Raw genomic sequence first — 115,343 nt, forward strand, 5'->3', positions numbered from 1 at the left:
GGCCGCGGGCGGGTCCGGCCGGCCGCCGGGCCGCCTCCCAGCGGACCTCGGTGAGATCGTCCACGGCCTCGGCCGCCGGCTGCCCGGCGCCCGAACCCGCCGGCCCCGACAGGGGCCGGCCGGCGCCACGGGGCCCGCGGGCGGGCTCCAGCCAGAACCGTCGGCGCTCGAAGGCATAGGTGGGCAGCTCGACGCGGGCCGGTGACAGGTCCTCGGTCAGCGCCGACCAGGTGACCGCCGCCCCGCGGACGTGGGCCTGGCCCAGGGCACGCAGCAGGCTCGCCACCTCGGGCCGGCCCTTGCGCAGCAGCGGGACGGTCGCGCCGGCGCGCTCGCGGGCCCCGAGGGTCCTGGCGGCCAGGCCGCTGAGCGTGGCGTCCGGGCCCAGCTCGAGGTAGGTCCCGGTCCGGGCCGCGTGGAGGCGTTCGACGACGTCGGCGAAGCGCACCGCCGCCCGGACGTGGCGCACCCAGTACTCGGGGTCGGTGAGCTCGCCGGGCCGGGGCGGCTGGCCGGTCAGCGCCGAGACGACCGGGATCGCCGGCTCCCGGTAGGTCAGGGTCGTCGCCACCGCGCGGAACTCGGCCAGCACGGCGTCGACGTGGGGCGAGTGGAAGGCGTGGCTGACCGCCAGCCGCCGGGTCCGCCGGCCGTCGTCGGCCAGCCGTGCCGCGAGGGCCAGGACCGCCCGTTCGTCGCCGGAGACGACGACGGAGCGCGGCCCGTTGACGGCCGCGATGTCGGCCGCCCCGCCGGCAGCCGGACCAGACCCGTCGAACGCCTCCAGCGCGGACCGCACCTCAGCCTCGGCCGCCTCGACGGCGACCATCGCCCCGCCGGCCGGCAGCGCCTGCATCAGCCGGGCGCGCGCCGCGACCAGCGTCGCCGCGTCCGCCAGCGAGAGCACGCAGGCCGCGTGCGCCGCCGCCAGCTCGCCGATCGAGTGCCCGGCGACGTGGGCCGGTCGCACCCCCCACGCGGCCAGGAGCCGGAACAACGCCGTTTCCAGCGCGAACAGCACCGGCTGGGTGTAGAGCGTCTGATCGATCAGCGCAGGGTCGATCACGCCGGCCGGGGGTGAGCCGGCCTCGGCCAGCGCGCCGGCGAAGGCCACCCGGGCGATCGGGTGCGCCGTGGCCCCGGCGAGGGCGGTGTCCAGCGCGGCCGCGGCCTCGTCGAAGGCGGCCGCGAAGACAGGGAACGTCCGGTACAGCTCGGCCCCGGCACCGGCGCGCTGGCTGCCCTGGCCGGCGAACAGGAAGGCCAGGCCCCCGGTGGGCGCGCCGACGGCGACGGCGGGATGCTCCTGCTGCCGTGCCAGCGCCAGCAGCCCGTCGCGGAACCCGCCGAGGTCGGCGGCGACGACGACCGCCCGGTGGCCGAGGCGGGCGCGGGTGGTGGCCAGCGCGTGCGCCACGTCGAGCGGGCGGGGCGGCTCTCCCGGCTGGCCGTCGTAGGCCGCCGCGAGGCGCGCGGCCGACGCGCGCAGCGCCGGCGCGGTCTTCGCCGACAGCACCCAGGGCAGCGCTCCCGGGACGACCGGCGCCTCAGGCGGGCCCGGCTGGCCGGCCTGGGCGCTCCCGTCGCTCCCGTCGGTCTGGTCGGGCGGCCCGTCGCCGGCCGTCCCAGCCGCGCCCTCGGCGGTGGGCGGCGCCTGCTCCAGGATGAGGTGGGCGTTGGTGCCGCTCACGCCGAACGACGAGACCGCCGCCCGCCGGGGCGCTCCCGTCTCGGGCCAGGGCCGGGCCTCGGTCAGCAGCCGGACGGCGCCGGCGTCCCAGTCCACGACGGGAGACGGCGCGTCCACGTGCAGGGTCTTCGGCAGCAGCCCGTGCCGGATCGCGCCGATCATCTTGATGACGCCGGCCACCCCGGCGGCCGCCTGGGTGTGGCCGACGTTGGACTTGAGCGAGCCGAGCCAGAGCGGCGCCGCCTCCGGGCGGTCCTGGCCGTAGGTGGCCAGCAGCGCCTGGGCCTCGATCGGGTCGCCGAGCGTCGTCCCGGTGCCGTGGCCCTCGACCACGTCCACCTGGTCGGGGCGCAGCCGCGCGCTGGCCAGGGCCGCGTGGATCACCCGCTGCTGGGCCGGGCCGTTGGGGGCGGAGAGGCCGTTCGACGCCCCGTCCTGGTTGACAGCGCCGCCGCGCACCACGGCGAGGACGTCATGGCCCAGCCGCCGGGCGTCGGAGAGCCGCTCCAGCAGCAGCAGGCCGACGCCCTCGGACCAGCCGGTGCCGTCGGCCGCCGCGGCGAACGCCTTGCACCGGCCGTCCGGGGCGAGGCCCCGCTGGCGGGCGAAGTCGACGAAGCCCTGGGGCGTCGTCATGACCGTCACCCCGCCGGCCAGGGCCAGGTCGCTCTCCCGCGAACGCAGCGACTGGGCCGCCAGGTGGATCGCCACCAGGGACGACGAGCAGGCGGTGTCCACGGTGACCGCCGGCCCCTCCAGCCCGAACGTGTAGGCGATCCGGCCGGAGGCGACGCTGCGCAGGTTGCCCGTCCCGAGGTAGCCCTCCAGCTCCTGCGGGGTGTCGTACAGGCCGGGGGCGTAGTCGCCGCCGGCGACGCCGGTGAACACGGCCGTGCGGGTGCCCCGCAGGGAGGTCGGGTCGAGCCCGCCCCGTTCGAACAGCTCCCACGCCTTCTCCAGCAGCAGGCGCTGCTGGGGGTCGGTCGCGAGCGCCTCGCGCGGGGAGATGCCGAAGAAGGCCGCGTCGAAGTCGGCCACCCCGGCCAGGAAGCCGCCGTGACGGGTGTAGGCGGTGCCCGGCGTGTCGGGGTCGGGGTCGTAGAGGCCGTCGAGGTCCCACCCGCGGTCGGTCGGGAACGGCCCGATGGCGTCCCTGCCCTCGGCCACCAGCCGCCACAGGTCGTCCGGGCTGTCGACCCCGCCCGGCAGCCGGCAGGCGGCACTGATGATCGCTATGGGTTCCCGGCCGGCCGACTCGACCTCGCGCAGCCGCCGCTGGGCCGTGCGGGCGTCGGCCAGCGCGCGCCTGAGGTACTCGCGCAGTTTCTCGTCCTGTGCTGCCATGCGCGGTGCGCTCCTCGCGGGTTCAGGGTGGCTCGTCATTCGACGGAGTTGTCGTCGACCAGCGCGAACAGCTCCTCGTCCGAGGCGGCGTCCAGGTCGATCTCGTCGCCGCCGTCCGGACCGGCCCACTCGTCGAGCTCGGCCCAGTCCCCGGACCGCCGGGCCCACTCGTCGGCGAGGGCGCGCAGCCGGGCCGACAGGTCGGCCTGGCCGGGGTCGGGTGGCGCGTCGGCGAGCACGGCGGCCTCAAGAGCGGCCAGCGCGTCGCGGACGGCTTGTCCGCCGGCCTCGGTGGGGCGACGGGAGCCGTTGGGGGGACCGGAGCGGCCACCGCCGCTCGGACTGGCTGGCGCCAGCTCGACCGTCGCCAGTTGGGGGGCCAGGTGGGCCGCGACCGCGTTCGGGGTCGGGTAGTCGAAGACCAGGGTCGCGGGCAGGGCCAGGCCGCTGTCGGCGGCCAGCAGGTTGCGCAGCTCGACGGCGGTGAGCGAGGTCAGCCCGAGCTCGCGGAACGCCAGGTCGGCGCTGGGCCGCTCGGCCTCCTCGAGATCGTCCAGGGCCAGCACGCCGGTCAGCGCCTCCAGGACGTGTTCGAGGACGGCGGCCTCCCGGTCGGCCCCGGTGAGGCCGGCGACCCGCTCGAGCAGCCTCGGCCGGTCGTCGTCGTCCGCCTCCAGGCCGTCCGGGCCGGACTCGACGGGACCGCCGAGGCTCGTCGGGGCGTCCAGCCAGTAACGCCGTCGTTGGAAGGCGTACGTGGGTAGGTCCACCCGGCGTGGCGCCAGGCCCGCGAAGGCCTGGGCCCAGGCGACCTCCACGCCCCGCGTCCACAGCGCGGCCAGCGCGGCGTAGAAGCGCTCCAGGCCGCCCTCGTCGCGGCGCAGCGTGCCGGTGAAGACGGCGGTGGCGGCCCCGGCCGCGTCGGCGCTCTCCTGGACGCTGAACCCGAGAACCGGGTGCGGGCTGACCTCGACGAACACGGTGTGCCCCATGGCCAGCAGCGCCTGGGTGGCCGCGAGCAGACGCACCGGTTCGCGCAGGTTGCAGTACCAGTAGTCGGCGTCCAGCCCGGCACCGTCGACGAGCTCGGCCGTGACGGTCGAGAGGATCGCGGTCTCGCCGGGCCGCGGGGCGAGCCCCGCCAGCGCGGCCGACAGCTGCGCGCGGACCGGCTCGACGTGCGGCGAGTGGGAGGCGAACGAGCTGGGCAGCACCCGGGCCCGCACGTCCTCGGCGGACAGCTCGGCGACGAGCTCGCCCACCGCCGCCGTCTCGCCGGCGACGATGCCGCCCGACGGGCTCGTCACCCCGGCCAGCCAGAGCCGGTCCGGCCACCGCGAGAGCCTGGCCTCGATCTCGTCGCTCGGCAGCGCGACGGCCGCCAGCCGGCCGTGCTCCAGCAGCGGCACGGTGATCTGGCTGCGCAGCGCCACGACCCGGGCCGCGTCCTCCAGGCTGAGTGCCCCGGCCACGGTGGCCGCGGTGATCTCGCCCTGGCTCTGCCCGAGCACCGTGTCCGGCCGGACGCCGAAGGACCGCCACACCTCGGCCAGCGCGGTCAGCACTCCCCACAGGGTGGGCTGGAGCACCTCGATCGCGTCCAGGGAGGGAGTGCCGGGCCGGCCGCGCAGCACGTCGACGAGCGAGAACCCGACGTGGGGGGCGAGCGCCCGGTCGCACTGGGCGATCCGCTCGGCGAAGGCCGGGGCGGTGTCCAGCAGCGCCTCGGCCATCCCGAGCCACTGCGAGCCCTGACCGGGGAACAGGAACGCGGTCTTCCCCGGCTCGCCGGCCGTTCCGGTCACCAGGTTCGGCGCGTCCCGCCCGTCGGCCAGCGCGCGCAGCCCAGCGAGGAGCTCGGCCCGGTCGGAACCGATCACTACGGCCCGCTCGACGAAGCGCGCCCGGGTCGCGAGCAGGGAGTGTCCGACGTCGGCCAGGTTCAGCTCGGGGTCGGCCTCGACCGCGTCGGCCAGGCGGGCGGCCTGTGCCCGCAGCGCCTTGCGGGTGTGGCCCGACAGCACCCAGGGCACGACGCCGCGCGCCGGCCGTTCCGGGTCGACCGGGTCGGCTGGGGGTGCCTGCTCCAGGACGACGTGCGCGTTGGTGCCGCTGACGCCGAACGACGACACGCCGGCCCGCCGGGGAGCCCCCGTCTCGGGCCAGGGCCGGGCCTCGGTCAGGAGCTCCACCGCGCCGGCGGTCCAGTCGACCACCGGCGTCGGCCCGTCCACGTGCAGGGTGCGCGGGAGCAGGCCGTGCCGGATGGCCTCGACCATCTTGATGACGCCGGCAGCGCCGGCGGCAGCCTGGGTGTGCGCGATGTTGCTCTTGACCGAGCCGAGCCACAGCGGTCGGTCGGCCGGCCGGCCCTGGCCGTAGGTGGCCAGTAGGGCCTGGGCCTCGATCGGGTCGCCCAGCGGGGTGCCGGTGCCGTGAGCCTCGACCGCGTCGACCTGATGCGGCGCGAGGCCCGCCGCGTCCAGCGCGGCCCGGATCACCCGCTGCTGCGACGGCCCGTTCGGCGCGGTCAGCCCGTTGGACGCCCCGTCCTGGTTGACCGCCGTCCCGCGGACCACGGCGAGCACCGGGTGGCCTGCCGCTGTCGCGTCGGAGAGCCGTTCGACCAGCAGCAGTCCCAGGCCCTCGCCCCAGCCGACCCCGTCGGCCGCTGCCGCGAACGCCTTGGCCCGCCCGTCGGCCGACAGCGCCCGCTGCCGGGAGAGGTCCACGAAGGCCGCCGGCGACGCCATGATCGACACGCCGCCGGCCAGGGCCAGGTCGCACTCGCCGGTCCGTAGCGACTGGACGGCGAGGTGCAGTGCGACCAGGGAGGACGAGCAGGCGGTGTCGATGGTGACCGCCGGGCCCTCGAAGCCGAAGGTGTAGGCGATCCGCCCCGAGGCGACGCTGCCGGCGGTGCCGTTGCCGAGGTAGCCCTCCAGCGCGGGCGGCGCCTGCGCCAGCCGGGAGGCGTAGTCCTGGTACATCACCCCGGCGAACACGCCGGTCCGGCTGCCGCGCAGCGTCGCCGGGTCGATGCCGGCCCGTTCCAGCAGCTCCCAGCTCGCCTCCAGCAGCAGGCGCTGCTGCGGGTCGGTGGCCAGGGCCTCCCGGGGGGAGATCTCGAAGAAGCGGGCGTCGAAGTCGGCGACGTCGCGCAGGAAGCCGCCCTGGCGGGTGTAGGTCCGGCCGAAGGCGGCCGGGTCGGGGTCGTAGAGCGCGTCGGTGGGCCAGCCCCGGTCGGCCGGGAACTCGGAGACGGCGTCGGTCTCCTCGACCAGCAGCCGCCACAGGTCCTCGGGTGAGCCGACGCCGCCGGGGAAGCGGCAGGCGGCGGCGACGATGACGATCGGGTCGTCGTCGGGCCGGCCGGGCCGCCGCCGGGCTGCGGTCGCGGCGGTGGGCGCTGTCGGTGCCGGGGAGTCCGCCAGCCGTTCCAGCAGGTGGGCGGCGACGGCGGCCGGGGTCGGGTAGTCGAAGGTGAGGGTGGCCGGCAGCCGCAGGCCGGTCGCCGCGTCGAGCCGGTTGCGCAGCTCGACGGCGGTGAGCGAGTCGAACCCCGCGTCCGCGAACGGCCGTCGGCCCGAGACGTCCTCGACCGGGGCGCCGAGCACGACGGCCACCTCGGCGCGGACCAGGTCGAGCGCGAACGCCTCCCGGTCGGCCGGTGCCAGCCCGGCCAGCCGGCCGGCCAGGGCGCCACCGGGCCGCGCGGCGGCGGGTTCGCCGGTCCTGCCGCCGGTCCCGTTGAGGGTCGCGGCGGTGGGCACCGGCCGTCGCTGGCCACGGACCAGGCCGCGCAGCGGGGCCGGCACGCCGCCGGTCGCCCGGCCGACCGCCGCCAGGTCGAGCGCGGCCGGGACGACCAGTGGCGCGTCCAGAGTGAGGGCGGCGTCGAACAGGGCCAGCCCGTCGGCCGCGCTCAGCGCCACCAGGCCGGCCCGGGCCGACCGGGCGCGGTCGGCGTCGGAGAGGTGGGCGGTCAGCCCGCTGCGCGGCTCCCACATTCCCCAGGCCAGTGACGTCGCGGGCAGGCCCTCGGCCCGCCGCCGCGCGGCCAGGGCGTCGAGGAAGGTGTTGGCCGCGGCATAGGCGCCCTGCCCGGGGCCGCCGACGATCCCGGTCACCGAGGAGTAGAGGACGAAGCCGGCCAGACCGGCCGTCCGGGTCAGCTCGTGCAGGTGCCAGGCCGCGTCGGCCTTCGCCCGCAGCGCCTTCGCGACGCGGTCCTCGGTCAGCGACGCCAGCAGCCCGTCCTCGATCACGCCGGCGGTGTGGACGACGGCGGTCAGCGGGTGCTCGGCGGGGATCGCGGCGAGCAGGGCCGCGAGCGCGTCCCGGTCGGACACGTCCACGGCCGCCGCCGTGACCTGGCCGCCGGCCTCGGCGAGCTCGCCGAGCAGCCGGCGGGCGGCCTCGTCGCGGTCCCCACTGCGGCTGGCCAGCACCAGGTGGCGTAGGCCGTGGCGGGTGACGAGGTGGCGGGCGAGCAGGGCTCCGAGCGTGCCGGTCCCGCCGGTGATCAGCACCGTGCCATCCGGGTCCCAGCCCAGGCCGATCGGCTGCTCCCCTGGCGGAACGGCCCGGACCAGGCGGGGGATGAGCGCCCGCCCGGAGCGCAGCGCCAGGCGCGGCTCGCCGGCGGCGACCGCCGCCGCGACCGCGCCGGCCAGGGCGTCGCTCGACGCCTCCGAGCCGTCGGTGTCGACCAGGACGACGGTGTCGGGCGCCTCGGCCTGCGCCGAGCTGACCAGTCCCCACACCGCCGCGAGGGCTGGGTCGGGCACGTCCTGGCCGCCCGCGTCGACGCCGCCCCTGGTCAGGACGACCAGTCGAGCGGCCTCGTCGGGCCGGCCGTCACCGAGCCGGTCGGTGACGGCGTGCAGTGCCTGAGCCGTGGCGGCGTGGGCGGCGTCGGGCGTCGTCGCGCCGGCCTGTGAGTCGATCTCCAGGACCCTGAGTTCGGGCGCGCTTCCGCCGTCCGCGGCCGGGGCCTCGATCCAGTCGAGGGTGAACAGGGCGTCGGAGCGCCGGTCGCCGGGCCGCCGGCCGGCCGGGACCCGCCGGGAGCGCAGCCGGTCGATCGACAGGACGGGCGCGCCGGTCCCGTCGGCGATCCAGGCCGTCGCCGCGTCGGGCGCGGACGCGACCAGCCGGACCCGGACCGCGTTCGCGCCCACCGCGTGCACGCGCACGCCGTCCCAGGCGAACGGCAGCCGGTTCTCCCCGGGGGGCAGGTCGGCCAGGCCGCGCAGGGTGCCCAGGTGCAGGACCGAGTCCAGCAGCGCCGGGTGCAGGCCGAACGCGCTGGCCGCCGGCCACTCGCCGGCCGGCAGCTCGGCCTCGGCGAAGATCTCCTCGCCCCGGTACCAGCCGGCCCGCAGGCCCGCGAACGCCGGGCCGTAGGCGAGGCCGGCCACGCGCAGCTGGTCGTAGAGGTCGGACACGTCGGCCGGGACCGCTCCCGGGGGCGGCCACTCGGCCAGGTCCCAGTCCGCGGCCCGGGCGTCGGGCTCGCTGGTGAGGAAGCCGGTGGCGTGCCGGTGCCAGTCCGCCGTCTCGGCGCCGGCATCCCGGGCGTGCACCTCGACCGGATGCCGCCCGCTGCCGTCGTCAGGGCCGACCCTGACCTGGATCTCGGCCGTGCCGTCGTCGGCCAGGGTGAGCGGCTCGACGATGACCAGCTCGGCCAGGACGTCCAGGCCCGCGTCCCGGCCGGCCCGCAGGGCGGCCTCGACGAAGGCCGTGGCCGGCACCAGGACGGTCCCGGACACGACGTGGTCGAGCACCCAGGGATGGTCCAGGCCGGAGATCGTGCCGACCGCGAGCGTCGTGGCGTCGCCGGCCAGGGTCGTCGCCCCGGTCAGCAGCGGGTGCCCGGTGGCCCTCAGACCGGGGGCGGTCGCGCGCGGGCGGGGGACGTCCAGCCAGTAGCGGCGCCGCTGGAAGGGGTAGGTCGGCAGCTCGGCGACGACCGGGAGGCGTCCGGCGAGGTCGGTGAACACGGCGTCCCAGTCCAGCCGCGCGCCCCGCGTGTACGCCTGGGCCAGCGCGCCGACGACGGTGGCCGGCTCGGGCCGGTCGCGGCGCAGCGCCGGGGCGAACACGGGCCGGGACGCCTCCCCGCCCGCGCCGGTCAGCGCGTCGGTGACGGTCTCCTCGGCCAGGGCGGACAGCGTCCCGTCGGGGCCGAGCTCCAGGTACGCGCTGACCCCGGCCCGGTGCAGCTCGGCGACGACGTCGGCGAAGCGGACGGCGCCCCGGACGTGGCGGACCCAGTACTCCGGGTCGGTCAGCTCGGCGGCGGTCGCGATCGTCCCGGTGAGGTTGGAGACCACCGAGATGGCCGGCGCGGCGAAGGACAGGCCGGCGACGACCGCCCGGAACTCGGCCAGCACGCCGTCGACATGCGGCGAGTGGAAGGCGTGGCTGACGGTGAGCCGCCGGGTCTTGCGGCCCTCGCGGGCGAAGGTCTCGGCCACGGCGAGCACCGCCCGCTCGTCCCCGGACAGCACGACGGAGCTCGGCCCGTTGACCGCTGCCAGGTCGACGCCGTCGACGCCGGCCAGGGCGTCCCGCGCCTCGGCCTCGGTGGCGCGCAGGGCGACCATCGCCCCGCCGGCCGGCAGCGCGGCCATCAGGCGGGCCCGGGCGGCCACCAGGGCGGCCGCGTCCGGCAGGGCGAGGACCCCGGCGACGTGCGCCGCCGTGACCTCGCCGATCGAGTGCCCGGTCACGTAGTCGGGCCGCAGCCCCCAGGACTCGAACAGCCGGAACAGGGCGGTCTCCACCGCGAACAGCCCGGTCTGCGTGTAGAGGGTCTGGTCGAGCTCGCCGTCGCCGACCCCGGCGGCGCCGAACACGACGTCGCGCACCGAGTGCCGGGCGTGCCCGGCGAGGTGGCGGTCCAGCTCGGTGGCCACCGCGTCGAACGCCGCCGCGAAGGTGGGGAACGCCCGGTACAGCTCGGCGCCCATGCCGATGCGCTGGCTGCCCTGGCCGGTGAACAGGACGGCGAGGGCGTCGGAGCCCTCGGCCGCGCCCCGGGCCGTGTTGGCGTTGGCTGGCTCTGCGGCGTCGTCGCCGGCGGTCAGCGTGTCCAGCGCCGGCAGGGCCGCCTCGGCCGTCGCGGCGACGATCACGGCCCGATGTTCGAGCGCGGTCCGGGTCGTCGCCAGTGAGTAGGCGATGTCGGCCGCCGCCGCTGGCCGCTCCCGCAGGTGGGCGGCCAGCGCGCCGGCCCGGGCGGCGAGGGCGGCCGGGGTGTGGGCCGTGAGCACCCAGGGCAGCGGGAGCTGATGGGTGTCGGCTGGGGCCGCGCCGGCCGGGGCCGGCGCCGGTTCGGCCGGCTCGGGGGCCTGCTCCAGGATGACGTGGGCGTTGGTGCCGCTGATGCCGAAGGAGGAGACGGCGGCCCGCCGGGGGTTCTCGCCCTCGGGCCAGGGCTGGGACTCGGTGAGCAGCCGGACGGCTCCGGCGTCCCAGTCGACGTGCGGGGTCGGCGCGTCGACGTGCAGGGTCTTCGGCAGGACGCCGTGCCGGATGGCCTCGACGGCCTTGATGACGCCGGCCACCCCCGCGGCGGCCTGGGTGTGGCCGATGTTGGACTTCACCCCGCCCAGCCAGGCCGGCCGATCGGCCGGCCGGTCCCGGCCGTAGGTGGCGAGCAGCGCCCGGGCCTCGATCGGGTCGCCGAGCGTCGTGCCGGTGCCGTGCGCCTCGAGGAGGTCGACGTCGGCTGCGGTCAGCCCGGCGCTGGCCAGTGCGGCCCGGATGACGCGCTCCTGGGCCGGGCCGTTGGGTGCGGTGAGGCCGTTGGAGGCGCCGTCGGAGTTGATCGCGCTGCCCCGGACCAGGGCGAGCACCCGGTGCCCGTTGCGCTGGGCGTCGGAGAGGCGCTCCAGCAGCAGCAGGCCGACGCCCTCGGCCCAGCCGGTGCCGTCCGCCGCGGCGGCGAACGGCTTGCACCGCCCGTCGACGGCCAGGCCACGCTGGCGGGAGAACTCGGTGAAGCCCAGCGGCGACGCGACCACCGTGACCCCGCCGGCCACCGCGAGCGCGCTCTCCCCGGACCGCAGCGAGGCGGCGGCCAGGTGCAGCGCGACCAGCGAGGCCGAGCACGCGGTGTCGACGGTGACGGCCGGGCCCTCGAAGCCGAAGGTGTACGCGATGCGGCCCGAGGCGACGCTCGCCGCGTTGCCGGCGCCGATGTAGCCCTCGACGGCCGGCGGCACCTCGGTCAGCCGCCAGGCGTAGTCCTGGCCGTTCGTCCCGATGAACGTGCCGGTCCGCCCGCCGCGCAGGGTCGCCGGGTCGATCCCGGCGCGTTCGAGGAGCTCCCACGTCGTCTCCAGCAGGAGGCGGTGCTGCGGGTCGGTGGCCAGCGCCTCGCGGGGCGAGATGCCGAACAGCTCGTTGTCGAAGCCGGCGATGTCGGCCAGGAACGCGCCGTGCCGGGTGTAGGACGTGCCCGGCGTGTCGGGATCGGGGTCGAACAGCCCGTCCAGGTCCCAGCCTCGGTCGGTGGGGAACTCCGTGACGGCGTCGCCGCCGGCCGCGACGAGCCGCCACAGCTGTTCGGGGGAGTTCGCGCCGCCCGGGAAGCGGCAGGCGGTCCCGACGATGGCGATCGGCTCGCGCCACTGGTCCTCGGCCTCGCGCAGCCGGGCCCGCGTGTCGTGGAGTTCCGCGCTCACCCGCCGGAGCAGGTAACGGATCTGGTCGTCGCTCATTGCTGGCCGCTTCTCTTTCGCTGTCGGTGGCGGAGCCGTGCTGGGGGCCGCGCTCCCCGAGGGGGCGGCGGGGGCCCTGGCGGGGCGTCAGGAGATGCCGAGTTCCTTGCCGATGAAGTCGATGAGCTCGTCGTCGGACGCGGCGGCCAGCTCGTCGGCGACCGCTGCCGTTCCCGTGCCGGCTGGGGCGCCGGGGGAGGCCGCCGAGTGGGCGGCGGCGGGCGCCGGGACGGTCACGGCCGGGCCGGCGGCCGGCGCCAGCTCGGCGAACAGGTGCTCGGCCAGCGCGGCTGGGGACGGGTGGTCGAAGACCAGGGTCGTGGCCAGCCGCAGCCCGGTCTCGTTCCCGAGCCGGTTGCGCAGCTCGACCGCGGTCACCGAGTCGAAGCCCAGGTCGCGGAAGGGCACCCGGACGTCGACGGCGTCCGGGCCGCCGAACCCACCGATCGCGGCGACGTGCGCGCGGACCAGCCGCAGCACCGTGCGTCGCCCCTCGGCCTCGGGCAGGTCGGCCAGCCGGCCGGCCAGGCCCTGGCGGGGCGCGGCGGTGGGCGCGGCCGGCTCGATCGCGGCCGGCCCGGCCGGTGGCTGGCGCAGCAGGTCCCGGTAGAGCCGGTCGGGCTTGTCCCGCCACAGCACGTCCCAGTCGAGGTCACCGATGACGAGGTGGGTGGTGTCGTGGGTGAGGGGGTGGTGCAGGGCGGTGAGGGCGGTGGCGGGTGGCAGCAGCGTGAGGCCGCGGCGGGCCAGCTGGGCCTCGATGTGCGGCGCGGCGATCCCGCCGCCGGCCCAGTGCCCCCAGCCGATGCTGGTGGCGGGTTGGTGGTGGTGACGGCGGTGGTGGGCGAGGGCGTCGAGGTAGGCGTTGCCGGGGGCGTAGTTGCCTTGGCCGGTGATGCCGGAGATGCCGGCCATGGAGCTGAAGAGGACGAAGTGGGTGAGGTTATGCGTGTCGGTGTGGTGGTGGAGGTTGCGGGCGCCGTCGACTTTGACGCGGGTGGTGTTGTTGATTTGGGTGAGGGTGAGGTCGGTGGTGAGGGCGTCGTCGAGGATGGCGGCGGTGTGGTAGATCGCGGTGAGGGGTGCGTTGGGTGGGATGTGGGTCAGGGCGTGGGTGAGGTGGTCGGCGTCGGCGATGTCGCCGGCGATCAGGGTGGCCTGGGTGCCGGTGGCGGTGAGGTCTTTCAGGAGCTGGTCGGCGTCGGGGTGGTCGGGTCCTCGTTGGGAGAGCAGGAGGAGGTGGGGTGCGCCGTGGTGGGCGAGCCAGCGGGCGAGGTGCTGGCCGATCGCTCCGGTCGCCCCGGTGACCAGGCTGGTGCCGGTGGGGGTGAACGGGGTGAGGGCGGTGGCGTCGGGTTCGGTCATCGGCGCCCGCACCAGCCGGCGGACGCTCAGCCCGCCGGGCCGGACCGCCAGGTCGCACTCGTCGGTCTGCCCCAGGGCCGTGGCCAGCAGCTGAAGGCTGTCCTGGTCGATCGTCCCCGGTAGGTCGATCAGGCCGCCCCACCCGGCCGGGTTCTCCGCCGCCGCGCTGCTGCCCAGGCCCCAGACCATGGCCGCCTCGGGATCGGTCACCGGGTCGTTCGCCCCGGTCGTCACCGCGCCGCGCGTCACCGCCCAGATCGGCGCCGGGATGTCGCCGTCGTGCAGCGCCTGGATCAGGCCGACCGTGCCGGCCAGCCCCCACGGCACCGACGGGAAGTCCGGGTGGCTGCCCTCCGCCAGGCCCAGCAGCGACAGCACACCGCGTGGCGGCCCGGTCAGACCGGCCTTGACCAGCCCGGCCAGGGCGACCCGGTCGGTCGCGTCGCGGGCCACCCGCACCAGGACCGGGCTCGCTTCGCGCCCGGTCAGCACGTCGAGCAGCGCGCGCACCCAGGGGGCGTCGGCCAGCTCGTCGGGGACGGTCACCAGCCAGTCGCCGGTCAGCGGGGCGGGCTCGGCGGCGACGCGCTGCCAGGCGATGCGGTAGCGCCAGCGGTCGATGGTGGCGCGGGTGGTGTGCGTCTGGCGCCAGGCGGTGAGGGCGGGCAGGGCGGTGCCGAGGGCGGTGCGGGTAACGGGGTCGGTCGCCCCGAGCAGGGTGGCGAGGGCGTCGGGGTCGCCGGTCTGGAGGGTGTTCCAGAACTGGTCGGCCTGGTCGGCGGTGGCGGGGAGGGGCGGCTGCGCGGTGGGGGCGAGCCAGTAGTTCTGGTGCTGGAAGGGGTAGAGCGGTAGGTCGACGGGTTCGGGCGTGGGGGCAGGGTCTGGGTTCCAGATGACGGCGGCGCCGTGGGTGTGGGCGTCGGCTAGGGACGTGTGCAGGCGGGTCAGGGTGGCGTCGCCCCGGCGCAGCGTGGCGGTGATGGTGGCGGTGTTCTCGAGGATGTCGGTGAGGGCGGTGCCGAGGACGGGGTGGGGGCTGATCTCGACGTAGGTGGTGTGGCCGTCGGCCTTCAGGGCGTGGACGGCGTCGGTGAGGCGGACCGGTTGGCGCAGGTTGCGGTACCAGTAGTCGGCGGTGAGAGCGGCCGGGTCGGCGATCCCGGCGGTGACCGTCGAGTAGAGCGGCGTGTGGCCGGGGCGCGGGGTCAGGCCGCCCAGCTCGGCGAGGATGCGGGCGCGCAACGTCTCGACGGCTGGGGAGTGGGACGCGTAGTCCACCGGGATGACACGGGCGCGCAGCCCCTGGGCGGTGTAGCGCTCGACGATCGCGGTGATCGCGGAGGCCGGACCTGACACCACCGTGGTCGTTGGGCCGTTGACGGCGGCGATGCTCAGCCCGGTGCCGGGGTCCGCGTCGAGGTCGGCCTGGACGGCGTCGGCGGGCAGGGCGATCGAGGCCATGCCGCCGGTGCCGGCGATGGTGGCGATGGCCTGGCTGCGTCGGGCGATGGCGCGGGCGGCGTCGTCGAGGGTGAGGATGCCGGCGGTGGTGGCGGCGGCGATTTCGCCTTGGCTGTGGCCGAGGACGGCGTCGGGGACGATCCCGTGGGCTTTCCACAGTTCGGCGAGGCTGGTGGTGACGGCCCACAGCGCCGGTTGGACGACGTCGACGCGGTCGAGGGTCGGGGCGCCGGGTCGGCGGTAGAGGACGTCGAAGAGCGACCAGTCGACGTACGGCGCGAGGGCGTCGGCGGCCTGGTGCAGGTGGTGGGCGTAGCGAGGTGAGGTTTCGAGGAGGTCGGTGGTCATGCCGTCCCACTGGGCGCCCTGACCGGGGAAGACGAACACCACCCGACCTGGCGCGGTGGCCTGGCCGCGCACGACGTTCGCCGGCTGTTCCCCGGCCGCCAGCCCGTCGAGCCCCGGCAGATAGGGCGCCAGCCCTGGCTCCGAGCCGGGCTCGCGGCCAGGCGACGGCGGGTCGGGGATCACGACGGCCCGGTGGGACAGGTGGGCCCGGCCCCGGTCGAGGGTGTACGCGACGGCGGCCGGGTCGAGCTCCGGATGGGCCCGGACGTGCGCTGCCAGCCGGCCGGCCGCCACCGCCAGGGCATCGGGGTCGCGTGCCGAGAGCACCCACGGCGGGCGGACCGCCCCGACCGCGGCCACCGGCGGCAGCCCGGACGGCGCCGCCGCCGGCTCGGCGGGCGGCAGCGGCGCGGGTGCCTCCTCGATGATCACGTGGGCGTTGGTGCCGCTGATGCCGAACGACGAGGTGGCAGCTCGGCGTGGGCGCTCGCCCGCGGGCCAGGGCCGGGACTCGGTGAGCAGCCGGACGGCACCGGCGTCCCAGTCGACGTGCGGGGTCGGCGCGTCGACGTGCAGCGTCTTCGGCAGCACGCCGTGGCGCAGCGCCCCGACCAGCTTGATGATCCCGGCCACCCCGGCGGCGGCCTGGGCGTGGCCGAGGTTGGACTTCAGCGAGCCCAGCCACAGCGGTGCGCCGGCCGGCCGGCCCTGGCCGTAGGTCGCCAGCAGCGCCTGGGCCTCGATCGGGTCACCCAGCGGGGTGCCGGTGCCGTGCCCGTCCACCGCGTCGACGTCGGCGGCCGTCAGCCCGGCGTCGGCCAGGGCGGCCCGGATGACGCGTTCCTGCGCCGGGCCGTTGGGCGCGGTCAGGCCGTTGGAGGCGCCGTCGGAGTTGACCGCGCTGCCCCGGACCAGCGCCAGCACCTCGTGCCCGTTGCGCTGGGCGTCGGAGAGGCGCTCCAGCAGCAGCAGGCCGACGCCCTCCGACCAGCCCGCCCCGTCGGCCGCGGCCGCGAACGAGCGGCACCGGCCGTCGGGCGACATGGCCCGCTGCCGGGAGAAGAAGATGAACTCCTCCGGGGACGACATCACGGTCACGCCGCCGGCCAGTGCGAGCGTGCTCTCGCCGGACCGCAGCGACCGCAGCGCCAGGTGCAGCGCGACCAGCGACGACGAGCAGGCGGTGTTCACGGTCACGGCCGGCCCGGTGAACCCGTAGGCGTAGGAGATCCGGCCCGACGCCACGCTGGGGGCGTTGCCCAGGCCGAGGTAGGCCTCCAGCTCCCGCGGGGTGTGGTCGAGGCGGGCGTAGTCGTTCAGCGAGAGGCCGACGAACGCGCCGACGGGGCTGCCGCGCAGCGCGGTCGGGTCCACCCGGGCGTGCTCGAACGTCTCCCATGCCGTCTCCAGCAGCAGCCGGTGCTGGGGGTCGGTGGCGAGCGCCTCGCGCGGGGTGATGCCGAAGAAGCCGTTGTCGAAGCCGGCGACGTCCGGCAGGAAGGCACCGCGGTTGGTGTACGACGTGCCGGGATGGTCCGGGTCGGGGTGGTAGAGGGCGTCGACGTCCCAGCCCCGGTCGCGCGGGAAGTCCCCGACGACCTCGCGGCCGGCGGCGACCAGCTCCCACAGACTCTCGGCGTCGCGCACCCCGCCCGGGAAGCGGCAGCCGATCCCGATGATCGCGATCGGCTCGCGGTCGCGGTCCTGGAGCCGGCGCAGCCGCTCCTGCGCGTCGTCCAGCTCGACGGTCACCCGCCGGAGCAGGCGGCGGATCTGGTCGTCGCTCATCGCGTGGGGCCAGCCTTCCTGGTCAGGGACGTCGGGGTCGGGGGAGCGGTGCGGCGGGTCGTCACGAGATGCCGAACCGGCGGCCGAGGAGGTCGATGAGCTCGTCGTCGCTCGTCTCGGACAGCTGGGCGCCGAGCGCCTCGGCCCGGCTCTGGTCTGGACGCCCGGACGGCAGGCCCCAGGCGTCGGCCAGCTCCCGCAGCCGGGCGGCCGCTCGTTCCTGGGTGGCGTCGTCCAGGCTGGCCGTCGCCAGCGCCGCCTCGAGGCGGTCGAGCTGGCCGAGCACGTCCTCGCCGCCGGCCGCGGCGTTCTCGGCCGCGTCGAGCGCCAGCCGTTTCGCCAGGTACTCGGCCAGCGAGTCGGGGGACGGGTAGTCGAAGATCAAGGTGCTCGGCAGGGCCAGGCCGCTCGCCGTCCGCAGGCGGTTGCACAGCTCGACCGCCGTGAGGGAGTCGAAGCCCAGGTCGCGGAAGCTCGTCGTCGGCTCCAGCCGGTCCGTCGACCGGTGGCCGAGGACGGCGGACGCCTCCGCCCGCACCAGGGTCCGCAGCCGTGCCGCCCGCCGCGCCGGGGGGAGCGTGGCCAGTTCCTCGGACAGCCGGCCCGCCGCGTCCCGGGCGCTGCCGGGCCGCGCGGCCTCGGTCGAGGCGGTCCCCGATCTCGGCGCGGGGGCGGTGCGCAGCTCGGCGGTCAGCTGTCCGGGCTGGTCGCGCCCGAAGGCGTTCCAGTCGAGGTCGGCGATGACGAGGTGGGTGGTGTCGTGGGTGAGGGGGTGGTGCAGGGCGGTGAGGGCGGCGGCGGGTGGCAGCAGGGTGAGGCCGCGGCGGGCCAGCCGCGTCTCGACGTGGGCCGGCGCGATGCCCCGGGCGCTGTCACCGGTTCCGTCACCGGCCTTGGCCCAGTGCGTCCAGCCGATGCTGGTGGCGGGTTGGTGGTGGTGGCGGCGGTGGTGGGCGAGGGCGTCGAGGTAGGCGTTGCCGGGGGCGTAGTTGCCTTGGCCGGTGATGCCGGAGATGCCGGCCATGGAGGAGAAGAGGACGAAGTGGGTGAGGCTGTGGGTGTGGTGGTGGAGGTTGCGGGCGCCGTCGACTTTGACGCGGGTGGTGTTGTTGATCTGGGTCAGGGTGAGGTCGGTGGTGAGGGCGTCGTCGAGGATGGCGGCGGTGTGGTAGATCGCCGTGAGGGGTGCGTTGGGTGGGATGTGGGTCAGGGCGTGGGTGAGGTGATGGGGGTCGGCGATGTCGCCCGCGAGGAGGGTGACGTGGGTGCCGTTCTGGGCGAGGTCGTGGGTGAGTCGTGCCGCGTCAGGGTGGTCCGGTCCTCGCTGTGAGAGCAGTAGTAGATGGGGCGCGCCGTTGTGGGCGAGCCAGCGTGCGAGGTGCTGGCCGATCGCTCCCGTGGCACCGGTGACCAGGGTCGTGCCGGTCGGGGTGTAGGTGGCCGTGTCGGTTTCGGTGGCGGGCGCCCGCACCAGCCGGCGGGCATGGACGGCGCCGGCCCGGATGGCCAGCTCGGTCTCGCCGTGGTGACCACCGAGGAGGTCGGCGACCCGCGCCGCGGCGCGTTCGTCCACCTCCGCGGGCAGGTCGATCAGGCCACCGAACCCGGCCGGGTTCTCGGCCGCCAGGACCGGCCCCAGGCCCCAGACCATCGCCTGCTCTGGCTCCCGGACCGCGTCTCCCGGCCCGGTGGTGACCGCGCCGCTCGTCGTCAGCCACACCGGGGTGTCCAGCCCGAGATCGTGCAGCGCCTGGATCAGGCCGACGGTCGCGCCGAGCCCCCACGGCACCGACGGGTGGTCCGGCAGCAGGTCGCTGCGGAGGCCCAGCACGGACAGGACCCCGGCGACCCGCTCGGTCGGCGACGCGTCGGCGGCGGCGAGCGCGGACCGGATCGCCGCCGCCACGGCCGCCCGCTCGACATCAGCGCCGACCCGGACCGTCGTCACCCGCGCGCCCCGCTCGACCAGCGCGCGGACCAGGGCCTGGGTGGCCGGCGCGTCGGCGCGGTCGGCGGGCGCGGCCAGCAGCCAGTGGCCTGGCACCCGTCCCGGGGACGGGGTGACCGGCCGCCAGGCGACGCGGTAGCGCCAGTTGTCGATGGTGGCGCGGGTGGTGTGGGCGCGGTGCCAGGTCGTGAGCGCGGGCAGCGCGGCGTTGAGGGCGGTGTGGGTGGCGGGGTCGGCGCTGCCGAGGAGGGTGGCGAGGGCGTCGGGATCGCCAGTGTGGACCGTGTTCCAGAACTGGTCGGTGTGACCCGCGCGGGCGGCCTGGCTGGCGGGGGTGATCCAGTAGGGCTGGTGCTGGAACGGGTACGGCGGCAGGTCGACGGGTTCGGTTCTCGGCACGGGGTCGGGATTCCAGCCGACAGGGGTGCCGTGGGTGTGGGCGTCGGCGAGGGAGGTGTGGAAACGGGTCAGGGTCGCCTCGCCCCGCCGCAGGGTGGGGGCGACGGTGGCGGCGTCTTCGAGGGTGTCGGTGAGGGTGGTGGTGAGGACGGGGTGGGGGCTGACCTCGAGGTACGTGGTGTGCCCGTCGGCGAGCAGCGCGCGGGCCGTGTCGGCGAACCGGACCGGCTGGCGCAGGTTGCGGTACCAGTAGTCGGCGCTGAGGGTGCCCGGGTCGGCGACGGCGGCGGTGACCGTCGAGTAGAAGGCGACCTCGGTGGGCTGGGTGGTGATCTCACCGAGGGCGGCGACCAGGTCGGTGCGCAGCGGCTCGACGGCGGGGGAGTGGGACGCGTAGTCGACGGGGATGACCCGGGCCCGGATGCCCTGAGCGGTGTAGTGCTCGACCAGCTCGCCGACGGCGGTGGCGTCGCCGGAGACGACGGTGGTCCGGGGGCCGTTGACGGCGGCGATGCTCAGCCCGGTGACGCGGCCCGCGTCGAGGTGGGCCTGGACGGCGTTGGCGGGTAGCGGGATGGAGGCCATCGCGCCGGTGCCGGCGAGGCGGCTGATGATCTGTGACCGGCGGGTGACGATGCGAGCGGCGTCGTCGAGGGTGAGGATGCCGGCGGTGGTGGCGGCGGCGATTTCGCCTTGGCTGTGGCCGAGGACGGCGTCGGGGGTGATGCCGTGGGCTTTCCACAGTTCGGCGAGGCTGGTGGTGATGGCCCACAGCGCCGGTTGGACGACGTCGACGCGGTCGAGGGTGGGGGCCCCGGGTCGTTGGTAGAGGACGTCGAGCAGTGACCAGTCGATGTAGGGGGCGAGGGCGTCGGCGGCCTGGTGGAGGTGGTGGGCGTAGCGGGGTGAGGTTTCGAGGAGGTCGGTGGTCATGCCGTCCCACTGGGCGCCCTGACCGGGGAGGACGAACACCACGCGGCCGGGCTCGCGGGCCTGGCCCAGGACCAGGCCAGCCGGCTGCTCGCCCGCGGCCAGCCCGTCCAGCGCGGCCAGGTAGGCGTCCGCCGGCTCGGACCGTTCGGGGTCCGGGATGACGACCGCGCGCCGCGCGTGCCGGGCCCGCCGGTCCAGCGCGTGCGCCACTGCCGCGACGTCCAGCTCGGGGTGAGCCCGGACGTGCGCGGCCAGCTGGCCGGCCACCGCCGCCAGAGCGTCGGGGTCGCGTGCCGTGAGCACCCACGGCGGGCGGACGGCCCCCACCGCGGCCACCGGTGGCGGTCCGGACGGCGCTGCTCCCGCGTCGTCCAGCCGCGGTGACGGCGAGCCGCTGGCCGTGGCGGCCGCCGGGTCCGCCGTCCGCTGGGCCGGCACCGCCGCTGGGCGTTCCGCGCCCGGGAGGCCCGGCTCCGGTTCCGGCGCCTCCTCAAGGATGAGATGGGCGTTCGTACCGCTGACGCCGAACGAGGACACCGCCGCGCGCCGGGGCTCGGCGCCGGCCGGCCAGGGCCGGGGCTCGGTGAGCAGCCGGACGGCGCCGGCGTCCCAGTCGACGTCGGGCGTGGGCTTGTCGACGTGCAGCGTCTTCGGCAGCAGCCCGTGGCGCAGGGCACCGACCAGCTTGATGATGCCGGCCACGCCGGCCGCCGCCTGGGTGTGGCCGAGGTTGGACTTGACCGAGCCCAGCCACAGCGGGGCCTCGGCCGGCCGGCCCTGGCCGTAGGTCGCCAGCAGCGCCTGGGCCTCGATCGGGTCGCCCAGCGTCGTCCCGGTGCCGTGGCCCTCCAGCGCGCTGACGTCGGCCGGCGACAGCCTGGCCGCCGCGAGGGCCTGGCGGATCACCCGCTGCTGGGCCAGGCCGTTGGGCGCGGTGAGCTGGCTGCTGGTGCCGTCCTGGTTGATCGCGCTGCCGCGGACCACCGCGTGAATGCGGTGGCCCAGCCGGCGGGCGTCGGACAGGCGCTCCAGCAGCAGCAGGCCGACGCCCTCGCCCCAGCCGGTGCCGTCGGCCGCGGCGGCGAACGACTTGCACCGCCCGTCCGGGGCCAGCCCGCGCTGCCGGCTGAACTCGATGAACGTGCTCGGCGTCGCCATGACCGTGACCCCGCCGGCCAGCGCCAGCCGGCAGTCACCGGCCCGCAGCGCCCGGCTGGCCTGGTGGATGGCGACCAGCGACGACGAGCAGGCCGTGTCCAGGCTGATCGCCGGGCCCTCCAGGCCCAGCGTGTAGGCGATCCGCCCTGACGCCACGCTGCCGGTCGTCCCGATCAGGGCGTAGCCCTCGGACTCGGCCGACGCGCCCGCGCCGTATCCCTGCGCGGTGATCCCGGCGAACACGCCGGTGTCGCTGCCGCGCAGGTCGGCCGGGTCGAGGCCGGCGTTCTCGATCGTCTCCCAGGCCACCTCCAGCAGCAGCCGCTGCTGCGGGTCCGTCGCCGCCGCCTCGCGGGGCGACATCCCGAAGAAGGCCGCGTCGAAGCCGGCCGCGTCGTAGAGGAACCCGCCGTGCCGGGAGTAGCTGGTACCGGTGTGGCTCGGGTCAGGGTGGTAGAGGCCGTCGACGTCCCAGCCGCGGTCGCGGGGCAGCTCCCCGACGGCGTCCCCGCCGGCGGCGACCAGCTCCCACAGGCTCTCGGCGTCGCGCACCCCGCCCGGGAACCGGCAGCCGATCCCGACGATCGCGATCGGCTCGCCGGCGGCGGCCTCGGTGTCGCGCAGGCGCCGCTGGGCGCGGTGCAGGTCGATGGTCACCCGCTTGAGCAGGTCGCGGATCTTCTCGTCGCTCATGTCGGCTGGCTGCTTTCGTCGCGGGTCATGAGATGCCGAGCTCCCGGTCGATGAAACTGATCAGTTCCTCGTCGGTGGCGTCGCTGACGGCGCTGGCCACGTCCAGGTCGTCGGGCTCGGCGCTGAGGCCGGCCAGCAGGGACTCCAGCCGGGTGACGAGCGCGGCGCGCGTGTCGTCGGTCGGCGGGGTGGCGGCCAGGGCGGCGGCGAGTGCTTCCAGGGCGGCCACCGGGTCCTCGACGGGACCGCTGGCCGGGGCGGCGCCCACCGGTCCGACCAGCCCGGCGAGGTGCTCGGCCAGGGCACGCGGGGTCGGGTGGTCGAACAGCAGGGTCTTGGGCAGCCGCAGGCCTGTGGCGACGGCCAGCCGGTTGCGCAGCTCGACCGCGCCCAGTGAGTCGAAGCCACCGTCGAGGAAGCCCCGGTCCGCCGCGACGGCACCAGCGTCCGGATGGCCGAGGATCGTCGCGGCGGCCGCGCGGATGTGCCCGAGCAGGAGCTGGCCGCGTTCCTGGCCGGACCGGCCGGCCAGTGCCTGGACGAGCTGGGGGATGGTGTCGTCGCCCGCGTTCGTCCTCGGCGCCGGGCCGCCGCCTGGCCCAGTAGGCGCGCGGCCCGGCGCCGCCAGCTCGCGCAGCGGCCCGTGGCTGACGTCGGCTCCGGCGGCGGCCGGGCCGGCCGGATCGAGGTGCGCGGCCACCAGCACCGGTTCGGAGGTGGTCAGGGCCTCGTCCAGCAGGTTCAGGGCCGCGGTCACGCTCATCGGGGCCACGCCGGCCCGGCGCAGGCGCGCGGCGTCGCCCGGCGTGAGCCGGTCGCCCATCCCGCCGGCCTCGGTCCACTGGCCCCAGGCGATGGAGGTACCGGCGCGCCCGGCCGCCCGGCGGCGGGTCGCGAGGGCGTCGAGATAGCTGTTCGCGGCGGCGTAGCTGGACTGGCCCGGTGTGCCCAGGATGCCGGCGACCGACGAGAACAGCAGGAACGCGGCCAGCTCGGCGTCGGCGGTCAGCGCGTCCAGGTGCCGCGCGGCGTCGGCCTTGGGCCGCAGCACGGCCGCCGCCCGGTCCGGGGTCAGCGCGGTGAGCACGCCGTCGCCGAGCACTCCGGCGGCGTGCACGACGGCGGTCAGCGGGGCGTCGGCCGGGATGGTCGCCAGCAGGTCGGCCACGGCCGAGTGGTCGGCGACGTCGGCGGCGGCGATCGTGACGGCCGCGCCGGCGGCGGTCAGCTCGTCACGCAGCTCGGCCGCTCCCGGGGCTGCCTCGCCACGGCGGCTGACCAGCAGCAGCCGGCGCACGCCGTGCCGGGCGACCAGATGGCGAGCCACCTGCGCGCCCAGGCCACCGGTCCCACCGGTGATCAGAACGGTGCCGTCGGGGTGCAACGGCCTCGGGCCGGCCGCTGTCCCCGGCGCCGCGGTTGGTTCGGCGGTCAGCCCCGGGTCCGACGCCGCCGTGCTCGGGACCAGCCGGCGCAGCCGGGGCGAGCGCGCGACACCGTCCCGGATCGCGATCTGGGCCTCGCCCGCGCCGAGCGCCGCCCGAACGGCCGCCACCACCTCGTCGCCGGTGGCCTGGCCGGCCCCGGCGGCGAGGTCCACCAGGAGGAAGCGGCCAGGGTGCTCGCTCTGGGCCGAGCGGACGAGGCCCCACACGGCAGCCCCGGCCAGGTCGGTGACGTCGGCACCGGGCTCGACGGCGACCGCGCCCCGGGTGGCCAGGGCGAGGACGGAGCCGTCCCGCGCGTCGTCGGCGAGCCACCGTTGGAGGAGCTCAAGCGTGCGTCCTACCGACACCGCGGCCTCCGGCGGCGCTCCACCCTGGTCAGCAGGCCCGGTCGGGGCGTCCACGACGACCACCTGTGGCAGCCGGCGCCCGTCCGCAAGCGCGGCGAGCAACACGGTCGTGTCGCCGAAACGGGCGATCTCCCCGGTGTGGCTGGCGCCAGCAGTGGCGATCGGCTCCCAGACGAGCCGATGGAGCTGGGGCCTGGCCCGGCCGGTGGACGGGCGGCCGAGCCAGAACCGGGTCCGCTGGAACGGGTACGTCGGCAGGTCGACGGCGCGGGCCGCGGCGCTGTCCGGCAGCAGCCGGTCCCAGACGACCGGCACGCCGTGGGCGTGCAGCTCACCCAGCGCCGTCAGCAGCGCCGCCGGCTCGGGCCGGCCGTCCCGCAGCGTCGCGACGACCCTGGGCCGGTCTGTCCGGTCCTGGTCCGCGTGCTCTTCCAGGGTGTCGGCGGCCAGTGCCGTCAGCACGGCGTCCGGGCCGAGCTCCAGGTAGGTCGTCGTGCCCAGCCGGTCCAGCTCGCCGACGGCCTCGTGGAAGCGCACCGGCTGGCGGAGGTGCCCGGCCCAGTAGTCCGGGTCGGCGAGGCTCGCGTCGGTGGCCACCCGGCCGGTGACGTCGGAGATCACGGGGATGGCGGCCGGGTGGGCGCGCAGGCCGGCGACCACCTCCCGCAACGCCGCCCTCGCCGGCTCCATCCGGTGGGAGTGGAAGGCGTGGCTGACGGTCAGCCGCTTCGCCCGGCCGCCCCGGGCCTTCCACTCCCGCTCCAGGACGAGGGCGGCGTCGAGGTCGCCGGAGACGACGACCGCGTCCGGCCCGTTGACCGCTGCCAGGCCCAGCCGGCCGGCCAGGCCGAGCTCGGCCACGGCCGCGAGCGCGGCGGCCTCGGTCGCCTCCAGGGCGACCATCCCTCCGCCGCTCGGCAGCTCGGCCATGAGCCGGCCGCGGGCCGCGACGAGCGTGGCGGCGTCGGCCAGCGAGAAGACCCCGGCGACGTGCGCGGCGGTGAGACCGCCGACCGAGTGGCCGACCAGGTGGTCGGGGCGGACGCCGAACGACTCGACGAGCCGGTACAGCGCGGTGCCCAGGGCGAACAGCGCCGGCTGGGTGAACGCGGTCTGGTCCAGGAGCGCGGCCGGCTCGCTGCCGGCCGGCGCGAACACGACGTCGAGCAGCCGCCGGCCGAGCAGCGGGTCGAGGTGGCCGGCGACCTCGTCGAGCGCGGCCGCGAAGACAGGGAACGTCTCGTAGAGCTCCCGCCCGGCCGCGGGCCGCTGGCTGCCCTGCCCGGTGAACAGGACGGCGAGGCGCCTGTTCCCGACGGCCTCGCCGGTCAGCGCGGGTGAGCCGGCCGACCCGGCCGCGAGCAGGGCGAAGGCGTCCCGCGCGGACGGCCGGTCGGCGGCCACCACCACGGCGCGGTGCTCGAGGTGCGCCCGGGTGTGCAGCAGCGCCGCCGCGGTCGCCTCCGGCGCGAGGCCGGTGGCCGCGTCGAGGTGCTCGGCCAGCCGGCCGGCCGCCGCCCGCAGCGCCGCGGGCGAGCGGGCGCTCAGCAGCCAGGGCAGCGAGGGGCCGGGCGTGGCCGGGTCTGCGGGGTGCGGGCCGTCAGCGGTGTCCGCTGCCGGCGCCTCCTCCAGGATGAGGTGGGCGTTGGTGCCGCTGATGCCGAACGACGACACCGCCGCCCGCCGGGGACGTCCGCCCGCGGGCCACGGGCTCGCCTCGGTGAGCAGCCGGACCGCGCCGCCGGCCCAGTCGACGTGCGGGCTGGGCGCGTCGATGTGCGGCGTCGCCGGTAGCAGGCCGTGCCGGAGCGCCTCGACCAGCTTGATGATGCTGGCCACGCCGGCGGCGGCCTGGGTGTGGCCGAGGTTCGCCTTGACGGCGCCGAGCAGCAGGGGCCGGTCCGCCGGCCGGCCCTGGCCGTAGGTGGCCAGCACGGCGTGGGCCTCGATGGGGTCGCCCAGGGTCGTCCCGGTCCCGTGCGCGTCGAGGACGTCGACGTCGGCCGCCGTGAGCTGGGCCGCGGCCAGCGCCTGCCGGATGACCCGTCGCTGGGACGGGCCGCTCGGCGCGGTGAGCTGGCTGCTCGTCCCGTCCGAGTTCACCGCGCTGGACCGGATGACCGCGTGCACCCGATGGCCGCGCCGGCGGGCGTCGGACAGCCGTTCCAGCAGGAGGAGCCCGGCCCCCTCGGCCAGCGCGAAGCCGTCGGCCGCGGCCGAGAAGGGCTTGCACCGGCCGTCGGGCGCGAGCCCTCGCTGCCGGCTGAACTCGACGAACGACCGCGGGGTCGGCATCACGGTCACCCCGCCGGCCAGGGCCAGGCCGCACTCCCCGGCGCGCAGCGCCCGGACGGCCAGGTGGATCGCGACCAGCGACGAGGAGCACGCCGTGTCCACCGTGATCGCCGGGCCCTCCAGGCCCAGGGTGTAGGCGAGCCGGCCGGAGGCGACGCTCGGTGTCGACCCGATGAGCGTGTAGCCCTCCACCGCCGAGCTGCCCGGACCGTTGTCGGCCGCGCTGTCGGGGGAGTTGTCAGGGGCATAGTCGGCCGCGATGACGCCGGCGAAGACGCCGGTGTCGCTGCCGCGCAGGGTGGTCGGGTCGATCCCGGCCCGTTCGAGCACCTCCCAGCCCAGCTCCAGCAGGATCCGCTGCTGGGGGTCGGTGGCCAGGGCCTCCCGGGGCGGCAGGCCGAAGAACTCCGCGTCGAAGTCCGCGGCGTCACGGAGGAAGCCCCCGCGCCGCGCGTAGGAGCGGCCACGGGCGGCGGGGTCCGGGTCGTAGAGCTCCTCGACGTCCCAGCCCCGGTCGTCCGGGAGGTCGCCGGTCGCGTCCCGCCCGGCGGCCAGCAGCGTCCAGAGCTCCTCCGGGGAGCGCACGCCGCCCGGGTAGCGGCAGGCCATCGACACGATCGCGATCGGCTCGTCGCGGGCGGCGGTCAGCTCGGCCAGCCGGGCCTTGGTCTCCCGCAGGTCGGTCGCGGCCCGGCGGAGGTAGTCCCGCAGCTTGCGTTCGGTGGCGCCGGCCGCCGCGCCCGGTTCCGCGTGCGCGGCGGCCGGGCGGTCGAGATCAGGCGTGGTCATCGGGCTCCCCAGGGCGTGCCGGCCGGCGAGTCGGAGGGGTCGAGGCCCAGCTCCTCGTCGAGGGCGGCGAACAGCTCGTCGTCGTCGGCGGACTCCAGGTCCGCCGCCGGCCTGTGTGGCCGTGGCGCGTTGTCGTGGTCGGGCGGGCCGGCCGGGCGCCGGTCCATGTCCCAGACCGTGAGCAGCTGCCGCAGCAGGGGCCGGACGGCGTCGCGCACCCGGGGCTCGGCGGTCGTGGCGACCCGCGCCAGCGCCGCCGAGAGGAGCTCGACCTGGGCGAGCGGGTCCGCCTCGGGCGGCGCCAGTCGCTCCGCGAGGTGCCGGGCCAGCCGGCGGGGGGTCGGGTGGTCGAACAGCAGCGTCGTGGGCAGCCGCAGCCCGGTCGCGGCGGCGGCGACGTTGCGGAACTCGACGGACGTCAACGAGTCGAAGCCCGAGTCGAGGAAGCCCCGGTCCGGGCCGAGCGCCCGCGCCGGCCCGTGCCCGAGCACCGCGGCCGCGCTCGTCGTGACCAGCTCCATCAGCAGCGCCTCCCGCTCGGGAGCCGTCCGGTCGCGCAGGCGCTCGGCCAGCGCGGTCCCGTTCGCCGCCGTGGCGGCCGGTGGGCGATCCCCGGCGCCCGCCGGTCCGGCGGGGCTCGGGGCGTTGACGCCGGCCGGCGTGACGGGGATGAGATCCCACAGGGGCTCGGGTAGCGCCGGCCGCCCGGCCGGCGTGTCGAGGCGCGCGGCGACGGCCACCGGCGCCGCGCCGGCCAGCGCCGCGTCCAGCTCGGCCAGCCCGGCCGCGGTGGGCAGCGGCAGCACCCCGCCGCGGGCCAGCCGGGCCAGGTCGGTCTCGGAGAGGTGCGCGGTCAGGCCGGTCGGGAGCTGCCAGGGCCCCCAGTTGATGCTGGTGGCCGGCCGGCCGCGGCGCTGGCGGTCCTGGGCCAGGGCGTCGAGGTAGGCGTTCGCCGCGGCGTACGGGGCCTGGCCGGGATGGCCGAGCGGGGCGGCGGTGGACGAGTAGAGGACGAAGTGGCTCAGGTCGTGGTCCCGGGTGAGGCGGTCCAGCTGCCAGGCGGCGTGCGCCTTCGGGGCCAGGGCGGAGTGGAGGTGCCGCGGGGTCACGGCGGTGAAGGTGGCGTCGGCGAGGGCACCGGCGGCGTGGACGACCGCGGTGAGCGGGTGGCCGGGCTCGACGCGGGCGAGCGTGGCGGCGAGCTGGCCGGGATCGGCGACGTCGGCGGCGTGGATCGTCACGGCCGCTCCGGCGGCGGTGAGGTCCGCGGCCAGTGGGCCGGCGTCCGGGGCGTCCGGGCCCTGACGGCTGACCAGCAGCAGGTGGCGGACGCCGTGGTGGGCGACGAGGTGGCGGGCGGTGAGCGCGCCGAGGCCGCCGGTGCCGCCGGTGATCAGGACGGTGCCGTGCGGGTCCAGCGGCCGGGGCAGCCGCAGCACGACCTTGCCGACGTGGCGGGCGTGGCGCAGGTGGCGCAGCGCCGTCGGCGCCTGCCGGATGTCCCAGGACCGCGGTGGCGCGGCGGGCAGCGCGCCCGAGGCCAGCAGCGGCAGCAGCTCGGCCCAGTAGGCGCCGATGCGCTCGGGCGCGACGTCGGCCAGCAGGTCGAACGGCAGGTAGGCCCGGCCCGGGTAGCGCGCGGCCAGCTCCTCGGGCGTCCGGGGGTCGGTCTTGCCCAGCTCGACGAACCGGCCGCCCGGCCGCAGCAGGCCGAGGGAGGCGTCGGTGAACTCGTGGGCGAGCGCGTTGAGGACGACCCGCACCCCGCCGCCCGAGGCCACCCGGAAACGCTCGGCGAAGCTGAGGTCCCGCGAGGACGCCAGATGGTCGTCGTCGAGCCCGAGCGCCCGGATTGCGGCCCACTTGTCCGGGCTGGCCGTGCCGAACACCTCGGCGCCGAGGTGGCGGCCCAGCGCCACCGCCGCCTGGCCGACGCCGCCGGCCGCCGCGTGCACCAGCACGGTCTCGCCGGGCCGCAGATCGGCCAGGCCCACCAGCCCGTGGTAGGCGGTGAGGTACGCCACCGGCACGGCGGCGGCCCGAGCGAAGTCCCAGCCCGCCGGGACCGGAGCCAGCAGACGGTGGTCCACGACGGCGTGCGCGCCGAGCTGCCCGGGCAGCAGGCCCATCACCCGGTCACCGGGGGAGAGACGGTCCACCCCCGGCCCGACAGCCGTCACGACCCCGGAGCCCTCGGCGCCGATCCGGGCCCGGCCGGGGTAGAGGCCGAGGTCGATGAGGACGTCCCGGAAGTTCACGCCGGCCGCCCGTACCTGGAGCTGGACCTCGCCGGGACCTGGCTGGCGGGTGGAGTCGGGGTCGTCGACCAGGCGCAGCGATCCGGGCGCACCGGGATCGGTGGACTCCAGCCGCCAGGCGGCGCCGGCCGGAATCTCGAGCTCGTCGCCGGCACCGGTCGCGGCCTTGGCCAGGCGGGGCACATGCACGGTCCCCGCCCGTGCGGCGAGCTGGCCGAGGCCGGTCGCGACGGCGGCGGGCAGGGCCGCGACCGAGGCGCGCAGGGCCCGCCCCGGGTCGGGGCTGGTCGCCGGGTCGAGGGCGCCGTCCAGGTCGACGAGCACGATCCGGCCTGGATGCTCGGCCTGAGCCGAGCGGACCAGCCCCCAGACAGCCGCGGCGCCCAGGTCGGGCGGGCCGTCGTGGTCGACGACGCCCATCGCGCCTCGGGTCAGCACGAGCAGGCGCGCGACGGCCAGCCGCTCGTCGGCCAGGAACCCCTGAACCGTCGCGAGCGTCCCGGTGACCGCCGCCTCCACCCTGTCCGGATCGGTACCGCCCCCGGCCGGGACCGCCAGCACGACGACAGTGCCGTCGCCCGGCCGTTGGCCGCCCGTGGCTGCGGCGGCCGAGGCCAGGTCGGGGTGGGTATTCGGCGTGCCGCCGCCGGCGGCGAGGGCATCGGCCAGGCCCAGCTCGTCCGGTCCGAGCAGGAACCACCGAGAAGGGCCCGCCGGCTCGGTGGCGCTCGGCTCCAGGACGGGCCAGTGCGGCCTGAACGCCGTCGTTGACCGGGGGCTGGCCGCCCCCGCAAGGGCCAGCTCACGCACGGCCAGCTCACGCAACGCCGCCACCTCGCTGGCCGGCAGCGGCCGGGCGACCAGGCGCGCCACCGTGACGACGGCCCCGCCCGACGGGTCGACCGCCGTGACCGAGACCGCGTCCGGACCGGTGGGACGGATGCGGGCCCGCAGCGTCCGCGCCCCGCGTCTGCTCACCTCCACGCCGCTGACGGAGAACGGCAGGCGCAGCCGGATGCCGTCGGCCGGGCCGCCGGGTGGGTCGGCGTCCGGGTCGAGCAGGCCGAGCGCCGCCTGGAACACCGCGTCCAGCAGGACGGGATGCAGGACGTGGTCGTCGGCCCCGCTCTCGACCGGCTCGGGCAGCCGCGCCTCGGCGAGCACCTCCTGCCCCACGCGCCAGGCACCGACCAGCCCGCGCAGCGCCGGGCCGTAGTGGTAGCCGGCCGTGGCCAGTCGCCGGTACAGGTCGGCGACGTCGACCGGCTCGGCTCCGGCTGGCGGCCACTCGCTCGGCGGCCACTCGCCCGCCTGCCGGGGCGCCGGGATCTCGGCGGTCGCTGCCCGGCCATCGCCCACGGGCCGTCCGGTATGACCGCTGGCGTGGTGGGTCCACGACGCTCGCTGGCCGGCCGGCCCGGTGCCGGACTGGGCCGGGCGGGCGTGGATCTCGACCGGCGCTCCGTCCTCGCCGGCCGGGCCGACCGAGACCTGGAGCTGGGCCGCCCGGTCGGCGCCCAGCGCGAGCGGCGCCCGCAGGACGAGCTCGTCCAGCCGGACCGGCCCGTCGGCGCCGGCCGCAGCGGCGTGCAGGGCGACGTCGATGAACGCCGTCCCGGGCAGCAGCGGTGTCCCCGCGACCGCGTGGTCGGCCAGCCAGGGCGTGCGTGCCAGCGAGACCAGGCCGCGCAGCGTCGTCGAGGCGGTGTCGGCCTGCTCCGTGCGCAGCCGCAACCAGGGGTGGGCCGCCGGCGTGATGCCGGCCGCGAGCAGCTCCGCGCCGGGCTCGGCCGGCGCGTCCAGCCAGAACCGCCGGCGCTGGAACGGGTAGGTCGGCAGGGCGACCCGCCGGGCGTCCGGGCCGAACACCGCCGGCCAGTCGGGCGAGTGGCCGGCCACGTGCAGCTGGGCGAGCGCGGTGTGGAGCCGCCGCCAGCCGTCCTCGCCGCGCCGCAGCGTGCCGGTCACCACGGTCGCGGGCGCGTCAGGCTCGTCCTCGATCGTCTGGCTGACCCCGACGGTCAGGACCGGATGGGGGCTGACCTCGACGAAGGCGGTGTGCCCGTCGGTCAGCAGGGCACGGACCGCGTCGGCGAACCGGACCGGCTGGCGCAGGTTGCGGTACCAGTAGTCGGCGGAGAGCGTGTCGGTGCCGTCCAGGCGGGCGCCGGTGACCGTCGAGTAGAACGACGTCCGGGCCGGGGCGTGGCGGACGTCGGCCAGGCTGGCCAGCAGGTCGTCCGCCAGGGCCTCGACGGCCCCGGAGTGGGACGCGTAGTCGACCGGGACGCGCCGGGCCCGGACGCCGTCGGCGTTGTAACGCTCCACGAGCGCGGCCACGGCGTCGGCGGGGCCCGACACGACGGTCGCGGCCGGCCCGTTCACGGCGGCGATGCCCAGCCCGGCGAGGCCGGGAGGCCAGGCGTCGAGATCGGCCTGGACAGCGTCGGCGGGCCGGGGGACCGAGGCCATGCCGCCCAGCCCGGCGATCCGGGTGATGATCTGCGACCGGACGGCGACGACGCGGGCGGCGTCGTCCAGGTCGAGGATGCCGGCGACGTACGCGGCGGCGATCTCGGCCTGGGAGTGCCCGACGACGGCGTCCGGCCGGATGCCGAGGGACTCCCACAGCCGCGCGAGCCCGGTCATCACCGCGAACAGCGCCGGCTGCACGACGTCGACCCGCTCCAGCCAGTCCGGCCCGGTCCCGTCGCCGGACGGGCGGCCGCGTAGGACGTCGGCGAGCGACCAGTCGACGTGCGGGGCCAGCGCGGCGGCGACCCGCTCGATGTGCTCGGCGAACACCGGCGACGTGTCCAGCAGGTCGCGAGCCATCCCGGCCCACTGGCTGCCCTGGCCAGGGAAGACGAACGCGATCCGGCCGCCGGCCGCCACGGTGCCCGAGACCGTGGTCGGCGAGGCCTCCCCGGCGGCCAGCGCGTCGAGCCCGGCCAGGAGCTCGGCGGCGCCGGAGCCGATGACGGCGGCCCGCTGGTCGAGACCGGCTCGGCCGGTGGCCAGAGTCAGCCCGACGTCGACCGGCCTGAGACCGGGCCCGGCCGCCGCCACGGCCGACCGCAGGCGGAGGGCGCTCTCCCGCAGCGCGGCCGGGTCGTGCCCGGACAGCACCCAGGTCGTAACCGGCTCGGCGTCACCGGGGCCGTTGCGCGCAGGCTCCCGGTCGCCGTTCGACCCGTCGGCGGCCTGCTCCGGAACCGCGGGAGGCTGCTCCAGGATGAGGTGGGCGTTCGTGCCGCTGATCCCGAAGGACGAGACGGCGGCCCTGCGGGGGCGGCCCGTCTCGGGCCACGGCGTCGGTTCGGTCACCAGCCGCACAGCGCCCGCGGCCCAGTCCACGTGCGGGCTCGGCGCGTCGACGTGCAGCGTGGCGGGGATGAGGCCGTGGCGCATCGCCTCGACCGCGGCGACCACCCCGGTCACCCCCGCGGCCGCCTGGGTGTGGCCGAGGTTCGACTTCACCGAGCCGAGCAGCAGCGCCGGCCCGTCCGCCCGGTCCTGCCCGTAGGTCGCCAGCAGGGCCTGGGCCTCGATCGGGTCCCCGAGCTCGGTACCGGTGCCGTGGGCCTGGACGTGGTCCACGTCGGCGGGGCCCAGGCCGGCCTGGGCCAGGGCGAGGCGGATGACCTCGCGCTGGGCCGGCCCGTTCGGCGCGGTCAGTCCGTTGGACGCGCCGTCGGAGTTGACCGCGCTGCCGCGCACGACCGCGAGCACGGGGTGTCCCCGCCGGCGGGCGTCGGACAGCCGTTCGAGCAGCACCAATCCGGCGGCCTCGCCCCAGGCCGTCCCGTCGGCGGCGGCGGCGAACGGCTTGCAGCGCCCGTCCGGGGCCAGGCCGCGCTGCCGGCTGAACTCGGTGAAGATGCCAGGGCTCGCCATGACGGTGACCCCGCCGGCCAGGGCCAGCGAGCACTCGCCGGCCCGCAGGGCCTGGCTGGCCAGGTGCAGCGCGACCAGCGACGACGAGCAGGCGGTGTCGATGGTCAGCGTCGGCCCGGCGAGCCCCAGGACGTAGGCGATCCGCCCGGAGGCGACGCTGGTGGTGCTTCCGGTGAGCAGGTAGCCGCTGTGCTCGGCCGGGGCCTCGTGCATGCGCGGGCCGTAGTCCTGCGCCATCACCCCGACGAACACGCCGGTCTGGCTGCCGCGCAGGGCGTGCGGGTCGATGCCGGCCCGTTCGCACAGCTCCCAGGCCGACTCCAGCAGCAGCCGCTGCTGCGGGTCGATCGCCGTCGCCTCGCGCGGGTTCACGCCGAACAGCTCGGCGTCGAAGGCGTCGGCGTCGTGCAGGAAGCCGCCCTCGTGCACGTACGAGGGCGCGGTGCCGGTGGCGTCCGCCGTGGCCAGGGCGGCCAGGTCCCAGCCGCGGTTGGTCGGGAAGGGGCCGATCGCGTCCTGGCCGGCCGCCAGCAGCTCCCACAGCTTCTCCGGGGTGTCCGCGCCGCCGGGCCAGCGGCCGGCCGCCGCCACGATGACGACCGGGTCGTCCGTCGGGCCGGCGGAGGTGGCCGCGCCCCCTGGCCGGTCGTCGTCGGCGGTCCGCAGGTACGCCAGCAGTGCCGCCGGCGTCGGGTGGTCGAACGTCACCGTCGCCGGCAGCGGGATCCCGCTCGCGCTGGCCAGCCGGTCCCGGAACTCGACCGCGCCCAGCGAGTCCAGGCCGAGGTCCTTGAAGGTCCTGCGCTCGTCCAGGGCGGCCGTCCGGCCGCGGCCGAGGACGGCGGCCAGGCTGGACCGGACGAGGCGATCGAGGTCCCGCTCGCCATCCCGGCCCTGGTACCGCGCCGCCGGGGCGACGGCCGGCTCGCGGCCCACCGGCGAGGCAGGGACAGCCATGGGCGGGAAAGGCTCGGTCTGGAGTGGCGTGGTCTGGCCAGGCTCGGTCAGGGGAGGCGCGGCGGGGCCGCTGGCGGCTGGCCCGGGATGGTCCGGCTCGTCCTCCCGAGCCGAGAGGTCGTCCAGCCAGTACCGCTCGCGCTGGAACGGGTAGGTGGGCAGGTCGACCCGGCGGCGCCCGGGCGGCAGCGTCGCGGCCCAGTCGACCTCGACCCCGTGCGTGTGCGCCTCGCCGAGCGCGGTCAGGAAACGGTCCGGGCCACCGTCGTCGCGGCGCAGCGTGGCCACCCCGACGGCGTCCGCGCCGACGGCCTCGATGATCTGGCGGATGCCAGGGGTCAGGACCGGATGGGGGCTGATCTCGACGAACACCCGGTGGCCGTCGGCCAGGGCCGCCTGGATGGCCGGGGCGAACCGGACGTCCTCCCGCAGGTTGCGGTACCAGTAGTCCGCGTCGAGGCGGCGCGGGTCGAGCCGGTCGCCGGTGACGGTCGAGTAGAACGCGGCCGAGGCCGGTCCGGCGGCGACGCCCTTCGCCGCGGCGAGCACCGCCGCGCGCAGCTCGGCGACCTGGGGTGAGTGGGAGGCGTAGTCGACCGGAATGGCGCGGACGTCGGCCCCGCTGGCCCGCAGCCGCGCGACCGCCTCGGCGAGGGCTTCCCGCTCGCCGGCCACCACGGTCGCGGCCGGCCCGTTCACGGCGGCCACGGCGACGCCCGGCAGCTCCAGCAGCCGGTCGCGGACCTCGTCGGCGGGCAGCGCGACCGACGCCATCCCACCCCGGCCGGCGATCCGCAGCAGCGCCCGGGACCGCCGGGCCACCAGCCGGGCCGCGTCGGTCAGCGAAAGCGCTCCGGCCAGGTAGGCGGCGGCGATCTCGCCCTGCGAGTGGCCGACGACCGCCGCGGGCACGACCCCGGCGGCCCGCCAGAGGGCTCCCAGCGAGGTCATCATCGCGAACAGGGCTGGCTGGACGACGTCCACCCGGTCCAGGCCCGGCGCGCCGGGCCGGCCGCGCAGGACGTCGAGCAGCCGCCACTCGACGTGCTCCGCGAGCGCCTCCGCGCAGGCGGCGACGTGGTCGGCGAACACGGGGGAGCGGTCGAGCAGCGCGTCGGCCATGCCGGCCCACTGCGAGCCCTGGCCGGGAAGCACGAAGACGGCCCGCGCCGGCTGGTGGGCCACGCCGAGGCGCAGGCCGGCGTCCTGCTCGCCGGCGGCGAGCGCGGCCGTCGCGGCCAGCAGCTCGGACCGGTCGGCGCCGACGACGACCGCGCGGTGCTCGAACGTCTCCCGACCCTGGCTGAGGGTCCAGGCGACGTCGGCCAGTGGGAGGGCCGGGTCGGCGTCGGCCGCCGCGCGCAGGTTCGCGGCCGCCGCGCGCAGGGCCGGCGCCGAACGGGCCGACACCGGCCAGGCGACGACCCCTCCGGTCACGACCGGCACCCGCTCGACCGGCGCGGGTCCGGCCGGGCCTGCTCCGGCGGCCCCCACTCCGGCCAGCGCAGGTCCGGCCGGCCCCGCGCCGGTCGGCATGGTCTCCGCGACGGACCCGGCGGGCGGGGCCGACAGGACGAGGTGGCAGTTGGTGCCGCCGACCCCGAACGAGCTGACGCCGGCGACCGGCTCCTCGTCCGGCCGGGGCCAGCCGCCCAGCTCGCGCTGCACCCGCAGGCCCAGGCCGGTGAGCTCGATCGCCGGGTTGGGCTGGGCGAAGTTCAGGCTCGGTGGCAGCTCGCGGGCCCGGATGGCCAGCGCCGTCTTGAGGAACCCGGCGATCCCCGCGGCGCCTTCGAGATGACCGATGTTGGTCTTGACCGAGCCAACCCGCAGCGCGTCGGCAGGGCGTCGCCCGCCGCTGACGGCCCGGCCCAGCCCGGCCGCCTCGACCGGGTCGCCGACCTTCGTCCCGGTGCCGTGCAGCTCGACGTACTGGACCGCCCCGGGCTCGACACCGGCCCGGGCCAGCGCCTGGCGGATGACCTCGGCCTGGGCGTCGGCGCTGGGAACGGTCAGGCCCGCGCCGCCGCCACCGTCGTGATTGACCGCGCCACCCCGCACGACGCAGTAGATCCGGTCGCCGTCGGCCAGTGCCCGGTGCAGCGGCTTGAGCACGACGACCCCGCCGCCTTCGCCGCGGACGTACCCGTTGGCCCGGGCGTCGAAGGTGAAGCACCGGCCATCCGGGGACAGCCCGCCGAACCGCTCGGCGCCGCGGGTGACCGTGTCGGCCAGGTTGAGCTGCACCCCACCGGCCAGGGCCACCTCGGACTCGCCCGAGGCCAGGCTCTCCACGGCCAGGTGCACGGCGACCAGCGACGAGGACTGCGCCGTGTCGACGGTGAGGCTGGGGCCGCGCAGGTCGAGCGTGTAGGACACCCGGTTCGCGATCAGGCCGCGGCTCACCCCGGTGAGGGTGTGCCGGGTGACGGCGCCGTCGCCGTAGCCCGCGAGCAGGTTGGCGTAGTCGTCGGAGACGGCGCCGATGAACACGCCGGCCGCCGCGCCGGCGAGCCGGGTCGGGACGACGCCGGCATCCTCCAGGGCCTCCCAGGCCAGCTCCAGGACGAGGCGCTGGCGCGGGTCGATCGCGGCAGCCTCCCGCGGGGAGATCCCGAAGAACTCGGCGTCGAACCCCGCCGGATCGGCCAGGTGGCCGCCGCGGCCGCGGGCCGGGTCGTCCCGGACGGCATCCGTCCCGGATCGCAGCAGGCGCCAGAACGCGGCCGGGTCCGGCGCGCCGGGCAGCCGGCAGGCGACGCCGACGACCGCCGCCGGAGCCCCGGGCAGGACGGCGTCACGACGGTCACCGGGCGCGGTAATACCGGTCCGGCCCTCGTCCGCTTTCGTCATAGAACGTCGTGCCCCCTCGCGGTCAACCAGGCCCCGGCCGAAATGCCAGGATGTCGATTCGGGCCGCCGTGCCGGCTGTTTCGCCCCCGTCGCCCGGACGGCCGGCCGCGGCCGGCGTAGGCCACACCGACGGTTTGGCGAGAAGCCGTCAACGGCCGCGCGGCCCGCCTCGACTATTCGTCGAAGGGGGCGCGATGGTGAACCCCTATCTTTTCCCCCTATCGGGGGGATGTGACGGGGGTTACTCCACCGGCCCGGCGGGAATCGGCGATCTGGCGGCGCCGTTACCGTTGGCTCGCGTGAGATCGGCAGAGGTGGCGCCGGACGCCACCCGCCGGCTATAAATCGATTGGCAGAAAGGAACGTGTTCCTATGCCGCCGCCCACCAGGCAGCCACCGCCTGAGCCCGACCGCTGGATCCGTGGTTTTCATCGCGCGCCGGACGGCGCCCGTCAGCTGGTGTGCTTTCCGCACGCCGGCGGGGGCGCCAGTTACTTCTTCGCCGCGTCACGGGCGCTGGCGAACGCGCGGCCGCCCGTCCAGGTGCTGGCGGCGCAGTATCCCGGCCGCCACGACCGCCGCCACGAGCCGGCCTTCGAGCGGGTCGACGCGCTCGCCGACGCCACGGTGGCCGCGCTGCTCGCCGGCGGCTGGCTCGACCCGGCCCGGCCGCCCGCCCTGTTCGGCCACAGCATGGGCGCGGTCGTCGCCTTCGAGGTCGCGCGGCGACTGGAGCGGGACGCCGGCCTCGTCGCGGCCGGCCTGTTCGTCTCCGGCCGGCGCGCGCCGTCGACCCGGCGGGCCGAGCGAACCCACCTGCTCGACGACCGGGGCCTGGTGGACGAGCTGCGCAGGCTCAGCGGGACCGAGGGGGACCTGCTCGACGACGACGAGATCGTCGCCATGATCCTGCCGGCGGTGCGCGGCGACTACCGGGCCATCGAGACCTACCAGGCAGACCCCAGTGCGCGGGTGAACGCGCCGGTCACCGCCCTGGTCGGGACCGACGACCCGCTGACCACGATCCAGGAGGCGGCGGCCTGGCGGGAGCACACGACCGCCGAGTTCGGGCTCCACGTGCTGCCGGGCGGCCACTTCTACCTCAACAGCCAGCTCTCAGCGGTCCTCGACATCGTCGCCGGCGCCGGCGTAGCGGTCTCCGCGCGACGCGACCATCGGGTATGACCGGGCCGGCTGGCCGCGGCACCACCGCGTCCCTCGTCGGCGGCCACGTTTTGTCAACCCTAGAAAACCCTTACTCGCCGCGCCCGCGGGTGGGGGGTCCGACCCCGGAACGCGGCAGGCCGCGGCCGCGGGCTGGCCGAGCCGCCGTCGCGGCGAACGGGCCTGGTCGGCTGGATCCTGCCTGGTCAGACGGCCGCGCCACGGGCTCGGGACCGCTGCGTGAGGCCGGGCCTGCCTCGTGCTGCTGTGGCCGGCATCACAGATGGACCGGTATCGGCGTCGATAGCGCTCTGGCTAGCCTCTGCGCCGTGGGGGTGAATGGATACGGCGCCCAGCGCGCCAGGCAGCCAGAACGGCTGTCTGGGCTCTTTGGGCCTGCCCAGGCGATGCCGCGGGGATACCCGGCGGCCGTGCGCGTTCGCACGCCCGCCCCGGGGGGCGAGCCGCGCGCGCGTTTCCTCACCACTCGGCGGCACATCGACCTGCTGCGGGTCGCGAGCGCCTCCTGTCCCGCCGGCCTCCGCTGATTTCTGATCACGGCGGTGCGTTCCGCCCGCTGAAATTCGGCGTGGGCTGCATGAAAACCCCGGCGCCCTCATCCGCGCGATGAACGGGCCGGGCTGGGTCACGGTCGAAAACTGAGGACCGGTCCCCTTGGCCCGTTGTCCCGGCCCGTGCGCCGGAGGGTATTCGGGCGCGTCATTCCTGCCAGGTCCCGACCGTCGGGCCGGTGCCGCGCCGTGTTTTCCTCGTTGATTTCTCAACGAATGCTTCTCCATTCACGCGCCTCCTGACCCAGTCGCGTGCCGCTCTTCGAGCGCGGTGGAGAAGGCGCAGTGTCCTGGACATCTTCCCGCGCCGGGTTTCGGCCGGCGATTTTTTGTGGAGTACTGATGCGTTCTAGACCTGTCCTGGCCGGTGCGGCCGCGTTGGCGGCCACGGCCGCGATGCTGCTCGCCGCGTGCGGCTCCGGGGGGAGCTCGGCGGCGGCGCCCGCCAGCCAGCCCCGCTCGGGGGGCAACCTCACCTACGCGCTCGACGTCGAGCCGCAGTGCTTCGACGCGGCGGTCAGCCCGCAGGACGTCACCGGGGAGGTGGATCGCAACATCCTCGACTCGCTGGTCTCCGAGGACACCAAGGGCACCTTCCACCCCTGGCTGGCCAAGTCCTGGGACGTCTCCAAGGACCTGACGACCTACACCTTCCACCTGCGCGGCGGGGTGAAGTTCACCGACGGCACGGTGTTCGACGCGAACGCGGTCAAGGTCAACTTCGACCGGATCGTGGCGCCTACGACCAAGTCGCAGTACGCCTCCAACCTGCTCGGCCCGTACACCGGCACCAAGGTCATCGACCCCAGCACCGTCCAGGTCAGCTTCTCCAAGCCGTTCGCGCCGTTCCTGCAGGTGGCGGCGACGGCCTACCTCGGCTTCTACTCGCCTACCGCGATCAGGAACCACCCCGAGGGCTTCTGCGTCGGCGGCCCGTCCGCCGTCGGGACCGGCCCGTTCACCTTCACCAGCGCCACCAAGGGCCAGAGCATCCTGCTCAGCCGTAACCCGGCCTACAACTGGGGCCCGGCCGACAGCACCCACACCGGGCCGGCCTACCTGGACAAGGTGACCTACCGGATCCTGACCGAGGCGGCGACCCGGATCGGCTCGCTGACCAGCGGCCAGGTCGACGGCATCCAGTCCGTCCCGCCGTCGAACGTGGCCAGCCTGGCCTCGATCAAGTCGATCAACGTCTACAAGAAGGACGACCCGGGCGGCGTCTACAACCTCTACCTGAACGTCACCCGGCCGATCCTGTCCGACCAGCGGGTGCGCCAGGCCATCCAGCGCGGGATCGACATCGACCAGAACGTCAAGACGGTCTACTTCGGCCAGTACAGCCGTGCCTGGAGCCCGATCTCCCCGGCCACGCCCAGCTACGACGCGAAGCTCGAGGGCAGCTGGCCGTATGACCCGGCGCTGGCCAACAAGCTGCTCGACGAGGCCGGCTGGACCGGGCGGGACTCCGCCGGCTACCGGACCAAGGACGGCCAGCGGCTCACCGTGGTCTGGCCCTCGACGCCCTCGGCCAGCAACCGTGACTCCCGTGACGTGCTGGCCCAGGCGATCGTCGCCGACCTGAAGAAGATCGGCATCGAGATCTCCCGCCCGAGCTTCGACGTCACCACGTACCTCACCAAGGCCTACGCGAGCGAGTTCGACGTCCTCGACACGTCCTGGGCCCGCTTCGACCCCGACGTCCTGCGCCTGTTCTTCAACAGCGCGAGCCGTGGCTCGAACGGCCAGAACGGGGCCTTCCTGGCCGACGACCAGGTCGACCAGTGGACGAACGCCGGCGCGCAGACCCTGGACCCCACGGTGCGTAACGACGTCTACGCGAAGACCCAGCAGCGGGTCATCCAGCTCGCCGCGGACGTGCCGGTCTACGTCCCGCGGTCGCTGTTCGCCACCCAGTCCAGCGTGCAGGACCTGGCGTTCTCGCCGAACGCCTGGCCGGAGTTCTACGGAACCTGGCTGTCCAAGTGACCACTGGCACGGTCGAACGGATCGAAGCCCCGGCCGGCGGCGCCCTCTGGCGCCGCCGGCTGTGGCCGGTCGTGGCCCGCCGGCTGCTCGGGGCGGCCGCGGTCGTCTACGGCGCGGCCACCGTCGCGTTCGTCGCCCTGCAGCTCATCCCCGGCGACGCGGTGACGATCATGATCGGGTTCAACAACGCGGTCTCGCCGCAGGTCCGGGCCCAGATCCAACACGACCTCGGGCTGAACCACCCGGTGATCGTCCAGTACTTCCAGTACCTCGGGCACCTCGCCCACGGTGACCTCGGCACCTCCTACCAGCTGAACCAGTCGGTGGCCTCGCTGATCGGCGCGCAGTTCTGGCCGACGTTCCAGCTGATGCTGGCGGCGGTGGGCGTCGCCGTACTGCTGGCTCTGATCTCGGCGCTCGGCACCGCCAGCCGCCGGGGCGGCCTGCGCGCGGTCGTCGACGTCGTCGAGCTGGTGCTCGTCTCCACCCCGACGTTCTGGCTCGGCATCCTGCTGCTGACCGCGTTCTCGTTCCGGCTGCGGCTGTTCCCGGTGGCCGGCGCGCAGAGCGCGGCCTCGCTCGTCCTGCCGGCCCTGACACTCGCCCTCCCGATCGCCGGCGTGCTGGCCCAGGTGCTGCGGGAGGGCCTGGAGACGGCGCTGGGACAGCCGTTCGTGATCACCGCACGGTCCCGGGGGCTGCGGCGCTCGGCCGTGCGGCTGCGCCACGCGCTGCGCCACGCGGCGGCGCCGCTGGTGACCCTGGTCGGCTGGCTGAGCGGGAGCCTGCTGGGCAACGCGGTCCTGGTCGAGTCCGTCTTCGGCCGGCCGGGGATCGGCGCGCTGACCCTGGAGGCCGTCCAGAACAAGGACATGCCCGTGGTCATGGGCGTCGTGTTCGTCTCCGCGGTGGCGTTCGTCGTCATCTCCACCCTGGTCGACCTGCTCTACCTGCTGATCGACCCACGACTGCGGACGGGGTGAGGCCGTGACAGCGGTGGAGCGCTCCCTGGCGGAACTCGCGCCGCGGCCGGGACCAGCGGCGCTGGGCCGGCGGCGCGGCCGGGACCGGGACGTGCCCGGCCTGGCCTTCGCGGCGTCGGCGGCCTTCCTGGTCCTGATCGCGCTGCTGATGATCGCGCCGGGGCTGTTCGCCGGCCACTCGCCGACCGCGACCGACCCGGTCAACGCGCTGCGCGGGCCGAGCGGCACCCACTGGTTCGGGACGGACGCGCTGGGCCGCGACGTCTTCGCCCGGGTCGTCTACGGCGCGCGGCCCTCACTGATCGTCGGCTTCGGTGCCACGGTCTTCGCGGTCGTGGGCGCGACGGCCCTCGGCCTGACGGCCGGGATCGGGGGCCCGGCCCTGGACCAGGTGCTCATGCGGGTGGCCGACGTCCTGCTCGCCCTGCCGCCGCTGCTGCTCGCCCTGCTGGCGGTGGCGGTGCTGGGCCACGGCCAGGTCAACGTGATGGTGGCGGTCGCGATCGCGTTCGTGCCCGGCTACGCCCGGGTGGTGCGGGCCGAGACGCTGGTCGTGCGCCGCTCCGGCTATGTCGAGGCGGCCGTGGGCCTTGGGCTGCCCCGCTGGCGGCTGGTCGGGCGCCACGTCCTGCCGAACACGCTGGGCCCGCTGCTCGTGCTGGCCACGGTGGGCTTCGGCTCGGCCCTGATCTACGCCTCCAGCCTGAGCTTCCTCGGCCTCGGCGCGCAGCCCCCCTCCTCCGAGTGGGGCCTGGCGCTGTCCACCGGCCGCAACTACTTCTCCGTGGCCTGGTGGGTCGCGGTCTTCCCCGGGCTGGCGGCGACCCTGACCGTGATCGCCCTCAACGTGACCGGCCGGCGCGCGCGAGCGCGGTTCACCCGCCGGCCGCAGGGAGGTGACCTGGCATGACCGGCCGACCACTGGTGACCGAGCCCGAGGCCGCGCCGGCCGGGACCGTCCTCGGCGAGACGCTGCTGGAGGTCGACGGCCTGGACGTGACCTTCCGGACTCCGGCCGGCCCGGTCCGCGCCGCCCGCGACGTCTCCTTCAGCGTCCGGCGCGGCGAGTGCCTGGCCATCGTGGGGGAGTCCGGGTCGGGCAAGAGCGTCACCCTGCGCGCCCTGGTCGGGCTGACCGGCGGGTCGGCCGTCCTCGGCGCCCGCACGCTCTCCTTCGACGGGGAGGACCTCAGCGGCGCCGGCGAGGCGCGCTGGCGGTCGGTGCGCGGCCGGCGGATCGGCCTGGTCCTGCAGGACGCGCTGGTCTCGCTCGACCCGCTGAGGACCGTCGGCGCCGAGGTCGCCGAGACGCCCCGGGTGCACCGGCTCCTCGACCGGCGAGCGGTGCCCGAGCGGGTGCGCTCGCTGCTGGCGGCCGTCGGCATCGACGACCCCGACCGGCGCGCGCGCCAGTACTCCCACCAGCTCTCCGGCGGGCTGCGGCAGCGCGCACTCATCGCGTCGGCGATCTCGGCCGATCCCGAGCTGCTGCTGGCCGACGAGCCGACCACCGCGCTGGACGTCACGGTCCAGGCGCGGGTGCTCGACCTGCTGGGCGGCTTCCGCGCCGACGGCACGGCGATCGTCCTGGTCAGCCACGACCTGGCCGTCGTCGCGGGGCTGGCCGACCAGGTCGCCGTCATGTACGGCGGCCGGATCGTCGAACACGGGCCGACCGCCGCCGTGCTCGGCCGCCCGCGCCACCCGTACACGCGCGCCCTGCTGGCCGCCGTGCCGGTCGGCCGTCCCCGCGGCAGTCGGCTGTCGGCCCCGGCATCGGTCGCGCCCGGACCGCCCGCCTCGCCGGACGCCTGCCCGTACGCCGCCCGCTGCCCGCTCGCCGACGACCGCTGCCGCACCAAGCTCCCGCCGCTGTCGGGGCCCGCCGTGGCCGCCGGTCCGTCAGCCGCCGGGTCGTCAGCCCCAGGCTCGGCGGTCCCGGTCGAAGCCGGTCACGAGACGCTCTGCTGGTACCCGGGCCGGGTCCCGGCCGCGCTCGCCGAGCCTGTCGTCCCGGTGCCGTCGGCCCGCGAGCCGGACCGTTCCGGCCGGCCGCTGGTCGAGGTGGCCTCGATCAGCAAAGGGTTCCGTGACCCCGGCGGCGAGCGTCGGCTGGCGGTGGACGACGTGTCGTTCACGCTCAGCCCGGGGGAGGCACTGGGAGTCGTCGGCGAGTCCGGATCGGGCAAGACGACGGTCGCGCGCATCGTCCTGGGCCTGGTGGAGCCGGACGCAGGCTCGGTCCGGCTCGACGGCGAGGCGTGGAGCGGGCGGCCCGAGGCCGAACGGCGGCCGCGGCGCCGACGGGTCCAGGCCGTCTACCAGGACCCGTTCGGCTCCTTCGACCCCCGGTACACCGTCGAGAAGATCATCGGTGAGGCGGTGGCGACGGCCGGCGTGCCACGCGGCCCGGCCCGCCGCGAGCGGGTCGCCGAGCTGCTGGCCGCCGTCGGGCTGCCCGACGACCTGGCCGGGCGGCGGCCGCTGGAGCTCTCCGGCGGCCAGCGCCAGCGGGTGGCGATCGCGCGGGCGCTGGCCCCGTCCCCCGACATCCTCGTCTGCGACGAACCCGTGTCCGCCCTGGACGTCTCGGTACAGGCGCAGATCCTGGACCTGCTCCTCGGGCTGCGGCACGACACCGGGGTGGCCCTGCTCTTCATCTCCCACGACCTCGGCGTCGTGCATCACGTGAGCGACCGGTTGCTGGTCATGAAGGACGGCCGGGTCGTCGAGTCCGGCCCCACCGAACGGATCTTCGCCAGGCCCGAGCATCCCTACACCCGGGAGCTTCTCGCCGCCGTGCCGCGCCCGCCGCGGGCGGACGAGGCGGCGGGAACGGCCGGCCGCTGACCACGGCTGACCGGGCTCCGGCGCCGGGGCGGCGGTCGACGACGTTCCGGAGTCCGGTCGGCGACCGGGTCGGCGCGGCTAGTGTCAACGGAACGAAAACCACTCCCCGTCCGCGCGCGGTCGCGCAGGCGGAGGAGCCGAAGCGCCCAGATGAGGTCTGACGATGAACTTCGGTGGCTGTCGCCGTCGCCCCTGACGTGTGAACTGTCGGCGACAACGGAGTGGGAAGCCATGCGTGAGATCAGGACTGTCCGTGCACCTCGCTCGTCCGGGCCGCGGACGGGGGAGGCCGCCGCGCTCATCGAGCGCGTGGGCCCCATCGCCGAGCTGGACCGGATGCTGGCCGCCTGTTTCGCCTACCAGGGGGGCGCCGCCTTCGTCAGCGGCGCGGTCGGCTGCGGAAAGACCGAGCTGCTGAACGCGTTCCTGGGCCGGGCCGGCCAGGCGGGCGCCACGGTGCTGACGGCCTCGGCGTCGGCGCAGGACTCCGCGCCGGGCTCGGTCCTGCGGGCGCTGGCCGCTGGCCTGGGCGAGCAGGTCACCGGGCCGGCGGAACCGGCCTGGAACCGGCCAGACCCGGGCCGCTCGGCGCCCGAGACGCCACGGGAGCTGGGCGAGCGCCTGCTGGCCGCCGCCCTGCGCCGGCCCCTGGTCATCGGGGTGGACGACGTCCAGCACGCCGACGAGATCTCGCTGCGCGGCCTGCTCCAGCTCGGCGCGCGGGCCCGCTCGTCGCGGCTGCTGATGGTGGTCACCGGGCCCGAGGCGCCGCCGGGCGCCCCGAGCCGGATCGCCCGGTGGCGCGCCGACCTGACCCGGGCGACGAGCACCGTCGAGGTACCGGTCGCGCCGCTGACCCGGATGGGGATCCTCGAGGCGCTGACCCGCCAGCTCGGCTTCGGCCCCGCGCGGGCGCTCTCGGCCTGCTTCGCGCGCCTCAGCGGCGGCAACCCGCTGCTGGTACGCGCCCTCGCCGAGGACTACCTGGTGGAGGACCTCCGCCTCGCCGGGCCCCACGGCGGCGACCCGGACGTCCAGGACGGCGCGGCGGACCCGAGTGCCCCGCGGTCCTTCGACCCTCCCGGCCATGGAGCGTTCGGCCGCGCCGTGCTGACCTGCCTGCACCGCGCGGACGACCGCCTGCTCGCCACCGCCCGCGGCGCGGCCGTCCTGGAGACCGCCGGCTCGCCCGCGCTGTTCGCCGGCCTGCTGGAGATCGGCCTGACCGAGACGGGCGCGGCCCTCGACACGTTGGCCTCGGCCGGGGTCATGGTCGGCGGTGGCTTCCGGCATCCGGTCGCGCGGGCGGCCGTCCTGGCCGACCTGCCGCTGGACGAGGCCGTCGTCCTGCACCGCCGGGCGGCCCGGCTGCTACGCCGGTCCGGGGCCGCCCCCCGGCAGGTCGCCGCGCATCTGGTCGCGGCGGGGGAGGCTGACGAGTCCTGGTCGGTCGACCTGCTGCGCCGCGCGGCCACCGACTCGGCCGACGACGACGTCGCGTTCGCGGTCGAGTGCCTGCGGCTGGCCGAGCGGGCCAGCGCCGACGGGCGCGAGCGCCTGTCGATCCTGATCCAGCAGAGCCGGGTCGAGTGCCGGGTCAACCCGGGCGGGGCGATCCGCCGGCTGCCCCGGCTGACCCGGGCGATCGAGGCGGGGGAGGTCAGCGACCGCGACCTGGTCCCGCTGGTGCGGGCACTGGCCTGGCACGGCCGGGTCGACGAGGCGGCGGCGGCGCTGCGGCGCCTCGACCGCGACGACGTGGACCTCGACGAGCGCGGCCACACGGAGCTGGCGGTGGCCAGGAACTGGCTGCGCTACTCCCATCCGGGCCTGCTGGTGGCGGCCGGGACGGTTCGGGCCGGCCACGGGCCCCGGCCGGCGGACCCCCACCCGACCCGCGCGGCCCAGGCCGTCGTCCTGCTGGGCACGGTCCTCGCGGCCGGCCCCGACGAGGCGACCGTGCCCGTCGCCGACGCGCTGCTGCGGGAGATCCCGCCGGCCGACGAGACGATCTGCCCGCTGGAGAGCGCCCTGGTCAGCCTGGTCTGCGCGGACCGGGCCGACCTGGCGGCGGCGCACTGCGACCGGCTGATCGGGGAGGCGGACCGGCGCGGCTTCCCGACCTGGCGCGGGCTGCTGGCCGGGCCGCGGGCCGAGATCGCGCTGCGCCAGGGCGACCTGGCGGCCGCCGAGCGCTTCGCCCGGTCCGCGCTGGACCTGATCCCGGCCTGGAGCTGGGGAGTGGGCATCGGCCTCCCGCTGTCCGTCCTGCTGCGGGTCGGCGCCAGGACCGGGACCGACCCGGCCGGCGCGCGCGCGATCCCCGTCCCGGACGAGATGTTCCAGACCCGCTACGGGCTGAGCTACCTGTACGCCCGGGGCCAGCGCCATGCCGCCGTCGGACAGCCGCACGCTGCCCTGGACGACCTGCTCACCTGCGGGCGCCTCATGGTGCGCTGGGGTCTCGACCTGCCGGCCTTCCTGCCCTGGCGGCTCGACGCCGCCGCGGTGCTCACCGAGCTCGGCCGGCTGGCCCAGGCCCGCGACCTGCTGACCGAGAACCGGGGCCGCCCGTCGGCGACCAGCCCGCGGGTCCGGGGCCTGGCACTGCGGGTGGAGGCGTCGCTGGTCGAGCGCCAGCGCCGGTCGGGGCTGCTGCGTGAGTCGGTCCGGCTGCTCGGCGTGGCGGGGGACCGGCTGGAGCTGGCCCGGGCGCGGGAGGACCTCGACGCGCTCGACCGGGCCGCGGGCTCGCCCCGCCGCGGCAGCACCGGCCGGCCCGGGCTGGCCGCGCCACCCGTCGGCGCGGCACGCGAGCCGGGTTCCGCGCGCCTCTCGTGGCCGGCGCCCGAGCCGGCGGCCCCCACCGGCCCGGCCTTCGTTCTCACGGTGGAGGGCGACAGCCAGGCCGGCGGCGGTGAGCTCAGCACAGCCGAGCTCCAGGTCGCCTCCCTGGCCGCGACCGGCCATTCGAACCGGGAGATCGCCCGGCGGCTCTACATCACCGTCAGCACGGTCGAGCAGCACCTGACCCGGACCTACCGCAAGCTGCGGATCCGCGGCCGGGCAGAGCTGCCGGTCTTCCTGGGCGTCTAGCGCCGTCGTCCACCGGCCGGGCGCCAGCCGTGCGCCCGGCCGGTGTGTGTTCCAGGCGGCCGTGGTGACTTTCCCGGCATAAGACCACTAAATCGACTAACTTTGTAGAGAAAGCCAACGGAGGAGGGCAGCATCCGATGACGACGGCCCCGGCGAGCCGGAACCCGGCCCGGTCGCCCTGGCGCCCGGCCGAGGAGCCCCGCGGCCGCGGGCGCAGCGCCGCTGGCCCGTGCGCCGGGGCCCGGCTGGCCCCGCCGCGGACCTCGCACGTCCCGGCCCGCGACCGGCGCCTGACCGGCGATCTGCCCGACCGGGGTGAGGCACTGGCCCGGCTGTTGGCCGCCTTCGCGGACAGCCAGGCCGGCCGCGGCAGCGTCGTCGTCATCTCCGGCGGCCCTGGCTCGGGCCGTTCCACGGTTCTGGCGGCGCTGCTGGAGCGGGCCGGCGGGACGGGCGCGACCGTCCTCACGGCCTGCGGCTCGGCGGCCGCCGTCGGGCCGCCCGGGGACGCTCTGCGTCAGCTCTCGCGGGACGCCACGCGGGCGGCGGCGCTGGCCCGAGCCGGCAAGGACGCGACCGGGCGGCCAGTAGTGGCCGGCCTGGCCGAGGCCCCGCCGCTGCCCGCGCTGGTCGAGGCGCTCGGCGCCCGGATCCGCGCGCTCGCGGCCGCCGCGCCGGTGGTCGTCGCGGTCGACGACGTCCACCGCGCCGACGAGGCGTCGCTGCGCGGCCTTTCCCTGCTCGTGAGCCGGCTGGCCACCGACCGGGTGCTGCTGGTCGCGACGGTGCTGGACGGCGCGGTGACCGAGCCGTCCCGCGCCGGCTGGCACACCGACCTGCTGCGCCATCCGCGCTACCGCCAGGTCTGGCTGCCCGGGTTGTCCCCGGCCGGGGTGGCGACCGTCCTCACCCGCCGCCTAGGCCCGGCCGCCGCGGCGGCCGCCCCCGGCTGGTGGGCGTTCAGCGCCGGCAACCCCACCCTGCTGCGGGCGCTGCTCGACGACGCCCGCGCCGCCCCGAGCCCGACCGGGGCACCGGAGGCGAACGGCGCGGCCGTCGGCCCCGAGCCGGGGCCCAGATACGTCGAGGCGGTCGCGCGCCTGGTGCACGCGGCCGGTGGCGAGGCGCTGGCCGTGGCGCGGGCCGTCGCGGTGCTCGGCGCGTCAGGAGCCTCGGCCGGCCTGGCCCACCAGGTGCTCGCGGACCGCGCAGGAGCGGGCGCCGACCGCCGCGAGGCCGCGCTCGGCGCCCTCGCCAGGGCCGGCCTGATGGACCGCGACGGCTTCCGGCACCCGGCGGTCCGCGCGGCCGTGCTGGCGGACATCCCGGCCTCCGCGCGCCGCGAGCTGCACCGGCGGGCCGCCGAGGTCCGGTACCTCGCCGGCGCGTCGGCCGACGAGATCGCGGTGCACCTGGTCGCCGCCGGCTGGGCCGGGGAGCGCTGGTGCCTCGACGTGCTGCGCCGCGCGATCGAGTCGGCCCTGCGTGCCGACGACGTCGCCGGTGCCCTGGCCGCGCTGGATCTGGCCGATGTCACCACGACGGCGTCGCGGGAGGCCGACGCGGACGACCAGCGCGCGGAGTTCACCCTGCTGCGCCTGCGGGTGGCCTGCCGGGATGACGGCGCCGAGGTGATCGACCGGCTGGACCCGCTGCTGCGCGCCCTGCTGGCCGGCCGGCTGGGCGGCGCGCACGCCGTGACGCTGGCCCGGCTGCTGATGTGGTTCGGCCGGGAGGCGGACGCCGAGCGCGCGTTGGCCGAGCTGGAACGCCGCCGTGACCGGCTCGACCCGCGCTCGGCGCTCGGCCTGGAGCTCATCCACGACTATCTGCCGGTCAACCACCCGCGGCTCGCCGTGGCCAGCGGCTCGGCCCGGATGACCCGCCGGACCGCCGCCGGCGTGGCCGACGGCCAGACGGCCGCCGCGGTCGACGCCCTGCGCCTGGCTCTGCGGGGCGAGGCCGACGACGAGACGGTGCGGTCGGCCCAGCAGGTGCTCCAGGCGACGCTGCTCGACGACCAGTCCGTCGGGTCGGTCGAGTGGGCGGTGCTGGCCCTGGCCTACGCCGGGCAGCTGGAGCTGGCCGTCTCCTGGGCCGACCGCTACCTGGCCGAGGCCACCCGGCGGGGCAGCCGGGCCTGGCAGGCGCTGATGGCGGGGGTCCGGGCGGAGATCGCCGTCCACCAGGGCGACATCCGCGCCGCCGGCGAGAACGCCCGACTGGCGCTGACCGTCGTCCCAGCCTGGTCGTGGGGCGTCGGCATCGGGCGCCCGCTGTCGGCACTGCTGATGGCCGCCGCGGCCAGCGGCGCGCCGCTGGACGACGCCGACGTGCCGGCGGTGCCCGAGGCCATGTTCCGGTCCCGGTTCGGTCCCCAGTTCCTGCGCGGCCGCGCGAGCCTGCACGCGGCCCGGGGCCGCCTGCCGGCCGCGCTCGATGACCTGATGACGGCCGGGCGCCTGCTGGTCGAGTGGAACATCGACCAGCCCGGGTTCGTGCCATGGCGGGTGGACGCCGCGCACGTGCTGGTCCGGCTCGGCCGCGTCGACGAGGCGCGGGCGCTGGCCGAGCAGCATCTCGCCCGCACGCACGGGGGCCGGCTGCGCGGGATCGGGCTGCGGGCGCTGGCGGCCACCCTGGAACCGCCACGGCGGCTGCCGGTGCTGCTCGCGGCGGTGGACCTGCTCGGCGCCCACAGCGACCGGCTCGAGCTGGCCGGAGCGCTGGCCGACCTGAGTGAGGCGTACCTGGTGGCCGACCGGTCGGCCCGCGCCCGCGCGGTCGCGCGGCGGGCGATGCTGCTGGCCGGCGAGCTGGGGGCCGAGCCCCTGCGGTCACGGCTGGCCGGCGCGTACGACTGGGAGGACGGCTCGGTGCCGCCCCGGTCCGGCCCGGAGGCCGGCCGCGGCCCCGAGACGACGCCGGATCTGACGCCGCCGCGTGACCCCGGCGCCACGCCGTCGACGCGCGCCGGGCTGGCCGCGTTGTCCCCGGCTGAGCACCGGGTGGCCACGCTGGCCGCCAGCGGGCGAACCAATCGGGAGATCGCCGCCAGCCTGTTCGTCACCGTCGGCACTGTCGAGCAGCACCTGACCCGGGTCTACCGCAAGCTCGGCGTCCGGGGCCGCGCCGACCTGCGCGCCCGCGCGTCCGCCTGAGCCCGCGCGGCGCCCGCCGGCGGGATTCCGCCCGGCGGGCGCCGGAGACGAGTGGATCAGCCGCCGATGACCTTGCGGTAGGCGCGCGGGCCGTCGTAGTCGTTGACGGCGTAGTGCCACGTCGCCTGGTTGTCCCAGATCACGAAGTCGCCGGGCTTCCAGCCGAAGCTGACGGTGTAGTTGGGCGACGAGGCGTGCGCGAGCAGGAAGGGCAGCAGGGCCTCGCCCTCGGCCGGGCTGACGCCCGTCAGCCTCAGCGCCGAGGCACTGAGGAAAAGGCCCTTGCGGCCGGTGTGGCGGTGCGTGCGCACGACGGGGTGCTCGACGGTCTCGGTCACCGGCGGCCGGTTGTAGGTTCCGTCGCCTGGATCGGCGTTGTAGACGGCGTTGACCGATTCCAGCAGCTGCTTGAACGGCTCGGAAAGCCCGTCATAGGCCGCCTGGAGGTCGGCCCAGAGTGTGCGCCCGCCGATTTCCGGAACCACCTGGTAGGTCAGGGACTCGATGGTGAACGGCGGGTTGCGCCAGGTACCCCCGACGTGCCAGGCCGCGGCGTTTCCCGCCTTCTCCAGGTTGAAGACGTACACAAGCCGGTTGTCCTCGTGGCGGTACAGCCACTGGGGGTGGTCGAAGGGCTCGTCGAAGATCCGGACGGCCCGCACATGCGCGTCGGGCGCGAGGTCCTGGTCACGGAAGACGAGGACCTTGTGCTTCCAGAAGGCCGCGCGCAGGGCCTCGGCGGTGGCGTCGTCGACGCCGCCGGCCAGGTCGACGCCGACGACCTCGGCGCCGAGGACGGGGCTTGCCGGGCGAATGTCGTGCGCGATGCGGGTAGCGGTCATAGTGACCCCCTCAGCGTGGGATGTGATGTCTGCCAAACGGGTCAGGCTCGTCGGCTGTCGCCAAGCGCGATACCAGCCCGGTACGGTCCCTGGAAAGAAAAACGGGAGTATCGCGCCCGGTCGGCACGCGGACTTCCGGAATCGAAATCCGAATACGCGGAAGGCCGGCCCGGTGATCGGGTCGAGAATGCCGTTCGGCGTTGGAGAGGCAAGCGGCGGCCTCCCGCCCGCGAGTCGCGCGGGCACCTTCCGACATTAGCCCCGGCAACCGATTGCCGCAATCCCCACCGGCAATATGAACATTGCGCCGGCACGACTCCGTAACATTCCCGTCGCACGGCTGTCTTTCGTCGTAGCGCCAACCGGCGTCGTCGCGTGCTCGTCTACTGCATGGGTTCGCCGTCGTAGGTCGGCGGAAGCAGGAAGCCGTTGCTGGCGGTGAGGCCGCCGTCGCTGGCGAGCACCGCGCCGGTGACGTACGACGACTCGGGCGTGGCGAGGAAGTAGATGACCTTGGCCTGTTCGCGCGGGTCGCCCCAGCGGCCGAGTGGGATCCGGCGGGTGATCGCGGGGTAGAGGCTCGGGTGCTCGCGTACGGCCGCGGTGCGCGGGGTGGCGGTCATTCCCGGTGCGATCGCGTTGATCCGGATGTTCTGGTAGCCGTAGTCGAGGGCGGCGGAGCGGACGAGGTTGATCGCGGCGGCCTTGGTGGTGTTGTAGGCCCACGTGTACGGGTCGCCGCGCAGCCCGGCGCCGGAGGCCGTCACGACGATGGCGCCGCCGCCGGCTGCCCGCAGGGCGGGGGCCGCCGCTCGGATGCCGAGCGCGACGCCGCGCACGTTGACGGCGTGGATGCGGTCGAGGTGCTCGATCGCGCCGGGCGCCTCGATCGGGGGTGCGCCGCCGATGCCCGCGTTCAGCACGGACGCGGCCAGCCGGCCGAACGTGTCGAGGGCGAGCCGGACCGCGTCGAGGTTGGTCGCCTCGGTCGAGGCGTCGCCCACCAGCGTGACCACGTTCGGAATGGCCTTCAGCTCGGCGAGCCGGTCGGCGTCGGGGTCGACGGCGACCACGCCGTAGCCGCGTTCCGCGAACAGCTCCACGGTGGCCAGCCCGATGCCGGCGGCCGCGCCGGTCACGACCACCGCTGACGCCGTCATGTCCGCTCCTTCGTGTTGACTCCCTCATTGTTCACTTATTTGGTGGTTATACAGGAGAAGGGGGGTGACCGAAGGCCCCGTCGTCCGGGCCGGGCTCAGAACAGGCCGCCACCGGCGTGGACGGTCTGGCCGGTGAGCCAGCGGGCGGCGTCGGAGGCGAGGAACGCGACGATGTCGGCGATGTCGTCGGGCTCGCCGAGCCGGCGTAGTGGGTTCTGCGCGGCGATCTGCGTGAGCACGGCCGGCGGCTGGCCGGCGGTGAGCACTTCGGTCCGGGTCGCGCCGGGCAGCACGCTGTTCACGGTGATGCCGCGCGGCCCGAGCTCCCTCGCGAGGACGCGGACGAGCGCGTCGCCCGCCGCCTTGCTCGCGGCGTAGGCGCCCGAGCCGCTCGCTCGGCTTCTTGATCGCTGTTGCGGCCCTGGCATGGTCGTGATCTGGACGTTTCTACGACCACCCGAGGGCCGAAACGGCGATCAAGGCCGGGCCGACGGCGCGGACCGGCTGGCCCCCGGTAGGTCGGCGGCGCGGCGGACGGCACCGGCTGGATCAGGGAAGCGGCTGGCCTGCCGGTGTCGGCCGCGGCGCCGTGGCCCGGGCGCGCCGCTCCGGCGCGGTGACGCCGATGAACGCCGCCGCCGCGGTGGCCACGAGGGCGGCGGCGGCCGGAAGGGCGGACGCGCCGATCGCGTCGAGGGTGAGGCCACCGAGCGCCGCGCCGAGGGCGGCGCCGAGATAGATCGCGGACCCGTTGAGGCCGAGCGCGACGGTCGCGACGTCCGGGGCGACGTCGAAGAGCCGGTGCTGCTGAGGGGTGATCGTCAGCCCGCCGAAGGCGCCGATCGTGAAGGCAAGGACCAGTGTCGGCAGGTACCAGGACTGTGCCCCCGCCAGCACGGCGTAGGACACCGCGACTCCGCCGACCCCGGCCAGCAGCACCCGCAGCGCGCCGCGGCCGTCGACGAGCCGGCCCACCAGCCGGTTGCCGACCACGCTGCCCAGCCCGAACGCCAGCAGGACCACGACGAGCCGGCTTCCCGTGGCGGTGGTGCCGAGCACCGCGGGAAGGTAGGAGATCAGCAGGAACGTCGGCGCGACCACGGCGACCGTCGCCACCAGCACCGCGAGCACCGTGGGCCTGGTCAGGACGCCCAGCCGGGTCCGCATCGACGTCGCGGGGACGTACGCACCCGGCAGCCGGGGCACACAGACCGCGGTCAGCGCCGCGAGGCCCATGATCGTCCAGAGCACCACGCGCCAACCGGCCCACTGCCCGACCAGCACGCCGAACGGGACTCCGAGCACGGTCGAGAGCGAGGTTCCCGCGGTCACGGCGGCCAGCGCCCGGCCGCGTCGGTGCTCGCCGGCCAGCGTTCCGGCCAGGACGTAGGCGTTGGACTGGAAGGCGGCGGCGCCGAGGGCCGCGAAGGCCCGACCGGTCGCCATGACGGCGAAGGAGGTCGCCAGGGCCTGGCCGGCCATCCCGAGCAGGAACAGCGCCAGCCCGCCGCCGAGCAGGACACGCCGGTCCCACCGGCCGGTAAGCGTCGCGATGACGGGCGAGCCGACCGCGTAGGTGATCGAGAACAGGGTGGTGAGCTGGCCCGCGGTGGAGACGCTCACCGAGAGGTCGGTGGCGATGCTGGGGAGCAGGCCGCTGAGCACGAAGCCGTCGACGCCCAGGGTGAACGTGCCCGCCGCCAGCACGCCGAGCTGCCAGCCGCGCAGCTCGCCGGCACGAGGTTCATTCGATGCCTGTCGAATCGTCACAGGGTGAGGTTAGGGGTACGATTCGACGCGTGTCAAAGCATCGAGGTGGGCGAGCCGCTCGGCCGAGTGGCTGAGCGAGCCGGCCCCGCGTGCCCCGCCAGCTTCCGCAGCCCAGCCGTGACTCGATCAACATGGTCACGGTCCTCACCGCGCTGGCCGATCCCACCCGCCTCACGCTGATGCGGGCGATGTACTCGCGGCCCGGCCCGGCCGACTGCGCCGTGGTGGCCGAGGCGGTCGAGGTCGGCGCGCCGACGGTCTCCCACCACTACCGCGTGCTGCGCGAGGCCGGTCTGACCACGACCACGGTCGAGGGGCGCCGCCGGGTGGTCACCATTCGCCGTGAAGATCTTGAGGCGCGCTTTCCCGGCCTGCTGGCCGCCATCCTGACGCCGGACCTGGACGCCCACCTCACCCACGCCTGACGCAGTCGGCAAGAGGCGTGAGGCGTCGCGGGCTGACCCGTGTTGACCCGCCGTGACGGGACCGGCCCGCGCGCTGCGTCCGTGTGTCCGAGGTGTGGCTTTTCCTGTAACAGAAGGATTTCCGGTATTTATCACCTTGTTCATCGAGATTGACGACAAAACCCCGGCTAGTTAGCGTTGCCCGGCGGTGGTCATCCCGCCGCGGGCTCGACAGGGGCCGCGATTCCGGACGAGGAGGAGAGCAGCGTGCCCGCAACGCCGGCCCCCGTCGTCGTCGCCTTCCGCGACCGCTCGGTCGCGATGTTCTCCCGTCGTCACATCGACCTGCAGCGCGTCACGAGCAGCCTCTGTCCTGGCGGCCAGCTCACGCTCGTCCATACCCTCTCGCCCTCCGGGTGACCGCGGGCCTGGCGCCGCGGCGGTCGCCGGCCCGCCGCGACCCGGCGTAACGAGCCGGCCGCGCAGGTCGGCGGGACTCGCTTCGCGGCCTGGCGCCGAGGGGCCGGGCGCCGTGCGGAACCGCTCGCCCGCCGGCCGGCGCGGCCCGCGTCGGCCGCCCGCCGAGCCCGTGCACACCGTTCGTTCCTGGCCGCGGCCCGCGGCGCGGCCACCTGTTCCCGTCGACGCCTTCCTCCTGACGGCGGCTCCGCACGGTGGTTGCGCCAACCGGCCGCCTGCCCGCGCGCCGTCGCTCCGCGGTGAGGCGGATGGACGCCCCCGACCTCGCGGCGCCGTGAAGGCTCACAAGACCAAGGAGAACCAGACCGTCGTGAATCGATCAAGACAGCTCGCGCCTACCCGGTGGGCCGTGGCTGTGGCCGCGCTCGCCGTCGGCTCGACGTTGCTGAGCGCCTGTGGTTCCGGCGGTTCGTCCGGTGGCTCCACGCCCGCGAGCGCCGCCGCCGCGCCGAAGGCCGGTGGCACGCTGACCTTCGCGGTCGGTTCGGACGCGGGCTGCGTCGACCCGCAGCAGGCCGGCAGCAACGACACGATCTACTCGCTGCGCCAGATCGTCGACTCGCTGACGGACCAGGACCCGAAGACCGGCAAGATCGTCCCCTGGCTCGCCCGGAGCTGGGAGATCAGCGCGGACGCGAAGACGTTCACCTTCCACCTGAAGCCAGGCGTCACCTTCAGCGACGGCACGCCGCTGACCGCGCAGGTGGTGAAGGACAACTTCGAGGCCCTCCCGAAGCTGGGCACGCTCGCGACCCTCGGTACCGGCTACCTGGGCGGCCTCGCCGGGATCAAGGCGATCGACGCCCAGACGATCGAGATCGACTTCCAGCAGCCGAACGCGCAGTTCCTGCAGGCGACCTCGACGTTCTCGCTCGGCATCGTCTCCGAGGCGAGCGTCCAGAAGACCCCGCAGGCACGCTGCGGCGACGGGATCATCGGTTCGGGCCCGTTCGTGCTGTCGAAGTACGTCGCCGGCCAGTCGATCTCGCTGAAGAAGCGCACCGGCTACACCTGGGGCTCGTCGCTGTTCACCAAGTCCGGCGACGCCTACCTGGACGCGCTGGAGTTCAAGGTGGTCCCGGAGGCGGGCGTGCGGACCTCCAGCCTGCAGTCCGGCCAGGTCGACGCGATCGGCGCCGTGGCGCAGTCCGACGAGGCGGCCCTCAGGGGCAGCGGCGCCCAGCTGCTCGCGCGGGCGAACCCGGGGGTGGTCTTCGGGCTGAACCTGAACAACTCCCGGCCGATCTTCGCCGATCCGAACGTACGCAAGGCGCTCCTGCTGGCGGTCAACCGGCAGCAGATCGTCGACACCGTGTTCCCGACCGGGACCAGGCCGGCGACCAGCGTCCTGGCCCACACCACGCCGGACTACGCCGACCTGAGCTCCTCCGTCACCTTCAACGCCACGAAGGCCGGCGCGCTGCTCGACGCCGCCGGCTGGAAGCTCGGCGCGGGCGGCATCCGGCAGAAGGACGGCGCCCCGCTGGCCTTCACGATCACCTGGTTCGCCAACGCCGCCACCAACCAGCCGGCGCTGGAACTGGTCCAGCAGCAGCTGAAGGCCGTCGGCGTCCAGGTCGACCTGAAGCAGCTGCAGATCGCGCAGATCAGCCAGACGCTGACGGGCGGCGACTTCGACGTGCTGTGGGGCAACGTGACCCGGGCCGACCCGGACATCCTGCGCGGCCAGTTCTCCACCAAGGGCCTCAACGCGTACAAGCTCCCGGCCACCGATCTGGACACGGTGCTCGCCCAGCAGGCAGCGGAGCCGGATCCGACCAAGCGCGCCGCGCTGGTCAGGCAGGCCCAGCAGCTGGTCGTCGACAACGCCTACGTGGTTCCGGTCGTCGAGCTGGAGACCGAGCTGGGCGTCGGCAAGAACGTCCACGACCTGAACTTCGAGGCGTCCAGCCGCATCCAGCTGCACGACACCTGGAAGAGCTGACCCACGCGGACTCGGTCCCGCCGGCGGCCCTCGGGCCGCCGGCAGGAGCGGGGCGACAGAGGAGGGGAGACGGCGACCGAGATGTGGCGCTATGTGCTTCGCCGTCTCGCGCAGGCGGTCGGCGTGCTGTGGGCGGCCTACACGGTGACGTTCCTGGTGCTCGACTACCTGCCGGGTGACCCGGTCACGGCCATGGCCGGGGCGCAGGTGGACTCGGGCGGGGTCGACCCGGCGCTGGTCGCGAAGCTGCGCCACCAGTACGGCTTCGACCAGCCGGTGCTGGTGCAGTACTTCCATTACCTGTTCAGGGCGCTGCGCGGCGACCTCGGCGTCTCGGTGTCGACCGGCCGCCCGGTCACCTCGGTGATGGGCGACGCCCTGCCGCCGACGCTGGCGCTGACCGGGCTGGGGCTGGCCATCGGGATCGTCACCGGCGCCTCGCTCGCGCTGGTCGCGACCTACACCAACCGGCGGTGGCTGCGCCAGGGCCTGCTCTCGCTGCCGTCGATCGGGGTGTCGGTGCCGGGATTCTGGGTCGGGCTGATGCTCGTCCAGCTGTTCTCCTTCCGGATCCGGCTGTTCCCCGCGTTCGGCAACGACGGGCTGCGCGGCCTCGTGCTGCCGGCCGTCACCCTGGCGGTGCTGCCCGCCGCGATGATCGCGCAGATCCTCGCCAAGAGCCTGCTCACGGCGCTCGCCGAGCCCTACGCCCAGACCGCGCAGGCCAAGGGAGCGGGGCGGGCCCGCGTGCACCTGCGGCACGCGCTGCGCAACGCGCTGCTGCCCGCGCTGACGATCACGGGCGTGCTGACCGGCCAGCTGATGGCGAACGCCGTCGTCGTCGAGACGGTCTTCTCCCGCAACGGGCTCGGCCGGGCCACCGCCGCGGCCGTCAACGCGCAGGACATCCCGGTGGTGCAGGGCGTCGTCGTCTTCGGGGCGTTCGTCTTCGTGACGGTCAACCTGCTCATCGACCTCGTCTACCCGCTGCTCGACCCGAGGATCACCGTCGGCTCCGCCCGGCGCGGCCTTTCCCGGCGCGATGCCCCGACCGACCCACCCGCGGGCGGCGGCGAGCTGACGGCCTGCGCCGCCCGGCCGGCAGCAGGGAGCGCCGCATGACCCACCTGGACGCCGCCGGGCCGGTCCTCGCCGCGACGGCGCAGCCGGCCGACGCGGTCGTGGACGACGACTGGCGGGAGCCGCCGGTGGGACGACGCCACCGGGTGGACCTGGCTCGCGTGGGACGGTTCTTCCTGGGCCGGCCCGGCCTGGTGCTCGCGGTCCTGCTCGTCGTGCTGGTGGTGCTGGCCGCCTTCTGGCCGGGGCTGTTCACCTCCCGCGACCCGCTGCTGGGTGTGCCGACCGACCGGTTCAGCGGGCCGAGCGCCCAGCACTGGTTCGGCACGGACGAGCTCGGCCGTGACCTGTTCGCCCGCGTCGTGCACGGCGCGGCGCTGTCCCTGAAGGCGACGATCATCGCGGTCGCGGTGGCGTTCGTCGTCGGTGGGCTGCTCGGTCTCGTCGCCGGCTTCGTCGGCCGCTGGGTCGAGGACGTCATCATGCGGGTCGTCGACGTGCTGCTGTCGATCCCCGCGCTGTTCATGTCGCTCGCGCTGGTCACCGCGCTCGGCTACGGCACGGTCAAGGTCGCCCTGGCGGTCGGGATCGCGAGCGTCGCCAGCTTCGCCCGGGTCATGCGCGCGGAGGTGCTCAAGGTGCGCCAGGCGACCTACGTCGAGGCGTCCCGGTCGATCGGCGCCCGGTGGTACACCGTGCTCGGCCGCCACGTGCTGCCCAACGCGCTGGGGCCGGTCCTCGTGCTCGCGACCCTCGACTTCGGCACCTCGGTCCTCGCCGTGTCGTCACTGAGCTTCCTGGGCTACGGCGCCTCCCCGCCGGCGCCGGAATGGGGCACGTTGATCTCCAGCGGACGCAACTACCTGGCCAACGCCTGGTGGCTGACGACCCTGCCCGGCCTGACCGTCGCCGCGACCGTGCTGGCGACCAACCGGATCGCCCGGGCCCTCGACGGCGAATGGGCGACGCAGCGATGACCGCCATCCCGACCCAGCCGGGCCCGGCAGAACCGGCCGCGGCCAAGGAGACCGCGAGCCCGACGCGCGACGCGGGCCTGCTCGCGATCCGCGGGCTGTCGGTCTCCTACCGCGCGCGGACCGGGCCGATCCCGGCCGTGCGCGGGGTCGACCTCGACATCCACCCCGGGGAGATCGTCGCCCTGGTCGGCGAGTCCGGCTCCGGGAAGAGCACCACGGCGCACGCCGTCATCGGGCTGCTGCCGGCCGGCGGACGCGTCGACGCGGGCAGCGTCCAGTTCGGCGGCCAGGACCTGGTCAGGCTCGCCCCGCGCGAGCTGCGGGTCATCCGGGGCGCCGGCATCGGCCTCGTCCCGCAGGACCCGACCGTGTCGCTCAACCCGGTGGCGCGGGTCGGCGACCAGGTCGCCGAGGTGCTGCGGATTCACCACCTGGCCGGCCGCCGCGAGGCCGGCCAGGCCGCGGTGGGCCTGCTGGAACGGGCGGGACTGCCGAACCCGGCGACCGCGGCCCGCCAGTACCCGCACGAGCTGTCCGGCGGGATGCGGCAGCGGGCCCTGATCGCCATCGCGATCGCCGCGAGACCGAGCCTGATCATCGCCGACGAGCCGACCAGCGCGCTGGACGTCACCGTCCAGCGGCTCATCCTCGACCACCTCGACCGGCTGACGTCCGAGCTCGGCACCGCCGTGCTGCTGGTGACCCACGACCTCGGCGTCGCCGCCGACCGGGCGGCCCGGATCGCGGTCATGTCGCGCGGCCGGATCGTCGAGACCGGCCCGACCCGCCAGATCCTCGACGACCCCCGCGACCCCTACACACGCCGTCTGCTGCGGGCGGCCCCGAGCCTCGCGGCCGCCCGCGGCCGGTCGCCGGCCGCGAGCGCCGGCCCGGTGGTGGCGTCGCTGGAGAAGGCCGCCCCGGTGGCCCCCGAGGCGAGTGACGTCCGGCCGCTGGTGGTGGTGGACCACCTGGTCAAGAGCTTCCCGCTGCCCAGGACCGCCGGCGGCGCACGCGGGCTGCGGGCCGTGGACGACGTCAGCCTCACCATCAGCCGGGGCGAGACGCTGGCGCTGGTCGGCGAGTCGGGCTCGGGAAAGTCCACGACGGCCAGACTCGTGCTCCGCCTGGTCGACCCGACCGCGGGACGGATCACCTTCGACGGCGAGGACGTCACCCGCGCCGGCGGCGGCCGGCTGCGGGCGCTGCGCCGGCGGGCCCAGCTGATCTACCAGAACCCGTACGCCTCCCTCGACCCACGGTTCACGGTCGGCGAGGTGGTCACGGAGCCGCTGCGGGTCTTCCACGTCGGCGACCGCGCCGCGCGGCTCGCCCGCGCCCGGGAGCTGCTCGACCGGGTCGCGCTGCCGGCGTCCATGCTGGACCGCCGCCCGGCGGAGCTGTCCGGCGGGCAGCGCCAGCGGGTCGCGATCGCCCGCGCGCTGGCGCTGTCGCCCGAGCTGGTCGTCTGCGACGAGCCGATCTCCGCCCTGGACGTCTCCGTGCAGGCCCAGGTCCTTCAGCTGCTGGCCGAGCTGCAGGCCGACACCGGCGTCGCCTACCTGTTCATCTCCCACGACCTGGCCGTCGTCCGCCAGATCGCCCACCGGGTCGCGGTGATGCGCTCGGGCCGGGTCGTCGAGACGGGCCCCACCGACCGGCTGTTCGCCGACCCCGAGCACGAGTACACCCGCGCCCTGCTCGACGCCATCCCGGGCGCCGCGGCCGGGGGTGGCGACTGATCGGTCGGCCGGCTCGATTGTTACGGCTACGTGCCGGCATAAAATCCACTTGTCCGGTCGGGATTGACGAGATTGTGACCTGTCCTTAGTATTCGAGATATACGGTTCGCCGTGCCCCCGGGGCGGCGAACCTGCTTGCGCGTCTTGCGCTGGACTTGAGTGGGAAGAGAAAAGGGTGGCGTCGACAATGTCCGGTTGGGCCGGCGGGAAGAACGGCTGGGAGCGTGCCTGGCTGGCAGCCCAGCCGGCGTCCGCGCCGTTGCTGGTAGCCCGCCGGCACATCGACCAGGGCCGCGTCAGCAGTGCTCTCTGTACGGGCTGACCAGCGGGTTCGTTCTCGCCTGCTGTGACTGATCTGCCCGGCCCCGCCTCCGTTTCTGTCTGACAGCCGTCAGTCGGCTGCCGCCGGATATCCCGGCACCTCGCGCACGGCGGCCCTCTTTCTGGCCGCGCCGCGGCGGCGAGTGGCATATTCGCGCGAGCCCGAGGTGGCTGTTCTCGCGGATCGCGCGACCGCATTGCGGGCGCTGACACCACCCATGACCGGTTACGCGTCGCCGGCCGCCCATCGGGCCGGCTCGGCTCTTTTTCGGGGGCACATTCGTGAGCGAAGATCGTGACTGAGGGAGTGGTCGCGTCGTTGGCCATCTCGGCTGACGCACCGGACGGCGCCGCCCAACCGGCCGGCGGCCAGCCCGCGGTCGTTCCCACCGGCGTCGGCCCGGTGAGCGTCCAGGTTCCGGAGGCGCTGGAGCGGCCGGCGGCCCAGCGGGTGATCCCGCTCCGCCGGCCAGGGCGCTGGATCGCCACCGTCGTGGTGCTCGTGGTTCTCGCGCAGGCCATCCACGGCCTCGTGACCAACCCCTTCTACCAGTGGGACCGGTTCGAGTACTGGTTCGCCCGGCCGGTGATCCTGCGCGGGCTGCTGATCACGCTGCAGGTGACGGCCTACAGCGCGGTGTTCGGCCTGCTCGGCGGCATCGTGCTCGCGCTCGGCCGGCTGTCGAGCAACCCGGTGCTGAAGTCGGTGAGCTGGCTCTACATCTGGCTGTTCCGGTCGGTGCCGCTGATCGTCGTGCTGATCTTCCTCTACAACTTCGGCGCGCTGTACCGGACGGTCAGCCTGGGCGTGCCGTTCGGCCCGAGGTTCCTCAGCTTCCACGAGGCGGACCTGCTCGGCGAGATGGCGATCGCCGTGATCGGGGTCAGCCTGAACGAGGCCGCCTACGCCGCGGAGGTGGTGCGGGCCGGGCTGCTCTCGGTCGACCAGGGCCAGCACGAGGCGGCGGCCGCGCTCGGGCTGCCACGGTTCTACCAGTTCCGCCGGATCGTGCTGCCACAGGCGCTGCGCGCGATCATCCCGTCCTACGTCAACCAGCTGATCGGGCTGATCAAGGGGACGTCGCTGGTCTTCTACGTCTCGCTGCTCGACATCTTCGGGAAGGTGCAGACGATGGGCAGCACCTATCCCGGCGACGTCATCCCGCTGCTGCTGGTCGGGACGGCGTGGTACGTGATCCTCACCAGCATCGTGTCCGTGGTCCAGTACTACGTGGAGCGGTACTACTCGCGCGGCGCGCTGCGGACGCTCCCGCCGACCCCGACGCAGTGGGCGCGGGCCGGGCTCGCCCGCCTGCGGCTCTCGGTCCGGGCCCGGGTGGCGCGATGACCACCGCCCAGCACACCGCCGAGGCCGCGGCGGCGGTCGAGATCCACAACGCGCACAAGTCGTACGGCGTCAACCACGTGCTCGCCGGGGTCAGCCTCGCGGTTCCCGCCGGCCAGGTCGCCGCGATCCTCGGCCCGTCCGGCTCGGGGAAGTCGACTCTGCTGCGCGCGATCAACCACCTCGAGAAGCTCGACGTCGGCTACGTCGCGATCAACGGTGAGCCGGTCGGGGTCCGCCGCCACGGCGACCGCCTCAAGGAGCTGCCCGAGCAGGCGATCCTGGCCCAACGGGCCCGAATCGGGTTCGTGTTCCAGAACTTCAACCTGTTCCCACACCTGACGGTGCTCGACAACGTCACCGCCGCTCCGGTGGCCACCCGCCAGCACTCCCGGGCCGACGCGGTGGAACTGGCCCGGGCCCTGCTCGCCTCGGTGGGGCTGGCCGACAAGGCCGACGCCTATCCGCGCCAGCTGTCCGGCGGGCAGCAGCAACGGGTCGCGATCGCGCGGGCGCTCGCGCTGCGCCCTGGCGTGATCCTGTTCGACGAGCCGACCTCGGCGCTCGACCCCGAGCTGGTCGGCGACGTGCTCGCCGTCATCAAGGACCTGGCCACCAGCGGCACGACGCTGGTCATCGTCACCCACGAGGTCGGCTTCGCGCGGGAGGTGGCCGACCTGGTGGTGTTCCTCGACGCGGGCCGGATCGTCGAGCAGGGCCCACCGTCCGAGGTCATCGACAATCCCCGTCACCCGCGAACGAGGGAGTTCCTCAGCAAAGTCCTCTGAGGACTCCGTGGACCGGCGTTCACCGCCGGCGCCCGTTCGCTCCCGGCCGCCGGCTGAACAGCCGCCCAAAGGAACAACGAGGCATTCTTCGCCGCGCCGTCACCCGCGTCGCGCCGATTCTGCCGCGCCCCGTGGCGGGCGCGGCGCGAGAGGCCGAATCCTCGCCCGCAGACCAGTCGTCCTGGAAAAAGAAAGCAAGGGGAAATCATGCGCACTCTTCGACCCAGACGTGTCCGGGCGGCGGTCACTGGCACCGCGGCCGTCCTCGCGCTGACGATCGGCCTGACCGCCTGCGGGGGCAGCGACGGCAAGGGCTCGGGAGCGTCCGCGAGCGCGTCCACCGGCGCGACCGTCGTCACCGTCGGCGCCGTGTCCAACGGTGCCGCCAAGCAGACCGACCTCACCGTGCCGGTCGTGGACTCGATCCGGGCCGAGCTGCCGGCCTCCGTGCGCGACAGCGGCCAGCTGACCATCGGCCTCGGCCTGCTGCCGAGCGGGGCGCCGCCGCTCGGCTACACCGGCAGCGACCAGAAGACGCTCACCGGCTCGGAGCCCGACCTCGGCCGGCTCATCGCGGCCGTCTTCGGGGTGAAGCCGGTGTTCCAGAACTCGACCTTCGAGAACCTGTTCGTCGGCATCGACAGCGGCAAGAACAACGTCGGCATCTCGAACATCACCGACACCGAGGAGCGCAAGCGCAAGTACGACTTCGCGTCGTACCGGGAGGACAACCTGGCGTTCGAGGCGCCCAGGAGCAGCAGCTGGACCTTCACCGGCGACTACGAGGTGCTGGCCGGGAAGACCATCGGCGTGGGCGCCGGCACCAACCAGGAGAAGATCCTCCTGGAGTGGAAGACCAAGCTGGAGGCCGAGGGCAAGACCCTCGACGTCAAGTACTTCCAGGACCTCACCACGGTCTACGCGTCGCTGGCCTCCGGCAAGATCGACGCCTACTTCGGCCCGAACCCGTTCGAGGCCTACCACGTCACCCAGTCCGCGAGCTCGCCGAACCCGACCCGCCTGGCCGGCCAGTGGTCGGGCGCGGGGGAGACGCTCCAGGGCCTGATCGCGGCGACGACGAAGAAGGACTCCGGCCTGGTCAAGCCGCTGGCCGACGCGATCAACTACCTGATCCAGAACGGTCAGTACGGGAAGTGGCTCGCCTCCTGGAACCTCTCGGAGGAGGCCGTGAAGTCCGCCCAGGTGAACCCGCCGGGACTCCCGCTGACCAACTCCTGAGCCGGCCCGGCCGGCTGGCCCGCCTCGCGCGCGGCGGCCGGCCGGGTCAGCGCCGGATGCGCCACCGCCCACGCTCCCGGGTGATGGCGCATCCGGCGCGCCGCCGTCCTTTTCCGCTGGTCCCATGGCGAGGAGCGCACCCTCCGATGAGCACATCAGCCGACGTCCGCCCCCGCCCGGCGGACGACGACGACCCCCGTCGGCCGGACCAGGCCGACGGTTCCGAGCCGCCGCACATCCTGGACAACCCGGCGTACGCGTCGCTGACCGGGGCGCACGCGCACCTGGCCGAGCGGCGCGGCAACGTCCTGCGCTACCGGGTCGACGTCTCCCCGTTCATGGGCGTCCCCGAACCGCTGGAGCCGGGCGACTGGGACGACCTGCTCGCGCTGGTCGGCCCCGGCGGCCTGGTGCCGCTGACCCGGACGCCGGAGGTTATCCCGCCCGGGTGGGAGGTCGTGATGAGCGGCCCCGGCGTGCAGCTCGTCGACGACGGCCTGCGGGACGCGCCCGACGAGGAGGCCGTCCGGCTGGGCCAGGCCGACGTACCGGAGATGCTGGCGCTGGTCGCGGCGACGAAGCCGGGCCCGTTCCTGCCAGGAACCATCGAGATGGGCACCTACCTGGGCATCCGCCGGGGCGGTGAGCTGGTGGCGATGGCCGGCGAGCGGCTGCACCCGCCGGGCTGGACGGAGATCAGCGCGGTCTGCACCCAGGACGCGTTCCGCGGCCAGGGCCTGGCGACCCGGCTGGTCCGGGCGGTCGCGCACGGGATCCGCGGCCGCGGCGAGACCCCGTTCCTGCATGCCGCCGCGACCAACACGAACGCCATCAGGCTGTACCTGTCGATCGGGTTCCGGCTGCGCCGCAGGCCCTCGTTCCTCGTGCTTCGGGCGCCGGGGCCCGCGCCGGCCGGTGCACCCTCCTGGGGCGTGCCGGTGGTCGGCATCGAGCTGCCCGCGACCGAGTAGTGAAATACCTATTAACTTGGTGGACATGGTGGAATACGCTCGCGGTGGAGCTGGTTGTCGTCTGCGGATTCACCTGACCTAATCCGCCTGACCGCAATCCGCTCTCCCCGCAGGGTCGTTCTCCGCGCACGAGTCACGGAGATTCCTCCGCACGACAGGCCGCAGGGAAAAGCAATCCGATCAGCACGGAATGGCAGACATCACAGAAGCAGGTCCCTTGTGACGGTGCAGCGCGCGGACGTCGTCCAGGTCGGCGGCGGGGTCGTCGGCTCGGCGGCGGCCTGGCGGCTGGCGCGGCGGGCTCGACGTCGTTCTGCTCGAACGGTTCGGGCCCGGGCACGTCTACGGCGCCTCGCACGGCGTCCCGCGGATCTTCCGGGTGTCGTACCCCGCTTCTCCCAGCGCTGAGGCCCGCCATCCCGGCCCAGACCCGAAGACCGAAGGGCTCCCCATGTCCGACGTTCCGCTCTCCGTCCTCGACCTGATCCCGGTCAGCGCCGGCGCGACGCACGCCGAGGCGCTGCGCAACGCGGTCGACCTGGCCCGTCAGACCGAGGCCTTCGGCTACCGGCGGTACTGGTTCGCCGAGCACCACCTCGCCACCGGCGTCATCGGGGCGTCGACGGCGGTCGCGATCGCCCTCGTGGGCGGCGCGACGAAGACGATCCGGCTCGGTTCCGCCGGCGTCCAGATCGGGCATCGCACGCCGCTGTCGGTCGTCGAGGAGATCGGGCTGCTGAACGCGGCCTTCCCCGGCCGGCTCGACCTGGGCATCGGCCGGTCGTTCAGCCGGCCCGCCCCGACGGGAGACGGCGGCGCGGAGCTGCCGCGGCAGGCGGGCGAGCCGGAGCCGGCGCTCGCCACGGCCGGGGTGGCGGCCAGCCAGGCGTCCGCGGCCGCCAGCTACGTGGCCTCGGCCGGCGGCGGCGCCCATCTCGCCGACGAGTACACCGCGGGCGGGCTGCTACTGCCGAAGCGGTTCGACTTCACCAAGCTGCTCGCGTCCGACCTGGTCGGCGTCCTGGTCACGCTGCTGCAGCAGCCCGGCGCGTACGCCCCCGGCTACGCCGAGCAGATCGACGACGTGCTCGCCCTGCTCGCGGGGACCTACCACACGCCGACCGGCCTGCCGGGGCACGCCTCGCCCGGCGAGGGCGCGGACGTCGAGGTCTGGATCCTCGGCGCGTCCGGCGGGGTCAGCGCGACGGTCGCCGGCGAGCGCGGGCTGCCGTTCGCGGCCTCCTACCACCACAGCCCGAGCACCGTGCTCGACGCGGTCCAGGCCTACCGGGCCGCGTTCCGCCCTTCCGCCTCGCTGGACCGGCCGCTGGTCGCGGTGTCCGCCGACGTCGTCGTCGCCGAGGACGACGCGACCGCGACCCGGCTGGCCGCCGGCTACGGGCAGTGGGTGCTCAGCATCCGCGCGGGCACGGGCGCGATCCCGTTCCCGGCCCCCGACGACGCGCTGGCGCGCACCTGGACCGACGAGGAGCGGGAGCTGGTCCGGGACAGGGTGAGCACCCAGCTCGTCGGCTCCCCGCGCACCGTCGCCGACCGGCTGGAGCAGCTGCGCGACGAGACCGGCGCCGACGAGCTCGCCATCACCACCATCACCCACCGGCACGCCGACCGGGTCCGGTCCTACCAGCTTCTCGCCGACGAGTGGCGCCGCCGCTGAGGCACGCCCGGCCCGTACCGGACCCGCCGCCCACCCAGCCGTCCGGGTCCGCGACCAGCACTCGATGTCGATCAGAAGGAGATGACCCCGATGGCGGATTCGGCGCACTCGGACCTGTTGCACCTCGCCGTCGCGCTCGACGGCACGGGATGGCACCCCGCCGCCTGGCGCGAGCCTGACGCCCGGCCGGCGGAGCTGCTCACGGCCGGCTACTGGCTGGACCAGGTTCTCGAGGCCGAACGCGGCCTGCTGGACTTCGTCACGATCGAGGACTCCCTCGGCCTGCAGTCGTCGCGCTTCGACGGCCCGGACGAGCGGACCGACCAGGTGCGCGGCCGGCTCGACGCGGTCCTCATCGCCTCCCGGGTCGCCCCGCTGACCAGCCACATCGGCCTGGTGCCGACGGGGACCGTCACCCACACCGAGCCGTTCCACCTCTCCAAGGCGATCGCCACCCTCGACTACGTCAGCGCGGGCCGGGCCGGCTGGCGGGCCCAGGCGTCGCGGCCGGGCGAGAACACCCACTTCGGCCGGCGCCCGACCTTCTCGTTCGGGGTCGCCGACCTCGACAAGCCCGAGGTGCGGGCGGCGGTGGCCGACTCCTTCGACGAGGCGGCCGACTTCGTGGAGGTCGTGCGCCGGCTGTGGGACAGCTGGGAGGACGACGCGGAGATCCGCGACGTCGCGACCGGCCGGTTCATCGACCGGGAGAAGCTGCACTACATCGACTTCGAGGGCCGCTGGTTCAAGGTCCGCGGCCCGTCGATCGTGCCGCGCCCGCCGCAGGGCCAGCCGGTCGTCTCGGTGCTCGCGCACGCGACGATCCCGTACCGGCTCGGGGCCCGGGCCGCCGACATCGTCTACGTGACCCCGCGGGACGAGGCCGGGGCCGCGGCGATCGTCGCCGAGGTCCGCGCCGAGCAGGAGGCGGCCGGCCGGGCGGCGCAGCCGGTCCACGTGTTCGGCGACCTGGTCGTGTTCCTCGACGACACCGCCGGGGCGGCGGCCGCGCGCAGGGACCGCCTGGACGAGGCGGCGGGGGAGCGGCTCGTCAGCGACGCGTTGGTCTTCACCGGCACGGCGGCCGAGCTGGCCGACCTGCTGCTGGCCTGGCAGCGGGCCGGGCTGTCCGGCTACCGGCTGCGGCCCGGCGCCGTCCCGCGCGACCTGGAGGCGATCACCCGCGCTCTGGTCCCCGAGCTCCAGCGTCGCGGCGCCTTCCGTACCGCCTACGAGGCGGACACCCTGCGCGGGCTGCTGGGCCTTCCCCGCCCGGCCAGCCGCTACGCGGCCGCCCACTGAATCACTGACCCACGGACCCGTCGACCCGCGATTAGAGGTACGCAGCATGAGCGGCGCGCGCAAGCAGATCATCCTTGGCGCCTATGTCGGGGGCGTCAACCACCAGACCGTGTGGTCGGACCCGGCCGCCGGCAGCCAGATCGACTTCTCCACCTTCCAGCACGTGGCGCGGACGGCCGAACGCGGGAAGTTCGACTTCTTCTTCCTGGCCGAGGGCCTCGTCCTGCGGGAACGGCTCGGGAAGATCTTCGACCAGGACATCATCGGCCGCCCCGACACGCTGCCGGTGCTCGCCGCGCTGGCCGCGGTCACCGAGCATCTCGGGCTCGTCGGCACCCTCAACGCGACCTTCAACGAGCCCTACGACCTGGCCCGCCAGATCGCCTCCCTCGACCACCTCTCCGGCGGCCGGGCCGGCTGGAACGTCGTCACGTCGTTCGACGCCTTCACCGGCCAGAACTTCAGGCGCGGCGGGTTCCTCGACCGCGACGACCGGTACATCCGGGCCGAGGAGTTCGTCACCGTCGCCCGCCGGCTGTGGGACACCTGGTCGCCCGAGGCCGTGCTCGCCGACGCTGCCCAGGGCCGGTTCCTGCGGGACGCCGACGCGGGCACCTTCCGCTTCCACGGCCGGCAGTTCGACATCTCGGGCCGGTTCAACGTGCCCCGCGGCCCGCAGGGCCGGCCGGTGATCCTGCAGGCCGGGGTGTCCCCGCAGGGCCGGGACTTCGCCGCGGCCACCGCCGACGCGATCTTCTCGCCGTTCCACCGGCTGGCCGAGGCGCAGGAGTTCTACCAGGACATCCAGCGCCGGGTCGCCCGGGCCGGACGCCCGGAGGGGTCGGTGCGCATCCTGCCCGGCGGCTCGTTCGTCCTCGGCGACTCCGCCGCGGACGCGGCCGAGAAGGCCCGCGAGATCGCCCGCACCCAGATCACCGGCCAGACCGCGCAGATCCTCCTCGAGGCCGTGTGGAACCGTGACCTTTCCGGTTACGACCCGGATGGCGCGCTGCCCGACGTCGACCCGGACCCCGACGGGCCGCTGGTCATCCAGGGCCGGGCCCGGCTGCATCAGGACGCGCTCGCGACCGTCCGCCAGTGGCGCGAGATCGCGGCGGCGAACGGCTTCTCGCTGCGCGAACTGGCCATCCACCTGTTCAGCCGCACCTAGTTCGTCGGCACGCCGACCCAGGTCGCCGACCAGCTGGACGGGTTCGTCCAGCAGGGCGGGTCGGACGGCTTCATCCTCGGCTCACACCTGACCCCGACGGGCCTGGACGAGTTCGTCGACAAGGTCGTCCCGCTGCTGCAGGAACGTGGCTCGCTGCGCGCCGACTACACCGGCACGACCCTGCGCGACAACCTGCGCATCCCGGCTCCGGAGGCGCCCCGGACCCCGGCCGCCGTCGCCTAGCGGAGGCAGGCCGCCCGCCCGTCGCCTTGATCGCTGCTTTCGCCCTCGGATGGCTACGAAACAGGCCCGGTAACGACCACCAGCGGGCCGAAACGGCGATCATGGGGCGCCGGCCAGCCAACCCGTCAGGCCCGCGGGTCGGGCGTCTCGATGGTGGTCAGCTCGGTCAGGCCGCTGATCCGCAGCGCCGGCAGCAGGGTGCGGTTGCAGATCAGGTGCAGGTGCTCGGCGTGGACGAACAGCGCGTTGATCGCGCCGCTGTCCAGGTAGTCGACGGCGGTGAGGTCGACGACGACCGGGCTCGCCTGGGTCACGGCGGTCTCCAGCGCGGCACGGAACGTCGCCAGGTTCGCCATGTCGATCTCGCCGCGGGCGGTCAGGACCGGCCGGCCGGCCGGGTCGTGCCCGGTGCTCAGGGTCAGCGGAGTGCTCACGTGACGATCCTCGTGTACATCTCGACGGTGGTCCCGGCGTCGGTCGGGTCGATCGTGACGTGGTGCATCAGGCCGCGCATGAGCGCGATCCCGCGGCCGCGGTTGCCCCGGGCCGTCGCTTCGAGATCGCGCGGCTTCCAGCGGCCGCTGTCGATGACCGACACCCACAGCCGGTCGGCCAGCGCCGCGGCGCGCAGCCGGATGAGCCCGGCCGGGTGCTCGCGGTGGCCGTGCTCGACGGCGTTGTTGCAGGCCTCGCCCACGGCGATCAGCACGTCGTTGATCTGCTGGGCCCCCAGGTCGCAGCGTGCCAGCCAGGCCCGCATGGCGTGGCGGACCGTGGCCAGCTCACTGGCCACGGCCACGAAGTCGACCTCGAACGGCCCCGGCGGCCGGTAGAGCAGCAGCGCCACGTCGTCCTCGTACCCGCCGACCGGGGCGAGCGTCGTCATGAGCTGGCTGGCCAGGTCCTCGACGGGCCTGTCCCGGCCGTCGTGCACCGCCGCCGCGGCGCGGCCGATGCCCTCGTCGAGCGAGCGACGGCGGCGCTCGACCAGCCCGTCGGTGTAGAGGAGCAGGGTCGAGCGGGCCGCGATGACGTGGCTGTCCTCGCCGCGCTGCCGGTCGGCGCGCAGCCCCAGCGGGATGCCGCGCCCGCCCTCCAGGGTCGTCGTGGTGCCGTCGGCGCGCACGAGGATGGGCGGGGGGTGCCCGGCGCTGCTGTACACCAGCTCGCCGGTGGCCGGATCGAGCGTGGCGCAGAAGACCGTGGTGCACTCGGCCGCCGGCAGCAGCGCGGCGAACCGGTCCAGGCCGGCCAGGGCCCGCGCGGGGCTGGAGTGTTCCAGCAGCAGCGCGCGGCAGGCGCTGCGCAGCTGGCCCATCACCGCGGCGGCGTCCAGCCCGTGGCCGACGCAGTCGCCGACCACGATGCCGATCCGGCCCTCGTCCATGGGCACGGTGTCGTACCAGTCGCCGCCCACCTGCAGCGGGCTCATCGCCGGCTGGTAGCGCACCGCGAACCCGGCCGGCAGGGTCGCCGGCCCGAGGATGGCGTGCTGCAGGGCCACCGCGGCCTCGCGCTGCTGGTCGATCTCGTGCACCCGGTGCACGCCCTGCCCGAGCCGGCCGGCCAGCACGGACAGCAGCGCGCGGTCCTGGTCGCCGACCGGTCGCCGGTCGCCGACATCGATCCACACGACCAGCACACCGCCGGGATAGGCGACGGTGATGCCGGCCCGTCCGGGCTGGTGGAGCTGGGGCGCGAGCAGCGGAGCCGCGCGCAGCCGGGTCAGCGACTCCCGCAGGTCCACCGGCAGCTCGGGCCACCGGCTGTGGTCGCTGCTGTAGACCAGCTCCGGCTCCGGGCGAGGACCCGACGGCGTGGTGGCGAACGCGGCGACGACGACCCGGCGGGCCGACCAGGTGCGCTGGAGCTGCGCCACCGCCGCGGCGAGCGCCTCGGGCACCGTGTTGGCCTGGGCCAGCTGCTCGGCCAGCGCGGCCAGCGCCGTGTCGCGCTGCCCGCTGTAGTGCTCGGCGGTGATGTCGCGGACGGTCCCCACGGCGACGTGCCGGCTGGACCCGGGCTCCTCGACCCGGTTGTAGGTGACCCGCAGCCACACCGGGTGCCCGTCCCGGTGGACCAGCGGCAGGTCGGCCTGGCCGATGGTGCCGTCGACCAGGCGGGCGGCCTCCCGGCGGACCCGCGCGTACGCGTGTGGGTCGGTCTCGGGATCGGGCCACCAGGGCAGCGGCGGGCGGTAGGGCAGCCCGTCGGGCCCGTAGCCGAGGATCTCGGTGAACGTCGCGTTCGTCTCGAGCACCGTGCCGTCGGCGTCGGAGACGAAGAACCCCTCCTGCAGCGAGTCCACCAGGGCGTCGCGCCACCGGGCGTGCTGGCCGCGCAGCCGGGCCAGCTCCACGTTGGCCCGCACCCGCGCCAGCAGGTCGGCCGCGGCGAACGGCTTGACCAGGTAGTCGTCGGCGCCGGCCTCCAGCCCCTGGACGGACGCCTCCTCGCCCGCCCGCGCGGACAGCAGCAGCACGGGCACGCTCGCGGTGCGCCGGTCCGCCCGCAGCGCGGCCACCAGCTCCAGCCCGTCCAGACCGGGCATCATCACGTCGCTGACGACCAGGTCGAACGGCTCGGCGCGCAGCGCGTCCAACGCGGCCCGGCCGTCGTTGACCGCCACGACGGTGTGGCCGGCCCCGCGCAGCAGGCGGGTCAGGTACCCGCGCATGTCCGCGTTGTCGTCGGCGACCAGGACCCGGACCGACCGCGCCCCGCCGCCGTCGGCCGGGAAACCCGGTTCGACGCGCAGGGCGTCAGCGCCGTCGGACGGCTCGACCCGCCCGTCCGGCGGGTCCGGCAGCCAGCGCAGGGTCTCCCGCAGGAACGGCTCGGCGCTCGCCGACGTGCGCGCCGGCGCCCGCTCGCCGGCCGCCTGGTCCGCCGTCACCGCGTCGGCCGGCAGATGGGCGCGCCCCGACGGCAGCCGGATGGTGAAGGTCGTGCCGAGGTTCTCCGCCGACAGCGCGGTGATCTCGCCGGCGTGCAGGCTGACGAGCTCCTTGACCAGGGCCAGCCCGATGCCACTGCCCTCGCTGGACCGGGACCGGGCGTTCTCGACCCGGTGGAACCGCTCGAACAGCCTGGGCATCTCCGCCTCGGCGATGCCCACCCCGGTGTCGGCGACCGTGACCACCGCGTGCCCGCCCAGGGCCCGCGCGCGGACCGTGATGGCGCCGTCGAAGGTGAACTTCACCGCGTTGGACAGCAGGTTGAGCACGACCTTCTCCCACATGCCCCGGTCGACGTAGACCGGGAAGGGCAGCGGGGGACAGTCGACGTCGAACCGCAGCCCTGCCTTCTCGATCGCCGACCGGAAGACGCTGGCCAGCTCCCGGGTCAGCGCCGCCAGGTCGACCGGCTCGTACCTGGCCTGCATCCGCCCGGCCTCGAGGCGGGAGAAGTCCAGCAGCGCGTTGACCAGCCGGCCCAGCCGCAGCCCGTTGCGGTGGATGACCTCGACTTCCTCCCGCAGCGCGGGCTCGGCCCCGGCGAGGCGCGTTCGCAGCTCCTGGACCGGGCCGGCGATGAGGGTCAACGGCGTGCGGAACTCGTGGCTGATGTTGGAGAAGAAGATGGTCTTGGCGCGGTCCAGCTCCGCGAGCTCCTCGGCCCGTCGCTGCTGGGCCCGGTAGCCGCGAGCACTGAGCACCCTGGTGGAGGCGTGGCCCGCGACCAGGTCGACGAACCCGCGGTACCGCTCGTCCAGCGGCCGGTACCGGTTCAGCGCGGCGACCAGGAAGCCCATGGGCGCGCTGCCCTGCTGGGGCAGCGGCACCACCAGCGCCTGGTTCGGGGGCCGCGGCCACGCTCCGGTCGGCAGCGCGTCCCCGGCGAGGTCGACGAGGAGCGTCTCGCCCCGGGCCGCGGCGGCGGCCGGCCAGACCGCCGCCGGATCGGCGACCAGCACGTGCTGGGGGGCCGCCGGATGCCCGGGCGCGATCCCGGTCGACGTCACCAGCCGCGCGGCCGCCGCCCCGTCGAACAGGTAGGTCAGGGTGAACGGCAGGTCATGCTGGTTGCGGACCAGCTGGCTCGCGGTGAGCTCCAGCATCTCCTGCTCGGTGCGCAGCACGCTGGAGTCCGAGCCCAGGTCCAGCAGGGTCGCCATCCGCCGTTCGCTGAGGACCCGCTCGGTGTCCTCGCTGACCACGCACAGCATCCCGACGACCGTGCCGTGATCATCACGCAGTGGGCTGTAGGAGAACGTGTGGTAGGTCTCCTCGGGGTACCCCGAGCGTTCCAGGAACAGCCGCAGCGCCTGGTCCCAGGTCGCCTGGCCGGTCGAGAGGACGCCGTCGATGCGCGGCCCGATGTCGTCCCAGATCTCCTCCCACACCTGGTCCGCCGGACGGCCCAGCGCCCATGGGTACTTCTGGCCCAGGGTGTCGCGGCGGTAGGCGCCGTTGCAGAAGAAGGTCAGCCGCGGGCCCCAGGCCATCCACATCGGGAACCGCGACGAGAGCAGGATGCTGACCGCGGTCCGCAGGCTCTGCGGCCAGCCGGACGGCGCCCCGATCGGCGTCGCCGACCAGTCCACGGCCGCCAGGTCCTGGCCGACCTCGACGTCGGCGGCGAACACGGCGGCGGACATGTCGGCGGATGCCTCCGTCGCCGGGTCCGTCCCGCCGTCGGCGTCGCTGCTCACGGAGCCGGCCGCGCGTCAACGCCGAGACAGGAGGCGCCGGCCGTCCACCTGCTGAGCGGCGCGTCCTCAGACCACGACACCGACCGCCTCCTCGCCGGTCCCGACGAGCAGCCCGGCCCACCAGCGCCCGCCTCCGCGACGGGCAACCTACCAGATAGGTGACGATTACCCCGCCGTGTGATCAACATGCCTCGCGGCCAGGGAGGATCCGCCGGACCGCGGCCATGGGCCCGGCGGGTCGACCGCCCGGACCCGGCGCCGGCGACCCGCGGGATGCTCTTCACGCGTTGCGCTCCTTGGTCGAGGAACGCCGCGTCAGCGTGGCGGACGGGTCGTTCGACCGTGCCGCGCCGGCACGGCTGGACGCGCTCACCCGCCAGGTCCTCGCCCGCTAGGGGTGGCCAGGGGTGTGAAGTGGGGTTCCCCGCCGGCCGGGCGCTGACCATCCTGGGAGAGCCCGGGCGGTGGTCGCCACGGGCCGACGCTCGGGCCGAGGGAGACAACGAACGTGGCCGTGGACCTTCCGCAGGAGGATGTGCTGGCGATCCAGGAGATCCTCGCGCTGTTCTCCTACGTCTTCGACGACAACGACGTCGACGGGCTGTGCCTGGTGTTCACCCCGGACGCGACCGTCGAGCACGGGATCGGCCCGCACCGCAGCTACCACGGTCTCGCCGAGCTCGCGGACTACGTGCTGTCCAAGAGCGCGGCGGCCCCGGACCATTTCACCGTCAACACGGCCCTGTCCGCGCGGGACGACGGCACGGTGCTGGCCCGCAGCCGCTACATCGGGATCAACCGGGACAGCCGGCTGACCAGCGGCGAGTTCCTCGACATCTTCGTACGGACCGCGCAGGGCTGGCGGATCTCCTACCGGCGGGGGATCCCGCGCACGCCGCGGGCCGAGGGCGCCGGCGTGCCGACGTCGGCCGCGCTGGACCCGTGGCGGGTCACGCTCGCGGGGCGGGCCTGATGCCCCCGCTCGGCGCGGCCGACCTGCCGGACGGGTGGCGGATCGCCTATCGCATCTCGGTGCCGCGCAGGCCGACACTGGAGATCACCCCGCCGCCGCCCGAGTTCCTCGAGGCCTGGCGACCGCGCCCCGGCGACCTCGGCGTGTCCCGCCGGTAGCGCCGCGGGCCCGGGGCGTCGGCGAGCACGGTTGCCCCCTCGGTGCTCTGCCGACGGCTCTACGATCGTGGTCGCGGAACGGTCGGACAGAGGACAACATGAACCTGAGCCTCGGCGTCTTCGACATCTTCGCCTACTCCGTGCCCGGCTCGCTCTACCTCGCGCTCCTGCTGTACGTGCTCGACCGGGAGTCGTGGGTCGATCTCGGGCAGGTCGGCGACCTCAACTCCACGGTGCTGGTCGGCGGCGGCATCCTCGCCAGCTATCTTCTCGGCCACCTGACCTACGCCCCGCGCCGGTTCCTGGGCCGGCGGATGCCGCGATGGCTGCGCCCCGGGGGCGGCACCCGGCAGGAGTTCCTCGACCGGTTCCCGGTCGCCCGGTCGATGGCGTTCGTCCAGGTCGACCCGGCGATCATCTTCGCGGCCATCGAGGTGAAGGCGCCCGACTCGGCCGGCGAGATCAGCCGGCTGCGAGCCAGCGGAATCGCGCTGCGCAACGCCGGGTTCGCGCTGCTCCTCGCGGCCGGCGTCGCCACCGTGGAGCTCGTCGCCGACTGGAACCGGGGACTTCCGGCGTTCTGCCTGGCGGTTTTCCTGGTGGGTTTCGTCGGCGCGACGCGGGCCGGGCACGAGCTGTCCCGGTGGGCGGCCCTCAAGACCCTGGAGGTCGCGTTCTGGCTCCCGGACATCGAGGCCGAACTGGCCGCGAGATCACCGGTCACCCCACCACCGCCACCGCGGCCGGCCCCACCACCGCCGCGGCCGGCCCCGCCCGGAGCGCCTCAGTAGGACCATGCCCGCGGCCGCGCGCTGCCACCTTGGTGCTGGTGATCGCCGTTTCGGCCCTCCGGTGGTTGTGGAGACGGCCTGGTCACGACCATGGGAGGGCCGAAACGGCGATCAATGGCCCGGCTGCCGAGCTCCGATGCCTGGCGGCCGCCCTCCGGCTCTTGGCGCTAGGCCGGGATGCCCAGGTAGCCGCGGTAGAGCTCGTCGGTGGAGGTCTCGTCGGCGCGGCCGGTGTGGACGATCGAGCCTCGGCGTAGGACGTAGACCCGGTCGGCGATGGCGAGGGCCTTCTGGGCGTACTGCTCGACGACGACCAGCGAGACGCCACGGCGCGCGAGCTCGCCGAGGGCCTCGTAGATGGTGTCGACGACGATCGGGGCGAGGCCGAGCGAGGCCTCGTCCACGAGGACCACCGACGGTTCGGTGAGGTAGGCCCTCGCCAGCGCGAGCATCTGCTGTTCGCCGCCGGACAGGCTGCCCGCGGTCTGGCGCAGCCGGGTGCCGAGGATGGGGAACAGGTCGGCGGCGGTCGTGACCGCCGCGTCGAGGCCGCGGCCCCTGGCCTGGACCATCAGGTTCTCCCGGACGGTCAGCGAGGGGAAGATCCCGCGGCCCTCGGGGAGCAGGCAGACACCGGCGCGGGTGAACACGTGCGGGGGACGGCCGGTGAGGTCGGTTCCCGCGAGCTCCACCCGGCCGGCGCGCGGGCGCAGCAGGCCGGTCGCGGCGCGCAGCAGCGTGGTCTTGCCCGCGCCGTTGGGGCCGAGGAGGGCGACGACCTCGCCCGCGCCGACCGTCAGGGTGACCTCGTGCAGGACGGTCGTGCCGCCGTAGCCGGCGGTGACCTCGTGGAGGCTGAGCATGGTGGCGTTCACCTGTCCCGGGTGGCGGGTTCGAGGGTCGTGGCGGCGCCCGGCGCGGCCGGATCGTCCTCGGTCTCGCCGAGGTAGGCGGCCCGGACCCGCCGGGACCGGGCCATCTCCTCGGTCGTCCCGGTGAACAGCAGCGACCCGAAGTCCAGCACGTAGACCTGGTCGCACACCGACCGCACGAGGGTCATGTCGTGCTCGACGAGCAGGATCCCGCAGCCCCGCGACCGCACGACCTCGGTCAGCACCCGGCCGAACCGGGCCGTCTCCGGGCCGTCGAGACCGGACGACGGCTCGTCCAGGAGCAGCATGTCGAAACGGCCGGCGAGCACGCGGGCGAGCTCGACGAGCCGGCGCTGGCCGACGGGCAGCAGCCCGACCTGCGTCTCGGCGAGGTGCCCGATGCCTGTCAGGGCCAGTGCCTCGTCGGTCGCGGCGGCGATCGCGCGGGTCGCCCGGCGCGACCCGACGACCTGGGTGAACGGGTTGCGCCCGGCGAGCCCTGCCTCGTGGCCCATCGCGACGTTCTGCCGGACGGTCAGGCTGTCGAACAGCTCGGTGCGCTGGAAGGTCCGGCCCAGGCCGCGGCGGGCGCGCCGGGCCGGTCCCTCGCCGGTCACGTCGGTGCCGTGCAGCAGGACGCGCCCGCCGCCCGGCCGGTTCAGGCCGCTGCAGGCGTTGAAGGTGGTCGTCTTGCCTGCGCCGTTCGGGCCGATGAGGCCGGTGATGACGCCCAGCGGCGCCTCGAGGCTGACGTTCCCGACGGCGGTCACCCCGCCGAAGCGCACGGTCAGGTCCTGGACCGCCAGTCCTTCGCCGAGGGGCCGGCGAGGCGCCGGCACGGCCGTCTCCGCCAGGTCGTCGACGACGGCGGCGATGGGCTCGGGCGGCGCCGGCGCGCGGCCGCCGAGGCGGTCGAGGATCCGGCGCAGCGGGGGCGGGACCGTGCCGGCGCGGACGCCGTAGGCGGCGAGCGCGGCGCCGACGCCGAACAGGACCTGCAGGTAGGTGGCCGCGTCGGAGGAGGTGATGTAGCCGGGGAGCACCGAGTAGCCGATGGCGGCGATCACCGCGTACCACGGGTCGCCGACGGTGACGATGACGACGAGCGCGACCAGCGTCAGCGAGCTGAACGACTGGAAGTAGCTGGCGACGCTGTACTGGTAGAGCATGCCGGTCAGCGCGCCGGCGAGTGAGGCCATCGCCGCGGCGACGCAGAACACCAGCACCTTGAGCACCGTCGAGGTGGTGCCGTGGGTCTCCAGCGCGACGGGGGAGTCGGCCATGGCCTCCAGGAGGCGGCCGAGCCGGCTGCGGCTGATCGCGGTCACGACGAGCACGACGAGGACTACGACGACCAGGATCAGGTAGTAGAAGCCCCGGTCGCTGGACAGGTCCCAGCCGCCGAGGCGGACCAGCGGCCTGGGGTCGGGGACGCCGATGCTGGTCGTGCCGAACATGAAGCGCCGCGTGTAGAAGACCTCTTCGAGGATGAGGCCGAAGCCCAGCGTCGCGAGCGCCAGGAACACCCCGGACAGCCGCACGGCGGGAATCGAGACGAGGGCGCCGACGGGGATCGCGATCAGCGTCGCCAGCAGCAGCGCGACCAGCCACGGCAGGTGGGCGCCGACGGCCAGGTGGCTGAACGCCGCGGCCCCGACGGCGGCGAAGCCGAGGTGGCACAGCGAGATCTGGCCGGACTGGCGGACCAGCAGCCCGAGCGACAGGAACAGGATGATGTCGATCAGCGCCGCCGACCAGACGGCCAGGTGGCCGGCCTGGACCACCGGGATCACCGCGAGCACGCCGAGCGCGACCAGCCCGCTGACCCAGCGGACCGGGCCCGGCGCGTGGTACGGGCGGCGCACCGGCAGCGCGGCGCCGGTCCGGCGCCGGTCGAGCCGGCGGCGGGGCAGCACGATGAGCACGACGAACAGCACCAGGAACGGCAGGCTCGGCGGGAGGCCACCGATCCAGCTGACCGTGGCGCCGTACTTGTCGACGATGGCCCCCGCGACCCCGATGACGAGGCCACCGGCGAACGTCAGCGGCAGGTGCGAGAAGTAGCCGATCGCCGCCGCCCCGAACGCGGCGAAGACCGCGGTTGTCAGGGTGACCCCGTCCAGGGCCAGCCCCGGCGCGAGCATGAGGCCGGCGACCGAGGCGAACACGGCGCCGATCACCCAGGCCCAGCGCCGGACCCGGACCGGGTCGTCGCCGCACATCGCGACCAGGTCCTGGTCGTCCACGACACCCCGCATGACGACCCCGAGGCGCACCGACAGGAAGAACCGGTAGAGCACGGCGGACGCGGCCAGCGCGAACAGGAAGATGATGATCTGTTCCCACGTCACGTTGACGCCGAGCAGGCGCACCGTCGAGCGCGGCAGGAAGTGCGGGAACGTCGGGGCCGTCGTCGGGTGCCACAGCTGGCCGAGACCCGCCACGATCAGGACCAGGCCGATCGTCGCCACGACCTTGATCGTGTCGCTGGCGTTCTCGAGCGAGCGGGCCAGGCGTTCCAGCCCCAGCCCGAGCAGCGGGGCGAACACGCCGACGCTTACCAGGGCGGCGAGCGGCCAGGCCAGGCCCAGCTCGGTGCGCAGGTAATAGAAGAGGAAGACGTCGAGCGCCGCGACGGCGCCGTAGCCGAAGTTGAAGACGCCAGACGTCTTGTACGTCAGGACGAGGCCGAGGCCTGCCATGCCGTAGACGGCGCCGCTGGCCAGGCCGATGACGAGGAAGGGCAGGAAATCGTGCACGCCGGCGCTCCGGTTCCAGTACGGGCCGGCGCCGGGCGCGGAAAGGGGTCCGCGCCCGGCGCTGGGGCGGTCGGTCGGCTACTGGGTGGTGACGCAGGTCGGCGTGGTGCCGTTCGGCACGCTGAACGCGCCGGCCTTCACCTCGGTGACGAACCAGCACCCGATCGGGTGGGCCTTGCCGGCGGCGAAGGTCAGCGGCGGGGCGAACCCGTCGAGCGTCTCGCCCTTCAGCGCGGTCAGGCCGGCCACGAGCTGGGCCGAGGTCGGCTCGCCGCCGCCCGCGCCCAGGCCGCCGGCCTTCGCGGCGGCGCCGAACAGGAGGCCGGACACCCAGCCTTCGTCCGCGATCTCGGTGAAGTCGGTGGCGTTGGTGCGCAGCCCCGGCGCGTACTTGTCCAGCGCCGTGTTCATGGCGGTGACGGCGGGGGCGTCGGCGAAGTAGGGCAGGTTCGGCGACGGGGAGACGAGGCTGTCCTTGAGCCCGGGGGCGGTCAGGAACTGGTTCGCGAGGATCTCGCCGTCGACCACGTAGATCGGGTGGTAGCCCTGCTGGGCGCAGTCGCCGGCGACCTTCTCGGCGACGGCGGTGATGTCCGCGACGAACAGCGCGGTGACGCCGGCCTGCTTCGCGGCGACGCACTGCGCGGTGTAGTTGGGCGCGGTGGCCGAGACCTCGCCGGCGTAGACGACGGGCAGGCCGAGTGACTTCCCGGTGTCCTTGAGCGGCTGGATGCCCTCCTGGCACTGGACGGCCTCGGCGCAGTAGATGAGGCCGAGGTTCGTGGCGCCGGCCGTCTTCGCGGACTGCACGATCGAGGGGAACAGCGCCTGCTCGGTCTGGCCCTCGGGGTAGAAGTCCGGGTTGGTGAACATCGGGGTCGTCGAGGTGCCGCCGCCGACCACGGGAATCTTCGCGGCGGCGACGTAGGACGCCCACGTCTCGTCGTCGTTCGTCATGTCGACGATGGCCAGCACGTGCTTGCCGACCAGGGTGTGCGCCGCAGTGACGGACTTGCCGGGGTTGCCGGCGTCGTCCTCGACGAGCAGCTGGAGCTGGTGGCCGTTGATGCCGCCCGCGGCGTTCGTCTGGGCGACCCAGGCCTTGTAGGTGGAGACCATCGCGGTCTCGCTGCTGAAGCCGGAGCAGGTGCAGATCGCGCCTATCTTGATCGGCGCGGCACCCGCGCCGGAGCTGCCGGCGGCCGAGGATCCGCCCGACGAGCACGCCGCCGCCGCGAGGACGACGAGCGCGGCCACGGCGGAGACCACCGGCAGCCGTCTGAGTAAGTGTCCGAACATCTGTAGCTGTCCCTTCCAGGAAGAAATCCCCCGGCGTGTGACCGGGGGGTCAGCCGAAGGTCAGTTCGCGGGCGTTGTCGACCATGATTCGGCGCTGGTCAGCGGCGCTGAACCCGGCGAGCCCGGCCAGGAAGTCACGCGGCTCGCCCAGGCCCTCGGCGTGCGGCCAGTCCGAGCCGAACAGGATGCGCCGCGCCGGCAGGTGCGCGGCCAGCGCGGTCACGTCGTCCTCGACGAACGGCGCGACCCAGCAGTGCTCGACGAACTGCTCGACCGGGGAGGTCCGGAACATGCCGGGGTTCTGCGCGGCGAGCAGCTCCAGGCCGTGCAGCAGCGGGCCGACCCACGTCCCGCCGTTCTCGATGTAGGCGACCCGCAGCCGGGGGAACCGCTCGAACAGGCCGTGGCTCACCAGGGCGGCGGCGAAGTCCTGGACGAGGCGGTGCTTCATCAGCATCGTCACGAACGGCTCGGACAGCGTGATCGCGTTCGTGTCCCCGCCGCGCTGGGCGGCGCGGTAGCCCCAGGCCCGCGCGACCGCCGCCTCGACCTCGCGGTAGCCGTCGTCGAAGCCGGCGTGCGGCGCCACGACGACGCCCGCCTCCTGGACGCGGGCCCAGAACGGGTCGAACACGGGGTCGGCCGGCGAGCGGGTGCCGTCCGGGGTGAACGCCGGGCCGTTGCGGATGCTGACCACCCGGGCGCCGTGGTCTAGGCACCAGTCCAGCTCGCGGACGGCACCGTCGGCGTCCGACAGCGACAGGTAGGGAACGCCGAAGATCCGGTCCTGGTAGGCGAAGCCCCAGTCCTCCTGCAGCCAGCGGTTGAAGGCCCGCAGGACCTCCAGCGACCCCTCGATGTCGGGCTGCATCGGCCCTTCGAGGCAGACCGCGTGCGAGGGGAACATCCAGGCCGCCTCGAGGCCCTGGACGTCCATGCGGGCCAGCCGCGCGTCCCGGTTGAACCACTCGGGATGCTCGGCCGGCGCCTCGCAGGCGAGCTCGGCGCCGATCGAGCCCTTGTCGGAGCGCCCGGCGAAGTAGTCGTAGAGCGCGCCCGGCCGCGGCCGCGGGTGGGCGTCGCCGGGGCCCGGGAGGATCGGGTGGGGGTGCTCGCCGAGGAAGTAGCGGCGGGTGCCGTCGAGCTCGACCACGCGCAGGCCCCGGTCGGCGAAGGCGGGGTCTCGGTGGCGGGTGAAGGCGTCGCTCGACTCCCAGTAGTGGTTGTCGGCGTCGAACACGGTCGTCAGGGCGGCTAAGTCGCCGGTGTCTGCCATGAGGGTGCGTTCCTCCACTGCGTCTGCGGCGCACTACGTCTCCGGGCGGCCTCGCGAGGTCACGCACCGCTCGAAGCTCGACATCGACCTCAACATCGAGCTTCATAGTGAGCTGGCGCACATCGCTGGTCAAGAAGGGCGACGTGACTACGCTCCGCATCGGCGGGCGGCGGGGAGGGCTCCAACGGCTGTGCCGTCCATGCCTCGTCCGCTAGGCTTCGGACACGTGTCCGAATGTCTTGGACGGCTGTCCGGATCAGCCGTCCGGATCGGAGTGTAGGCGGCATGACGGGCCCTTTGGTAGCCACGCCGGCGGGAGAGACGTCCGTCCCGGGCGCGCGGTGGTCGCCGAACCAGGAGGCGATGCGGACCCGCGTCGCGCAGGCCGCCGCCCGTCTGGTGGCGCGCGCGGGGATCGCGGGGTGCACCATCCGGGCCGTCGCCGACGAGGCGGGCCTGACCAAGAGCACGGTCCACTACTACGTCGACAACGCGGGTGAGCTCGTCGACCTCGCCGTGCTGACGTTCCTGCAGCAGTTCGCCGAGCAGGTGCGCGCGCGGATGGACGCGGCGCCGGACGGCCGGGAGGCGCTCGGAGTGCTGGTCCGGACGTTCCTGCCACCCGCGGCCGTCGCGGCGGCGCCGGACGATCGCGCGCGGCTGAACAGCCTGAACCTGTGGACGTCGTACCTGGCCCACGCCTGGCCCCGGGGCGTGGACGCCGAGGTGCTGTCCTGTTTCGAGACCATCCGGGCCCTGTTCGAGACGGCCCTGGACCGCTGCGGCGTGCCGGACGCCGAGGAGCGGGCCCGCGCGGTGCATCTCTACCTGCTGGGAGCCGTGCAGCACAACATCATGCGGCCGCTACCCGGCCCCGAGGTCGCCCGTGCCGTCGAGGCGCTCAGCGGAGTGGCCCTCGATCTGACGTGAATCGCCGGCAGGCCACAACGTTCGCCAGCAGGAGGAAGAATGTCGCCAGAGGAGTCCAGGGAAACCGACGGGCCATTACCCGCGGCCGTTCCCGCTGTCAGCCAGAGCGACGACCAGATCGCGGCCTACCTGGAGGACGTCAGCGTTCCGACACTCGTGGCTGCCGTCGTTCACCTCACCGGGGACCGGTCCTTTCTGGACGGGCCGTTCCGGCCGCGGACCTTCGTTCCGAACGACTTCCAGGGCGGCCTGACCGACCAGGAGCTGGACGCGGCGCGCACGGCGGCGCTGGCGGCGATCCGGGCGTACCGGAACGCCGGCTGCCCGCCCGTCGCGGCGCCGTCCACCGCGCTCGTGCGGGAGATCATGTCGTGGCTCGTCTGCGAGCCGGTCGCGGACGACTACGCCGAGATGTTCATGGAGGAGATGAACGTCCGGGGCGACGACCCCCGGCGGCTGGATCTCACCGAGGTGGCCGACGCGGCGAGGCGGGACCTGTCCGTCGTCGTCATCGGTGCCGGCCAGTCCGGCCTGCTCGCCGGCCTGCGCCTGGCGCAGGCCGGCGTGCCCTTCACCATCCTCGAGAAGAACGCGGACGCCGGCGGAACCTGGCTGGAGAACAGCTACCCGGGCTGCCGGGTCGACGTCGGCAACCATTTCTACTGCTACTCCTTCGAGCCCAGCCACGCCTTCAGCGAGTACTACTCCCAGGCGCCCGAACTGCTCGCGTACTTCCAGGGGGTGATGCGTCGCCATGGCCTCGCGCCCCACGTCCGGTGGAACACGGAGGTGCTGTCGGCGACCTGGGACGACGAGTCCTCGCTGTGGCGTCTGGTCACCCGGGGTCCGGGCGGTCGGGAGAGCCGGCTCGACGCGAACGTCGTCATCTCGGCGGTAGGCCAGCTCAACCGCCCGCTGATTCCCGAGATCCCGGGCCTGGCCGAGTTCCGCGGTCCGGCCTTCCACACGGCCCGCTGGGACCATACGGTCGGCCTCGCCGGAAAACGGGTCGCGATGATCGGCGCCGGCGCGAGCGGTTTCCAGGTCGCCCCCGCGATCGCCGGCGACGTCGAGAGCCTCGTCGTGTTCCAGCGCAGCGCCCAGTGGATGGCCCCGAACCGGAAGTACCGGGCGCCGGTGGGCGAAGGCGCGACCTGGGCCATGCGCCACCTGCCCGGCTATGCGGCCTGGTACCGGTTCATGCTGTTCTACCAGTCCAGCGACAAGGCGCTGGAGCTGGTCCGCGTGGACCCCCGGTGGCCGGGGATGCCGCATTCCGCCAGCGCGACGAGCGAGGCGCGGCGTAAGGGGCTGCTGGCCTGGATCGAGAGCCAGGTCGGTGACGACGCCGAGCTGCTCGCCAAGGTCGTTCCCGACTACCCGCCGATGGGCAAACGGCTGCTGCAGGACGACGGGAGCTGGCTGCGCTGCCTGCGCCGGGACAACGTCGAACTCATCCGCGACGAGATCGTCCGGGTCGAGCCGGACGCCGTCGTCACCGGCCGCGGGCGCTTCGAGGTGGACGTCATCATCGTCGCCACCGGTTTCCGGGCGAACGAGTTCCTCGCGCCCATGAAGGTCACCGGCCGGGGCGGCGTCGAGCTGGGGGAGCGGTGGGCCGACGGCCCGGCGGCGCACCTGGGAATCACCGTGCCCGACTTCCCCAACCTGTTCCTGATGTACGGGCCGGGCACGAACCTCGCCCACGCGGGCAGCATCATCTTTCACTCGGAATGCCAGATGCAGTTCATCGGGTCCTGTATCAGGGAACTGCTGACCGGCGGCCACCGGTCGGTGGAGGTGACCCGCGAGGCCTTCGACGACTACGTCGAACGACTGCACGCCGAGCTCGCCGGCACGGTCTGGGCGCATCCGGCGGTCAAACATTCCTGGTACAAGGGGAAAGACGGCCGCGTGCACGTGCTGAGCCCGTGGCGCCTGGTCGACTACTGGCGGATGACCCATCAGGTCGATCCCGAGTCCTACCTCTTCACCTGACCTCCGGGTCACCTGACCCGTCGGGTGGCCGAGCGGTGTTCCGAGCAATGAGAGGGAGAAAAGCATGCCCGACCGAGTCGCGATCGTCACGGGAGCCGCACGAGGCCAGGGAGCCGCGATTGTCCGAAGGCTGCGAGCGCAGGGCTGTTCGGTGGTGGCGATGGACCTCGTCCGTCCGGAAAGCGATGACCAGTCGGTCGTCGACTGCCAGGGCGACATCCGCGAGGAGGCCGACTGGCGGGCGGTGGTCGAGACCGCGGTCGAGAGATTCGGCGCCCTGCACGTGCTGGTCAACAACGCGGGCGTCCTGCGCAGCGGGTCGATCGCGGACGAGACCGCGGCGGGCATGCGCGCGCTGTGGGAGGTCAACTTCCTGGGCGCCTTCCTGGGCGTCCAGGCGGCGCTGCCCGCCCTGCGTGCCGCGGCCCGGGAGCAGGATGCCGTGATCGTCAACACCCTGTCGACGGCCGCCTGCCGCGGCTTCGCCCACCACAGCGCCTACTCGTCGTCGAAGTTCGCGCTGCGGGGATTCACCCAGTCGGCGGCCAGCGAGCTCAGCCGCGACCGGATCCGGGTGAACGCGGTGATCCCGGGCCCGATCGCGACGCCGATGCTCGACCCCGTCGTCGTGGAACGGCTGGGCAAGGACCTGCTCGTCGGCCGCGCCGGGACGGCCGAGGACGTGGCCGAGGTCGTCGCCTTCCTGGTCTCGCCCGCGGCGAGCTTCATCACCGGCAGCGAGTACAGCGTCGACGGCGGCCAGCTCACGCGGATCTAGGCGGCCCGAGCCCGCACCGCCCGGGTCTTCGGTGGGCCTGAAGCCGACCCGGCCGACCCAGTCGGCTGATCATGAGCACCCCGCCCCGACCGCTTGACCGTCGATGTGTCTCAGGTCACTATCGGCCTCGACGTTGAGGTCGATGTCGAGACCAGGGGCGCCGGGCGAAGCCGTCGAAAGAATGCGGCCGCGCGGCCGAGACGAACGGATGGTGAGTCGGTGGTCCGAAAACGATGCCTGTTATGGGGAGCCGTGGTCGCGGCGGCGACCGTGTTGGCCGCCGCCTGTAGCTCGTCGAGTGGCGGCGACAAGGGCGACACCACCGCCGCCCCGAAGAAGAGCATCACGATCGGTGTGCTCACCGATGTGACCGGACCGGCGTCGTCGGGAAACAAGACCTTCGTCGACGGTGTCAAGGCCGGCACCTACTACGCCTCCCGTAACGGCTACACGGTCAAGTACGTTCTCGCGGACACCGCGACAAACCCGGCGACCGCCCTGGCCGCGGCGCAGAAGCTGGTCACGCAGGACCACGTCAGCGCCGTGCTCGCCGAGTCGGCGATCCTGTTCACGGCCTCGAACTACCTGACGGCCCACAACGTCCCGGTGATCGGCGTCAGCCAGGACGGGCCGGAATGGACCACCGCCAAGAACATGTTCTCGGTGGTCGGCCCGCTGCAACAGACGAAGATCGCGACCACCAACGGAAAACTGTACAAGCTGCTGGGCATCACCAACCTCGCCTCGCTCGGCTACGGCGTCTCACCGGTCTCGTCGGAGTCGGCCAGCTCCGCGGCGCTGTCCGCGCAGGTCGCCGGCATCAAGGTCGGGTACCTCAACGCGAAGTTCCCCTTCGGCAGCACCGACGTCGGTCCCGAGGTACTCGCGATGAAGAACGCGGGGATCGACGGTCTGACCGCGTCCGTGGACCCGAACACGTCCTTCGCGCTCATCACGGGACTGCGTAACCAGAACGTGCCGATGAAGGCGTCGATCCTGCCCACCGGCTACGGCGGCGACCTGCTCCAGGCGGGCCCGGGCGCGCTGAACCAGGCCCAGGGCGTCTACTTCATCCTCCAGTACGAGCCGGTGGAGATGCACACGGCCGCGACGAAGCAACTGCAGGCCGACTTCACCAGCGCCGCCATCACCACGGCACCGACGTACGGCTCCTACAACGGCTATGTCTCCGTCGGTCTGCTCGTACGCGCGCTCAAGGCCGCGGGCGCCCAGCCGACCTCCGCGTCCCTGATCGGCGCGCTGTCGAACATCCACGACTGGGACGCCATGGGCCTCTTCGGCAGCCACACCGTCGACATCAACGACCGCGTCACGATTGTCGGCGGCGCCGACAACTGCCTCTGGGTCACCAAGCTCACCGGAAAGACCTTCACCCTCGTCTCCGGCGCGACCCCGATCTGCGGCGAACTCGTCCCCGGCAAGTCAGTCGCCCCCGCCTCCTGATTTCACCGTCCGGTTCGAGCCACCGCCGGGCCCGCGGAATCGAACGCGCGCCGTCGGCCTGATCGCCGCTCTGGCCCTGGAGTCGTCGGCCAGAGCGGCGATCACGCACGCCGCGTCGCGCCGGCCAGGCTGGCGATGGCGTGCGTGTCGGCGTGGTCGAGGCCGAGCACCCGACGGCACCGCTCCAGCGTGTCCCGCGCCAGCACCCGCGCCGCGGCGTGCTCCCGGATCGTGGTGAGGAAGGCCGCGAGCTCGCGGGCGACCGCGAGCGTGTTGACGTGGTCGGGGCCCAGAACGCGTCGGCACCGTTCCAGGGTGTCCTCGGCGAGGGCCCGCGCCGCCTGGTGATCCCGGTCTCCGTAGCGAGCCAGTGAAAGTTCCTGGGCAGTGCTGAGGGTGTCGACGTGGTCAGGACCGAGCAGACGACGGCGTCTTACCAGGGTGTCCTCGATCAGCGGGCGCCCCGCCTGGTAGTTCCCGTTCCTCCTGAGTGCGACGGCGAGGTCGTGCGCGGCGGCGAGGGTCTCGACGTGGTCGGGACCGAGCACACCGCGGCGGTGCGCGAGCACCTCCACGAGCTTCTGCTCGTCGCTCGGCTCAATCGACCGATCGGAACCTTCGGGCGGGTGCACGGGGAAAATCGGCTCGCTGCTCGACTGGTGGCGCCGTCTCACCGGGAAGTCGGGGGCTGTGGCCGGCTTGGCCCGGCCGGCAAGGGCGTGCCGGACGTGATCCAGAAGGTGCTTGCTCGCCGCGCTCGCGTCGAGGTCGAACAGATCGATGGAGACAATGGCGCCCAGCGGCCCGGGCTGGGGACACGGCTCGATACGGACGGGAAGCAGCTTCCGGGCGAAGCCGCTGGGGTCCGCGCGATGGGCGGCCTGCCATTCGCTCTGGCCGTAGACCGAGGACAGGTAGGCGGGGGACAGTACGGCCACCGTCCGCTGGGCCTGTTCCATTCCCTCGATCATGCGGATCTGCCAGTTCGACCCGGCGACGAAGTCCCAGACCTGGATCAGGACCCGGTAACCCGCGTCTTCCAGCTGCCAGGCGATCCACTCGGCCCACGGCTGATCGACCCCGGTGTACGAGACGAAGAAATGCCACCCGTCGGGTGTTCCTCGCGTGCCGTGCCCTTCCGCCACGTCGATCACTGGGTCAGTGTGTCACCGACCCGTGGAGATCCCGGGAGACTCGTGGACCCGGGCTGTGCGGGTCCGCACTGCGTCGGTCCACGCGCCCACCGGTGTGCCATGGTCGGTACATGACGTTTCCGCAGGCAGGCGCGCTGTCTCAGCGGGTGACACCCAGGCGGCCGGCGCGCGGCGAGGGGCGGGTGGCGGCGTGATCACCACTCGGTACGAGGGAAGCCTGTTGGTCGTCCGCCAGCCGGACCACGGCGACCAGACCGGCCTGTTCGCGGCCGCCTGGGGGAACGAGGACGTCCCGGCGCTGGCGGAGCACCAGCGCGCCGCCACGCTCGCCGCGCGCCACCATGACGACGGCTGGGCGGTCTGGGAGCGGCGCCCGAGCCTCGACCCGGCGACGCGCCAGCCGACCCAGTTCCACAAGGTCGGCCCGATCGAGCACATCCCGGCCTACCGGGCCGGCGTCGACCGGGCCGCCCACGGCGATCCGTGGGCTGGCCTGCTGGTCAGCATGCACGCGGCCGGGCTCTACAACGGCCGTTACGGCACGTTCCGGCTCCCCGAGCTGGCCGACCAGAGCCTGACCGCCCACGAGCAGGCCCTGGTGGCCGAGTTCCTCGCCGAGCTGGACCAGCTCCAACGCGACCTGCTCGGCGCGGTGCGCGGCCACCCGACTCCGGCGCCCGCGTTCGACGACCCGGTTGTCCGCCAGCACTACCTGCTGCTCCAGGTCTGGGACCGGCTCTCGCTCCAGTTCGCCTTCCGGCACGGTGCCGACGGCACGATCGCGCCGCTGCCGGGGGCGGGCGGCGGGCGGGGCGTGCTCACCTGCCGTTCGGTGGGCGCGTTCGCGCTCGCCCTCGACCCGTACCCCTTCGCCACCGAGAACGCCGTCTTCCCCGTCGCCGGTCAGCTGGTGCCGGACCGGCCCTATCTCGACCCGGAGGACTTCCTCGCGACGCTGGCCTCCGCGCCGGCCCTCCAGCTCGACTGCCGCGTCCAGCGCACGGGGACGGCTGGGTAGGGCGGGCTCGGTGCTAGCCGGTCAGGCCGGCGGCGACGGCGGCTCGGGCCGCCTGGGTGCGGTTGTGCACGCCGAGCTTGGTGTAGATGTTGCTCACATGCCGGTTGGCGGTGCGCTCGCTGATGAACAGCTCCGCGGCCAGTTGCGCGTTGGTCAACCCCTCGGCGAGCAGGGTGAGCACCTCCTGCTCCCGCGCGGTCAGGCTGAACACAGCGGGCCGGTTCGCCGCCGGAATCACGCCTGGGTCCGCGTCTCGGTCGGCGTGTTCGACGGGAGGCAGTGGCCGGCCACCGACCGGACCGGCCTGCTCGGCAAGGACGTGTCGGCCGATCCACGCGTCAACACCGCCGGGGCCGAAGTCGAGGCACGCGAGCACGTGCCGCCGCTCACCGACCCCGACCTCGGTCAGCAGGTCGAATCCCATCACCCGTAGCACTGGTGCCGCGGCCGGCCAGTCGATGACGGCCGTGTACACGCGGCGCAGCGTCGCTCGCAGCTGCAGATACGTCCGCTTGAGGTCGGTGACCAGTGCCGCCACCTCGGGGGTGGGCTGCTCGCCGTGCCGGTTACCCAGCGCCCAGCGGAACACCACGGCACTGGCGTCGGGGGGCATCGGGTCGTCCATCAGATGGTCCGCGACCGCCTGGACCAGCGGGTCCGCGTGCACCGGTTCGGCCACGTCGTCAACGGTGGTGGTGACCGAGAACGCGGCGACGCCACCGTCGGCCGCGCGGACCACGGCGAAGGCGTCCCGCCGAGCCTGCCACCACAGTTCGGCGAGCCTGGCGGTCACCTGCCCGCCGAACCGGGCGGCGATGGCGACGATCTCGGCGCGGTCGTCGCCGCGGGCCCGCTCGGCTGGGTGCGCCAGCATCCCCGGCGGTGCGTACGCATTGCGGATCATCGGGTTCTGGACGAGATGCAGCAGATCGGCGGTGCCTTCCCAATCCGGGCCCTGGGCGAGGGAATCGAGGATGGCGCGAGCGGCGGCCGTCCTGATCGTCCGGACCCGGACCGGGTCGCGCAGCTCCAGGGCCTCCAGCAGCACAGGGGCCGCCAGCCCGGCGAGCTCGACGCCGGTAGCGGTCGTCACGGCGAACGGCAGTCCGCGTAGCGTCCGCCATGCCCGCTCGGCGTCCGGCTCGTCGACGACCGCGGCGAGCAGCGGCAACGTCGCCCGGCGCAGGACGGACGCCGCCTCGGCTACGGCTCGCTCGGGTGGCGAGAGGCCGTCGAGCATCACCGCGAACAGGTCCTCGACCACCTCGGCCGGCGCACCGGAGCCGAGGGGTAAACCGGGCTGGCGGGCCAGTGCCTCGCACGCCATCACCACGGCCAGCGGATGTCCCCGCGCGAACCCCCGGATCCGTGCGGCGTCGTCGCCCTCGACCCCGCGGGCGGCCAGGAGCTGGTCGACGTCCTCGGAGGTCAACGGCCCGACCACCAGTTCGCCGAGAAGGGCGCGCCACCCAGGGGCCGTGCGCCAGGCCGCGTTCGGCCCGCGGCGGCCGACCAGCAGCGTGGTGACGGTGGCCGGGAGGCCCCCGATCAGTTCGTTACGAATCCAGCCGTCGAGCAGGTTGAGCCGCTCGAAGCTGTCGATCACCAGGACATCGACCCCGGCGGCGGCCACCCGCTCCGCGGCCGCGGCGGTCGACGGGGTGGGACCTCCCAGCGCCGCGCCAAGCGCGGCCAGCGCCCCGGGTGCCGTCGGCTCCAGCTGGCGCCCGTCGAGACTCACGCAGGTCAGCGACATCGACGCCAGCGTGCCGGTGACCAGAGCGGTCTTGCCGATCCCGCCGGGTCCGTGCACGAACACCGCCGCCGGTCCGTTCGGGGCGAGCAGCGCGGCCAGGCGCGCACGTTCCTCGGCCCGGCCGACCAAGGCCACCGCGGCGGCGGCCGCCAGGCGATCGGAGACGGACCCCCGCGGGAGCGGCTGGCTCATGCCGGCATGCTAGTGCAGCGCCTCAGTAGTTCTTTGCTGTCCGGCGGCCGTAGGCGTCCTCGCGGTCGGTAAGCCGCTCCTCGTCCGCGGCCGACTGGCTGGCGAACATGTCCGGCGACGTTAGGCGCGTGACGGCGCCACCCGCATCGGCAGGACGCTCCATTCGGCGCTCCATCCGCGGATGGAGCGTTCCGCCGATGCGCCGCCCCACGCCGGCTCCCTATCGTCGGCTGCGAATCCACCCAGAAGGGGAGCCGCCGCCATGCGCATCCGTATTGTCACTTTCGGGCTGACGATCCCGGTCGAGTCCTACAACGCCCACGCGGTGCAGATCGCCCCGGAGTTCACTGCGTGGCCGGGCCTGCTCGGCAAATGGTGGCTCAGCGACACAGTCTCCGCCACCTTCGGCGGCGTGTACCTGTTCGCCTCGCGGCGCGACGCCGATCGTTCCCGCGAGACCGGCCTGTTTCAGGGGCTGTTCGCCAACCCGGCGCTGAAGGACATCACCGTCCAGGAGTACGACGTCCTCGACACCGCGACCGCGATCACCGCACCGACGACACAGACGTCTGCGCTTCAGGAGACGCCGTGAGCCCCGGAACCGTCCCCGGCCCGGCCCTTGGCACGTCGCGGCAGGTCCGCCTGTAGGGCGGCTCAGTGCTTGAAGTAGCGGAGCTCGCCGTGCGCCTCCAGCGCGGCGAGTGCCCGGCTCAGGTCGCCGCTCTCGATCGCGGCCAGCAGCTCCTCGTGGCGGCGCACGCCGGCCAGCCGGTCCGTGCCCGACTCCCGGGCCAGGTTGACGCTCATGACGAGCTGCATCTGGTTCATCAGGTTCTCGTAGCTGCTGGTCAGGCGGCTGTTCCCGCCCAGGGCGATCATCCCCAGGTGGAAGGCCCGGTTCGCCTCGACGTAGCGGGCCCGGTCGTCGGCCTTCACCGCGGCGCGCATCGCGGCGACGGCCGTCCGCATCGGCGTCAGCAGGTCGGCGGACATCACCGGGACGCCGAGCTCCAGGGCGAAGCGGTCCAGCACGGCCCGCAGCGAGTAGATCTCCCAGATGTCGCTGTCGGTCAGGTTGACCGCGCGGACGCCCCGGCGGGGCAGCCGCTGGAGCAGGCCCTGGTGCACCAGCACCTGCATCGCCTCCCGCAGCGGCGGCCGGCTGATGCCGAGGCGTTCGGTCAGCCATTCCTCGCGGACCCGTTCGCCGGGCGCGATCGTCCCCGTCAGGAGAAGATCGCGGATCTTGGCGATGGCGTGGTCGACGAGGCTGAGCTGCTCGATCCTGGTGTCGCTCCCGTCCTCCGACCTGACACTGTCCGACGGCCTGATGTTGTCTGACCCTGGGTTATGGGAGGTCGAGGCACTCATGCGGGCAGCCGCCGGACCACGGCCGCCACGGGATTACCGCCGGGTGGGCCCATGTGGGAGTTCCGCTCGCCGCCGGAGATGAAGGACATCGGCTGACCGGTGATGCTGACGACCAGCGCGCCGCCGACCGCTTTCGCGACGTGGTGTGCCTCGTGGTCGTCCAGGGCCGTGATGTGCTGGCCGCGCAGAACGTCACTGCCGGGCAGCACGAACTTGCCGAACACCTGAACGACCTGGGCCTGCTGGGCCGGCGAGAGGCAACAGTCGAAATCCACCCCCGCGGTCCGAATCGCCGTCTTGATGCCCTCGGTGTCCGCCATGTCCCTCGTGATTCCGTGCCCTATCCGCAGCTCGCTGGCCGACTGGGCGCTGTTGGCCAGCAGCAGCACCTCACCACCGCGTTTCTCCCCACCGGACGACGTCGCGGCCACGGCGGAGAACAGGTCCCAATCACTGCGGATTCTATCGTCCGCGACCAGGTCTCGTTTCACCTCGCCGAGCGCGACGGCGACCCCCAGCGCGGAGGCGTCGTTCGACCAGCACATGGAGCCCATCGGGCCGATCCCGTAGTCCCCGGTGACGACGGTCTTCCCGCGCGACAGCGCGTCCGCGACCGCCCGGGAGGACAGCGCCGGTCCCTTGACCATGACCAGATGGACGTCGTCCGGATCGGTCACGCCCGCGTCCAGCATGGCCGCCGCGACGGCGTCCGCGACCTTGTCGACCTGGGCGGTGCGCCCGATGTCCTCGGGCAGGATCGGCTCGGTGTGGCCACGGCCCACGACCAGCCCAACCCCCGGCAGGCCGGCGGGCAGGTCGGCCACCCACTCCTGGGTGACGACGGTGACGTGCGGCGAGATGACGCCGGGGGAGCCGCCCGACACGGCGACGGTCACGGAGTCGGCCAGGTCCTCGACCGGGCAGCCGCGAGCCTCGGCCAGCGCGGTCCGCAGCGACACGTCGGCGAAGACCCGCGCGTGGTCGTTGTGCAGCCCGGAGCCCTCCGACTTGGCGATGAGCGCGACGACCGACGCGGGATCGACGGCGCCGGAGGCGAACAGCGCCCGGAAGGCCGCGGTGTCGTTGGGGGCCAGCATCGGGACGACGTGCATCGACGCCTTCGGGTACCGGGCCGAGCGGGGGGACAGGGATGCCTCGGGGTTCGGCACGGTGTGCTCCTCGGGCTAGGCGGTCAGCGGATGCGGTCGCGGGCGGCGCTCTCCAGGGCGCCCACCACCAGGTACAGGCCGAGGGAGACGATCAGGATCACGGTGATCGAAGCCCACAGGTTGATGTAGTTGCTGCTGATGACGTCGTAGGCCATCGCGTAGCCGAGCCCGTGCCCGGTGATGAGCCACTCGGCGAGGACCGAGCCCAGCACCGCGCCCGGCATCGAGATCTTCGCGGCCGCGAACAGGGCCGGCGCCGAGAAGGGCAGGCGGACCTTCCCCAGCGCGTGGCGGGCCTCGCCGCCGAAGCAGTGCACGACGTCGGTGGCGGAGCTGGGGACCGCGCGCAGCCCGTCCACGATCGTGACCAGCGACGGCACGAACGTCACGACACCGGCGATGACCGTCACGCCGACCAGCCCCCGGCCGAAGACGAGGCCGATGAGCGGGCACATCGCGATCAGCGGCACCGACCGCAGGACGATGACGAACGGCATGACGGCCGAGCCGACCGCCGGGAACAGGGTGAGCGCCGCCGCGGCGAGCAGGGCGGCCACGGTGCCCGCGACCCAGCCGGATCCCGCGTCGACCATCGTCTGGCCCAGGCCCTTGAGCAGCACGTGACGGGCGTGCCCGGCCTCCGTGCCGGTGGCGAGGTAGTGCCACACGTCGCCGGGCGACTTGACGAAGTACGACGACAGGCCGCTGGAGGCGATGAGGATCTCCCAGACGACCAGGCCGAACAGGACGGCCCCGACGACCTTCGCGACGCCGAGCCCGAGCCGGGCCGGCCCGTGGTGGCGCCGCCGGGTGGGGGTGAACCCGCCGTCCAGCGGCGCCTCGACGTCGGCGCCGAGCCGAGCGGCCCCCAGCGCCGTGAGCCCGAACGCCAGGCCGCAGGCGAGCGTGCTGACCAGGGCGATGGCCCAGGTGCGCTCGACGGCGAGCTGCTGCTGGGCCTGGAGCATGACGACGCCCAGCCCGCGGTCGCCGCCGAGGTAGTCCCCGATCATGACCCCGAGGATCGCGGCCGGCGCGGAGATCGACAGGCCGCTGGCGAGCAGGGGGATGCTGGAGCGCAGCCGGACCTTCACCAGCTGCTGCCAGCGGCCGCCGCCGAAGGCGCTGACCGCGTCGAGGGTCGCCGGTGACGCCGCCCGCAGGCCCGCGACGGCCGCGACGAGCGTGATGAAGAAGCACGACAGCGCGCTCATCACGATCTTGGCGCCGTCCGGGCTGTACGCCACGACGAGCAGCGGGCCGATCGCGATCGTGGGCACACAGTAGGTCGCGACGCCCACCGTCATCAGCCCGCCCTCGGCGGCCGGGACGACGAGGCAGATCGCGGCGAGCAGCAGCGCGGCGCCGTTGCCGATCAGCCAGCCCTTCCAGGCGAGGTTCAGGGTCACGCCGAGGTCGCTGAGGTACAGGTCGTCGCGGAAGGCCTGGGCCACGACAGACGTCGGCGCGGGCACGACGAAGTGGCCGGAGAACACGGTCACCGCGAGCAGCTGCCACAGCCCGAGCGCCGCGAGAGCGACGGCGGCCGACCACAGCCGGTGTTGGGCGCGGGCGCTGAGCGCGGGCCGGGCCGCGACCACGTCGACGCCCGCCATCAGGCCCGCACCCCGCCGGAGAACAGCACAGCGCTGAGATGGTCGCAGGCGGCGTGGAACTCCGGTGAGCTCAGCAGGGCCGGCTGGCGCGGCCGCCCGAACGGCACCGTGCACCGCTCGAGAATCCGGCCGGGCCGCGGGCTCATGACGACGACGGTGTCCGCGAGGAACACGGCCTCGGCGATCGAGTGGGTGACCAGCACGGTGGTCGTCGCGCGTTCCATCCAGATGCGCTGCAGCTCGATGTTGAGCCGCTGGCGCATCATCTCGTCGAGCGCGCCGAACGGCTCGTCCAGCAGCAGGAGCGCGGGCCGCAGCACCAGCGCCCGGGCGATCGCCACCCGCTGGCGCATGCCGCCGGACAGCTGGGACGGCCGGCTCCCCTCGAAGCCGGCCAGGCCGACGAGCTCGATCAGCCCGGAGATCGCGTCGTCGTCTGACTGGCCGGCGAGCTCCAGCGGCATCCGGATGTTCTTGCGCACGCTGCGCCACGGCAGCAGGGCCGGATCCTGGAAGGCGACGCCCATCTGGTGACGGCGCCGGATCTCGCCGGGCGCGGCGCCGCCGGCCAGGATGGTCCCGGTCGTCGGCGCCTCCAGGTCGGCGATCATCCGCAGGATCGTGGACTTGCCGCAGCCCGACGGCCCGAGCAGCGCCGTGAAGCTGCCGGCCGGGACGTCCAGGTCGATCGACTCCAGGGCGTGCACCTCACGGCCGCGGTGCCCGTAGACCTTCGAGACCCCCGACAGCCGCAGCCCGGCCGCCGGGGGACCCGGCGCCGGATCGAGCGCGGCCGGCGCCGCCTCCCGTTCGGCGACGCTGGTCACGCCGGGACGCTCCCGCCCTGGTAGACCTCCTGGAGCACCTCGTTGGTGAACATGTCCTTCGACGCCTTGACCCCGCCGAGGCCCAGCGACGCGATGGTACCGGCGATCTTCTCGTCGGTCATCCAGAACAGCCCGTGCGCCTTGGTGTCCGCGTCGGCGACGAAGGCGTTCTGCAGGCCGGCGTCGACCTTCTGCTGGGCCGGGTCGAGCTTGAGGTCCTTGCCGAAGTTCGTGACGGCCAGGTTGGCCGCGCCGTCGGGGTCGGCCACGACGTCGGCCCAGCCGAGGGACTCGCCCTTCATGAGGCCGACGAGCGCCTTCTTCTTCGTGGCGTCGGCGAGGTCCGAGGTCCGCGCGATGTAGAGGTCCTCCATCAGCGGGTAGTGGAAGTCGCTCAGCAGCAGGACGTAGGTGTCGACGCCCTTGGTCTTGAGGATCGCCGGCTCGTTCGCGGCGAACGCCATGAGCCCGTCGATCTCGCCCGAGGCGAGCGAGGTGACGTCGAAGCCGACCGTGACCACGGTGATCTTCGAGACGTCGAGGTTGTTGGCCTTCACGAACGAGTTCCAGATCGGCGCGTTCGTGTCGCTGATACCGATCTTCTTGCCGTACATGTCGGTCGGCGTCTTGATCGGCTTCGACGCGAGCGACGCGATGCACGTGGGGTTCTTCTGGAAGCCGGCACCGATGACCTTGATGTCGGCGCCGTTGTTGATCGCGCCGATCACCTCGGCGGTGTGGCTGATGCCGACCAGCGCCTTGCCCGAGACGACGATCGGCTCGGGCGCGAGGCTCGGCCCGCCCGCGAGCAGGGTGACGTTGAGGCCGGCGGCCTTGTAGTAGCCCTTCGTGGTGGCGAAGAAGCTGCCCGCGAACTGGACGTTCTTCAGGTAGCAGAACTGCAGCGCCACCGACGTCAGCCCGCCGGAGGTGCCGCCGGACGAGCCCGAGCTGGACGAGGACCCACAGGCCGCCAGGAAGGAGGCCAGTGCTCCGCCCACGCCGAGGGCCGTGCCGGTGCGCAGGACCTGGCGGCGCGAGAAGCCGCGCTGCGCGAGGACGTCGTCCGTGGAGTCGATCATTTGGGTACCCACCTCGGCTTGAATGGCTTTTGTAGACAAAAGTCTGAGGCGAGGATGTTGCGGGCCGATGTCCCGAGCGTCGCGGTCGCGTGTCCCCATGTATCGGCGCTTGTCGGGGCCATGATCGCCCATCGGGGCCAGTCGGTTTTTTGTAGACAAAAGGCTAGAGTGGGGCGTGTGACGACGACAGGCGCGCCGCGGCCCGTCACGGGCTGGCGCTGGCGGGCCGCGCTGGGCCGGGTCGACCGCTTCCTGCTCGCGATCCTCGGGACCGTGGCGTTGGCGAGCGTGCTGCCCGCCCGCGGCGAGGCGTCCCACGTCGTCGGCGACCTGGCGGACGCCGTGGTCGCGCTGCTGTTCTTCCTCTACGGGGCCCGGCTGGCGCCACGGGCGGCGTGGGAGGGGCTGCGGTCCTGGCGCCTGCACCTGACCGTCTTCCTGGCGACCTTCGCCCTGTTCCCCGTGATCGGGCTGGCCGCGCGGGTACTGGAGCCGACCGTGCTGCCCCCGGGCCTGTACTTCGGCGTGCTGTTCCTGTGCCTGCTGCCCTCGACGGTCCAGAGCTCGATCGCCTTCACGGCCATCGGGCGCGGCAACGTCCCCGCCGCGATCTGCGCGGCAACCGTGTCCAACCTCGCCGGGGTCGTCGTCACCCCGCTGCTGGCCGCGTTGCTGCTCGGCTCGCGGGTGGACGTCTCCGCCGGCTCCGTCCTGCGGATCGCCGCCCAGCTGCTGGCGCCCTTCGCGCTCGGCCAGCTCGCCCGGCCCTGGATCGGCGCGACGCTCGAACGCCACCGCGCCGCGACCGGCCTGGTCGACCGCGGCTCCGTGCTGATCGTCGTCTACTCGGCGTTCAGCGCGGGCGTCGTCGCCGGCGTCTGGGGGCAGGTCACCGTCGGGCGGGTGCTGTGCGTGATCGGCGTCGACGCGGTGATCCTCGCCGTCGTGCTCACGGCGACGACGTACGGGTCCCGCCGGCTGGGCTTCCCGATCGAGGACCGCATCGTGGTGACCTTCTGCGGGTCGAAGAAGTCGATCGCCACCGGGATTCCGATGGCCACCGTGTTGTTCGCGCACCGTGACGTCAGCCTGATCGTCCTGCCCGCGATGCTCTACCACCAGCTGCAGCTGATGGTCTGCGCCGCCCTCGCCCGCCGCTACGACCGCCGAGCCCCCGAGCCGGAGCCGGCGTCGGCGACGGCGCTGGAGGTGGAACCGCGGGTGGAGTCGGCGTCGCGGGCGGAGCCGGCGTGGCCCGCGTGAGGCGGGTCGGGCTCGTCGTGCCGTCCTCCAACCCGACGATCGAGCGGTTCCTCGCCGACGCCGACGTCCGCGCGGTCCTTGGGCTGGAGGTCGTGTGCACCCGCCTGGCCGTCGAGCGGATCGACCGCGAGGCCGACGGGCAGTTCGCGCCGGCCCGGATCACGGCGGCGACCGACCTGCTCGCCGACGCCGAGGTCGACCTGACCGTGTGGGCCGGGACGTCCCGGTTCTGGCTGGACGACGGCCTGCCCGTCCTGAGCTCGCGTGAGGCGATGTTCGCCGCGCTGGACGACGTCGGTGCTCCGCGGGTCAGCGTGCTGACGCCCTACACCGACGACGTCCACGAGGCCATCCTCGCCACCGTCCGGTCCTCGGGCCGCACGGTCGCCGCGTCCCGCGCCCTCGGGATCTCGCGCAACCTCGACTTCGCCGCCGTCGACCCGACGCCGCACGTACGCGCCCTGAGCGAGCACCCGGTCATGGTCGTCTGCACGAACGTGCTGGCCACGACCGGGGCCGGGCTCATCGTCGACAGCATCGTCGCGACCCTCTGGCACGCGGCCCGGCTGACTGAAGCCAGCTCCCTTGGCTACGCCGACGCGTTCACGTCCCTGATGGCCTCCAGGAGGCACCATGACCTATGACCCCGGTGACGTCGCCGCCGAGATCGTTCTTGCGCTCCGGCTGCGGCTGGACGCCGACCGCGTCACCCTGCGGCTCGACACGCCAGGGATGAACTTTCCCTGCGCCGCGGAGAGCACCGCGCCCGGGGTCCGCGCGATGACCACAGACAACTCCCTCGACCAGCGCGGAGCCGCGACCGCGCAGTGGATCATGGCCACCCGTCAGGTCCTGGTCCAGCCCGACCTCACCGCCGTAGACCCGGCGCCGCCCCAGCCCCTGATGGACGTCTACGGCGTGCGGGCCCAGATGCTCGCGCCAGTCGTCGTCGCCGACGTGGTGACCGGCTGGCTCTCCGCGCACTCGCTGCGACCCCGGCCCTGGACCGAGGACGACGCGGCCACCATCAAGGCGGCGGCCACCGTCACGGCGCAGCGGATCGACGAGGTGCGCGCGGGCCCTGGCTACACCCGCTGGCTGGCGTAGGCATCGTTTCGCGCTGGCTGTCTGCGGTGGATCTCGATATCCCCACGTCCGGGCTGTGCCTCGGCGCCCTGATCGCCAATTCGATTCTTTGGCGACCCTGCCGGCCCGGTCCCCTTCCGGCAGGGCTCACCCGGCCCCGACGTCCCCATGATCGCCGTTTCGGCCCTCCGGTGGTCGTTGTCGAACCCGAATCGCAACCACCAGCGGGCCGAAACAGCGATCAAGACGACGGGCAGAAGTTGGCGGTCGCGCTTCCCGCAGTCGCGGTGTACATCCTGCTCGCCACCGAGCCCTGCCGCGGGATCTCGCTCGACCTGCGCGAGGAGATCGCCGCTCCTGACCAGCGAGACCATCTTCCTCGACGACGTCGAGAAGGCCGAGATCTCGATCCACAACCTGTCCCGCCAGATTCCGTTCGCCGGACACGCCGCGGTCGGCGCCGCCTGGACCATCGCTCGACTCACCGGGCACCACCCGTCCGTCCTGCGCACGACCGGCCGCGAGGCCGAGAGCTGGGCCGATTCCGCTGGAGTCTGGGTTCGCGCGCCTCTGTCGATGACGCCGCCGTGGTGGGCCGAGCGTCTCGACGACCCGTGCCAGGTCGACGACCTCGGCGGCCCGCTCAGCCCTACCCAGGACTTCACCCAACTGTGGGCCTGGATCGACGGACCCGCGGGTATCGCCCGCATGCGCACCTACGCCGCCCGCGTCGGCATCCCCGAGGATGAAGCCTGCGGCACTGGAGCCATGCGCCTGGCCGCCGGACACGGCCGCCGCATGACCATCCACCACGGCGAAGGCTCCATCATCCACGCCGCACCAGGACCGGCTGGCTACGCCGGCATCGCCGGACACATCACCGAAGTCCCGGCCCGCGAGATCTGACAAGCCACCTGCTGACCGACCCGGCCGGCTACGGGGCGACGACGAACGTGGCGTGCTTCCGAATTCCCCGTTTAAGATCAAGAATACGCGGTCGGCTGGGCCGCGGGACGGCTGCGCGCGTCCTCGGCGGGCCGCGCTCACCGGCGCGGCGCAGAGCGGCTAGAGTGTGTGATACTTTGGCTCTTTATCCGTATCTGAACTACGTGAGGATACATGGCCGACGAAAAGCCTGTCGGTGGCGGCGAGGTTATCAGATGGGATTTCTTTATTTCTTATAGCCCGGCGGACCAGCTCTGGGCAGAATGGATCGCCTGGCAGCTCGAAGATGTCGGCCATAGGGTAGCGCTACAGGCGTGGGATGCTGTTCCAGGAACACATCTCACAACTAAGATGCGGGAGGGAGTGGAATTCTCGCTCCGCACTCTGGCGCTAGTCTCGGCCGAGTATCTCGCAGATTCCTACGGTAAGACCGAGTGGCAGATCACCTATAATTCCGATCCACAAGGTCTCTTGCGAAAGCTGGTTCCCATCAGGGTGTCGGACTGCGTAATTCCAGATATTCTGGGCCAGATCGCTTCGTTCGACCTTTTCGGTCTCGATAGAACCCAGGCGCGCGACCGTTTGGTTGCGAACGTCGAGGCTGCGGCGACGGGGCGCGCGAAACCATTGACGGAACCTGATTTTCCGCCCAACGCCCTCGAACGCCTGAAGCCAGAGTCGCCGCCAATCAGACCGGATTCGCAATTACTTGATGTCGAACGGAAAATCTCAATAAAGAAGCCCCGTTCCACTATTTCTGCAGATCCCGTAGCGATATTTGTGCCGCTCCAAATTGAGACGGCTGGGTTTAGTTCTGACGGACTCATTCTCGCGTGCGGGACGGAGGAGGGAAGTCTGTTCTTCTCCAGAAAAGACGCGCCGTCTAGAGACTGGCTAGCCGCACCGACGGGCGCGATTCGGCTCCCCGAACGCGCATACGTAGAGTCCATCTCGTTCAAATCGAGCAGCGCGATCGTCGCCGTCGGATGCTTAGGCGAAGCCCCAACTCTGTGGGACGTGAGCGACATTCGATCGCCCAGAATGATCTGCGCTCTGGTGTCTGGGGATGGCGACCCTACCGACTACTGGTCGGCCGTATTTAGCTCTGACGGACAATTCATTCTGGTTTCCAATGATCCGGCAGAGATCTGGGATGTGTCCGATCCACGCGAGCCGTCGCTGGTGCGTAATCTGGGAGTTCGAGGCGGGTCTACAATCGCAGGCAGTCCCCGATGGACCACCTTTTTTGTTGGCGGGCGCGACTCCTCCGAGCCTGCGATCGTGCGAATCAATGGTTTCGACACCGAACGCTCGCCGGAAGTATTTCGGCTGCTACGCACGCGCGGACAAAAAGGCCTGGAGGTCCATAGTGCAGACTTCGGTTATCGTGGAGACTATGCGATAGTGGCGTTCGAAAAACACGTTGAACTTTGGGGTATAGGGTATGGTGGACCGCCAAACTTTCTGCAGGAATTCGACTTCCCCGACGGCACGGGTTTTGTGAGATGCTCGCCCGTCGAGGACATCATCTCGGTTACATCTTCGAACTCCTTTTGGATAATTCGACGGAATCGTGAAGGCAGGTTTGAGCTAGTCGAAATTCCGTGTACATGGAAGCCGTACCGAACGGAATTTACGCCTGACGGTAGGCGTCTTGCGGCATTTGGGCGAGATCCCTACATCCGCTGGTGGGATGTCGTATCTTTCAGAAGATATTTCCGACGCGATGGTTGAGCCAGACGTGATCATGGCCACTCGCCAGCCGGGAACTGCGCGTCGCCACCTTGGCCACGCCCCAAGCTCGTGGCGCGGGACCAGACGTAACCGCATCAGGCTTTCCGGTGGGTCTGGAGGCGGCCGGCTTGGCAGCCAGGTCGGAAGCCAGGCCAACGGACAGCCTTAGACCTGCGTGGATGGCCGTGGAACTCGAACCGCCTTTGAACTGCGTCAACGGATCCCGTGCACGTCACTGGACAACCGGACGAAGATCTCATTATTCTCCCTCGGTTGCCAGCGCCGTCCGCCACGGACAGGCGACGTTTGCGATGCAGCAGGCGCGATCGCTGTGAGTGGCACTTCTGGGCCCTGCTCGGGGTCCCATCGGGTGTTGTGCGGATCCAGCTATGACAAGCCCGACCTGGGAGGCTAACGTCGGCACTCGGCGGCTGCCGGGGGGATGGCGTGGGTTTCTTAGCGGTCTTGGCTTCTTCGATTGTCATTTTCGGGGTTGTCGCGTTGGCCATTGGCCACGTGCACTGGGCGCGCGTTCATAACAGGCGGGCCGCTGGACTCGTCACGGCCGGTGGCGTCGTGGCCTTCGTTGTCGTCGGACTCCTCCTACCGAAGAACCCGGCCACAGGCACCGCGGCAAGCGTCACGTCTAATGTGTTGTCGAGTAGCCCCCGCGCAGTCGCGAGCATCACCACACCTCCGGCCCTCAGTGAGACGGGCCGGGACGCGGCGACCACCCGCCAGACGCAACCAGCACAGACACCTTCCGACCCGTCACATACGGCAGGCACGTCAACGCTGCGCACGACTCCGGCTGGGCCTGTCGAGTTGCGCACCTCGGTGCCAAGGCCCGTGGACGCACGAGCAACGCAGCCAGCTACCCAGCCTCGGCCACCGGCTCCCACGAACCCGCCCGCCACCGCGGCGCCGAGATCCGTTGCAGCCGCGCCACCGACTCAGGCGCCGCCGCCTGCTCCCGTCAACCCGCCTGCCGCCGCCCCCGCTGCGGCTTGCCAACCGCTGACCAACGGCGGCAACTGCTACGAGCCGGGCGAGTACTGCCGCAATGCCGACCACGGCGTGCACGGCGTCGCGGGAAATGGCGAGGCGATCGTGTGTACCGACAACAACGGCTGGCGGTGGGAGCCCGCCTAAGGCCGCCCGACACGACCGTCCGCGACGCGGCGAGCATGCCGGACGGTGCCCACAGTGGAGCCTCGATTCATCAGCGCGTGAATCGGAACAGGTGGCGGCCTGTCGGGTCGGAGCGCGGAACGTCGGCGAGGCGATGGACACCAACTCGGAAGCCCGCGTCGTCGGGGCGAATGAACCGCTCCTCGACGAACCCGTGGCGGGTGAACACCTTCCGGACGAGTTCGGCCGCATCGCCGGGGTGGCTGGTCGGGTCGTCGTCGCCGGTTGACGCGCCACGGGTCCACAGGACCGCGGCGCCCGGAGTTAGCAGCCGGGGAAACGCGCCGACGGTCGTCTCCAGGTCGGTGTCAGAGATGTTCCCGAAGACGCCGCAGGCGAGCAGGACATCTGCTGGCGGGAGATCCGCGTAGGTGTCCATGACCCCCGCGTCGGCTGTGCGGACCTCGACGTCCGGCAGGTTCAGCTGGCTGGCCTGTGCTCGCGCCGCCGCGCCAAGGCCGGCGTCGATCTCGACAAGGACCGCGCGGACGTTGTCGTGTCCGGCGGCGAGGACCGGCAAGGTGTCTCGACCGTCTCCGGCGCACAGGCTCAACAGCCGCGTCGGCCTACCTTCCGTGGCGGCCAGGAGGCGGGCCAGCTCCGCGCGGACGGTTGCCAGTCGTCGCGCCAGTCCGGACGCCGGATCGTCGTAGTTTCGATGCCAGGCGTTCCAGTCGGCCATAGGTCCAGTCGAGCACGTTGTAGCCCCGGACGCCGGAATACGCCAGAACAGCTGAGGCGGCTCCTGCGGCGGCACGGTGAGAACGTGACCGTGCGACGCGTTGGTGGACCGCTCGCTGTGTGACGCCGGTTCGGACGGGTGGACACCTACCGAGTAGCTCGGCGCGGAAGCCGGCAGAAAGGGAGCGGGTTGTGCGGTACAGCACGTACGCGCACGTCGTAAGCCCTGACGACTTCCGCGGCGGCGTCGGTGGCCTGCTGCTCCGGGATGTCCTGGACGAGAATGACGGGCGCTACGAACATCTGCTCCGGCTGTCGGAGCGAGCGAGGAAGGACCTCCGGGAGCTCGCCAGGCTCACGGGGAACGGCGAGCTGGCGCGGATCGCCGATGCCGACGCGACGGTCGTCTCGCTGGAGCACCTTCGCCATCTCGACCCGGACACGACGCGGATCAGGATCGGTTCCGAGGTCACGCGAGAGCCCGGAGACGGCCCGCTGCCCGGCTTCGACCGCTGAACGAGGACCTCGAACGAACGCGACCGGACGGGCGTGGCGATCGTCGCTGTGACAGTCCTGACCAGCGCGGATGGCGTGGTCGGGCGCGCCGCGGGTGCTTGCCTCCGTAGCGGCATCGGACTCGATGCCCACATTGCGCGCCAGTCGTCTGGTTTGGGCGGGCGAGGCAGGGTAAGGCTTCCGACAGAACAGATGATCTCGATACAGTTGCCTGCCTGGAGGGCTCCGTGCTTACGATCATTATCTCGTGGATCGTTCTTGGGCTGATCGCCGGTGCGGTCGCGCGTCTCCTTGTGCCGGGCCGCGACCCGATGAGTGTTCCGATGACGATTCTCCTGGGGGTCGTCGGCTCGTTCATCGGCGGTTTTCTGGGCTATGTCCTCTTCGGCAAGGACCTGAACGAGGGCGCCCTGCAGCCGTCCGGCGTGATCGGCTCCATCATCGGCGCGATCATCCTGCTGCTGGTCTTTCGTTCCACCGAGCGGCGCCGTGGCCACACGAGCCGTCGCCGCCGCACGACCAGCCGGCGTCGCGCCTACCGCTGAGGTCAGGCCGTCAGACCGGCCTTGGTCACTCGGTCCGCACGTGAGCGGGGTCCGCGAGATTTCCATCTCGTGGACCCCGCTCACGTATGCCGTCGCCGAAACAGCGAGCTGGCACGGATCGCGGAAGCCGACGCGACTCCGACCTCGTCGCCATCTCGACCCGGACACGACACGGATCAGGATCGGCTCAGAGGTCACCCGGGAGCCGACGAGGGCATTACTGGCTAATTGCCCAGAGGAACGGTCGGGGTGGGCCGCTCAGTCCCATGCCGGTTTCCATACCAAACCGGCGATCATCGTCCGTCCATGGCGCGCTCACCTGTGATGATCGTCAGTCTGGTATCGAAACGGTCGTCCTACGTCCGAGATGTGCCTTTTATCCATACCAGACCCGCGATCTTGTCGATTGCGCCGGCCGGAGGCCACCGAAGATCCGCGACCGGGTATGGAAATCGGCGCAAAAGGCGACCTGAAGATCGACTGGAGGCGCGGCGCGCCCCCCAGCCGCCCGGCCCCCGTTCGGCAGAAGGCCGGATCAGGCTCCATTCCTACCTCTCGCTCGACCACGGACGAGATTCGCCGCCACCACGTGGGACCGGCGCGGCGCCCAGACCCCCAGCTGGCCGGCAGGGCGCACCAGAGGCCCAAACCGCAATCACTGGCGCTAGGTTGGCGTTGCGGCGGCGGGCCGAACATGTACAGGCGTCTGTGGGACCGGCACGTCAGGCCCGTGCTCAAACCGGCGTCGTCGGGCCGCGTTCGACGAAGCGGCCGTGGCCGGCGGAGCCGCGTAGCTGGCCGTCGGCGACGACCCGGGTGCCGCGGCAGTAGACGTCGCGCACCGCCCCGGCGCACGTCCAGCCCTCGTAGATGGAGTAGTCGACCTTGCTCGGGGAGGCCGCCGCCGTGATGGTCGTGGTGGCCCGCGGGTCGAGCACGACCACGTCGGCGTCCGAGCCCACCGCCAGCGTGCCCTTGGCGGGGTAGAGGCCGAACAGCTTCGCCGGGTTGGTCGCGGTGATGGCCACGAGGCGCTCCAGCGTGATGTTCCCGGCTCGGACACCCCGGTCGTAGAGCAGGGGGAGGCGGTACTGCACGCCGCCGACCCCGTTGGGGATGCGGGAGAAGTCGCCGATGCCGGCGTCCTTCTGCCCGACCAGGCAGAACGGGCAGTGGTCGGTCGAGATGACGTCGAGACCGGCCTGGCGGATCTGGCCCCACAGCGCCGCCTGATGCCGGGGCTCGCGCAGCGGCGGCGTCATGACGTACTTCGCGACGTCGAAGTCGTCGTCCCGGTAGACCGAGCTGTCGAGGGTCAGGTAGTGCGGGCACGTCTCGGCGAACACGGGCAGGCCGCGGTGCTTGGCGTCGGCGACCTCGCGCGCGGCCTCGTCGCAGCTGATGTGCACGAAATAGGCCGGCGCGCCGGTCAGCTCGGCCAGCACGATGGCCCGGTGCACCGCCTCCGCCTCCAGGATGGTCGGCCGGGTCTTTCCGTGCCATTGAGGGCTGGTCCGCCCGGCGGCCAGCGCGCGGCGGATGAGGACGTCGATCGCGGTGCCGTTCTCGGCGTGGACCATGGGCAGGCCGCCGAGGGCGCCGATCCGCTCCATCACGGTCAGCAGCGTCCCGTCGTCGATCATGAGCTCGCCGGGGTACGCCATGAACATCTTCACGCTGGTGGCGCCGGCCCTGACGATCTCGTCGAGCTCGGCGAGCCGGGACTCGGGCAGGTCGGTGACGACCACGTGGAAGCCGTAGTCGATGACGGCCTGGCCGGCGGCCAGCGCCAGCGAACGCTCCAGCACCGCGGGCAGCGGCTCCCCGCGCCGCTGCAGCGCGAAGTTGATGATCGTCGTCGTGCCGCCCAGCGCCGCCGCCGCGGTTCCCGACGTGCTGTCGTCCGCGGTGACCGTCGTCAGGGTCGGGAAGTCGAGGTGGACGTGCGGGTCGACCCCGCCCGGCAGGACGTAGCAGCCGCTCGCGTCGACCTCGTGGTCGACGCCGAGGTCCAGGCCGCTGCCCAGCGCGAGGATGCGGGGACCGTCCAGGTAGAGGTCGGCGGCGAACCGCTCCGACGCCGTGACGATCGTGCCGCCGGCGATCCGGGTCCTCACCGGCGCGCAGCCCGCGCGGCCGCCGCGAGCGCGGCCGCCCCGAGATCGCGGTCGACCTCCAGCTCGGCCGCGACGTCCAGTGCGAGGTGTTCCTTCCAGGGCGCGGCGATCACCTGGACCGACAGCGGTAGCCCTTCCGCCGACACGCCCACCGGCACAGACACGACAGGCACGCCGAGCAGGCTCACCGCGCGGCAGTGGGCCATCAGGTTGGGCCCCTCGACGCGGACGCCGTCGACGTCGAGCCCGTCCTCCGGGTCGCAGGCCGGGCCTGGTGCGACCGGCAGGAGGACGACGTCGACGAGGTCGAACACGGCGAGGGCGGCGGACCGTGCCTCGTCCGCCGCCCGTTCCGCGCGGGCGAGGCGGTCGGGATCCGGCCCGGGCGGTGGGATGAGCTTCGCGAGGACGTCGGCCGGGACCCGGTCGAGGTGCGAGAGGGCGGCGAAGTGGTCCGGGTTCGGCGTGAGTGCCCGGACCTCGCGGTAGCGGTCGAAGCACTCGGCGAACACGTCCGGCAGCGCCACGACCGCCGCGCACAGCGAGGCGAGCCCACCGGCGACCTCGGCCATCAGGTCGGCGACCTCGCGGCGCACCGGGGCGATCGAGGCGCCCGTGCTCCAGCCGATGATGAGCCGCTCGATGCCGGCCGGCGCGGGCACGGGCAGGTCCCGGACGCGGGGATCGATCCCGTCCGGGCGGGCGATCACCGACAGGAGCAGCCGCAGGTCCTCGACCCGCCGCGCCATCGGGCCGATGACCTGCAGGCGGCCCTGCAGGCCGGTCAGGTCCGGCAGCGGGCGCCGGCCGTCGCCGAGCTCGCCGCCGGCGCCGGGCACCTGGCCGGTGCCGGGGACCCGGCCGACGGTGGCCCGCAGGCCGACGATGCCCGTGCACTGCGCCGGCCACCGGATGGATCCCCCGAAGTCGCCGCCCAGGCCGGCCGCGCTCAGGCCCGCGGCGATGGCCGCCGCCTCGCCGCCGCTCGACCCGCCGGGGGAGTGGGCGGTGGACAGCGGGTTGGCCGTCGCGCCGAACCGGGCGTTGTCGGTCACCGTGCCGAACGCGAGCTCGGGCAGGTTGGTCTTGCCGACGATCAGTGCTCCGGCGGCTCGCAGGCTCGCCACCGCCGAGGCGTCGGCGGCCGCGGCCCGGTCGTCCCAGCCGAAGCCGCCGGCGGTCGTCGGCGCGCCGGCCACGCAGATGATGTCCTTGACCGTCACCGGCACGCCGGCGAGCGGGAGGCGCTCACGTTCGCCGGGGTCCAGCGCGTCGAGGCGCTTGGCCGCCGCGCGGGCCGGCTCCCACAGCGGCGTGACGATGGCGTTCAGGTCGCTGGCCGCCGTGCGCGCGGCATGGGTCTCCAGCACCTCGACCGCGCTGCGCCGGCCGGACCGGACGTCCGCGGCGATCTGCGCGGCGGACTCGGGCGGGCCGTCTGCTGGAGCTGACACGGAGCGCCTCCTCGAAGCTCTGGTATCCCCAAAGTAGAGAAACGCGCATGTCTACCGCGTAAAATCTCCATCGTGAGGACATCGGGTATACCGGATGACGAGATCGGCAACGGGTGCGGAGAATCGCCGCCGCCCGCGACCGAGTCCCTGCGGCTGCTGGACGGTCTGCGGGAAGGGATCATCCGCGGCGACTACCCGCCGGGCACGCGGCTGCGCGAGCGCGACCTCGCCGTCGAGTTCCAGACCTCCCGGATGCCCGTGCGCGAGGCCCTGCCCCAGCTGGAGAGCGAGGGCTTCGTCATCACGCATCCCCGCCGGGGCACGGTCGTGACGCGGCTGACCCTGCGGGACGCCGTCGAGCTGTTCGAGGTCCGGCTGGGCATCGAGGTCCTCGCCACCCGCCAGGCGGCGAACCGGGTCGCCGCCGGAGCGTCGACCGACGGACTGCGGGCGGCGATGGCGCGTTCCGAGGAGGCGACCGTCGGGGGCGACCCTCGCGAGGTGGCGCTGCGCAGCGTCGCCCTGCACGCCGAGATCATCGCGCTCGCCGGCAACTCGCTGCTCAGCTCGATGATGCGGACCGTCGCGATGCGCGACCGCTGGATCTCCCAGATCGCGAAGGACGCGAAGCCGAGCATCGCCTGCGAGGAGCACCACCGCCTGTGCGACGCCATCTACGCCGGGGATGGTGACCTCGCGTCGTCGCTGGCCTACGCCCACATCGCGCGGGCCCGGGGCGAGCAGCTGGCCGTGCTGCGGACCGTCCTGCCGTCCTGACGCCACCCCCGACGCGGGCGGGCCCGCGGGAGTGACGCGCCTACCTTCCGATCTGGAGCTGATCCTCCCGTTACCCTGCTAGGGTCAAATGGAGGATCTTCCTCCATTTGTGGCGCCGCTCACGACGGTCGCGCGCTTGACGAAGGGATGGCCGCATGTCACAGGACGTCGTCGCCGGCGACCAGCGGATACGGTCCGCCTCGGCGAGCGCCGCCACTGGCCGGCGGGGAAATCCCTGGTGGGCGCTGGTGAGCGTCGCCCTGGGCGTCATCATGGTCGGCCTGGACGGGACGGTCGTGTCGATCGCGAACCCGCGGATCGCCCAGGACCTCGGCGCCTCGCTGACCGACCTGCAGTGGATCACCAACTCGTACCTGCTGGCCCTGGCCGCGCTGCTGATCTTCGGCGGCAACCTCGGCGACCGGTACGGCCGCAAGAAGATCTTCCTCATCGGCGTGGTCGGGTTCGGCCTCACCTCGCTGGCGATCGGACTGGTCGGCAACATCATCGGGATCATCGTGCTGCGGGCGCTCCAGGGCGCGTTCGGCGCGATGCTGATGCCGAACACCCTCGCGATCCTGCGCGGCGCGTTCCCGCCCAAGGAGCTGAACCAGGCGATCGGCATCTGGAGCGGCGCGTCGTCGGTCTCGATCGCCGCGGGCCCTATCCTCGGCGGCCTGCTGGTCGAGCACGTCAGCTGGGAGTCGGTCTTCTACATCAACGTGCCGATGGGCGCGATCGCGCTGCTCGTGGGCCTGGCGGTGCTCAACGAGTCCCGCAGCGAGAGCATCCGCCAGCGCCACGACGTTCCCGGCATCCTCACCCTGTCCGGCGGCCTGTTCGTTCTCATCTTCGGCCTGATCAAAGCCTCCGGCTGGGGCTGGACGGACGCCAAGACCATCGGTTTCATCGTCGTCGGCCTGGCCGTACTGGCGCTTTTCACGGTGATCGAGACCAGGGTGGCCGCTCCCCTGCTGCCGATGCGCCTGTTCGCGAACCGGTCGATCTCGGTGAGCAGCGCGGTTCTCGTCATCAACTTCTTCGCGCTGTTCGGGGTGCTGTTCTTCGTCACGCTGTACCTGCAGAACGTCCAGCGCGCCTCGCCGATCGCGACCGGCGTCCACATCCTGCCGCTGACGCTGGCCATGATGGTGATGGGCCCGATCTCCGGCCGGGTCGTCGAGCAGTTCGGGCCTCGCCCGCCGATGGCCGTCGGCCTCGCCCTGTCCGGCGTGGCCCTGCTTCTGCTGACCAGGCTCCAGGTCAGCTCCGGCTTCAACACGCTCTGGCCGTCCCTGCTCATGCTCGGCATCGGGATGGGCCTGGTCATCACGGCGAGCGCGGAGGCCATCATCGGCAACGCGCCGGTCGACGACGCCGGGGTCGCCGGCGGCCTGCAGACCACGGCGCTGCAGCTGGGCGGGGTCGTCGGCACGGCGGTCCTGGGCTCGATCCTCACCAGCCGGGTGGCCTCCGTCCTGGTCGACCGGCTGACCGGCGCAGGCACGCCAGCCGACGTCGCGAACCACCTGGCCGGCTCGACCGAGCTCATCAGCCAGGGCGTCGCGCCCACGGTCACGGACAGCTCGGCCTCGGTGCAGGCCGCCGTGAACGCCGGCAGCCATTCCGCCTTCATGACCGGCCTGCACACCTCACTCGTCGTCGCCGGCGTCGCGACCCTCGTCGCCGCGGCACTGAGCCTCCTGGTCCGCCGGGGCGCCAACACCGAAGGCGCCCCTGTCGTCGTGCACTGACGAAGCGGGAGGCCGAGAGAGCCCGAGCCTCAGGAACGCGGCTCCTCGGGGCGTTCGAGGGCCGACGTGATCCAGCGCTGGCAGGTGTCGCGGACGCGGCCCATCTCGGTCAGGTCGGCGTCGGTCAGCAGGGTGGCGGCGACACCGCGGACCAGGCCCTGTAGCAGCACCGCCACGGTCTGGGCGTCCAGGTCGGGCCGGATCGAGCCGTCGCGCTGGCCTGTCTCGATCAGCCCGGCCCAGCCTTCGAGGCTGCGCCGGTCCGCGTCGATCATCCCCTCGACGGAGGCCTCGGCGGGGAAGGTGGCGCCCCACATGACGATCAGCGCGCGGTCGTCGGAGTGCGGGTGCTCGAAGCGCTCCAGGAACCCGTCGACCGTCGCGCGCACGAGGTCCAGGCCGCGGGCGTCCTCGACGTTGGGCACGCGCTCGCGCAGGGCGGCCCAGGCCGAGTCGTCGATCTGGTTCTGCGCGCGCCGGGCCAGCCGGGCGACGAGCGCGTCCTTCGAGCCGAAGTGATGGGTCGGCAGCCCGCGGCTGGTCCCGGCGCGCTCGCCGATGCTGGCCAGCGAGGCGCGTTCGACGCCGCGCTCGGCCACGAGGTCGGCGGCGGCGTCGAGGAGGGCCTCCTCGGACTCGTTGCGCCGTTCGACCTGGGTCCGGCGTCGGGGAGTGGCTGCGTTCACGGGGTTTAGCCTACTTACTTGATAGTCAGCCAACAAGTTAGGTACCGTCCGGGGCCATGGCCACGTACGACATCATCATCAAGGGCGGGACCGTCATCGACGGCCTCCGCACCCCTCGCTACAGGGCCGACGTCGGGATCAAGGACGGCGTGATCGCCCAGATCGGCGTGATCGACGCGAGCGAGGGCGCCGAGGTGGTCGACGCGACGGGCAAGATCGTCGCCCCGGGCATCGTCGACATCCACACCCACTACGACAGCCAGCTGTTCTGGGACCCCTGGTGCACGATGTCGGCCTGGCACGGCGTCACCACGGTCGTCCTGGGCAACTGCGGCTTCGGCTTCGCCCCGTGCCGGCCGGAGGACCAGGACCGCACGATGCTCAGCCTGTCCCGCAACGAGGCCGTGCCGATCAAGACGATGCGGGCCGGGATGCCGTGGGACTGGGTGAGCTATCCCGAGTTCCTCGACAGCGTCGAGCGGACGCCCAAGGGCGTGAACGTCATGTCGCTCGTCCCGCTCGCCCCGCTCTACACCTACGTCGTCGGCATCGACAAGGCCAAGAAGGACCGGGCCTCCGACGAGGAGCTCGCCCGGATGTGCGAGCTGCTCGTGGAGGGCATGGAGGCCGGCGGCTGCGGCTGGAGCTCGCAGATCTCGGGCGACCTGAACAACGTCCAGCTCGACTACGACGGCTCGCCGATGGTCACCGACATGATGACCGAGCGCGAGGTCACCGCGTTCGCTCGGGCGTTGAAGAAGCTCGGGCGGGGGAGCACGCAGATCACCGGGCAGCTGGAGACCGCGGCGCTGATCGCCCGGGAGAGCGGCCGCCCGATCATCTGGAACGCGCTGGCGCCCACCGGCTCGGTCAACCAACACGGCGAGTCCCAGTTCCCGCATCTGGAGACCATCCGGCGGCTGGAGGAGCTGAACTCCGAGGAGGGCCTGCGCGTCTTCGCCTCGGCCCAGATCGTCCGGTTCCAGTCGGAGATCGTGCTGGAGAACTACAACCTCATGGACATCTTCCCGGCCTGGAAGGACGCGGGCCTGGGCACGCTCGAGGAGAAGATCGCCAAGTTCTCCGACCCCGAGCGACGGCCGGCGCTGAAGGCGGCGGTAGACGAGCTGGAAGGCGGTTTCGGCGCCGCCCGCTACCCGATGGCCGAGATCACGGTCAACTGGATCACCAGCGACGCGCACGACGCCCTGGCGCTCAAGGAGCGCTACGAGGGCTTCACCCTCGGCGAGATCGCCGAGCGCGAGAACAAGCACCTGGTCGACGTCCTGCTCGACATCGCCGTCGCGGGCGACCTCAACGTCGGCTTCGGCACCACCATGATCGACATGGACACCCAGGCGGTGCGGGAGGTGTCCACCTGCTCGGTCGCGCTCCCCGGGATCAGCGACGGCGGCGCCCACACCAAGTTCGTGACCACCGCCCGGTTCGGGACGGAGCTGCTCGCCCACTGGGTCCGCGACCACGGGGTCATGTCGCTGGAGGAGGCGCACTGGCGGCTGTCCGCCTACCCGGCGCAGGCGATGGGCCTGCGCGACCGCGGCTCGCTCGCGGAGGGCAGGCCCGCCGACGTCATCGTCTACGACCTCGACCGTCTCGAGGCGCTGCCCCAGGAGCGCCTGTTCGACTACCCGGCGGACGAGTGGCGGCTCGTGCAGAAGGCCGTCGGCTACGACCGGATCATCGTCAACGGCAGGACCACCTTCGTCGACGGCGTCTGCACGGACGCGACCCCCGGCAAGCTGCTGCGCCACGGCAGGGCTTAGCTCCTAGAACCGCACAGCGCCCAGTGAGGATCACCTGATGACCGAGACCGGTGCGACCGCCCCGAAGCTGTTCGACGCGGACAACCACTACTGGGAGACGACCGACGCCTTCACCCGTCACCGCGACCCGAAGTTCGCCGACCGCGGCGTGCAGGTGAAGGAGGTGGACGGGGTCCTGCGGTATCTGGTCGACGGCCAGCAGACCGAGTGGCTCCCCGGCCCCGCCGACGTGCACCCGCGCCCGCTGCCCGGCGCGTTCCTGGACTACTTCAAGGGCGGGACCAGCCGCGACGTGTTCCTCTCGGGCTTCACCGAGCAGGCCGCGGACCATCCGGACTGGTACGAGCGCGAGGCCCGCCTGAAGGTGATGGACTCCCAGGGCCTCGACGCGACCTGGCTGTTCCCCTCCCAGGGTGTCGTGATCGAGCCGCTGCTGCACACCGACCTCGAGGCCGCGATCGAGTGCTACCGGGCCTTCAACCGGTGGCTCGACGAGCAGTGGGGCTTCGCCTACCAGGACCGGATCTTCGGCGTCCCGTTCATCACCATGTGCGACCCGGACGAGACCGTCCGGGAGCTGCGCTGGTGCCTCGACCGGGGCGCCCGCGTCGTGAACATCCGCCACGGGGCCGCGGTGACCCGGTCCGGCAACCGGTCGCCCGCCGACCCGATGTTCGACGGTTTCTGGGGCCTG

At 73.8% G+C, this 115,343-nt stretch carries 69 protein-coding genes and 1 pseudogene (2 of these 70 only partly in view); 42 read left to right on the forward strand and 28 right to left on the reverse strand.

Translation table 11 applies throughout. The features are described from left to right. From FRAEUI1C_RS41640 to FRAEUI1C_RS15400, 6 genes are all read right to left on the reverse strand, one after another. Window positions 1-3,034, reverse strand: the 5' portion of a protein-coding gene (locus FRAEUI1C_RS41640; protein WP_013424227.1) for a type I polyketide synthase. It extends 1,802 nt beyond the left edge of the window; the window shows 3,034 of its 4,836 coding nt (coding positions 1-3,034); its start codon is at window positions 3,032-3,034; its stop codon lies off the left edge, out of view. A 35-nt stretch (window positions 3,035-3,069) separates the two neighbouring features. Continuing rightward, complete coding sequence (locus FRAEUI1C_RS15380; protein WP_013424228.1) at window positions 3,070-11,769, reverse strand: type I polyketide synthase; 8,700 nt, start codon at window positions 11,767-11,769, stop codon at window positions 3,070-3,072. Window positions 11,770-11,856: 87 nt separating this feature from the next. Continuing rightward, window positions 11,857-16,731, reverse strand: a complete 4,875-nt coding sequence (locus FRAEUI1C_RS15385) for a type I polyketide synthase (protein WP_013424229.1) — start codon at window positions 16,729-16,731, stop codon at window positions 11,857-11,859. A 61-nt stretch (window positions 16,732-16,792) separates the two neighbouring features. Further along, window positions 16,793-21,862: a type I polyketide synthase gene (locus FRAEUI1C_RS41645; protein WP_013424230.1), complete on the reverse strand. Its 5,070-nt coding sequence runs from the start codon at window positions 21,860-21,862 to the stop codon at window positions 16,793-16,795. A gap of 25 nt (window positions 21,863-21,887) precedes the next feature. Continuing rightward, on the reverse strand, window positions 21,888-26,741 hold the full coding sequence (locus tag FRAEUI1C_RS15395) for a type I polyketide synthase (protein WP_013424231.1): 4,854 nt from the start codon (window positions 26,739-26,741) through the stop codon (window positions 21,888-21,890). Next, on the reverse strand, window positions 26,738-36,706 hold the full coding sequence (locus FRAEUI1C_RS15400; RefSeq protein WP_013424232.1) for a type I polyketide synthase: 9,969 nt from the start codon (window positions 36,704-36,706) through the stop codon (window positions 26,738-26,740). The genes FRAEUI1C_RS15395 and FRAEUI1C_RS15400 overlap by 4 nt, the downstream gene beginning before the upstream one ends. Before the next feature lie 459 nt (window positions 36,707-37,165). Between FRAEUI1C_RS15400 and FRAEUI1C_RS15405 the strand changes: the two genes are divergently transcribed. From FRAEUI1C_RS15405 to FRAEUI1C_RS15435, 8 genes are all read left to right on the forward strand, one after another. Beyond that, the gene (locus FRAEUI1C_RS15405; protein ID WP_232425439.1) at window positions 37,166-37,891 is read left to right on the forward strand and encodes a thioesterase II family protein; all 726 of its coding nucleotides are present in this window, start codon (window positions 37,166-37,168) and stop codon (window positions 37,889-37,891) included. Between the two features lie 386 nt (window positions 37,892-38,277). Further along, window positions 38,278-38,418, forward strand: a complete 141-nt coding sequence (locus tag FRAEUI1C_RS41900) for a putative leader peptide (RefSeq protein ID WP_368411221.1) — start codon at window positions 38,278-38,280, stop codon at window positions 38,416-38,418. A gap of 366 nt (window positions 38,419-38,784) precedes the next feature. Then, on the forward strand, window positions 38,785-40,431 hold the full coding sequence (locus FRAEUI1C_RS15410) for an ABC transporter substrate-binding protein (RefSeq protein ID WP_013424235.1): 1,647 nt from the start codon (window positions 38,785-38,787) through the stop codon (window positions 40,429-40,431). Next, entirely contained in the window at window positions 40,428-41,414 is a 987-nt protein-coding gene (locus tag FRAEUI1C_RS15415) for an ABC transporter permease (RefSeq protein WP_013424236.1), read from the forward strand. The genes FRAEUI1C_RS15410 and FRAEUI1C_RS15415 overlap by 4 nt, the downstream gene beginning before the upstream one ends. Window positions 41,415-41,427: 13 nt before the next feature. Continuing rightward, a complete protein-coding gene (locus FRAEUI1C_RS15420; protein WP_013424237.1) occupies window positions 41,428-42,324 on the forward strand; it encodes an ABC transporter permease in 897 nt (298 codons plus the stop codon). Further along, a complete protein-coding gene (locus FRAEUI1C_RS15425) occupies window positions 42,321-44,264 on the forward strand; it encodes a dipeptide ABC transporter ATP-binding protein (RefSeq protein WP_013424238.1) in 1,944 nt (647 codons plus the stop codon). The genes FRAEUI1C_RS15420 and FRAEUI1C_RS15425 overlap by 4 nt, the downstream gene beginning before the upstream one ends. 309 nt (window positions 44,265-44,573) lie before the next feature. Further along, the gene (locus tag FRAEUI1C_RS41650; protein WP_041259367.1) at window positions 44,574-47,360 is read left to right on the forward strand and encodes a helix-turn-helix transcriptional regulator; all 2,787 of its coding nucleotides are present in this window, start codon (window positions 44,574-44,576) and stop codon (window positions 47,358-47,360) included. Between the two features lie 137 nt (window positions 47,361-47,497). Next, window positions 47,498-50,521, forward strand: coding sequence for a helix-turn-helix transcriptional regulator (locus tag FRAEUI1C_RS15435; RefSeq protein ID WP_013424240.1), 3,024 nt, complete (start codon window positions 47,498-47,500; stop codon window positions 50,519-50,521). A gap of 56 nt (window positions 50,522-50,577) precedes the next feature. Here the strand turns inward: FRAEUI1C_RS15435 and FRAEUI1C_RS15440 are convergent, their stop codons facing one another. From FRAEUI1C_RS15440 to FRAEUI1C_RS15455, 4 genes are all read right to left on the reverse strand, one after another. Next, a complete protein-coding gene (locus FRAEUI1C_RS15440) occupies window positions 50,578-51,363 on the reverse strand; it encodes a TauD/TfdA dioxygenase family protein (RefSeq protein WP_013424241.1) in 786 nt (261 codons plus the stop codon). A gap of 383 nt (window positions 51,364-51,746) precedes the next feature. Then, complete coding sequence (locus FRAEUI1C_RS15445) at window positions 51,747-52,523, reverse strand: SDR family NAD(P)-dependent oxidoreductase (RefSeq protein WP_013424242.1); 777 nt, start codon at window positions 52,521-52,523, stop codon at window positions 51,747-51,749. A gap of 95 nt (window positions 52,524-52,618) precedes the next feature. Then, entirely contained in the window at window positions 52,619-52,951 is a 333-nt protein-coding gene (locus tag FRAEUI1C_RS15450) for an SDR family oxidoreductase (protein ID WP_049806918.1), read from the reverse strand. A gap of 121 nt (window positions 52,952-53,072) precedes the next feature. After that, window positions 53,073-54,293 carry an MFS transporter gene (locus FRAEUI1C_RS15455; protein WP_049806919.1) on the reverse strand — a complete coding sequence of 407 codons (1,221 nt, stop codon included), beginning with the start codon at window positions 54,291-54,293 and terminating at the stop codon, window positions 53,073-53,075. 89 nt (window positions 54,294-54,382) lie between these two features. On the opposite strand from FRAEUI1C_RS15455, the gene FRAEUI1C_RS15460 reads away from it, so the two are divergent. The 14 genes and pseudogenes from FRAEUI1C_RS15460 to FRAEUI1C_RS15515 all read left to right on the forward strand — a co-directional run bounded on the left by FRAEUI1C_RS15460 (window position 54,383) and on the right by FRAEUI1C_RS15515 (window position 69,979). Further along, window positions 54,383-54,718, forward strand: a complete 336-nt coding sequence (locus tag FRAEUI1C_RS15460; RefSeq protein WP_013424244.1) for an ArsR/SmtB family transcription factor — start codon at window positions 54,383-54,385, stop codon at window positions 54,716-54,718. Window positions 54,719-54,964: 246 nt separating this feature from the next. Beyond that, window positions 54,965-55,117: a putative leader peptide gene (locus FRAEUI1C_RS39575; protein WP_013424245.1), complete on the forward strand. Its 153-nt coding sequence runs from the start codon at window positions 54,965-54,967 to the stop codon at window positions 55,115-55,117. 370 nt (window positions 55,118-55,487) lie between these two features. Next, window positions 55,488-57,122: an ABC transporter substrate-binding protein gene (locus tag FRAEUI1C_RS15465; protein ID WP_041260868.1), complete on the forward strand. Its 1,635-nt coding sequence runs from the start codon at window positions 55,488-55,490 to the stop codon at window positions 57,120-57,122. Window positions 57,123-57,203: 81 nt separating this feature from the next. Beyond that, window positions 57,204-58,244: an ABC transporter permease gene (locus tag FRAEUI1C_RS15470; RefSeq protein ID WP_013424247.1), complete on the forward strand. Its 1,041-nt coding sequence runs from the start codon at window positions 57,204-57,206 to the stop codon at window positions 58,242-58,244. Next, entirely contained in the window at window positions 58,241-59,179 is a 939-nt protein-coding gene (locus FRAEUI1C_RS15475; protein ID WP_013424248.1) for an ABC transporter permease, read from the forward strand. The genes FRAEUI1C_RS15470 and FRAEUI1C_RS15475 overlap by 4 nt, the downstream gene beginning before the upstream one ends. Continuing rightward, entirely contained in the window at window positions 59,176-60,921 is a 1,746-nt protein-coding gene (locus FRAEUI1C_RS15480; RefSeq protein ID WP_013424249.1) for a dipeptide ABC transporter ATP-binding protein, read from the forward strand. The genes FRAEUI1C_RS15475 and FRAEUI1C_RS15480 overlap by 4 nt, the downstream gene beginning before the upstream one ends. A gap of 187 nt (window positions 60,922-61,108) precedes the next feature. Continuing rightward, window positions 61,109-61,243, forward strand: coding sequence for a hypothetical protein (locus FRAEUI1C_RS41655; RefSeq protein ID WP_269724403.1), 135 nt, complete (start codon window positions 61,109-61,111; stop codon window positions 61,241-61,243). 294 nt (window positions 61,244-61,537) lie between these two features. Continuing rightward, window positions 61,538-62,590 (forward strand): amino acid ABC transporter permease, encoded by a 1,053-nt coding sequence (locus FRAEUI1C_RS15485; protein WP_013424250.1) that lies wholly within the window; start codon window positions 61,538-61,540, stop codon window positions 62,588-62,590. After that, window positions 62,587-63,375 (forward strand): amino acid ABC transporter ATP-binding protein, encoded by a 789-nt coding sequence (locus tag FRAEUI1C_RS15490; RefSeq protein WP_013424251.1) that lies wholly within the window; start codon window positions 62,587-62,589, stop codon window positions 63,373-63,375. The genes FRAEUI1C_RS15485 and FRAEUI1C_RS15490 overlap by 4 nt, the downstream gene beginning before the upstream one ends. Before the next feature lie 207 nt (window positions 63,376-63,582). Then, entirely contained in the window at window positions 63,583-64,614 is a 1,032-nt protein-coding gene (locus FRAEUI1C_RS15495; protein WP_013424252.1) for a transporter substrate-binding domain-containing protein, read from the forward strand. 146 nt (window positions 64,615-64,760) lie between these two features. Continuing rightward, entirely contained in the window at window positions 64,761-65,585 is an 825-nt protein-coding gene (locus tag FRAEUI1C_RS15500) for a GNAT family N-acetyltransferase (protein WP_013424253.1), read from the forward strand. A gap of 451 nt (window positions 65,586-66,036) precedes the next feature. After that, a complete protein-coding gene (locus tag FRAEUI1C_RS15505) occupies window positions 66,037-67,263 on the forward strand; it encodes an LLM class flavin-dependent oxidoreductase (protein ID WP_013424254.1) in 1,227 nt (408 codons plus the stop codon). Between the two features lie 90 nt (window positions 67,264-67,353). Beyond that, window positions 67,354-68,565, forward strand: coding sequence for an LLM class flavin-dependent oxidoreductase (locus tag FRAEUI1C_RS15510; RefSeq protein ID WP_013424255.1), 1,212 nt, complete (start codon window positions 67,354-67,356; stop codon window positions 68,563-68,565). 46 nt (window positions 68,566-68,611) lie between these two features. After that, window positions 68,612-69,979: pseudogene (locus FRAEUI1C_RS15515) on the forward strand (NtaA/DmoA family FMN-dependent monooxygenase). A 125-nt stretch (window positions 69,980-70,104) separates the two neighbouring features. Here FRAEUI1C_RS15515 and FRAEUI1C_RS15520 read toward each other — a convergent pair. After that, complete coding sequence (locus FRAEUI1C_RS15520; RefSeq protein WP_013424256.1) at window positions 70,105-70,413, reverse strand: STAS domain-containing protein; 309 nt, start codon at window positions 70,411-70,413, stop codon at window positions 70,105-70,107. After that, entirely contained in the window at window positions 70,410-74,633 is a 4,224-nt protein-coding gene (locus FRAEUI1C_RS15525; RefSeq protein WP_041259369.1) for a SpoIIE family protein phosphatase, read from the reverse strand. Before FRAEUI1C_RS15525 ends, FRAEUI1C_RS15520 begins: the two co-directional genes overlap by 4 nt. A gap of 508 nt (window positions 74,634-75,141) precedes the next feature. Here FRAEUI1C_RS15525 and FRAEUI1C_RS15530 point away from each other — a divergent pair. From FRAEUI1C_RS15530 to FRAEUI1C_RS15535, 3 genes are all read left to right on the forward strand, one after another. Further along, window positions 75,142-75,606 (forward strand): nuclear transport factor 2 family protein, encoded by a 465-nt coding sequence (locus FRAEUI1C_RS15530; protein ID WP_013424258.1) that lies wholly within the window; start codon window positions 75,142-75,144, stop codon window positions 75,604-75,606. After that, on the forward strand, window positions 75,606-75,764 hold the full coding sequence (locus tag FRAEUI1C_RS39580) for a hypothetical protein (protein WP_013424259.1): 159 nt from the start codon (window positions 75,606-75,608) through the stop codon (window positions 75,762-75,764). The genes FRAEUI1C_RS15530 and FRAEUI1C_RS39580 overlap by 1 nt, the downstream gene beginning before the upstream one ends. A gap of 98 nt (window positions 75,765-75,862) precedes the next feature. Further along, window positions 75,863-76,555, forward strand: coding sequence for a hypothetical protein (locus FRAEUI1C_RS15535; RefSeq protein WP_013424260.1), 693 nt, complete (start codon window positions 75,863-75,865; stop codon window positions 76,553-76,555). Window positions 76,556-76,722: 167 nt separating this feature from the next. Here the strand turns inward: FRAEUI1C_RS15535 and FRAEUI1C_RS15540 are convergent, their stop codons facing one another. The 4 genes from FRAEUI1C_RS15540 to FRAEUI1C_RS15555 all read right to left on the reverse strand — a co-directional run bounded on the left by FRAEUI1C_RS15540 (window position 76,723) and on the right by FRAEUI1C_RS15555 (window position 82,761). Beyond that, a complete protein-coding gene (locus FRAEUI1C_RS15540) occupies window positions 76,723-77,418 on the reverse strand; it encodes an ABC transporter ATP-binding protein (RefSeq protein WP_013424261.1) in 696 nt (231 codons plus the stop codon). An 8-nt stretch (window positions 77,419-77,426) separates the two neighbouring features. After that, entirely contained in the window at window positions 77,427-80,186 is a 2,760-nt protein-coding gene (locus FRAEUI1C_RS15545) for an ABC transporter permease subunit (RefSeq protein ID WP_013424262.1), read from the reverse strand. Between the two features lie 78 nt (window positions 80,187-80,264). Continuing rightward, complete coding sequence (locus FRAEUI1C_RS15550; RefSeq protein ID WP_013424263.1) at window positions 80,265-81,485, reverse strand: ABC transporter substrate-binding protein; 1,221 nt, start codon at window positions 81,483-81,485, stop codon at window positions 80,265-80,267. A 49-nt stretch (window positions 81,486-81,534) separates the two neighbouring features. After that, window positions 81,535-82,761, reverse strand: a complete 1,227-nt coding sequence (locus FRAEUI1C_RS15555) for an amidohydrolase family protein (RefSeq protein WP_013424264.1) — start codon at window positions 82,759-82,761, stop codon at window positions 81,535-81,537. Window positions 82,762-83,046: 285 nt separating this feature from the next. On the opposite strand from FRAEUI1C_RS15555, the gene FRAEUI1C_RS15560 reads away from it, so the two are divergent. The 4 genes from FRAEUI1C_RS15560 to FRAEUI1C_RS15575 all read left to right on the forward strand — a co-directional run bounded on the left by FRAEUI1C_RS15560 (window position 83,047) and on the right by FRAEUI1C_RS15575 (window position 87,931). Continuing rightward, window positions 83,047-83,691: a TetR/AcrR family transcriptional regulator gene (locus FRAEUI1C_RS15560; RefSeq protein WP_013424265.1), complete on the forward strand. Its 645-nt coding sequence runs from the start codon at window positions 83,047-83,049 to the stop codon at window positions 83,689-83,691. A 39-nt stretch (window positions 83,692-83,730) separates the two neighbouring features. After that, window positions 83,731-85,689, forward strand: coding sequence for a flavin-containing monooxygenase (locus tag FRAEUI1C_RS15565; RefSeq protein WP_013424266.1), 1,959 nt, complete (start codon window positions 83,731-83,733; stop codon window positions 85,687-85,689). Between the two features lie 64 nt (window positions 85,690-85,753). After that, on the forward strand, window positions 85,754-86,467 hold the full coding sequence (locus FRAEUI1C_RS15570; RefSeq protein ID WP_013424267.1) for an SDR family NAD(P)-dependent oxidoreductase: 714 nt from the start codon (window positions 85,754-85,756) through the stop codon (window positions 86,465-86,467). A 219-nt stretch (window positions 86,468-86,686) separates the two neighbouring features. Continuing rightward, complete coding sequence (locus FRAEUI1C_RS15575; protein WP_013424268.1) at window positions 86,687-87,931, forward strand: ABC transporter substrate-binding protein; 1,245 nt, start codon at window positions 86,687-86,689, stop codon at window positions 87,929-87,931. Between the two features lie 101 nt (window positions 87,932-88,032). On the opposite strand, the gene FRAEUI1C_RS15580 is transcribed toward FRAEUI1C_RS15575, so the two are convergent. After that, entirely contained in the window at window positions 88,033-89,085 is a 1,053-nt protein-coding gene (locus FRAEUI1C_RS15580; protein WP_013424269.1) for a toll/interleukin-1 receptor domain-containing protein, read from the reverse strand. Window positions 89,086-89,275: 190 nt separating this feature from the next. On the opposite strand from FRAEUI1C_RS15580, the gene FRAEUI1C_RS36350 reads away from it, so the two are divergent. Continuing rightward, window positions 89,276-90,103 (forward strand): DUF3891 family protein, encoded by an 828-nt coding sequence (locus FRAEUI1C_RS36350; RefSeq protein WP_013424270.1) that lies wholly within the window; start codon window positions 89,276-89,278, stop codon window positions 90,101-90,103. A gap of 13 nt (window positions 90,104-90,116) precedes the next feature. Here FRAEUI1C_RS36350 and FRAEUI1C_RS41065 read toward each other — a convergent pair whose 3' ends face one another. Then, on the reverse strand, window positions 90,117-92,051 hold the full coding sequence (locus tag FRAEUI1C_RS41065) for a helix-turn-helix transcriptional regulator (RefSeq protein WP_013424271.1): 1,935 nt from the start codon (window positions 92,049-92,051) through the stop codon (window positions 90,117-90,119). A 22-nt stretch (window positions 92,052-92,073) separates the two neighbouring features. Then, entirely contained in the window at window positions 92,074-92,214 is a 141-nt protein-coding gene (locus tag FRAEUI1C_RS39590; protein ID WP_013424272.1) for a hypothetical protein, read from the reverse strand. 18 nt (window positions 92,215-92,232) lie between these two features. Here FRAEUI1C_RS39590 and FRAEUI1C_RS15600 point away from each other — a divergent pair, with 18 nt between their 5' ends. Continuing rightward, entirely contained in the window at window positions 92,233-92,643 is a 411-nt protein-coding gene (locus tag FRAEUI1C_RS15600) for a YdhR family protein (RefSeq protein ID WP_083819563.1), read from the forward strand. A gap of 62 nt (window positions 92,644-92,705) precedes the next feature. On the opposite strand, the gene FRAEUI1C_RS15605 is transcribed toward FRAEUI1C_RS15600, so the two are convergent. Genes FRAEUI1C_RS15605 through FRAEUI1C_RS15625 form a run of 5 tightly spaced genes read right to left on the reverse strand, consistent with a single transcriptional unit; the run spans window position 92,706 to window position 98,116 of the window. Then, window positions 92,706-93,422: a GntR family transcriptional regulator gene (locus FRAEUI1C_RS15605; RefSeq protein ID WP_013424274.1), complete on the reverse strand. Its 717-nt coding sequence runs from the start codon at window positions 93,420-93,422 to the stop codon at window positions 92,706-92,708. Next, window positions 93,419-94,591: a ring-opening amidohydrolase gene (locus FRAEUI1C_RS15610; RefSeq protein ID WP_013424275.1), complete on the reverse strand. Its 1,173-nt coding sequence runs from the start codon at window positions 94,589-94,591 to the stop codon at window positions 93,419-93,421. Before FRAEUI1C_RS15610 ends, FRAEUI1C_RS15605 begins: the two co-directional genes overlap by 4 nt. A gap of 23 nt (window positions 94,592-94,614) precedes the next feature. Then, complete coding sequence (locus tag FRAEUI1C_RS15615; RefSeq protein WP_013424276.1) at window positions 94,615-96,207, reverse strand: ABC transporter permease; 1,593 nt, start codon at window positions 96,205-96,207, stop codon at window positions 94,615-94,617. Further along, window positions 96,207-97,034: an ABC transporter ATP-binding protein gene (locus FRAEUI1C_RS15620; protein ID WP_013424277.1), complete on the reverse strand. Its 828-nt coding sequence runs from the start codon at window positions 97,032-97,034 to the stop codon at window positions 96,207-96,209. Before FRAEUI1C_RS15620 ends, FRAEUI1C_RS15615 begins: the two co-directional genes overlap by 1 nt. Continuing rightward, a complete protein-coding gene (locus FRAEUI1C_RS15625) occupies window positions 97,031-98,116 on the reverse strand; it encodes an ABC transporter substrate-binding protein (RefSeq protein WP_013424278.1) in 1,086 nt (361 codons plus the stop codon). The genes FRAEUI1C_RS15620 and FRAEUI1C_RS15625 overlap by 4 nt, the downstream gene beginning before the upstream one ends. 177 nt (window positions 98,117-98,293) lie before the next feature. Between FRAEUI1C_RS15625 and FRAEUI1C_RS15630 the strand changes: the two genes are divergently transcribed. From FRAEUI1C_RS15630 to FRAEUI1C_RS37590, 5 genes are all read left to right on the forward strand, one after another. Then, entirely contained in the window at window positions 98,294-99,379 is a 1,086-nt protein-coding gene (locus FRAEUI1C_RS15630) for a bile acid:sodium symporter family protein (protein ID WP_232425441.1), read from the forward strand. After that, complete coding sequence (locus FRAEUI1C_RS15635; protein WP_013424280.1) at window positions 99,367-100,023, forward strand: aspartate racemase/maleate isomerase family protein; 657 nt, start codon at window positions 99,367-99,369, stop codon at window positions 100,021-100,023. The genes FRAEUI1C_RS15630 and FRAEUI1C_RS15635 overlap by 13 nt, the downstream gene beginning before the upstream one ends. Continuing rightward, entirely contained in the window at window positions 100,013-100,486 is a 474-nt protein-coding gene (locus FRAEUI1C_RS15640; RefSeq protein ID WP_013424281.1) for a GAF domain-containing protein, read from the forward strand. Before FRAEUI1C_RS15635 ends, FRAEUI1C_RS15640 begins: the two co-directional genes overlap by 11 nt. A gap of 177 nt (window positions 100,487-100,663) precedes the next feature. Further along, window positions 100,664-101,371 carry a PhzF family phenazine biosynthesis protein gene (locus FRAEUI1C_RS15645; RefSeq protein WP_198318759.1) on the forward strand — a complete coding sequence of 236 codons (708 nt, stop codon included), beginning with the start codon at window positions 100,664-100,666 and terminating at the stop codon, window positions 101,369-101,371. A gap of 213 nt (window positions 101,372-101,584) precedes the next feature. After that, complete coding sequence (locus FRAEUI1C_RS37590; RefSeq protein ID WP_013424283.1) at window positions 101,585-103,144, forward strand: toll/interleukin-1 receptor domain-containing protein; 1,560 nt, start codon at window positions 101,585-101,587, stop codon at window positions 103,142-103,144. 1,222 nt (window positions 103,145-104,366) lie between these two features. On the opposite strand, the gene FRAEUI1C_RS15650 is transcribed toward FRAEUI1C_RS37590, so the two are convergent. Further along, window positions 104,367-105,017: a methyltransferase domain-containing protein gene (locus FRAEUI1C_RS15650; protein WP_013424284.1), complete on the reverse strand. Its 651-nt coding sequence runs from the start codon at window positions 105,015-105,017 to the stop codon at window positions 104,367-104,369. Between the two features lie 191 nt (window positions 105,018-105,208). Between FRAEUI1C_RS15650 and FRAEUI1C_RS15655 the strand changes: the two genes are divergently transcribed. Further along, the gene (locus FRAEUI1C_RS15655) at window positions 105,209-105,532 is read left to right on the forward strand and encodes a hypothetical protein (protein ID WP_013424285.1); all 324 of its coding nucleotides are present in this window, start codon (window positions 105,209-105,211) and stop codon (window positions 105,530-105,532) included. A 227-nt stretch (window positions 105,533-105,759) separates the two neighbouring features. Then, window positions 105,760-106,077 (forward strand): GlsB/YeaQ/YmgE family stress response membrane protein, encoded by a 318-nt coding sequence (locus FRAEUI1C_RS15660; protein WP_013424286.1) that lies wholly within the window; start codon window positions 105,760-105,762, stop codon window positions 106,075-106,077. A gap of 734 nt (window positions 106,078-106,811) precedes the next feature. On the opposite strand, the gene hydA is transcribed toward FRAEUI1C_RS15660, so the two are convergent. Together hydA and FRAEUI1C_RS15670 are read right to left on the reverse strand one after the other, a co-directional pair. After that, complete coding sequence (gene hydA, locus FRAEUI1C_RS15665) at window positions 106,812-108,194, reverse strand: dihydropyrimidinase (RefSeq protein WP_013424287.1); 1,383 nt, start codon at window positions 108,192-108,194, stop codon at window positions 106,812-106,814. Next, a complete protein-coding gene (locus FRAEUI1C_RS15670) occupies window positions 108,191-109,648 on the reverse strand; it encodes an amidase (RefSeq protein ID WP_013424288.1) in 1,458 nt (485 codons plus the stop codon). The genes hydA and FRAEUI1C_RS15670 overlap by 4 nt, the downstream gene beginning before the upstream one ends. 72 nt (window positions 109,649-109,720) lie before the next feature. Here FRAEUI1C_RS15670 and FRAEUI1C_RS15675 point away from each other — a divergent pair, with 72 nt between their 5' ends. Further along, on the forward strand, window positions 109,721-110,425 hold the full coding sequence (locus tag FRAEUI1C_RS15675) for a GntR family transcriptional regulator (RefSeq protein ID WP_013424289.1): 705 nt from the start codon (window positions 109,721-109,723) through the stop codon (window positions 110,423-110,425). A gap of 155 nt (window positions 110,426-110,580) precedes the next feature. After that, window positions 110,581-112,179: an MFS transporter gene (locus FRAEUI1C_RS15680; protein WP_013424290.1), complete on the forward strand. Its 1,599-nt coding sequence runs from the start codon at window positions 110,581-110,583 to the stop codon at window positions 112,177-112,179. Window positions 112,180-112,208: 29 nt separating this feature from the next. Here the strand turns inward: FRAEUI1C_RS15680 and FRAEUI1C_RS15685 are convergent, their stop codons facing one another. Next, window positions 112,209-112,865 (reverse strand): TetR/AcrR family transcriptional regulator, encoded by a 657-nt coding sequence (locus FRAEUI1C_RS15685; protein ID WP_013424291.1) that lies wholly within the window; start codon window positions 112,863-112,865, stop codon window positions 112,209-112,211. A gap of 56 nt (window positions 112,866-112,921) precedes the next feature. Between FRAEUI1C_RS15685 and FRAEUI1C_RS15690 the strand changes: the two genes are divergently transcribed. Then, window positions 112,922-114,649 carry an N-acyl-D-amino-acid deacylase family protein gene (locus tag FRAEUI1C_RS15690; protein WP_013424292.1) on the forward strand — a complete coding sequence of 576 codons (1,728 nt, stop codon included), beginning with the start codon at window positions 112,922-112,924 and terminating at the stop codon, window positions 114,647-114,649. Window positions 114,650-114,686: 37 nt separating this feature from the next. Beyond that, window positions 114,687-115,343, forward strand: partial view of an amidohydrolase family protein gene (locus tag FRAEUI1C_RS15695; RefSeq protein ID WP_013424293.1) — the 5' portion only. The gene runs 561 nt beyond the window's last position; 657 of the gene's 1,218 nt are visible here — the first part of the coding sequence; the start codon lies at window positions 114,687-114,689; the stop codon falls past the right edge of the window.

The sequence above is a fragment of the Pseudofrankia inefficax genome (genome assembly GCF_000166135.1).
Classification (GTDB): domain Bacteria; phylum Actinomycetota; class Actinomycetes; order Frankiales; family Frankiaceae; genus Pseudofrankia; species Pseudofrankia inefficax.

What these genes read in the sequence shown, in the direction of transcription:
- FRAEUI1C_RS15560 (WP_013424265.1), top strand. Translation starts at nt 83,047, where the DNA reads ATGACGGGCCCTTTGGTAGCCACGCCGGCGGGAGAGACGTCCGTCCCG.
- FRAEUI1C_RS15495 (WP_013424252.1), top strand. Translation starts at nt 63,583, where the DNA reads ATGCGCACTCTTCGACCCAGACGTGTCCGGGCGGCGGTCACTGGCACC.
- FRAEUI1C_RS37590 (WP_013424283.1), top strand. Translation starts at nt 101,585, where the DNA reads ATGGCCGACGAAAAGCCTGTCGGTGGCGGCGAGGTTATCAGATGGGAT.
- FRAEUI1C_RS15505 (WP_013424254.1), top strand. Translation starts at nt 66,037, where the DNA reads ATGTCCGACGTTCCGCTCTCCGTCCTCGACCTGATCCCGGTCAGCGCC.
- FRAEUI1C_RS15690 (WP_013424292.1), top strand. Translation starts at nt 112,922, where the DNA reads ATGGCCACGTACGACATCATCATCAAGGGCGGGACCGTCATCGACGGC.
- FRAEUI1C_RS15380 (WP_013424228.1), bottom strand. Translation starts at nt 11,769, where the DNA reads ATGAGCGACGACCAGATCCGTTACCTGCTCCGGCGGGTGAGCGCGGAA.
- FRAEUI1C_RS15625 (WP_013424278.1), bottom strand. Translation starts at nt 98,116, where the DNA reads ATGATCGACTCCACGGACGACGTCCTCGCGCAGCGCGGCTTCTCGCGC.
- FRAEUI1C_RS41655 (WP_269724403.1), top strand. Translation starts at nt 61,109, where the DNA reads ATGTCCGGTTGGGCCGGCGGGAAGAACGGCTGGGAGCGTGCCTGGCTG.
- FRAEUI1C_RS15395 (WP_013424231.1), bottom strand. Translation starts at nt 26,741, where the DNA reads ATGACCACGCCTGATCTCGACCGCCCGGCCGCCGCGCACGCGGAACCG.
- FRAEUI1C_RS39580 (WP_013424259.1), top strand. Translation starts at nt 75,606, where the DNA reads ATGCCCCCGCTCGGCGCGGCCGACCTGCCGGACGGGTGGCGGATCGCC.
- FRAEUI1C_RS15555 (WP_013424264.1), bottom strand. Translation starts at nt 82,761, where the DNA reads ATGGCAGACACCGGCGACTTAGCCGCCCTGACGACCGTGTTCGACGCC.
- FRAEUI1C_RS41900 (WP_368411221.1), top strand. Translation starts at nt 38,278, where the DNA reads ATGCCGCGGGGATACCCGGCGGCCGTGCGCGTTCGCACGCCCGCCCCG.
- FRAEUI1C_RS15480 (WP_013424249.1), top strand. Translation starts at nt 59,176, where the DNA reads ATGACCGCCATCCCGACCCAGCCGGGCCCGGCAGAACCGGCCGCGGCC.
- FRAEUI1C_RS41065 (WP_013424271.1), bottom strand. Translation starts at nt 92,051, where the DNA reads ATGAGCCAGCCGCTCCCGCGGGGGTCCGTCTCCGATCGCCTGGCGGCC.
- FRAEUI1C_RS15475 (WP_013424248.1), top strand. Translation starts at nt 58,241, where the DNA reads ATGACCCACCTGGACGCCGCCGGGCCGGTCCTCGCCGCGACGGCGCAG.
- FRAEUI1C_RS15570 (WP_013424267.1), top strand. Translation starts at nt 85,754, where the DNA reads ATGCCCGACCGAGTCGCGATCGTCACGGGAGCCGCACGAGGCCAGGGA.
- FRAEUI1C_RS15565 (WP_013424266.1), top strand. Translation starts at nt 83,731, where the DNA reads ATGTCGCCAGAGGAGTCCAGGGAAACCGACGGGCCATTACCCGCGGCC.
- FRAEUI1C_RS15410 (WP_013424235.1), top strand. Translation starts at nt 38,785, where the DNA reads ATGCGTTCTAGACCTGTCCTGGCCGGTGCGGCCGCGTTGGCGGCCACG.
- FRAEUI1C_RS15490 (WP_013424251.1), top strand. Translation starts at nt 62,587, where the DNA reads ATGACCACCGCCCAGCACACCGCCGAGGCCGCGGCGGCGGTCGAGATC.
- FRAEUI1C_RS15440 (WP_013424241.1), bottom strand. Translation starts at nt 51,363, where the DNA reads ATGACCGCTACCCGCATCGCGCACGACATTCGCCCGGCAAGCCCCGTC.
- FRAEUI1C_RS15650 (WP_013424284.1), bottom strand. Translation starts at nt 105,017, where the DNA reads ATGGCCGACTGGAACGCCTGGCATCGAAACTACGACGATCCGGCGTCC.
- FRAEUI1C_RS15680 (WP_013424290.1), top strand. Translation starts at nt 110,581, where the DNA reads ATGTCACAGGACGTCGTCGCCGGCGACCAGCGGATACGGTCCGCCTCG.
- FRAEUI1C_RS15615 (WP_013424276.1), bottom strand. Translation starts at nt 96,207, where the DNA reads ATGGCGGGCGTCGACGTGGTCGCGGCCCGGCCCGCGCTCAGCGCCCGC.
- FRAEUI1C_RS15510 (WP_013424255.1), top strand. Translation starts at nt 67,354, where the DNA reads ATGGCGGATTCGGCGCACTCGGACCTGTTGCACCTCGCCGTCGCGCTC.
- FRAEUI1C_RS15470 (WP_013424247.1), top strand. Translation starts at nt 57,204, where the DNA reads ATGTGGCGCTATGTGCTTCGCCGTCTCGCGCAGGCGGTCGGCGTGCTG.
- FRAEUI1C_RS15435 (WP_013424240.1), top strand. Translation starts at nt 47,498, where the DNA reads ATGACGACGGCCCCGGCGAGCCGGAACCCGGCCCGGTCGCCCTGGCGC.
- FRAEUI1C_RS15550 (WP_013424263.1), bottom strand. Translation starts at nt 81,485, where the DNA reads ATGTTCGGACACTTACTCAGACGGCTGCCGGTGGTCTCCGCCGTGGCC.
- FRAEUI1C_RS15425 (WP_013424238.1), top strand. Translation starts at nt 42,321, where the DNA reads ATGACCGGCCGACCACTGGTGACCGAGCCCGAGGCCGCGCCGGCCGGG.
- FRAEUI1C_RS15640 (WP_013424281.1), top strand. Translation starts at nt 100,013, where the DNA reads ATGACCTATGACCCCGGTGACGTCGCCGCCGAGATCGTTCTTGCGCTC.
- FRAEUI1C_RS15400 (WP_013424232.1), bottom strand. Translation starts at nt 36,706, where the DNA reads ATGACGAAAGCGGACGAGGGCCGGACCGGTATTACCGCGCCCGGTGAC.
- FRAEUI1C_RS15540 (WP_013424261.1), bottom strand. Translation starts at nt 77,418, where the DNA reads ATGCTCAGCCTCCACGAGGTCACCGCCGGCTACGGCGGCACGACCGTC.
- FRAEUI1C_RS15445 (WP_013424242.1), bottom strand. Translation starts at nt 52,523, where the DNA reads ATGACGGCGTCAGCGGTGGTCGTGACCGGCGCGGCCGCCGGCATCGGG.
- FRAEUI1C_RS15605 (WP_013424274.1), bottom strand. Translation starts at nt 93,422, where the DNA reads ATGAGTGCCTCGACCTCCCATAACCCAGGGTCAGACAACATCAGGCCG.
- FRAEUI1C_RS15600 (WP_083819563.1), top strand. Translation starts at nt 92,233, where the DNA reads ATGGAGCGTTCCGCCGATGCGCCGCCCCACGCCGGCTCCCTATCGTCG.
- FRAEUI1C_RS41645 (WP_013424230.1), bottom strand. Translation starts at nt 21,862, where the DNA reads ATGAGCGACGAGAAGATCCGCGACCTGCTCAAGCGGGTGACCATCGAC.
- FRAEUI1C_RS39590 (WP_013424272.1), bottom strand. Translation starts at nt 92,214, where the DNA reads ATGGAGCGTCCTGCCGATGCGGGTGGCGCCGTCACGCGCCTAACGTCG.
- FRAEUI1C_RS15385 (WP_013424229.1), bottom strand. Translation starts at nt 16,731, where the DNA reads ATGAGCGACGACCAGATCCGCCGCCTGCTCCGGCGGGTGACCGTCGAG.
- FRAEUI1C_RS15535 (WP_013424260.1), top strand. Translation starts at nt 75,863, where the DNA reads ATGAACCTGAGCCTCGGCGTCTTCGACATCTTCGCCTACTCCGTGCCC.
- FRAEUI1C_RS15500 (WP_013424253.1), top strand. Translation starts at nt 64,761, where the DNA reads ATGAGCACATCAGCCGACGTCCGCCCCCGCCCGGCGGACGACGACGAC.
- FRAEUI1C_RS15450 (WP_049806918.1), bottom strand. Translation starts at nt 52,951, where the DNA reads ATGCCAGGGCCGCAACAGCGATCAAGAAGCCGAGCGAGCGGCTCGGGC.